This window comes from Burkholderia pyrrocinia, assembly GCF_022809715.1.
Classification (GTDB): Bacteria; Pseudomonadota; Gammaproteobacteria; order Burkholderiales; family Burkholderiaceae; genus Burkholderia; species Burkholderia pyrrocinia_C.
Genome location: NZ_CP094461.1, coordinates 1 through 115,343, shown reverse-complemented (window position 1 = coordinate 115,343; position 115,343 = coordinate 1). Strand labels below are relative to the sequence as shown.

At 65.3% G+C, this 115,343-nt stretch carries 97 protein-coding genes, 2 tRNA genes, 3 rRNA genes and 4 pseudogenes (1 of these 106 running past the window's edge); 58 read left to right on the top strand and 48 right to left on the bottom strand.

Annotation, left to right across the window (positions count from 1 at the left end; all coding sequences use genetic code 11):
• The 8 genes from mmsB to MRS60_RS30885 form a co-directional block, all read right to left on the bottom strand.
• Positions 1-216, bottom strand: the start of a protein-coding gene (gene mmsB, locus MRS60_RS30920; protein WP_243567208.1) for a multiple monosaccharide ABC transporter permease. It extends 933 nt beyond the left edge of the window; 216 of the gene's 1,149 nt are visible here — the first part of the coding sequence; its start codon is at positions 214-216; its stop codon lies beyond the left edge, outside the window.
• Positions 217-277: 61 nt separating this feature from the next.
• Complete coding sequence (mmsA, locus tag MRS60_RS30915) at positions 278-1,807, bottom strand: multiple monosaccharide ABC transporter ATP-binding protein (protein ID WP_243567207.1); 1,530 nt, start codon at positions 1,805-1,807, stop codon at positions 278-280.
• A gap of 56 nt (positions 1,808-1,863) precedes the next feature.
• Positions 1,864-2,934, bottom strand: coding sequence for a multiple monosaccharide ABC transporter substrate-binding protein (gene chvE, locus MRS60_RS30910; protein ID WP_243567206.1), 1,071 nt, complete (start codon positions 2,932-2,934; stop codon positions 1,864-1,866).
• 82 nt (positions 2,935-3,016) lie between these two features.
• Positions 3,017-4,105 (bottom strand): Gfo/Idh/MocA family protein, encoded by a 1,089-nt coding sequence (locus tag MRS60_RS30905; protein ID WP_243567205.1) that lies wholly within the window; start codon positions 4,103-4,105, stop codon positions 3,017-3,019.
• 24 nt (positions 4,106-4,129) lie between these two features.
• Positions 4,130-5,122, bottom strand: coding sequence for an inositol 2-dehydrogenase (gene iolG, locus MRS60_RS30900; RefSeq protein ID WP_243567204.1), 993 nt, complete (start codon positions 5,120-5,122; stop codon positions 4,130-4,132).
• A gap of 65 nt (positions 5,123-5,187) precedes the next feature.
• Complete coding sequence (locus tag MRS60_RS30895) at positions 5,188-6,069, bottom strand: sugar phosphate isomerase/epimerase family protein (RefSeq protein ID WP_243567202.1); 882 nt, start codon at positions 6,067-6,069, stop codon at positions 5,188-5,190.
• Positions 6,070-6,136: 67 nt separating this feature from the next.
• Positions 6,137-7,060 (bottom strand): intradiol ring-cleavage dioxygenase, encoded by a 924-nt coding sequence (locus MRS60_RS30890; protein WP_432207864.1) that lies wholly within the window; start codon positions 7,058-7,060, stop codon positions 6,137-6,139.
• Between the two features lie 144 nt (positions 7,061-7,204).
• Entirely contained in the window at positions 7,205-8,119 is a 915-nt protein-coding gene (locus MRS60_RS30885; RefSeq protein WP_243567201.1) for a LysR family transcriptional regulator, read from the bottom strand.
• 359 nt (positions 8,120-8,478) lie between these two features.
• Here MRS60_RS30885 and MRS60_RS30880 point away from each other — a divergent pair, with 359 nt between their 5' ends.
• Positions 8,479-9,522 (top strand): LacI family DNA-binding transcriptional regulator, encoded by a 1,044-nt coding sequence (locus MRS60_RS30880; protein ID WP_243567199.1) that lies wholly within the window; start codon positions 8,479-8,481, stop codon positions 9,520-9,522.
• A gap of 59 nt (positions 9,523-9,581) precedes the next feature.
• On the opposite strand, the gene MRS60_RS30875 is transcribed toward MRS60_RS30880, so the two are convergent.
• The 3 genes from MRS60_RS30875 to MRS60_RS30865 form a co-directional block, all read right to left on the bottom strand.
• A complete protein-coding gene (locus tag MRS60_RS30875; RefSeq protein WP_347814856.1) occupies positions 9,582-10,769 on the bottom strand; it encodes a porin in 1,188 nt (395 codons plus the stop codon).
• A gap of 594 nt (positions 10,770-11,363) precedes the next feature.
• Positions 11,364-12,485, bottom strand: a complete 1,122-nt coding sequence (locus MRS60_RS30870; RefSeq protein ID WP_243567198.1) for a Fic family protein — start codon at positions 12,483-12,485, stop codon at positions 11,364-11,366.
• Positions 12,486-12,578: 93 nt separating this feature from the next.
• Positions 12,579-13,496: a LysR family transcriptional regulator gene (locus tag MRS60_RS30865; RefSeq protein WP_034182517.1), complete on the bottom strand. Its 918-nt coding sequence runs from the start codon at positions 13,494-13,496 to the stop codon at positions 12,579-12,581.
• 128 nt (positions 13,497-13,624) lie between these two features.
• On the opposite strand from MRS60_RS30865, the gene MRS60_RS30860 reads away from it, so the two are divergent.
• Positions 13,625-14,350: a pirin family protein gene (locus MRS60_RS30860; RefSeq protein ID WP_034182518.1), complete on the top strand. Its 726-nt coding sequence runs from the start codon at positions 13,625-13,627 to the stop codon at positions 14,348-14,350.
• Between the two features lie 61 nt (positions 14,351-14,411).
• On the top strand, positions 14,412-15,014 hold the full coding sequence (wrbA, locus tag MRS60_RS30855) for an NAD(P)H:quinone oxidoreductase (protein ID WP_034182519.1): 603 nt from the start codon (positions 14,412-14,414) through the stop codon (positions 15,012-15,014).
• A gap of 120 nt (positions 15,015-15,134) precedes the next feature.
• Here wrbA and MRS60_RS30850 read toward each other — a convergent pair whose 3' ends face one another.
• The 6 genes from MRS60_RS30850 to MRS60_RS30825 all read right to left on the bottom strand — a co-directional run bounded on the left by MRS60_RS30850 (position 15,135) and on the right by MRS60_RS30825 (position 19,424).
• Positions 15,135-15,440, bottom strand: coding sequence for a hypothetical protein (locus MRS60_RS30850; protein WP_072440397.1), 306 nt, complete (start codon positions 15,438-15,440; stop codon positions 15,135-15,137).
• A gap of 227 nt (positions 15,441-15,667) precedes the next feature.
• On the bottom strand, positions 15,668-16,402 hold the full coding sequence (locus MRS60_RS30845) for an LrgB family protein (protein WP_105391978.1): 735 nt from the start codon (positions 16,400-16,402) through the stop codon (positions 15,668-15,670).
• The gene (locus MRS60_RS30840; RefSeq protein WP_034182620.1) at positions 16,399-16,770 is read right to left on the bottom strand and encodes a CidA/LrgA family protein; all 372 of its coding nucleotides are present in this window, start codon (positions 16,768-16,770) and stop codon (positions 16,399-16,401) included. The genes MRS60_RS30845 and MRS60_RS30840 overlap by 4 nt, the downstream gene beginning before the upstream one ends.
• A 346-nt stretch (positions 16,771-17,116) precedes the next feature.
• On the bottom strand, positions 17,117-18,151 hold the full coding sequence (locus MRS60_RS30835; protein WP_243567197.1) for an alpha/beta hydrolase: 1,035 nt from the start codon (positions 18,149-18,151) through the stop codon (positions 17,117-17,119).
• A gap of 57 nt (positions 18,152-18,208) precedes the next feature.
• On the bottom strand, positions 18,209-18,634 hold the full coding sequence (locus MRS60_RS30830; RefSeq protein WP_105391976.1) for an organic hydroperoxide resistance protein: 426 nt from the start codon (positions 18,632-18,634) through the stop codon (positions 18,209-18,211).
• Between the two features lie 223 nt (positions 18,635-18,857).
• Positions 18,858-19,424 carry a TetR/AcrR family transcriptional regulator gene (locus MRS60_RS30825; protein WP_152856017.1) on the bottom strand — a complete coding sequence of 189 codons (567 nt, stop codon included), beginning with the start codon at positions 19,422-19,424 and terminating at the stop codon, positions 18,858-18,860.
• Between the two features lie 288 nt (positions 19,425-19,712).
• Here MRS60_RS30825 and MRS60_RS30820 point away from each other — a divergent pair, with 288 nt between their 5' ends.
• Positions 19,713-21,569 (top strand): ABC transporter ATP-binding protein, encoded by a 1,857-nt coding sequence (locus MRS60_RS30820; protein WP_243567195.1) that lies wholly within the window; start codon positions 19,713-19,715, stop codon positions 21,567-21,569.
• A 238-nt stretch (positions 21,570-21,807) separates the two neighbouring features.
• Entirely contained in the window at positions 21,808-22,980 is a 1,173-nt protein-coding gene (locus MRS60_RS30815; RefSeq protein WP_105391974.1) for a porin, read from the top strand.
• Between the two features lie 146 nt (positions 22,981-23,126).
• Here the strand turns inward: MRS60_RS30815 and MRS60_RS30810 are convergent, their stop codons facing one another.
• From MRS60_RS30810 to MRS60_RS30795, 4 genes are all read right to left on the bottom strand, one after another.
• Positions 23,127-23,609, bottom strand: coding sequence for a hypothetical protein (locus MRS60_RS30810; RefSeq protein WP_374955238.1), 483 nt, complete (start codon positions 23,607-23,609; stop codon positions 23,127-23,129).
• A 232-nt stretch (positions 23,610-23,841) separates the two neighbouring features.
• Positions 23,842-24,303 (bottom strand): sodium:proline symporter, encoded by a 462-nt coding sequence (locus MRS60_RS30805; RefSeq protein WP_217590483.1) that lies wholly within the window; start codon positions 24,301-24,303, stop codon positions 23,842-23,844.
• A gap of 113 nt (positions 24,304-24,416) precedes the next feature.
• On the bottom strand, positions 24,417-25,079 hold the full coding sequence (locus MRS60_RS30800; protein WP_034182528.1) for a hypothetical protein: 663 nt from the start codon (positions 25,077-25,079) through the stop codon (positions 24,417-24,419).
• Between the two features lie 169 nt (positions 25,080-25,248).
• Complete coding sequence (locus MRS60_RS30795) at positions 25,249-26,235, bottom strand: LysR substrate-binding domain-containing protein (RefSeq protein WP_243567194.1); 987 nt, start codon at positions 26,233-26,235, stop codon at positions 25,249-25,251.
• A gap of 57 nt (positions 26,236-26,292) precedes the next feature.
• Between MRS60_RS30795 and MRS60_RS30790 the strand changes: the two genes are divergently transcribed.
• The 3 genes from MRS60_RS30790 (at position 26,293) to MRS60_RS30780 (ending at position 29,369) form a co-directional block, all read left to right on the top strand.
• Positions 26,293-27,192: a DMT family transporter gene (locus MRS60_RS30790; protein WP_243567192.1), complete on the top strand. Its 900-nt coding sequence runs from the start codon at positions 26,293-26,295 to the stop codon at positions 27,190-27,192.
• 632 nt (positions 27,193-27,824) lie between these two features.
• A complete protein-coding gene (locus tag MRS60_RS30785) occupies positions 27,825-28,979 on the top strand; it encodes a branched-chain amino acid ABC transporter substrate-binding protein (protein ID WP_243567190.1) in 1,155 nt (384 codons plus the stop codon).
• Between the two features lie 87 nt (positions 28,980-29,066).
• On the top strand, positions 29,067-29,369 hold the full coding sequence (locus tag MRS60_RS30780) for a hypothetical protein (RefSeq protein WP_034182532.1): 303 nt from the start codon (positions 29,067-29,069) through the stop codon (positions 29,367-29,369).
• 93 nt (positions 29,370-29,462) lie between these two features.
• Here the strand turns inward: MRS60_RS30780 and ydiJ are convergent.
• Positions 29,463-32,508 (bottom strand): annotated as a pseudogene (gene ydiJ / locus MRS60_RS30775) (D-2-hydroxyglutarate dehydrogenase YdiJ).
• A gap of 152 nt (positions 32,509-32,660) precedes the next feature.
• Here ydiJ and MRS60_RS30770 point away from each other — a divergent pair.
• Positions 32,661-33,548, top strand: coding sequence for a LysR substrate-binding domain-containing protein (locus MRS60_RS30770; RefSeq protein ID WP_243567189.1), 888 nt, complete (start codon positions 32,661-32,663; stop codon positions 33,546-33,548).
• A gap of 28 nt (positions 33,549-33,576) precedes the next feature.
• Here MRS60_RS30770 and MRS60_RS30765 read toward each other — a convergent pair whose 3' ends face one another.
• On the bottom strand, positions 33,577-34,428 hold the full coding sequence (locus MRS60_RS30765; protein WP_034182535.1) for a LysR substrate-binding domain-containing protein: 852 nt from the start codon (positions 34,426-34,428) through the stop codon (positions 33,577-33,579).
• Between the two features lie 106 nt (positions 34,429-34,534).
• Here MRS60_RS30765 and MRS60_RS30760 point away from each other — a divergent pair, with 106 nt between their 5' ends.
• The gene (locus MRS60_RS30760; protein ID WP_105392027.1) at positions 34,535-35,182 is read left to right on the top strand and encodes a LysE family translocator; all 648 of its coding nucleotides are present in this window, start codon (positions 34,535-34,537) and stop codon (positions 35,180-35,182) included.
• A 60-nt stretch (positions 35,183-35,242) separates the two neighbouring features.
• Here MRS60_RS30760 and sfnG read toward each other — a convergent pair whose 3' ends face one another.
• On the bottom strand, positions 35,243-36,346 hold the full coding sequence (gene sfnG, locus MRS60_RS30755) for a dimethylsulfone monooxygenase SfnG (protein ID WP_034182536.1): 1,104 nt from the start codon (positions 36,344-36,346) through the stop codon (positions 35,243-35,245).
• A gap of 35 nt (positions 36,347-36,381) precedes the next feature.
• Complete coding sequence (gene msuE, locus MRS60_RS30750) at positions 36,382-36,942, bottom strand: FMN reductase (RefSeq protein WP_034182537.1); 561 nt, start codon at positions 36,940-36,942, stop codon at positions 36,382-36,384.
• 595 nt (positions 36,943-37,537) lie between these two features.
• Between msuE and MRS60_RS30745 the strand changes: the two genes are divergently transcribed.
• The 10 genes from MRS60_RS30745 (at position 37,538) to MRS60_RS30700 (ending at position 47,905) form a co-directional block, all read left to right on the top strand.
• Positions 37,538-38,695 carry a sigma-54 interaction domain-containing protein gene (locus tag MRS60_RS30745; RefSeq protein ID WP_175749273.1) on the top strand — a complete coding sequence of 386 codons (1,158 nt, stop codon included), beginning with the start codon at positions 37,538-37,540 and terminating at the stop codon, positions 38,693-38,695.
• Between the two features lie 238 nt (positions 38,696-38,933).
• Complete coding sequence (locus MRS60_RS30740) at positions 38,934-40,634, top strand: dihydroxyacetone kinase family protein (RefSeq protein ID WP_243567187.1); 1,701 nt, start codon at positions 38,934-38,936, stop codon at positions 40,632-40,634.
• Between the two features lie 205 nt (positions 40,635-40,839).
• Positions 40,840-41,319 carry a MarR family winged helix-turn-helix transcriptional regulator gene (locus MRS60_RS30735; protein ID WP_175749275.1) on the top strand — a complete coding sequence of 160 codons (480 nt, stop codon included), beginning with the start codon at positions 40,840-40,842 and terminating at the stop codon, positions 41,317-41,319.
• Positions 41,316-43,448 carry an FUSC family protein gene (locus tag MRS60_RS30730; RefSeq protein ID WP_243567186.1) on the top strand — a complete coding sequence of 711 codons (2,133 nt, stop codon included), beginning with the start codon at positions 41,316-41,318 and terminating at the stop codon, positions 43,446-43,448. The genes MRS60_RS30735 and MRS60_RS30730 overlap by 4 nt, the downstream gene beginning before the upstream one ends.
• A 34-nt stretch (positions 43,449-43,482) precedes the next feature.
• The gene (locus MRS60_RS30725) at positions 43,483-43,695 is read left to right on the top strand and encodes a DUF1656 domain-containing protein (protein WP_034182541.1); all 213 of its coding nucleotides are present in this window, start codon (positions 43,483-43,485) and stop codon (positions 43,693-43,695) included.
• Position 43,696: 1 nt separating this feature from the next.
• Positions 43,697-44,674: an efflux RND transporter periplasmic adaptor subunit gene (locus tag MRS60_RS30720; RefSeq protein ID WP_243567184.1), complete on the top strand. Its 978-nt coding sequence runs from the start codon at positions 43,697-43,699 to the stop codon at positions 44,672-44,674.
• The gene (locus MRS60_RS30715) at positions 44,671-46,179 is read left to right on the top strand and encodes an efflux transporter outer membrane subunit (protein ID WP_243567183.1); all 1,509 of its coding nucleotides are present in this window, start codon (positions 44,671-44,673) and stop codon (positions 46,177-46,179) included. Before MRS60_RS30720 ends, MRS60_RS30715 begins: the two co-directional genes overlap by 4 nt.
• Positions 46,180-46,368: 189 nt before the next feature.
• Positions 46,369-46,794 carry a TOBE domain-containing protein gene (locus MRS60_RS30710; protein WP_034182544.1) on the top strand — a complete coding sequence of 142 codons (426 nt, stop codon included), beginning with the start codon at positions 46,369-46,371 and terminating at the stop codon, positions 46,792-46,794.
• Between the two features lie 86 nt (positions 46,795-46,880).
• Entirely contained in the window at positions 46,881-47,483 is a 603-nt protein-coding gene (locus tag MRS60_RS30705) for a nitrogen fixation protein NifQ (protein ID WP_243567182.1), read from the top strand.
• Positions 47,484-47,539: 56 nt separating this feature from the next.
• On the top strand, positions 47,540-47,905 hold the full coding sequence (locus tag MRS60_RS30700; protein WP_243567180.1) for a bleomycin resistance protein: 366 nt from the start codon (positions 47,540-47,542) through the stop codon (positions 47,903-47,905).
• A 135-nt stretch (positions 47,906-48,040) separates the two neighbouring features.
• Here the strand turns inward: MRS60_RS30700 and MRS60_RS30695 are convergent, their stop codons facing one another.
• Complete coding sequence (locus MRS60_RS30695) at positions 48,041-49,102, bottom strand: DMT family transporter (RefSeq protein ID WP_034182546.1); 1,062 nt, start codon at positions 49,100-49,102, stop codon at positions 48,041-48,043.
• On the opposite strand from MRS60_RS30695, the gene MRS60_RS30690 reads away from it, so the two are divergent.
• A complete protein-coding gene (locus tag MRS60_RS30690; RefSeq protein WP_146120898.1) occupies positions 49,088-49,336 on the top strand; it encodes a hypothetical protein in 249 nt (82 codons plus the stop codon). The two genes, MRS60_RS30695 and MRS60_RS30690, sit on opposite strands and share 15 nt — an antisense overlap.
• A gap of 263 nt (positions 49,337-49,599) precedes the next feature.
• Here MRS60_RS30690 and MRS60_RS30685 read toward each other — a convergent pair whose 3' ends face one another.
• Positions 49,600-50,274, bottom strand: coding sequence for a ProQ/FinO family protein (locus tag MRS60_RS30685; RefSeq protein WP_243567418.1), 675 nt, complete (start codon positions 50,272-50,274; stop codon positions 49,600-49,602).
• A 754-nt stretch (positions 50,275-51,028) separates the two neighbouring features.
• Here MRS60_RS30685 and MRS60_RS30680 point away from each other — a divergent pair.
• Positions 51,029-51,610, top strand: a complete 582-nt coding sequence (locus tag MRS60_RS30680; RefSeq protein WP_105393178.1) for a DUF2889 domain-containing protein — start codon at positions 51,029-51,031, stop codon at positions 51,608-51,610.
• Between the two features lie 99 nt (positions 51,611-51,709).
• Here the strand turns inward: MRS60_RS30680 and MRS60_RS30675 are convergent, their stop codons facing one another.
• Both MRS60_RS30675 and MRS60_RS30670 read right to left on the bottom strand, forming a co-directional pair.
• Positions 51,710-52,201: a flavodoxin family protein gene (locus MRS60_RS30675; RefSeq protein WP_175945059.1), complete on the bottom strand. Its 492-nt coding sequence runs from the start codon at positions 52,199-52,201 to the stop codon at positions 51,710-51,712.
• Between the two features lie 198 nt (positions 52,202-52,399).
• Positions 52,400-53,053: a TetR/AcrR family transcriptional regulator gene (locus MRS60_RS30670; RefSeq protein WP_243567179.1), complete on the bottom strand. Its 654-nt coding sequence runs from the start codon at positions 53,051-53,053 to the stop codon at positions 52,400-52,402.
• Between the two features lie 83 nt (positions 53,054-53,136).
• Here MRS60_RS30670 and MRS60_RS30665 point away from each other — a divergent pair, with 83 nt between their 5' ends.
• Entirely contained in the window at positions 53,137-54,264 is a 1,128-nt protein-coding gene (locus tag MRS60_RS30665; protein WP_034182552.1) for an MBL fold metallo-hydrolase, read from the top strand.
• A gap of 454 nt (positions 54,265-54,718) precedes the next feature.
• Here MRS60_RS30665 and MRS60_RS30660 read toward each other — a convergent pair whose 3' ends face one another.
• A complete protein-coding gene (locus tag MRS60_RS30660; protein WP_161785068.1) occupies positions 54,719-54,883 on the bottom strand; it encodes a hypothetical protein in 165 nt (54 codons plus the stop codon).
• A gap of 1,441 nt (positions 54,884-56,324) precedes the next feature.
• Here MRS60_RS30660 and MRS60_RS30655 point away from each other — a divergent pair.
• Complete coding sequence (locus MRS60_RS30655; protein WP_006759638.1) at positions 56,325-57,020, top strand: ParA family protein; 696 nt, start codon at positions 56,325-56,327, stop codon at positions 57,018-57,020.
• On the top strand, positions 57,013-58,044 hold the full coding sequence (locus MRS60_RS30650; RefSeq protein ID WP_243567178.1) for a ParB/RepB/Spo0J family partition protein: 1,032 nt from the start codon (positions 57,013-57,015) through the stop codon (positions 58,042-58,044). Before MRS60_RS30655 ends, MRS60_RS30650 begins: the two co-directional genes overlap by 8 nt.
• A gap of 93 nt (positions 58,045-58,137) precedes the next feature.
• Here MRS60_RS30650 and MRS60_RS30645 read toward each other — a convergent pair whose 3' ends face one another.
• A complete protein-coding gene (locus MRS60_RS30645) occupies positions 58,138-59,454 on the bottom strand; it encodes a replication initiation protein (protein ID WP_072440344.1) in 1,317 nt (438 codons plus the stop codon).
• A gap of 1,583 nt (positions 59,455-61,037) precedes the next feature.
• On the opposite strand from MRS60_RS30645, the gene MRS60_RS30640 reads away from it, so the two are divergent.
• Positions 61,038-61,262: a hypothetical protein gene (locus tag MRS60_RS30640; RefSeq protein ID WP_243567176.1), complete on the top strand. Its 225-nt coding sequence runs from the start codon at positions 61,038-61,040 to the stop codon at positions 61,260-61,262.
• A 790-nt stretch (positions 61,263-62,052) separates the two neighbouring features.
• Positions 62,053-62,364: a hypothetical protein gene (locus MRS60_RS30635; RefSeq protein WP_034182556.1), complete on the top strand. Its 312-nt coding sequence runs from the start codon at positions 62,053-62,055 to the stop codon at positions 62,362-62,364.
• A gap of 180 nt (positions 62,365-62,544) precedes the next feature.
• On the opposite strand, the gene gcvA is transcribed toward MRS60_RS30635, so the two are convergent.
• On the bottom strand, positions 62,545-63,450 hold the full coding sequence (gcvA, locus tag MRS60_RS30630) for a transcriptional regulator GcvA (RefSeq protein ID WP_105393175.1): 906 nt from the start codon (positions 63,448-63,450) through the stop codon (positions 62,545-62,547).
• A 140-nt stretch (positions 63,451-63,590) separates the two neighbouring features.
• On the opposite strand from gcvA, the gene MRS60_RS30625 reads away from it, so the two are divergent.
• Positions 63,591-64,889: an adenylosuccinate synthase gene (locus MRS60_RS30625; RefSeq protein ID WP_175749291.1), complete on the top strand. Its 1,299-nt coding sequence runs from the start codon at positions 63,591-63,593 to the stop codon at positions 64,887-64,889.
• A 299-nt stretch (positions 64,890-65,188) separates the two neighbouring features.
• On the top strand, positions 65,189-66,130 hold the full coding sequence (locus MRS60_RS30620) for a LysR family transcriptional regulator (RefSeq protein WP_034182559.1): 942 nt from the start codon (positions 65,189-65,191) through the stop codon (positions 66,128-66,130).
• Between the two features lies 1 nt (position 66,131).
• On the opposite strand, the gene MRS60_RS30615 is transcribed toward MRS60_RS30620, so the two are convergent.
• From MRS60_RS30615 to MRS60_RS30600, 4 genes and pseudogenes are all read right to left on the bottom strand, one after another.
• Positions 66,132-66,296, bottom strand: a complete 165-nt coding sequence (locus MRS60_RS30615; RefSeq protein ID WP_165948169.1) for a hypothetical protein — start codon at positions 66,294-66,296, stop codon at positions 66,132-66,134.
• Between the two features lie 302 nt (positions 66,297-66,598).
• Positions 66,599-67,312: a dienelactone hydrolase family protein gene (locus MRS60_RS30610; protein WP_217590468.1), complete on the bottom strand. Its 714-nt coding sequence runs from the start codon at positions 67,310-67,312 to the stop codon at positions 66,599-66,601.
• A gap of 344 nt (positions 67,313-67,656) precedes the next feature.
• Positions 67,657-67,968: a DUF4148 domain-containing protein gene (locus tag MRS60_RS30605; protein ID WP_175749322.1), complete on the bottom strand. Its 312-nt coding sequence runs from the start codon at positions 67,966-67,968 to the stop codon at positions 67,657-67,659.
• Between the two features lie 390 nt (positions 67,969-68,358).
• A pseudogene (locus MRS60_RS30600) lies at positions 68,359-68,424 on the bottom strand (hypothetical protein); the annotation flags it as partial.
• A 13-nt stretch (positions 68,425-68,437) separates the two neighbouring features.
• On the opposite strand from MRS60_RS30600, the pseudogene MRS60_RS30595 reads away from it, so the two are divergent.
• The 3 genes and pseudogenes from MRS60_RS30595 to MRS60_RS30585 all read left to right on the top strand — a co-directional run.
• Positions 68,438-68,530 (top strand): annotated as a pseudogene (locus tag MRS60_RS30595) (catalase); the annotation flags it as partial.
• Positions 68,531-68,856: 326 nt separating this feature from the next.
• Positions 68,857-69,312: a type II RES/Xre toxin-antitoxin system antitoxin gene (gene parS / locus MRS60_RS30590; RefSeq protein WP_034182562.1), complete on the top strand. Its 456-nt coding sequence runs from the start codon at positions 68,857-68,859 to the stop codon at positions 69,310-69,312.
• Positions 69,309-69,788: an RES family NAD+ phosphorylase gene (locus MRS60_RS30585; protein WP_034182563.1), complete on the top strand. Its 480-nt coding sequence runs from the start codon at positions 69,309-69,311 to the stop codon at positions 69,786-69,788. The genes parS and MRS60_RS30585 overlap by 4 nt, the downstream gene beginning before the upstream one ends.
• 33 nt (positions 69,789-69,821) lie before the next feature.
• Here the strand turns inward: MRS60_RS30585 and MRS60_RS30580 are convergent, their stop codons facing one another.
• Both MRS60_RS30580 and MRS60_RS30575 read right to left on the bottom strand, forming a co-directional pair.
• On the bottom strand, positions 69,822-70,760 hold the full coding sequence (locus MRS60_RS30580) for a hypothetical protein (protein ID WP_034182625.1): 939 nt from the start codon (positions 70,758-70,760) through the stop codon (positions 69,822-69,824).
• A 90-nt stretch (positions 70,761-70,850) separates the two neighbouring features.
• Positions 70,851-70,996: pseudogene (locus MRS60_RS30575) on the bottom strand (DUF2165 family protein); the annotation flags it as partial.
• Positions 70,997-71,280: 284 nt separating this feature from the next.
• Here MRS60_RS30575 and MRS60_RS30570 point away from each other — a divergent pair.
• The 8 genes from MRS60_RS30570 to MRS60_RS30535 all read left to right on the top strand — a co-directional run bounded on the left by MRS60_RS30570 (position 71,281) and on the right by MRS60_RS30535 (position 82,298).
• On the top strand, positions 71,281-73,266 hold the full coding sequence (locus tag MRS60_RS30570; protein ID WP_243567175.1) for a gamma-glutamyltransferase family protein: 1,986 nt from the start codon (positions 71,281-71,283) through the stop codon (positions 73,264-73,266).
• Between the two features lie 734 nt (positions 73,267-74,000).
• Entirely contained in the window at positions 74,001-74,543 is a 543-nt protein-coding gene (locus MRS60_RS30565; protein WP_034182565.1) for a hypothetical protein, read from the top strand.
• A 376-nt stretch (positions 74,544-74,919) separates the two neighbouring features.
• Positions 74,920-75,699: a hypothetical protein gene (locus MRS60_RS30560; RefSeq protein WP_034182566.1), complete on the top strand. Its 780-nt coding sequence runs from the start codon at positions 74,920-74,922 to the stop codon at positions 75,697-75,699.
• 385 nt (positions 75,700-76,084) lie between these two features.
• The gene (locus MRS60_RS30555) at positions 76,085-76,177 is read left to right on the top strand and encodes a CbrC family protein (RefSeq protein ID WP_219845567.1); all 93 of its coding nucleotides are present in this window, start codon (positions 76,085-76,087) and stop codon (positions 76,175-76,177) included.
• Between the two features lie 54 nt (positions 76,178-76,231).
• On the top strand, positions 76,232-77,482 hold the full coding sequence (locus tag MRS60_RS30550; RefSeq protein WP_243567173.1) for a metallophosphoesterase family protein: 1,251 nt from the start codon (positions 76,232-76,234) through the stop codon (positions 77,480-77,482).
• 3 nt (positions 77,483-77,485) lie between these two features.
• Complete coding sequence (locus tag MRS60_RS30545; RefSeq protein ID WP_243567172.1) at positions 77,486-80,956, top strand: ATP-binding protein; 3,471 nt, start codon at positions 77,486-77,488, stop codon at positions 80,954-80,956.
• 121 nt (positions 80,957-81,077) lie between these two features.
• Positions 81,078-81,602, top strand: a complete 525-nt coding sequence (locus tag MRS60_RS30540) for an HD domain-containing protein (protein ID WP_034182569.1) — start codon at positions 81,078-81,080, stop codon at positions 81,600-81,602.
• A 9-nt stretch (positions 81,603-81,611) separates the two neighbouring features.
• Positions 81,612-82,298 (top strand): DUF429 domain-containing protein, encoded by a 687-nt coding sequence (locus MRS60_RS30535; RefSeq protein WP_243567170.1) that lies wholly within the window; start codon positions 81,612-81,614, stop codon positions 82,296-82,298.
• 188 nt (positions 82,299-82,486) lie between these two features.
• Here MRS60_RS30535 and MRS60_RS30530 read toward each other — a convergent pair whose 3' ends face one another.
• On the bottom strand, positions 82,487-82,957 hold the full coding sequence (locus tag MRS60_RS30530) for a hypothetical protein (protein ID WP_034182571.1): 471 nt from the start codon (positions 82,955-82,957) through the stop codon (positions 82,487-82,489).
• A 744-nt stretch (positions 82,958-83,701) separates the two neighbouring features.
• On the opposite strand from MRS60_RS30530, the gene MRS60_RS30525 reads away from it, so the two are divergent.
• The 5 genes from MRS60_RS30525 to rrf all read left to right on the top strand — a co-directional run bounded on the left by MRS60_RS30525 (position 83,702) and on the right by rrf (position 88,927).
• A 16S ribosomal RNA gene (locus MRS60_RS30525) occupies positions 83,702-85,233 on the top strand.
• Positions 85,234-85,294: 61 nt separating this feature from the next.
• Positions 85,295-85,370 (top strand) — tRNA-Ile (locus MRS60_RS30520).
• A gap of 88 nt (positions 85,371-85,458) precedes the next feature.
• Positions 85,459-85,534 (top strand) — tRNA-Ala (locus tag MRS60_RS30515).
• Positions 85,535-85,815: 281 nt separating this feature from the next.
• Positions 85,816-88,694: ribosomal RNA gene (locus MRS60_RS30510) — 23S ribosomal RNA — on the top strand.
• 120 nt (positions 88,695-88,814) lie between these two features.
• Positions 88,815-88,927, top strand: a 5S ribosomal RNA gene (gene rrf, locus MRS60_RS30505).
• Together the 16S, 23S and 5S rRNA genes with 2 tRNA genes alongside form the textbook arrangement of a ribosomal RNA operon.
• Positions 88,928-89,130: 203 nt before the next feature.
• Here rrf and MRS60_RS30500 read toward each other — a convergent pair.
• The 3 genes from MRS60_RS30500 to MRS60_RS30490 form a co-directional block, all read right to left on the bottom strand.
• Entirely contained in the window at positions 89,131-89,502 is a 372-nt protein-coding gene (locus tag MRS60_RS30500; protein WP_034184963.1) for a nuclear transport factor 2 family protein, read from the bottom strand.
• Between the two features lie 104 nt (positions 89,503-89,606).
• On the bottom strand, positions 89,607-90,206 hold the full coding sequence (locus MRS60_RS30495; RefSeq protein ID WP_243567169.1) for a hypothetical protein: 600 nt from the start codon (positions 90,204-90,206) through the stop codon (positions 89,607-89,609).
• Positions 90,207-90,596: 390 nt separating this feature from the next.
• Complete coding sequence (locus MRS60_RS30490) at positions 90,597-91,601, bottom strand: AraC family transcriptional regulator (protein WP_105393456.1); 1,005 nt, start codon at positions 91,599-91,601, stop codon at positions 90,597-90,599.
• Positions 91,602-91,745: 144 nt separating this feature from the next.
• On the opposite strand from MRS60_RS30490, the gene MRS60_RS30485 reads away from it, so the two are divergent.
• From MRS60_RS30485 to MRS60_RS30475, 3 genes are read left to right on the top strand one after another with little or no spacing between them, the layout of a single operon-like run.
• Positions 91,746-93,413: an acyl-CoA synthetase gene (locus tag MRS60_RS30485; RefSeq protein ID WP_175748168.1), complete on the top strand. Its 1,668-nt coding sequence runs from the start codon at positions 91,746-91,748 to the stop codon at positions 93,411-93,413.
• Between the two features lie 13 nt (positions 93,414-93,426).
• Positions 93,427-94,194: a 3-hydroxyacyl-CoA dehydrogenase gene (locus MRS60_RS30480; RefSeq protein ID WP_243567167.1), complete on the top strand. Its 768-nt coding sequence runs from the start codon at positions 93,427-93,429 to the stop codon at positions 94,192-94,194.
• Positions 94,195-94,212: 18 nt separating this feature from the next.
• Positions 94,213-95,403, top strand: a complete 1,191-nt coding sequence (locus MRS60_RS30475) for an acetyl-CoA C-acetyltransferase (protein WP_243567165.1) — start codon at positions 94,213-94,215, stop codon at positions 95,401-95,403.
• Positions 95,404-95,512: 109 nt separating this feature from the next.
• Here the strand turns inward: MRS60_RS30475 and MRS60_RS30470 are convergent, their stop codons facing one another.
• Positions 95,513-96,205, bottom strand: coding sequence for a TetR/AcrR family transcriptional regulator (locus tag MRS60_RS30470; protein WP_243567164.1), 693 nt, complete (start codon positions 96,203-96,205; stop codon positions 95,513-95,515).
• Between the two features lie 356 nt (positions 96,206-96,561).
• Here MRS60_RS30470 and MRS60_RS30465 point away from each other — a divergent pair, with 356 nt between their 5' ends.
• The 8 genes from MRS60_RS30465 to MRS60_RS30430 all read left to right on the top strand — a co-directional run bounded on the left by MRS60_RS30465 (position 96,562) and on the right by MRS60_RS30430 (position 107,107).
• Positions 96,562-97,842, top strand: a complete 1,281-nt coding sequence (locus MRS60_RS30465) for a Zn-dependent hydrolase (protein ID WP_243567162.1) — start codon at positions 96,562-96,564, stop codon at positions 97,840-97,842.
• A 127-nt stretch (positions 97,843-97,969) separates the two neighbouring features.
• Entirely contained in the window at positions 97,970-99,307 is a 1,338-nt protein-coding gene (locus tag MRS60_RS30460; RefSeq protein WP_175748165.1) for an NAD(P)-dependent oxidoreductase, read from the top strand.
• 70 nt (positions 99,308-99,377) lie between these two features.
• Positions 99,378-100,685, top strand: a complete 1,308-nt coding sequence (gene preA / locus MRS60_RS30455) for an NAD-dependent dihydropyrimidine dehydrogenase subunit PreA (protein ID WP_243567161.1) — start codon at positions 99,378-99,380, stop codon at positions 100,683-100,685.
• A 101-nt stretch (positions 100,686-100,786) separates the two neighbouring features.
• Positions 100,787-102,295 carry an NCS1 family nucleobase:cation symporter-1 gene (locus MRS60_RS30450; RefSeq protein WP_034184953.1) on the top strand — a complete coding sequence of 503 codons (1,509 nt, stop codon included), beginning with the start codon at positions 100,787-100,789 and terminating at the stop codon, positions 102,293-102,295.
• 52 nt (positions 102,296-102,347) lie between these two features.
• The gene (gene hydA / locus MRS60_RS30445; RefSeq protein ID WP_243567159.1) at positions 102,348-103,805 is read left to right on the top strand and encodes a dihydropyrimidinase; all 1,458 of its coding nucleotides are present in this window, start codon (positions 102,348-102,350) and stop codon (positions 103,803-103,805) included.
• A 152-nt stretch (positions 103,806-103,957) separates the two neighbouring features.
• Complete coding sequence (locus tag MRS60_RS30440; protein ID WP_105393465.1) at positions 103,958-105,232, top strand: NupC/NupG family nucleoside CNT transporter; 1,275 nt, start codon at positions 103,958-103,960, stop codon at positions 105,230-105,232.
• Positions 105,233-105,270: 38 nt separating this feature from the next.
• Positions 105,271-106,587, top strand: coding sequence for a thymidine phosphorylase (gene deoA / locus MRS60_RS30435; RefSeq protein WP_243567158.1), 1,317 nt, complete (start codon positions 105,271-105,273; stop codon positions 106,585-106,587).
• Positions 106,588-106,717: 130 nt separating this feature from the next.
• Positions 106,718-107,107, top strand: a complete 390-nt coding sequence (locus MRS60_RS30430; RefSeq protein ID WP_105393467.1) for a cytidine deaminase — start codon at positions 106,718-106,720, stop codon at positions 107,105-107,107.
• Between the two features lie 49 nt (positions 107,108-107,156).
• Here the strand turns inward: MRS60_RS30430 and MRS60_RS30425 are convergent, their stop codons facing one another.
• The 4 genes from MRS60_RS30425 to msrB form a co-directional block, all read right to left on the bottom strand.
• Positions 107,157-108,269 carry an aromatic ring-hydroxylating oxygenase subunit alpha gene (locus MRS60_RS30425; RefSeq protein WP_105393468.1) on the bottom strand — a complete coding sequence of 371 codons (1,113 nt, stop codon included), beginning with the start codon at positions 108,267-108,269 and terminating at the stop codon, positions 107,157-107,159.
• A gap of 221 nt (positions 108,270-108,490) precedes the next feature.
• Complete coding sequence (gene msrA / locus MRS60_RS30420; RefSeq protein ID WP_034184947.1) at positions 108,491-109,234, bottom strand: peptide-methionine (S)-S-oxide reductase MsrA; 744 nt, start codon at positions 109,232-109,234, stop codon at positions 108,491-108,493.
• Between the two features lie 86 nt (positions 109,235-109,320).
• Entirely contained in the window at positions 109,321-111,195 is a 1,875-nt protein-coding gene (locus MRS60_RS30415; protein WP_243567156.1) for a cytochrome c biogenesis protein DipZ, read from the bottom strand.
• Positions 111,196-111,230: 35 nt separating this feature from the next.
• Entirely contained in the window at positions 111,231-111,779 is a 549-nt protein-coding gene (msrB, locus tag MRS60_RS30410) for a peptide-methionine (R)-S-oxide reductase MsrB (protein ID WP_243567154.1), read from the bottom strand.
• Between the two features lie 292 nt (positions 111,780-112,071).
• On the opposite strand from msrB, the gene MRS60_RS30405 reads away from it, so the two are divergent.
• Together MRS60_RS30405 and vapC are read left to right on the top strand one after the other, a co-directional pair.
• Entirely contained in the window at positions 112,072-112,266 is a 195-nt protein-coding gene (locus MRS60_RS30405; RefSeq protein ID WP_095400851.1) for a type II toxin-antitoxin system VapB family antitoxin, read from the top strand.
• Positions 112,263-112,667, top strand: a complete 405-nt coding sequence (vapC, locus tag MRS60_RS30400) for a type II toxin-antitoxin system VapC family toxin (protein WP_131947613.1) — start codon at positions 112,263-112,265, stop codon at positions 112,665-112,667. Before MRS60_RS30405 ends, vapC begins: the two co-directional genes overlap by 4 nt.
• A gap of 231 nt (positions 112,668-112,898) precedes the next feature.
• On the opposite strand, the gene MRS60_RS30395 is transcribed toward vapC, so the two are convergent.
• Positions 112,899-115,343 carry an AsmA family protein gene (locus tag MRS60_RS30395; RefSeq protein ID WP_243567153.1) on the bottom strand — a complete coding sequence of 815 codons (2,445 nt, stop codon included), beginning with the start codon at positions 115,341-115,343 and terminating at the stop codon, positions 112,899-112,901.

Below are 115,343 nucleotides of genomic sequence, written 5' to 3'. Positions count from 1 at the left end.
TGCCGTCGAGCCGACCGACAGGTCGATGTGACCGGCAACGATCACCATCAGCATCCCGAGCGCCATGATGACGATGTAGCTGTTCTGCAGCACGAGATTCGTCAGGTTCAGCGGCTGCATGAGCACGCCGCCGGTCGCGACCTGGAAGAAGACCATGATCACGATGAGCGAGAACAGCAAACCGTATTCGCTCAAACCACGCTTGATCGCGCTCATGATGTCGCTGTTCCTGACTTCGCCTTCTTGCGGAGCCGTTGGCGAGAGAGCCTTGCGCATTTCAGATGCCTCCATTTCGCATGATTGCCCGCATGATCTTCTCCTGCGAGACTTCTTCCGATGTGAACTCGCCGACGAACCGGCCTTCGTTCATCACATAGACGCGGTCGCACATGCCAAGAAGCTCCGGCATCTCCGAGGAAATCATCACGACGCACTTGCCCGCCGCAACCGCTTGATTGATGATGCTGTAGATCTCGTACTTCGCACCCACGTCGATGCCACGGGTCGGCTCGTCGAGAATGAGCACGTCCGGCCCGGAGAACAGCCACTTGCTCAACACGACCTTCTGCTGATTGCCACCCGACAGGTTGCCGACGACGTGCGATACACCCTGCGCCCGGATGCGCAGCTTTGCCAGAAAGTCCGACGCAACGCTGGCTTCCTCGTGTTCATTCACGATGCCGTATTTCGACACGCCCGCGAGATTGGCCAGCGAGATGTTCGTCCGGATATCGTCGTCCAGAAGCAGGCCGTTGCCCTTTCTATCCTCGGTGACATAAGCAAGCCCGGCATCGATGGCTTTACGCACGGACGACACATCGACCGGCTTTCCATGGATCAGCACCGAGCCGCTGATGTCCTGGCCGTACGCGCCGCCGAATATGCTCATCGCCAGCTCGGTGCGCCCCGATCCCATCAGGCCGGCGATGCCGACGATTTCTCCGGCACGTGCCACCAGGTCGACACCCTTGATGACCGCACGATCCCGCTGCGTGGGATGCCGGACACGCCAGTCCTTGACCTCGAAGATGACGTCGCCGATGTTCGGAACCCGCTTCGGATACCGATCGGACATTTCGCGGCCGACCATCGCCTTGATGATGCGATCCTCGCTCACGCTTTCCGCGCGGCAATCCAGTTCGTCGACGGTCGAACCGTCGCGGATCACCGTAATGCTGTCGGCGACACGCGAGATTTCGTTGAGCTTGTGCGAGATGATGATGGACGTCACCCCGCGCCGCTTCAGGTCCAGCAGCAAATCGAGCAACGTTTCGCTATCCTTTTCGTTCAGGCTGGCCGTGGGCTCGTCCAGAATCAGTAACCGCACTTCCTTCGACAACGCCTTCGCAATTTCCACCAGCTGCTGCTTGCCGATGCCCAGCGTGCCGACGGGCGTATCCGGCGAATCGCCGAGACCGACCTTCTGAAGCAACGCCTTCGCGCGCGCACGCGAGCCGTGCCAGTCGATGACGCCTCTGCGCGACTGCTCGTTGCCCAGGAAAATGTTCTCGGTGATCGACAGCATGGGCACCAGAGCGAGCTCCTGATGGATGATGATGATGCCCACCGCCTCGCTGTCGGTGATATCCGAGAACCTGCGCTCCTCGCCGTCGTACACGACCGTGCCGGCGTAGGACCCGTATGCATAAACGCCGCTCAGGATCTTCATCAGCGTCGATTTTCCGGCACCGTTCTCGCCGCAGATGGCATGAATCTCGCCCCTTCCGACTCGCAGGTCGACGTTGTTCAGGGCCTTGACCTGGCCGAATGCCTTCTGGATGCCGTTCATCTCCAGAATGGTGTCCATCTTCATCCTCCTCGTTTCTCGCACGCCGGGTTGCGTCCCGCGCGGCTGCGCCGCGGTTACTTGAGTTGCGCCTGCGTGTAATAGCCGCTGTTGACGAGCGTCGCCTGAACGTTGTCCTTGTCCACGAGAACGGGTTTCACCAGGTACGTCGGCACGATCTTCGCGCCGTTGCCGTAGCTCTTCGTGTCGTTCACCGCGACCGTCTTGCCGGCGAGCGCGTCGTCGACCATCGCGGCCGTGACGCTCGCGAGCTTGCGCGTATCCTTGAACACCGTCGTCGCCTGATCGCCGCGGATGATCGCCTTGATGTTCTGGATATCGGCGTCCTGCCCCGTCACCACCGGCATAGGCGCTTGTGCGGAGCCGTAGCCCACGCCCTTGAGCGACGAAATCACGCCGATGGCGATTGCGTCGTTCGGCGTCCAGACCGCATCGAGACGGTCCTTGCCGTAGAACGCGCTCAGCAGGTTGTCCATGCGCGACTGGGCCGTCGCGCCATCCCAGTTGCGGGTCGCGATCTTCTCGAATGCGGCCTGCTTGCTGCGAATCACGAACTTGCCGCTGTCGATGTAGGGCTTGAGCACCGACATGCCGCCCGCGTAGACCATGTGCGCGTTGTTGTCGTCCGAGGAGCCGCCGAAGACCTCGATGTTGAACGGTGTCTTGCCGCCCTTCTTCTGCCATGCGGCGACGATGCTCTGCGCCTGCAGCACGCCCACGCCATAGTTGTCGAACGTGGCGTAGTAGTCGACGTCCTTCGTCTGGCTGATCAGGCGGTCGTATGAAATGACCTTGATGTGTTTTTTCTGCGCGTACGCGAGCGCATCGGAAAAAGTCTTGCCGTCGATCGGTGCGATGATCAGCGCCTTCACGCCCTTGGCGAGCATGTTCTCGACCTGGTTCACCTGCGTCGGGACATCGTAGTTTGCATACTGCAGATCGGCCGCATAGCCCTTCGCCTTCAGCGCATCGACCATGCTCTTGCCGTCGGTGAGCCACCGCGACTCGGTCTTGTCCGGCAACGAGATGCCGATGACACCCTTGTCCTGTGAGAACGACGAAGCCGACACGGCGGCCAGTCCGATGCTGATGCCCGCTGCAATCGCGAGGCGCTTGACGATTTTCATTTCTGTCTCCTGATATGGACTGCTATTTATTTGAAGATCGGGTGATCCGATGATCCGGCCTCGGTGCGAGGCCGGTTCCCGCCTACTCGATGAAGACCTCGGCGCCCGCTTTTTTCGACGACGCGAACATGGCCTCGATCACGCGGCTGATGTTGTATGCCTGGGTAGCCGGCACGACCGACGGCGTGCGGTTGCGCAGCGCGTCGAAGAACGCGTTCGATTCGCGGTCGAAGTAGACCGGGTTGCCGATTTCAGCGATGTCCGGGGAGTACTCGGTCTTCTTCGTTGCCCAGATTTCGGGGAAGCTCGTTTCCTGCCACTCGGTCCAGCCCTCCGGATAATCGCCCTTGCCGGCGTCGTAGATCTTGTAGCTCGCCGGCAGCGATCGCGACGACATGATGCCTTCCGTCCCGTAGGCCGTGATGTCCCAGCTCTCCGTCCACGGCAGCACGTCCCACGACATGAAATCGATGGTCACGATCTTGTCTTCGTAATTGAGAACCGCGCCCGCCGCGTCTTCGCGCGACTCGTCGCCGTGAAAACCGGGAAACTTCGTGATGCGCGCATTGACCGACCGAGGCGTGCCGAAGTGAAGGAGAATGCGATCGACCAGATGGCATCCGATCACGAACACCGCGCCGCCGATATCGCCGGGCTGGGTCATGTGTGCCGTCCCGGCTTCGTCGTGCGAGCAGCCGCCGTGCGCGCGCACCTGAACGACCTTGCCAAGACGCCCGCTCTTCAGTGCTGCCTGCATCGCGTCCACCGACGGCGCGAAACGCCAGCAGTAACCGACCTGAACGAGGCCTCCCGTGCGCTCGACGGCCTGCATGATCCGCTTCGCATCCTCGGAGCTGCGGCCCGCCGGCTTTTCGCACAGCACGGCCTTGCCGGCTTCGAGCGCCTCGATCGTCAGATCCGCCATCCTGTCGCTTTTCGAGTGCACAAGGACCACGTGCACGTTCTCGTCGGCGAGGATGTCCTCTTTCGAGCGGGCTTCCAGCCCCAGTGCATCGACGAACGGCGTGAGCAGCGGGCTGGTGTCCCACGCGCCGAGCATCCTTGCGTCGGTTCGGCGCCGGATCGCCTTGACCCGCCCCGACGTGTGCGGGTGCGTGATGCCGAGGCATGCAACGCCAACCGTTTCTCCAGGACCCATCTTTCGCACCATGACGTGTTTCCTCCCGATCAATGGTTAGACCGTGACGGCCTTGCCGGACGTCGCGGACTCGAGCGCGCACTCCGCGAGGCGCAGCGCCTTGAGGCCGTCGTCGACCGAAGTCGGCAGCGGCGTGTCGTTGTGCAAGGCGTCGACGAAAGCCTGCAGTTCGCCCTTGTAGGCGTCGACATACCGCTCCAGGAAGAAGTTGAGCAGCGGCTCGCGCACGTCGGTCGCTTCCTTGCTCCATCGACGGATGGTCGACGGGCGCAGGTTTTCCTGCAGCAGCATGCCCTTGGAACCCGATACTTCCATGCGCTGGTCGTAGCCGTAGACGGCTTCACGGCAGCAGTTGATGTGGCATTGCTTGCCGGACGCCGTGCGCAACTGCACCATGACCGTGTCGAAGTCGCCCAGTTCCGACAGCGAGGAATCCACAAGACGGCTCGCCATCGCCATCACCTCGACCGGCTCCTCGCCGAGCAGCCAGCGGGCCATGTCGAGATCGTGGATCACCATGTCGCGGAAAATGCCGCCCGAATGCTCCACGTAGTCGCGCGGCGGCATGCCCGGATCGCGGCTCGAGATGATGACCTGCCGAACCTCGCCGACATCGCCCGCGTCGATCGCCGCACGGAACGCCTGGGAGGTCGGATCGAAGCGGCGGTTGAACGCGAGCATCACGCGCCCGTTCAGACGTTCGACTTCGCGCGCCGCGGCGAGCGATTTCTCCATGTCGAGATCGATGGGCTTTTCGCAGAGCACGGCCTTGCCGCGCGCCACGGCTTCCAGCATGAACGAGATGTGGGTATCCGTTGGCGTGCCGATGACCACCGCGTCGATATCGTCGCGCCGGAGCACGGCCATGCAGTCGGTCGACGCCTCGCAACCCAGGCGTTCGGCGAGCGATTCGGCCGCGGCTGCCACCGGGTCTGCGACCACGACGAGCTTCGCGTTCGGGATGGAGGCTGCATTGCCGGCATGGATGCGACCGATGCGGCCGGCGCCGAGTACGGCGATTCGAATCATTTCTGTCTCCGGAGAAAATCAGGTTCAAGTGTTGGACACGAGGCTTGCCACGCGTGCGTGGGACGTCAGGCCGCGGCGTCGGCCGGCGTGGAAAACTGCGCGATGGTCGTTTCGTACGCGCGTTGGGCCATCTGCTCGAGCGGCAGCTTGCGGAACGGCTCCGAGATCAGTTCGACCCCGTAATACGGCAAGTCGCAGCCCGCCTGTTCGAGTGCGTTGACGAACGCACGGCAATCGGCGGCCCCTTCGCCGCACAGCTGGCGGTTGAACGTCGAATCGTCCAGCAGCGTGCCCCGGATTTGCGCGCCGACATCATCCAGTTCCACGCCCTTGATGAAGCGCGCCGGAATGCCGGCGACTTCGCTGTAGGGGCTGCCAAAACGGGCAACGTGCCAGTGATCGACCATCAGCCCGCCATTGGGCTGGTTGGCGTCTTGCGCAATCCTCAGCGCGTCGCCGATGTTCCGGATCACGGAAAACGGCATGAACTCGATCGCGACCGTTGCGCCGACCTCAGCCACGTCCTCGCAGAGCTTCGCGAACGCATCGGTCATGCGCGGGAAGTCGGCCGGACTTTCATCGAACGGGCTCGCGCCGATCTTCAGGTTACGCATGCCCAGTTCTGCGCCCAGTTCGATTGCACGATGGCGGAAGCGGTCCGATCTCGCACGCGGCTCTCCATCGAGATACCAGTCCATCAGGATTTCAAGTTCGAAGTACTTCATCCCCGTATCCTCGAGAATCCTCTTCACGCCCGAAATCCCGTACTGCCCGACGCTGTGCTCCAGATCGTCGAGGATGAGGCCCACGCCGCACCAGCCGGCGCGCGACGCCGCCTCCGCGCGATCGCGCAACGAATACGGACTGATTTCGGTCGCGGCGCCGGGGTAGACATCGCCGGCAAGCGTCCAGTAGGCGGCCAGAAGTTCTTTGCGTTTCGTGCTCATGCTCAGGAGTCCAATGGATCGGATGATTGCGTGTTTTCAGCGGCGCGCTTCCGTGCGCGCCGTGCGATTACGGGTGGCGTGGCTGACGCTCGCCGGCGGGCGCCAGCGTGAAATCCCACGTCACCGACCAGAACGGCGCGTCGAGGCCGGCCTTTTGCGCGGCGTCACGGTCGTCGATCTTCCGAAAGTCGGCGATCAGTTCGCGCTTGACGCCGAATACGGCGTCTTCCGGCAGATACGGGCAATCGGGCGTGAAGATGTGCGTGATCACCGGCTCGTAGCCGGGCGCGGTCACGATGAAGTGCAAATGCGCGGCGCGATTCGGATGCCGCCCCATCGCGCCGAGCAGCTTGCCCACGGGGCCGTCGGACGGAATCGGATAGTGGCGTGGCTTGACCGACCTGAACGCATAAGCGCCGTCGCGATCCGACGTGAAGACGCCGCGCAGGTTCGAATCGGGCTGGATGCCTTTCTGCTGCACATCGTAGAAGCCGTCGTCGTTCGTCTGCCAGACTTCGAGCTTCGCGCCCGGAACCGGCTCGCCCGCGATGTTCGTCACGCGTCCGGACACGACGAGCGGTTCGCCCTTGCCGTCGAGGCAGATGTTCGCGCCGTTCTCGTACGCCGGCGCATTCGCGACATAGAACGGGCCGAGAATGGTATTCGGCGTCGCGCCATTCGGGCGGCGATGATTGATCGCGTCGACCAGCATCGAGACACCGAGAATGTCCGACAGCAGGATGGTCTCCTGTCGCCATTTGTTGCACATCTGGCCGGTCTCGGTCAGAAAGCGAATGGCTGCAAACCACTCTTCGTGCGTGGGCTCGATTTCCTTCACGGCCGCGTGAAGATGCCTGACCAGCACCGACATCACGTGCTTGAGGCGCGGATCGGCCGGTTCGCCCATGCGGGCGTTCACCACGTCGGCGGAATGTTCCTCGTCGAAATACGGCGAACGGGATGGCGAATCAGAGGATGCAACCTGTTGCATGAAGCGTCTCCTTCAATGTCTTGTACAGCTTTGAAGGCAGTCTATATTTGCTCCTGCCGGCAAAACAGAGCCAAAAAGGGAATCTATTTCCCTGACCGCGGGAAAGTTGCGCGCGGCTCGGGACCTGCACGATGGCATGCGCCATCACTCGGTCCAGAGCCGCTCGAAATCGTTCCTGCGAAATCGTTCGACGAGCGCGTCGATGAACAGACGAACCTTCACGGGCATGTGCGAGCGCGTCTGGAACGCGACATTCATCGTGAGCCGCGGCAAGTCCCACTCGTCCAGCACGGGGATGAGCCGCCCGGCCTTGATGTCGTCGTAGACGATGTACTTGGGCTGAACCAGGATGCCCATGCCGTCGAGCGCGGCGACTCTCAAGATCTGACCGTCGTTCGATTCGAGCAACGGCTTGACCTTGACGAGAACGCATTCGCCGTCGCGCTGGAACGCGAGGTCGCGCGGGTTGTCCGCGAGCCCGTAGTTGAGCAGCTTGTGCTTGCCGAGCTCAGCGGGAAATCCCGGCGTGCCATGCGCCGCCAGGTAGCCCGGCGCGGCGGCAAGCACGCGCCGTGTCGACGCGAGCCGGCGCACGGTGATGTTGCTGTCGGCCTCCAGCACCTTCGTCCGGACAGCGACATCGATGCCGTTTTCGATGATGTCGTAATAGCGATTGGCTGCCACGACATCAACGGTGATATCCGGATAGCGCGCGGTAAATTCCGGCAGCATGGGCGCGATGTGCAACATGCAGAACGACAGCGAGGCCGTCACCTTGAGCACCCCGCTCGGGCGCGCCGTTGCATCCTTGACGACCAGCTCGGCCTCTCCGAGGTCGGCAAGGATCGATTTGCAGCGCCGATGGAACTCCGCGCCCGCCTCGGTCAGAAAGAGATTTCGGGTAGTCCGGCGCACGAGTTGCACGCCAAGACGGCTCTCCAGCGAAATCAGGTAGCGACTCGCCGCGGAGATGGACAGGTCGACCGCCTCGGCGGCCCGGCTGATGCTTCCGGTCTCCGCCACTTCCACGAACAGCTGTACTTCCTTGAACTGATCCATCGCCCTGTTTCATCCCGGTGATTCGCATGTCTCGGACGGTGCCGCGTGCCACATGCAACCGCCGGACGAACGCCACTACCCTTCATGCGTGGAAAGAATACGACAGCTCACGCATCAACATCACTTCATAAATCCATCAAAAATACATCAGACGTGGGGATTTCCCGACACTGGCTGTGCCGTCGTCATGGCTAGCTTGCGTGAGGTTACTGGCCCCCCGTTTTTCGACGGAATGAATAGAAGCGAAGCCGCACACGCACCGGAATACTCGGGGAGCACGGCATCGTGACCACGGTGGTCTGCGCCGGATTGAGCTATCATCGTCCCATCAAAAAAACATCATTCGGGAGACGCACGCCGTGGCCCACCGTTTTCTGATCAAGGAGATCGCCCTTCAGGCGGGCGTTGGCGTCGCGACGGTCGATCGCGTAGTCAACAACCGCGGCAACGTGCGCGAGCACACGCGAAAACGTGTGGAGCAAGCGATCAAGGAGCTGGAAAAACAGGCGCTCTATTCGGTCGCGGCCGGAAGAAAGCTCAGCGTCGACGTGGTCGTTGAGGCACCGAACCGATTCGCGGCCGAAATCAAGGACGCGCTGGAAGCGGAACTGCCCACTCTGCAACCCGCGATATTCCGCCCGCGGTATTTCATGCAGGAGACGATGCAGACGCGGGAGGTCGTCGATGCGCTTCGTTCGATTGCCCACCACGGCAGCCACGGGGTTTTCCTGAAAGCGCGCGACGTGCCCGAGATCGCAAACGCCATCGGCGAACTCAAACGCGCCGGCATTCCCGTCGTCACGACATTCACCGACATCCCGCTCTCCGATCGAATCGCTTATACAGGCCTCGACAATCGGGTCGCGGGAGCGACCGCCGCCTACCTGCTCACGCAATGGCTGCCCGAGCGGCCCGCCAACGTGCTCATCACCATGAGCGACGAACGCTTCAGGGGCGAAGAGGAGCGCGAAATCAGCTTCCGACGCGCATTGCGCACCCGGCACCCGCACGTTTCGCTCATTGATGCGAGCGGAGGGCATGGGCTCGACGGCCCGACTGAAAAGCTGGTCAGTCAGGCACTCGGCCGCGAGGACAACATCGCCGCCGTCTATTCGATGGGCGGCGGCAATCGCGCCATCCTGCGAGCCCTGGATGCACTGGGAAAAACACCGAAGTGCTTCATCGGCCACGACCTCGACTGCGACAACATCGAACTGCTGCGAGAAGGCAGGATTCACGCAATCCTTTACCACGACCTTCGACAGGACATGCGCGCGGCGTGTCAGCACGTGATGAGTTTTCACAAGATGCTGCCCGCATCGGCGATTTCGCATACGTCATCGGTCGTCGTCATCACACCGGAGAACGTGCCCGAACACGTCGCCGCTCGCTTTCGCGGTTAGCCGCACGAATGCCCCTCGAGTAATCAGGCATTCGAGCGGCCGGGTCGCCGCTCGTCGCGTTAAAACCGCGTAGCGATGCCCGCAATCACGCCAAACTGGCTTTTTCCGTAATCCGGATTCGTCGCGGAAGCGCTGGCGCTGGCCGGATCGAAATTGGAATTGGCGCCATACAGCCCGCTATCGAGACCGAGGTTCGACGTCGAACTGTTGCGAACGTAGCCCAGCTCCGTGTAAAGGAGTGTACGTTTGGACAACGAATAGTTCGCGCCCAGCGTAAACAGCGTCGCATTGCCATTACCCCGATTCGCGTTGGCGTGATAGACCGCCCCGGTAATAGCCAGCGCCGGCGTGCTCTGCCAGATCGCGCCGATCCATTCATGGTTGACTGCGGTGGGCAGCGACGTGCCGGCCGGCAGCGCGGTCGGTGCGGCGCCGCCGAAATACCCTGCGTTCGACGCATCGGGTGCGCTCAGGTGCTGATATCCGACATACGCGACGACCGGCCCGAACGCATACGTTGCGCCCGTGAGTATCGAGCGCGACGCGAGATACACGTTACTGAACTTTCCATTCTGGTCGCGGACTTCGTCATACGTCGCCTGCCAGAAAAGCCCACCGTTCTGGTACGACAGCTTGATGCCATCGGTGCGCCCCTGCGCGCTGCCGAGGCCCGTCGAAGTGCCGAGCTGCCCGGGCGCGCTGCCGGGATTGCCGGCATTCCATTTCGGTGAATTCGTCAGATCGTATTGCGCCTGGAGGACGAAGCCGGCGATCTTCGGCGACAGATATTCGATGCCGTTGCCCGCCTGCGAAAAGATCCGGCCGCGTACCAGGGTCCCGATCGCGTACTTCTTCGTCTGCTGCGGATCGACGTCACCGGAATACTGGCTGATCTCCGCCGAGCCCATGTTGCCCAGCTTCAGCTGCCCCCAGGTATTGCTTTTCAGGCCGACCGTTGCCTGCCCTTCGAAGAAACTACCGTTTGCCAGGCTGCCGTTTTGCGTATTCAGACGCGACTCCAGCTGGAAGATGGCCTGGGTGCCGCCGCCGAGATCCTCCGCGCCCGTGAGACCGAATCGCGATTGCGCCCACCCGCCGCTTTGCGCTCCGAAGACATGCCCCTTCGGCTGCCCGGTCTCGTATTGAAGCCCATTGTCTACAATGCCATAGAGCGTCACGCTGCTCTGCGCGCTGGCTGAAACCGCCGCCGTCACCGCCGTTATCCCGAACAACACCTTTTTCATCATGTCTCCGCTCCTGTATATGGACTTCTCTTTTTATCTGGCGAGCAATTGGTTTCCATTGCTCGTCGGCAAATCACTTTCGTCTACTTCCGTCAAGCAAGTCGCTCCCTCGACCCGGAATACGTCGAAGAATTTCATTCCGCCAATCAAATAACGTAGTAATCCGAATTACATCGGATATGAATTTAATCTGCCAGATACGGTAGTCGGATCGTACGTTCCAGCGACGCTTTCCGGAAAATGCTTGAGAAAGCTGGAGAGGCAACGTCACCCCGAATGGGTGACGTCTGCGCGTCTCCACGTCGCCATGCTGCCGTCGTCGCTGATATCCATATCCCGCTTTCGGGCGAGTGTATATTCGCTGCTCGCGGTTACACAGAGCGGAAAAAGGAATCTATTTCCCACCTGCCGGGAAAGCGGATGCCGGGTATCCGGCATTGCTTGGGAGTGCTATTCTCCATCGCGATCACGGTCGATGTGATTTTTGTAGGTGTGACCGCAGCGGCCTGATCCGGACTGACCGACGCGTGCATCGTGACCATCTCGCTCCGCTCGCCTTAAGCGATCAACGGCAGTTACCGCGCCGACGCCGCCACGCTAGGCATCGAACGGCACAACCTCGTAACTCGTGCTCCGCCCGCCGGACGACGAGCGACGCAGCACACCGTGCTCGACGAGTTCCGTGATGTCGCGCAGCGCCGTATCTTGCGAACACTTTGCGAGAGCCGCCCACTTGGTGGTCGTCAACTTCCCTTCGAAGCCGTCGAGCAGGCGATTCATGACCTTGACCTGACGCTCGTTCATCGCGAAGCCCGCACATCGCTGCCAGAAGCGCGCCTTGACCAGGACCGCGTCGAGCGTCGTGTGCGCGTGATCGATGGCCCTGCCGAGTGCATTCAAGAACCACGCGAGCCATTCCGTGACATCGAGCGAACCGCGCTGCGTCCGCTCCAGCACGTCGTAATACGCGTTACGCTCACGCTGGATTTGCGCCGACAGGCTATAGAAGCGCTGCGGACTCCGATCGGCGCGCGCGAGGACGAGATCCCCGAGCGCTCGCGCGATACGGCCGTTGCCGTCGTCGAACGGATGGAGCGTGACGAACCACAGATGGGCCAGGCCGGCCCGGATCAGCAAGGGCTCGACCGGCGCGGCATTGAACCAGGCGAGAAAGCGCGCGACCTCGCTGGTCAGGCGCGTGGCCGGCGGTGCTTCGAAATGCACGCGTTGCCGGCCGATCGGCCCGGACACCACCTGCATCGGGCCGCTTGCATCCGTACGCCATGCGCCGACCGTGATCCGCGACATCCCCGAATAGCCGGTCGGGAAAAGGGCTGCATGCCATCCGAACAAACGGCTTTCGGTGACCGGTGCCGCCGAATGGGTCGTCGCGTCCAGCACCATGTCGACCACGCCCTCGACGTGGCGATCGACCGGCGCAAGCGCACCGATATCGACCCCGAGCCGGCGCGCAATCGACGACCGGACCGATGCGACGTTCAGGTTTTCTCCCTCGATGGCGCTGGTCTTGACGACGTCCTCCGTCAGCGCGACCAGGCTGGCCTCATCGCGCAGCGCCAGGCCGATATCCGCCAGCCGCCCGGCCAGCATGCCTTGCGCACGGCTGACGTCGGCGAGTGACGTGGCGAGTGCCGGGAGGTCGAAGCGCCACGCGGGCCAGTCGGCCGCCTCCCAGATGAAGGTGTAATCTCCGCTCATGATGCGGAGATTATCCCACCGATTCACCGCACGGCCTAATATTCTCCGCAATTTCTGCGGAGAATAACGCCCCCATTCACCGCACGCTGCCCGCTACCGCCGCCTGCCCGCCCCGCCCTTCGCGGCCGGCGCAGCCTCGCCAAGCCGTTCCGCGAGAAACCCGATGAACGTGCGCAGCGTGACGAATCCTTCGCGGTGCTGCGGAAACACCGCATTGAGCGTGATCGGCGACGGCGCATACGCATCGAGCACCGGCACGAGCGCGCCGCTGTCGAGCGCCGCGCCGACGATGAAGTGCGGCAGCAGCACGATGCCGAGCCCCGCGATCGCCGCGTCGCGCACCACTTCGCCGTTGTTCGCGACGAGCGGCCCCTGCACATCGAACGTGCGCGCCGCGCCGTCGACGCGGAATTCCCAGCCGACGCGCCGCTCGCGCCCGTACAGCAGGCACGTATGGCCGGCGAGATCGGCTGGTGTTTCGGGCGTGCCCTGCCGCTTCAGATAGGCAGGGCTCGCGCACGCGATCATCCGCCACGCGCCGAGCGGGCGCGCGATCAACGTCGAATCCTCGAGCGAGCCGATCCGCAGCACGAGATCGAAGCCCTCGCCGATCAGGTCGACGCGCCGGTCGGTCAGGTCGAGATTCAACCGCACGGCCGGGTGCGCGGACAGGAATTCGGCGATCAGCGGCGACACATGCGTGATCCCGAACGACAGCGGCGCGCTGATCTTCAGCGAACCGTGCAGCTCGGTGCTGCGCACCAACATTGCCTGCTCGGCGTCGGCGATCTCGGCAAGGATCCGCTGCGCCCGTACATAAAACTCCTGCCCCGATTCGGTCACCGCGAGATTGCGCGTGTTGCGGTGCAGAAGCCGCACGCCGAGCGACGCCTCCAGCGCCATCGTGCGCCGGCTGACGAACTGCTTGGACAGCATCAGCTGGTCGGCCGCCGCCGTGAAGCTGCCCGCGTCGACCGTCGCAACGAAGATCCGCAAGTCGTTGAGTTCCATATTGTCCACTCCATAGCGACAGTCATTATCTCTTCAGCCATTTATTTGTCAAATCGATTGACCTAAGATTCATCTCAACGAACGGCCGGACCCACTTCCGAGGCCCGGCGACTTCAAGGACAGAAATCATGATCGAAATCCGTGCAGCAAACCAACGTGGCCGTGCGGAGCATGGCTGGCTCAGCTCCCGTCATACGTTTTCGTTCGCGAATTACTACGATCCGAAGCAAGTCGGCTTCTCCGACCTGCTCGTGATCAACGACGACCGCGTCGCCCCGGGCCGCGGCTTCGGCACGCACCCGCACCGCGACATGGAGATCCTGTCGTACGTGCTCGACGGCGCGCTGGAACACAAGGACTCGATGGGCACCGGGTCGGTGATCGTGCCGGGCGACGTGCAACTGATGAGCGCGGGCACGGGCGTACGCCACAGCGAGTTCAACCACTCGCCGGACACCGGGGTCCACTTCCTGCAGATCTGGGTCGGGCCGGCCGAAAAGGGTGCCGAGCCGCGTTATCAGCAGACGAACGTCGCGGCCGACGACAAGCGCGGCAAGCTCACGCTGGTCGTGTCGCCGAACGGCGACGCCGGTTCGCTGAAGATCCGGCAGGACACGCGGATCTACGCGGGCCTGTTCGACGGCGATGAGCGCGCGACGCTGGAACTGGCACCGGACCGCTTTGCTTACGTGCACGTTGCACGCGGCAGCGTGACGGTCAACGGCGTGACGCTCGGCGAAGGCGACGGCGCACGCATCCGCGGCGAACAGGCGCTGACGCTCGCCGACGGCAACGATGCCGAAGTGCTGGTGTTCGACCTGCGCCCGGTCGAAGTGACGGCCGAGTGGGCATAACGCCCGTTCGGGAAACCGGGCCCCGCCGAACGCGGGGCCCTTTTAATCGGAGATTCGCATCATGGCCAAGGTACTCGTTCTTTACTACTCGTCCTACGGGCACGTCGAAACGATGGCGCAACACGTCGCGGAAGGCGCGAAATCGGTGCCCGGCGTCGAAGTCGCACTCAAGCGCGTGCCGGAAACGATCCCCGTGGACCAGGCCAGGGCGATCGGCGTGAAGGTCGACCAGGCCGCACCGGTCGCCACGGTGGACGAACTCGCCGATTACGACGCGATCATCTTCGGCACGCCGACCCGCTTCGGCAACATGGCCGGCCAGATGCGCACGTTCCTCGACCAGACCGGCGGCCTGTGGATGAAGGGCGCGCTCGTCGGCAAGATCGGCAGCGTGTTCGCGTCGACCGGCACGCAGCACGGCGGCCAGGAAACGACGATCACGTCGTTCCACACGACGCTGCTGCACCAGGGGATGGTGATCGTAGGCGTGCCGTATGCGTGCAGCGGGCTCGTCAACATGAACGAAATCACCGGCGGCACGCCGTACGGCGCGACGACGCTCGCAGGTGCGGACGGCAGCCGCCAGCCGAGCGCGAACGAACTCGAAATCGCGCGCTACCAGGGCAAGCACGTCGCGGAACTCGCGAGCAAGCTCGCGTCGTAACGCGTCGCGCCATCCGGGAATCCGCCGGCCGCACACGGTCCGACAATCCCGGAAAACCGCACACGAACGGACGGCGCCGGGGCAACCCGGCGCCGTCCGTTCGTGCGTGTTTGCCGGCCGTTACTGCCCAGAAGCCGGCGCGGCGGGCGCCGCCTTCGTCGCGGGCGCCTTCTGCACGGCGTTCTGCGGATAATTGCTCTGGTCGTTGGTCAGCCGGTAGCCGCTGCCGGTGCCGATCGCCTTCAGGTCCGACGCGTGGCGTGCCCGTGCCGCCTTGCGCGCCGCCTTCTTCTGCGCCTTGTCGAGCTGCTTCTGCGTCGGCGCGGACGCCGGATCCTGCGCGTATGCCGCCGGCGCGGCGGTCAACAGCAGACCGAACGACGCCGTTACTGCTGCTGCCACTGAAACCACGCGAGACTTCTTCATGACCGGATCTCCTTGTCGATTGTTGGGTGTGGGTCGAATATCAGCGCGCACGCGACGGCTTGCGACAACGGCGCCGATGCAACGTTAGCCGATCGCTGCGCAAATGTCCGCGTGCGTTCCTGAATTCTCCTGATAACGACAGCGATACATGGGCGCCGGGCACGCCGTCGGGACGGCATGCCGTCCGCGCCCGTCAGGGAAACCGATAACCCCGCAGCAGCCCGCGCTCAGACCCAGCGCGACAGCACCGGCAGCAGGATCGGCACGACGAAGGCAGTCAGCACACCGTTCAGCCCCATCCCGAGCCCGGCGAACGCGCCGGCCTCCTCGCTGACCTGGAACGCGCGCGCGGTGCCGATCCCGTGCGACGCGACGCCGAGCGCGAAGCCGCGCACGGCCGGCTCGTCGATCCGCAGCGCGTTGAGGATTCCGCGTGCGCACACGGCACCGAAGATCCCGGTCGAGATCACGAGCACGGCGGTCAGCGACGGAATGCCGCCGATCTCCGCGGCGACGGCCATCGCGATCGGCGTCGTCGCCGATTTCGGCGCGAGCGACGCGATCGTCTGGTGCGATGCGCCGAACAGCGCGGCGATGCCGACCGCCGACACGATCGCGGTCAGCGAGCCCGCGAGCAGGCCGGCGAGCAGCGGCAGCGCGCTGCGCCGCAGCTTGGACCACTGCCGGTACAGCGGCAGCGCGAGCGCGACGGTCGCGGGGCCGAGCAGGAAATGGACGAACTGCGCGCCTTCGAAATAGGTCGGATACGGCGTATGCGTGATCGTCAGCAGCACGACGATCAGCGCGACCGCGATCAGCACGGGGTTCGCGAGCGGGTTGAAGCGCGCCCGTGCATAAACGGCCTGCGCGAACAGATAGGCGATCAACGTGATGGTCAGGCCCAGCAGCGGGGTCGCGGCGAGATAGACCCAGATCGCGCCGAGTTTCGGGAACGCCGTCATTGCGTGCGCTCCGCGGTGCCGTCCGCGCGGCGCTGGCGCCGCAGCAGCGCTCGCGTGACGAGCGCCGTCACGGCGATCGCGAGCGTGGTGCTCACCGCCAGCGCGACGACGACCGCCACCGCATCGCCGCGCACGCGGTCGGCCGACACCATGATGCCGACGCCGGCCGGCACGAACAGCAGCGACAGATGGCGCAGCAGCTCGAGCGCGGTCGGCTCGATCGCGTCGGCCACCTGCGGACGCAGCATCACGAAGCCGAACAGCAGCAGCATGCCGATCACCGGGCCCGGCACCGGCAGGGCGAACAGATAGGACACGCCTTCCCCTAGACACTGGAAGACCAGCAAGACCGCGAACGCCTGCAGCATGAACCGCTTCTCCAGAAGGTGGCCGCGAGTCCGCGCGGCCGCCGGGCCGGCGGCTTGCGGCGCCGGCGTGAACGATATGCGCGATCGTACCAACAATGCCTGCGAGCGGTCGCGACGGCGCAATCGCACGATCGCGCGATCCCGATTCGGCCGTTTCAATCCGGTCGGATCAAGAGATCAGGCGGAACCGGGCGAGACGAAGGAGCGATAGCGCGACGGTCCGGACGCGAGTGGTGTCGTCCTTCACCGCGCCTGTCGTCCGTATGCAAAAACGGCGGGCATGAGCCCGCCGCTTCGTCGTTCGCATTCGAATGCATTCTTTCGAATTCGAATGCCACCCGCCGCGTTACTTCAGCCGCGTCGCGATTTCATTCGCCAGCGCCTTCGTCGCGGCCTTCGTCGGTGCATCCGCAGCCAGCGCGTTCAGCAGACCGAAATCATGGATCGTGCCGTCGTAGCGCGTGGTCGTCGCGTCGACACCGGCCGCGTCGAGCTTGCGGCCGTACGCTTCGCCTTCGTCGCGCAGCACGTCGAACTGCGCGACCTGGATCAGCGCGGGCGGCAGGCCCTTCAACTGCGCGGTGCTCGCGCGCAGCGGCGACGCGTAGATCTCGTTGCGTTGCGCTTCGTTCTTCGTATAGGCATCCCAGAACCACTTCATCATCGGCCGCGTCAGGAAGTGGCCCTGCTGATACGCGTCGTACGAGCCCGTGTTGAAGTTGTGGTCCGTGACGGGCCACATCAGGCCCTGGAAGCGGATCGCGGGGCCGCCCTTGTCCTTCGCCATCAGCGACACCACGGCCGCCATGTTCCCGCCGACGCTGTTGCCGACCACCGCGAGGCGGCTGCCGTCGACGCCGATCTCCGCACCATGCGCGGCTACCCACTTCGTCGCCGCATACGCCTGGTTGATCGCGACCGGGTAACGCGCTTCCGGCGACGGCGTGTAATTCACGAACACCGCGACCGCCCCCGACTGCACGACGAGATCGCGCACGAGGCGTTCATGCGTCGGGAAGTCGCCGAGAATCCAGCCGCCGCCGTGGAAGAACATGAACACCGGCAGCGTGCCCGTCGCGCCTTGCGGGCGAACGATCGTGATCGGCACCGACAAGCCATCCTGCTCGATCGTGCGGTTCGACACGTCGATGCCCGACAGGTCGACCTTCGCGCCGTTCTGCGCATCGGCCAGCACCTGGCGCGCCTTCGCGGGGCTCAACGTTTCGAGGCCGGGGCCCTTCTGGCCGTTCAGCGCGGCGAGGAACCCGCTCGTCGCCGCATCGGGCCGGACGGCTTCGGCGCCGGCGGCGAATGCGGTGGACGCGGTGGACAACGCGGCTGCAACGGCGGCGGCGATCAGCAGCGGCTTGACGATCTTCATGACGAAACTCCTTGGCTTAACCGGTGAATGGCGATCAATGGTTCGTAGTACGTGCGATCAGACGAGCGTCAACGTGACGTCGATGTTGCCGCGCGTCGCGTTCGAGTACGGGCAGACGATGTGTGCACGGTCGATCAATGTTTGCGCGGTGTCGCGATCGAGGCCGGGCAGCGAGATCTTCAGTTCGACTTCGATGCCGAAGCCGTTCGGGATCGCGCCGATGCCGACGCTGCCTTCGATGGCGGCATCCGCGGGAATCGCGATCTTGTCGCGGGCCGCGACGAACTTCATCGCGCCGATGAAGCACGCGCTATAGCCGGCCGCGAACAGTTGCTCGGGGTTCGCGCCTGCGCCGCCCGCGCCGCCGAGTTCGCGCGGCGTGGTCAGCTTCAGGTCCAGGCCGCTTTCGGGCACCGTGGCACGGCCGTCGCGGCCGCCGGTGGCTTTTGCATGGGCGCGGTACAGCACTTTTTCGATCGACATGACAGACTCCTTTTCAATCAGTGAGTGAAACAGCCTTCCAACCCGGGACCGCACGCCGAAAGCCTTGCCGCCGACGTTACGTTTATTTATCTACTCATAGATAGATAAACATCCCTAAAAAATGCAGGCGGTCGATCCACCTGCTCCGATCATCTATCTACCAACAGATAGACAACAAACCCCAACAAAAGGCGGCGAACCGCCTGACCGCTTGCCCCGTCCGTCAGGACCGGGTTTTCCAGACGGCCTCGACATCCTCGAGACGCGCCCGCGTGTGAAACAGCCGGCTGGCCAGCACGCTGCCCTGGAACGCCGCGTACAACGTGCGCGCCGCCGTTTCGGGCTTGCCGCTGAACTGCAGCGTGCGTTCCTTCGCGCCCTGCGCCAGCAATTCCGCAAGCCAGCTCTCGTTGGCCTTGAAGAACGCCTGCACGGCCTGCCGCACGTTCTCCGGCAACGATTCGATGTCGGCCGCGAGCATCCCGCACAGGCAGATCTGGTTGCCGTCGCCGAGCGTCCGGCCGAACAGCTTCGTATACAGGCTCAGCTTCACGTCGGCCGGCAACGCCGGATCGATCGCCCGCATAGCCGCGAGGACTTCGTCGCTATACGCCGCTACCGCTTCCAGCACGAGATCGTCCTTCGACGGGAAGTAGTAGTGGATGCTCGACGTCTTCACGCCCACCAGGTCGGACAGGTCTCGATAGCTGAAGCCGTTGTAACCGCGCAGCATCATCAGCGTGATCGCGTGGTCGAGAATCTGTTCGCGGACGGTCGGTTTCGTTTCCATGGATCGAACTTTATCTACTCATAGATAGACAGTCAAGGGATTTTTTTTGGGGGCGGCATGAAAAGCCTCGAAAAACCGGAAGCACGGGCACACGCCGCCCCGCACGGCCGCGGCTGCTTACAACCGGCCTGCAGCCCGATCGAATCGATGCGACACTCGCAGCCAGGCGAAGCGACCACGACGCAATCGTCGGTCGGATGTGCGCGCCAGCGCCCCGACATCGCGTCGCGCCCGGCACCTGCATCACCGGCCCGCCCGCTTCGTCGGACCGTATAAGGAGAACAGTCGATGTACTCGTGGTTTGAACGGCGCCTGCCGACTTTCCCGCTCGAAGATCCCGTCACGCCGCCGAAGGGATTCTTCTCGTTCGTCTGGGCGTGCACGAAAGGCGCACGCAGCTGGATTTTGCTGATCGCGCTGACGTCGGCCGCGCTGGCCGCGTACGAAGCCGCGCTGTTCGCGATGATGGGGCGCGTGGTCGACTGGCTGTCGTCGGCGGCGACGCCGGCGGAATTCGGCGGCCGTCACTTCGGCACGCTTGCCGGTTTCGCGGCGATCCTCGTCGGCAGCGCGCTGCTGATCGCGCTGCATACGATGGTCAAGCACCAGGTGCTCGCGATCAACTTCCCGATGCGGCTGCGCTGGCTGTTCCACCGGCTGATGCTCGACCAGAGCCTGTCGTTCTATGCGAACGAATTCGCCGGCCGCGTGACGACCAAGATCATGCAGACTGCGCTCGCCGTGCGCGATGCGCTGTTCATGTCGGTCGACGTCGTGATCGGCGTCGCCGCGTACCTGATCGGCATCCTCGCGCTCGCGGCGAGCTTCGACTGGCGGCTGATGATTCCGCTCGCACTGTGGGCGCTCGGCTACGGCTTGGCGTGCGCGTTTTTCGTGCCGCGCCTCGGCGCCGTCGGCAGCCGGCAGGCCGACGCGCGCGCGCTGATGACGGGCCGCATCACCGACGCGTATTCGAACATCACGACCGTGAAGCTGTTCTCGCATACGCGGCGCGAAGCCGACCACGCACGCCGTGCGATGGAGGCGTTCAAGGCGACCGGCGACGCGCAGATGCGGCTCGTCAGCGCGTTCGAGATCGTCAATCATCTGCTGTCGACGCTGCTGCTGGTCGGCTCGACCGGCCTCGCGTTGTATCTGTGGATGCATGGCGAAGCGAGCGCAGGCGTCGTCGCGGCCGTGATCGCGATGGCGCTCCGCCTGTCGAGCTATTCGCACTGGATCATGTGGGAGATGACCGAACTGTTCGAGAACGTCGGCACGATCCAGGACGGCATCAATACGCTGACGAAGGTGCGCAGCGTGGTCGACGCGCCCGATGCGAAACCGCTCGCGGTGCAGCGCGGCGCGATCGTGTTCGACAACGTGCAGTTCGCGCACGAGGACAACGACCGCGCGGTGTTCGACGGGCTGAACCTGACGATCCGGCCGGGCGAGCGGATCGGCCTGATCGGCCGCTCGGGTGCCGGCAAGTCGACGCTCGTGAACCTGCTGCTGCGTTTCTACGACGTGGGCGGCGGCACGATCCGGATCGACGGGCAGGACATCGCGCACGTGACGCAAGACAGCCTGCGCAGCGCGATCGGGATGGTCACGCAGGATACGTCGCTGCTGCACCGGACGATGCGCGAGAACCTGCTGTACGGTCGCCCCGATGCAACCGAGCGCGAAATGCAGGACGCGGCCGTGCGCGCGGAGGCGTCCGAGTTCATCGACCGGCTGCGCGACCGCCACGGGCGCAGCGGCTACGACGTCGAGGTCGGCGAGCGCGGCGTGAAGCTGTCGGGCGGCCAGCGGCAGCGCGTCGCGATCGCGCGCGTGATGCTCAAGGACGCACCGATCCTGGTGCTCGACGAAGCGACCAGCGCGCTCGATTCCGAAGTCGAAGTCGCGATCCAGCGCAGCCTCGATACCCTGATGAGCGGCAAGACGGTGATCGCGATCGCGCACCGGCTGTCGACGATCGCGGCGATGGACCGGCTGATCGTGCTCGACGAAGGGCGCATCGTCGAGGAAGGCACGCACCAGCAACTGCTGCAGGCGGGCGGCATCTATGCGGCGCTGTGGGCGCACCAGAGCGGCGGGTTCCTCGGGGAGACGGCGGAGGCGGAGGGCGCGGAGCAGTAGGCGCCGTGTCGAAACTTCAGGCGTCGTGCCCAACAGCGCGGACACCTGAAACGGCGTGTCCCTGCCGAATCGGTTGCCAACACAACGATACGACGATACACCGAGCGACGCGCCGACCGATCGCGACGCCGTCGCGCCGCCTCATAACGATTCGAAAATTTGTTGGTTCCCTTGACGATGCGCTGTCCGTATCGTTCACCGACTCGTCAGACACATCGACCAACGGGGGAATCCAACCATGAAACGAATCCGCTCATTCGCACTGCTCGCGCTGCCGGCCGCGCTCTGCGCCGCCGGCGCGCATGCGCAAAGCAGCGTCACGCTGTACGGCATCGCCGACGCGGGCATCGCCTACGTGCACAACGCGCAGAACGCGAGCGGCGGCAACGCGTCGAGCCTCGTCAAGTTCAGCAGCGGCAACCTGTCGGGCAGCCGCTGGGGGCTGCGCGGCATCGAGGATCTCGGCAGCGGGCTGTCCGCGCTGTTCCAGCTCGAGAACGGCTTCAACATCGGCACCGGCGCGCTCGGCCAGGGCCAGCGCGAATTCGGCCGCAAGGCCGTCGTCGGCCTCGCGAGCAGCACATACGGCACCGTGACGCTCGGCCGCCAGTACGATCCGGTCGTCGATCTCGTGCAGGGCCTCACGCAGGACAACTACTTCGGCGGCGTATTCTCGACGCCGGGCGACCTCGACAACTACGACAACAGCCTGCGCGTCAGCAACTCGGTGAAATACACGAGCCCGCTGATCTCGGGCTTCCAGTTCGCGGCGCTGTACGGCTTCGGCGGCGTTGCGGGCGCCACCGGTAACGGCCGCACGTACAGCTTCGGCGCGAGCTATGCGAACGGCCCGCTGTCGCTCGGCGCAGGCTATTTCTATGCGAACGGCGGCTCGACGGTCGCCAATGGCGTGCGCACGTGGTCGAGCAGCTCGGACACGCTGTTCAATACCGTGATCAACCAAGGCTTCTCGAGCGCGAAGTCGATCCAGATCGTGCGCGTGGCCGGCCAGTACGTGGCCGGGCCGGCGACCTTCGGCCTCGCGTATTCGAACACGCAGTACGGCGCGGACACGCTGTCGGCGTTCAGCCAGAACGCGAAGTTCAACAACGGCTCGGCGTTCTTCAACTGGCAGTTCTCGCCGGCGCTGCGCGCGGGCGTCGGCTACAACTACACGTCGCTGACGGGCCCGGCTTCCGCGCACTACAACCAGGTGAACCTCGGCGCGGATTACGCGCTGTCGAAACGCACCGACCTGTACGCGCTGTTCGGCTATCAGAAGGCAAGCGGCAACACGCTCAACGCGAGCGGCGCGACCGTGAAGGCCGCCGCGTCGGTCGGCTCGTACGGCGTGAACTCCGGCACCGATACGCAGGAACTCGCAATCGTCGGGATTCGCCACAAGTTCTGATCGCGACGTCGCATCGCGACAGGCAGGCGCGCACGCATGGTGCGCGCCTGCGCCGTTTTTTACACTGTCCGCGTTCCCGTAAAAACGTTCAGCTTAACTTATCGTCAGAACCGGGCAACGCGGTTGCCTTGCGTCGAAATGCTGGCCTAATGGCGTCGCATTCCGCCAGCCCCGCTCATACCGCCGAACCGATGCATGCCGCCGAACCCATGCCCGCCGCCACCGAGGAACGGGCCGCGGTGAAAGCCTGCACCCATCGGCACGCCGAAGCGGCGATGATCCATCCGATTGAAATGATCGAAGTGGTGGAAATGGTGGAAACGATCGACGAAGACAAAGCTCACGCCCGCGCCGATGAAAAGCGGCGGCCCCCAATACCACGGGTCGGCATACGGATAGGCCGCCGCCGGGTACCACAGCACGCTGCCGTCTGCACTTTGCACGATCTGCCATGTGCCATCGCTTTGCAGACACGCACGCCCCACGATTTGCTGCTCCGTACCGTCGATGTCCGCTTGCGCGACGACCGCGCGGCAGTTTGTGCCGTAGTCCGGTAATTCGTCATCCATTTGCGCAAGGACGGGCGCGGAAAGGCCAAGACAGACGATGCCTATCCCGAATCGAAACATGTTGCCCACGATCGGCTCCTGCATTGTTGCCCCCGACCATTTGACCGCCGGCGTCACGGGCGGCGCCCGGCACGCTGGATTGCTTGCGCAAGATTCATCGCGCGGCGGTAACGGGCCACCGCTTCTATCGGGTCTCCTGACGGCTAAACGAAGCAGCACGCCCGGTTATTCCAGGGGTCGGGATGCGAATGACGGAAGCGGGCGCCGTCGGCAATCGTTGCCGCGGCCAGCGTCAAACCGGGCGTTTGACGACGTGATAGGTGGCCGCTGCCGTGACCCCGAATACCAGATGGGCCACCAGCGTGATCGCGCCGCGAACCGGGATGAACCACGGGAAGATCGCCGTGAAGGCGTGCAGGTTGACGCCATACAGGATGAGCCCGAACGCGCCGCCTGCGAGAAGCGCGGACCCGAGCGACATGTTCCGGACCACCTTCGCCAGCACGGCCGCATAGGCAAGCGACAGAGCGGCGTGCACGAGTGTCGCGACACCCATGACCATCGGATCGAAGCCGGCGGACGTGTCGAGCACGCCGCGCCCCATCACGATGGCTGCCGTCAGGCGCGCGTCGCGAAACAGGTTCCGCATGGCGTCATCGCCGGCGATCGACCAGAGCAGCAGCTCGATGACGGTCGACCCGACAGCCGCGCCAAACGCTGCGCAGAGAATCGGCACTGGACTGGTTTGTTTCAATTGGCGTCCCCATCGCGACCGGCCGATGCATCGAAGCGGCGTGCGCCCCGTCCGCTCCGATTCCGGTCGGGCAGCGTGTGCCCGCGATACCGAACCGGGCGGCCACGCAAAAATCAGGATGCCCCTTCGCAGTCCGTCCAGTACGCAAACGGATCGCGATGTTTGGGATAGTGTTCGTCAAGCCATTTCAGCAATGTCGCACGGGCATTGTCCATGTCGGCTTTCAACGACGAGGTCGTCAATTCGTGCACTTCGATGGACTTTTCCCGATCGATCACGAAGCAGTTCCAGTCGGGGCCGTCGAGATCCGGATCGTCGGACGCCTTCGACGACTTTCCCCAGCCGAACCCCTTGCGTGCGTCGATGTAGTACCGCGGGTTCACTTTCAGATACGACATCTCGCCGCCCTGCAGGCTGCTCTCCGCGCGCAGCACATCGTGTCCGTCGACGATCTGCGTGACTTCCGGAAGCCGGCGCGATCGCCATCCGGCAGGCAGCTTCGCGATGGCCTGAACGCTGTCGTACGTTCCCCACTCGAGGCCCCACGCTTCGGCCATGCGCTTCATGAACGCGTCCGCACCCGGATAGCCGCGCAACTGGATTCTGGTCGATAGCGTCACTTCAACGCGGCCGTCGGCGTCGACGGACACATCGTCTCCCGCCGCCTCGAACGGATTGCCCGGGCGTGACGCACTCTTCGCGTCCGCGGGCGCAATGCCCGAGAACAACTGATCGAGCGCCGCACGCGCTTTCGACGACTTGTCTGGTCTGTTCATCGTGTACCTCCCGTGCATCCGAACGGCTGCAAAATTTCTCGATTTGCGTTCATCTCTCCGACCTCTTCGTTTTCCGCGGTCGCATGTCGACGATCCCGCGGCCCATCTTCATGTATACAGGCACAGGCCCCGAGCGCGCCGCCAAAGCAGGCCCCCACGCCTCCACCACCTAACCCTGCTGCGTCAACGCCGCCCGCATCCGCTCCATCAACGCGAGCACCTCCGGCCGATTCTCTCCCTTCGCATGCACGAAGTGGTACGTGAGCAGCGAATCGACCTCGTGGCGGCTCACCCGGACGAGCTCGCTGCGCTTCAGAAACGCGTCCGCGAGCGGCGTCCGCGCCAGCGCCACGCCGAGCCCGGCTTCGGCTGCCGCCAGCACCAGGTTGTAATCCTCGAAGCGGCGATCCTGCGCACGCGGCTTGAACGGAATGCCCAGCGCGTCGAACCACGTGCGCCATCCGGTCACGTCGGAATCGTGCAGCAGCGGCATCTCGAGCAGCGCGGCGTCGCCGTGCCGGCGGCGCGCCTTCGCCAGTTGCGCGGCGAGCCGCGGATGCGCGACCGGATAAAGCCGCTCCGGCATGAACGCGCGGGTTTCGAGCTGACGCCAGTTGCCGCGCCCATACCGGATCGACAGATCCGCTTCGCCGCCGGCGATATCCACGTTGCGAAGCTCGATGCCGAGTTCGATGCGCAGCGCGGGAGCCTCGCTCTCGAGCGCATGCTGCCGCTCGAACAGCCAGAGCTGCGCAAATGCCGGCACCACGCTCATCCGGACCAGTCGCGGCGTACGCGGCGAGCGCCACTGGTCGGCCGCGCTGTCGATGATCGCGAACGCCTGTTCGATCCGGCCGACGAAGCGCTGCCCGTCCGGCGTCAGGCGCACACCGCGTGCATGACGTTCGAACAGCGCCATGCCCAGCCAGTTTTCCACGGCGGCCACCCGCCGGCTGATCGCGCCGTGCGTCACGCCGGAAACGTCGGCGGCCGCCAGGAACGAACCCTGACGCGCCACCGTGCACACGGTCTCCAGGCTGGCAAGCGGCGGCCGCGGGCCAGGCGCCGGCGCTGCAACCGGCAGCGCATCCGCAACCTGACGCGCACGCGCCGGACTGTCGGCTCGCCGCCGCACCGAGCTGTGAGCCATGGTCATATCCGGATGTTGATCTGTGCGCTAGCTTAACATCTCGCAACATCGCACCATTGCCGCATGAATACCCTTTCCTCACCGTCGTCGCGCGGCGCGCGACAACCGCTGGTCGCGGCAGGCGCGGTCGCTTTCACGATCGTGTCGTGGGCCTCCGCATTCCCGTTCATCCGGATCGGCCTGCACGGCCTGGCGCCACTGCAACTCGCGGCGGCGCGCTTTGCCACCGCCGCGTTGCTCGTGATCGCGTGGCTTGCGTGGCGGCGGCCTCCGAGGCCCGCGAAACGCGACGCGTTGCGCTTCCTGGCCTGCGGTTTCCTCGGCATCGCACTCTATAACGCACTGCTCAATACCGGCGAGCAAACCGTGTCGGCCGGCGCGGCGAGTTTCATCGTGAACACGCTGCCGATCTTCACGGCGCTGCTTGCCGCCGTGTTTCTCGGCGAACGATTCAATCTCCGGGGGTGGCTCGGTTCGCTGGTCAGTCTTGCCGGTATTGGCGTGATTGCGCATGGTCAACCGGGCGGGCTTGTCCTCGGCTCGGGGAGCACGCTGATTCTCGGCGCAGCGCTGTGTTCGGCCAGCTACTTCGTGTTGCAACGGCGGCTGATTCCCGTGTACGGCGCGCTGCCCTGTGCCGCGTACACGCTGCTGGCCGGTGCGCTGCTGCTCACGCCCTGGTTGCCCGGCGCGCTCGCCTCGCTCGGCGGTGCGTCGCACGACACGACGCTGGCGGTATTGATCCTCGGCGTATTTCCCGCGGCACTCGGTTACGCGACCTGGACCTTCGCACTCGGTTACTTCGGTGCGGCGCGCGCCGCCAACTTTCTCTATCTTACGCCAGCGGTGGCGACAGCCCTGTCGATGATGCTGACGGGCGAGCGGCCGGACATCGAAACGCTATGCGGCGGCCTGCTGGCGATTGCAGGCGTGGTCTTCGTCGCATTGCGCGGACGTTCGTAGGATCGCGGTTGCATCGGATGGCATTACCTGCCCGACAGTCTGGAAGCGGCCGGTCCAGGCAAGCCCCGGCATGTGCAAAGCCGATTGCATTGTACGGGCTGTCGACTTGCGCCAATTCGTCGATGCTGCCGGACTTGACCGTTAGTTGCATGTGAGAGATATCGCGCTCGATGAAGTATTCCAAGAACCCGGCTGCGCGCTCGCGAGTGGCCAAACTGTGCAGACAAATCGACCGAACAGTTCCCGACTGACCGCCCATCAGTGTCCATGGCTTCGCCCCTGCAACCGGCCGAATAATGGATGCGGCCGTAAGGCCATCGACAGCGAATCGCGGCCTGGCCCGCCACGGCGCACGATTTCCGGCCTCCGGAATCCGCGAAATCCGGGCGCCGAACCGTACCGTGCCCGCCCCGTCATGGGATTCGCTGCAGCGCGCAAAATCGGCTTCGGATATATTCATACGAATTGCATCGCGCCGGCCGATAGTCCGCCCGCTCGCCCGGGCGGCCCGTCACACGGCCGGGCGCGATGCAACTGAAGCCCATGATGGGTATGGAGACTCGTCCGATCGCCCCGGCCCGCAGCCGGCCGGTCGAGACGTCCAAGAAAGACATTCAATTCGGAGATGGCAGATGGAACGAAGCATTGTCGGCATGCGCTGCAAACCCCTGATCACCGTTGCACTGGCCGCCGCTGCGTTCGCGGCAGCGTCGACCGCGATGGCCGACCAGGTCGTGAAGATCGGCAGCGTCGAACCGACGACGGGCGGCATTTCGCACCTCGGCAAGGACAACGAGAACGGCGCGCGCCTCGCGGTCGAGGAAATCAATGCGAAGGGGCTGACGATCGGCGGCAAGAAGATCACGCTGCAGCTCGACGCACAGGATGACGCGGCCGACCCGCGGCAGGCGACGCAGGTCGCGCAGAAGCTCGTCGACGACAAGGTCGTCGCCGTCATCGGCCACCTGAACTCGGGCACGTCGATCCCGGCGTCGAAGATCTACAGCGATGCGGGCATCGTGCAGATCTCGCCGTCGGCCACCAACCCGACCTACACGCAGCAAGGCTTCAAGACGACCTACCGCGTCGTCGCGACCGACGCGCAGCAGGGCCCGGCGCTCGCAAGCTACGCGCAGTCGAAGGGCGTGAAGAGCGTGGCGGTGATCGACGATTCGACCGCTTACGGCCAGGGCCTCGCGAACGAGTTCGAGAAGAAGGCGAAGGCGCTTGGCCTGAAGGTGCTGTCGCACGATGCGACCAACGACAAGGCGGTCGACTTCCGCGCGATTCTCACGAAGATCAAGGGCGAGAACCCCGACGCGATCATGTACGGCGGCATGGACGCCACCGGCGGCCCGCTCGCGAAGCAGGCGAAGCAGCTCGGCCTGCGCGCGAAGATCCTGTCCGGCGACGGCGTGTGCACCGACTCGCTGGCCGAGCTGGCCGGCCCGGCAGCCGACAACGTGCTGTGCTCGCAAGCCGGCGCGGCGCTCGAGAAGATGCCGGGCGGTGCTGCGTTCGTCGCCAAGTACGAGAAGCGCTTCAACCAGGGCATCAAGTTCGATGCGCCGTTCGCGTACGACGCGGTCTACATCGCCGTCGACGCGATGAAGCGCGCGAACTCGACGGACCCGGCGAAGATCCTCACGGCGATGCCGGCGACGAAATACGACGGCGTGATCGGCACGACGACGTTCGACGCGAAGGGCGACCTGACGCACGGGATCATCTCGATCTACGGCTACAAGACCGGCAAGAAGACCTTCCTCGACCAGGTCAAGATGTAACCCGCGTTGGCGCCGGCACGACGGGAACGCCACCCGTCGGCGCCGGCGCCGTGCGGGCCGATTTCTGAATCACGGAGACGAAGCAACATGTGTGCAATGGCGTATACCGAATTTCAGCAGGAGTTGAGAAAAGCGCAGCTGACGTCGCGCGAGTTCGCGCGTCTGATCCGGATGAACGAAAGCTCGATCACGAACTATTCGAGCAAGGGCACGGTGCCCTCCCACCTCGCGGTCATCGCGAAGCTGATCGGCGCGCTGGCCGCGCACGAGATCGACTTCCGGCGCGTGATCCGGCAAATGCGGATCGAACCGAAACGGCCGCGCGGCGTCGGCGCGTTTCCCGCGGCCGACAAGCCGCGTGCGCGGAAAACCGCGAAAGCCGATTCCTGACTGACCCTTTCGCATGCGTCGATGGCGGCACTGAGATTGCCGCGCGACGCGCGATGCCGTCACACAGGCAGCGCAGCGCGCGCCGCCCGATCGTCACCCCGACGCACGAACGTGATCGAGCAGCGCCTGCAACGGATGACGCAACCGCGTCGACGACATGCGTTTCACCTGGCTGCGGCACGAATACCCGGTCGCCAGCGCCTCGCCTTGGTCCTCCGGCGCATCGACGTGCGCGGCCCACGACTGCGAATAGATCGTCTTCGACGTCTGCAGGTTGCGCGCCTCGTGCCCATACGTGCCGGACATCCCGCAGCACCCGGTCGCCTGAACCTGCAAACGCAGCCCGCGCCGCGCGAATACCTGCGCCCATTGCTTGCCGCTGTCGGGCGCATTGGTCTTCTCGGTACAGTGCGGCAGCAGCCGGTATGCACCGGACACGCCGCCCGCGCCGGCTTCCGGCAGCGCCTGCAGCAGCCATTCCTGCGGCAGCGCGACCTTCGGCACATCGGTGAGCCCCGTCACCTTCAGGTATTCCTGCCGATACGTGAGCGTCATCGCCGGATCGAGGCCGACCAGCGCGACGCCCGACTGCGCGAGCGCCGCAAGCTGCGCGGCATTACGGATCGCCGCCTTCTCGAACGCCCGCAGAAAGCCCTGCACATGCAGCGCCTTGCCGTTCGGCGCGAGCGGCGCGAGCCACACCTGAAAACCCACGCGCGCCGCCAGCTCGATCAGCGTCGCCAGTTGCTCGGTATCGAAATAACGCGTGAACGTGTCCTGCACGATGACGACGCTGCGCGCGCGCTGCGCGTCGCTCAGCGCCGCGAGCGCGTGCGGGTCGGCCGGCTTCACGCGCCATTGCCGAATCACGGCCGCGAGATCGAAGCGGCTCAGCAGCGGGCTGTCGACCATGCCGACCTGCCGCTCCAGCAGCGTGCGCACCCACCCCGCACGCATCAGCCCGTTGTACAGCGCGGGCACCCGCGCCATCCACGGCATCGTGAATTCGAGCGAGCCGATCAGGTAGTCGCGCAGCGGCCGCTGATAACGACGGTGATACAGCTCGAGAAAGCGCGAACGGAATTCGGGCACGTTGACCTTGACCGGGCACTGTCCCGCACACGACTTGCAGGCGAGGCACCCGGCCATCGCGTCGTACACCTCGTGCGAGAAGTCGGCCGCGCCGCTGCGCGCGGCGCGGCTGTTGCGCCAGCGGGCGGCAACGCCGCTCAGGAACGGCTGCCGCGCGCGCCGCCGCGACGACGTCGACACCGGCCTGCCCTTGCAGGCGCAACCATTCGCGCATCAGCGACGCGCGCCCCTTCGGCGAATGCACGCGTTCGCGCGTCGCCTTCCACGACGGGCACATCGCATCGTCCGGATCGAAGTTGTAGCACGCGCCGTTGCCGTTGCAGTGCATCGCGGTGCCATAGCTCTGCCACACGCTCTCGTCGATCTGCCGGTCGTGGTCGCCGCGCGTCGGCACTTCGTCGATCTTCAGCAGCCGCATCGTGTTCTCCGGCGGCGTCGCGATCTTGCCCGGGTTGAACTGGTTGTGCGGATCGAACGCGGCCTTCAGTTGCTGCAGCGACGGATACAGCTCGCCGAAAAACGCCGGCGCATATTCGGAGCGCACGCCCTTGCCGTGCTCGCCCCACAGCAGGCCGCCGTGACGCTGCGTGAGCTCGGCCACCGCATCCGACACGGGCCGCACCAGCGCGGCCTGCCGCGGATCCTTCATGTCGAGCGCCGGACGCACGTGCAGCACGCCCGCGTCGACATGGCCGAACATTCCGTACTGCAACCCGTGGCCGTCGAGCAGCGCGCGGAATTCGGCGATATACGCAGCGAGGTTTTCGGGCGGCACCGCGGTGTCCTCGACGAACGGCTGCGGACGCGCCTCGCCCTGCACGTTGCCGAGCAGGCCGACCGCGCGCTTGCGCATCGCATATACGCGCTTAACCGCATCGTCGCCTGCCGCGAGCGTATGGCCGAGGCGCTCCACGCTCGTATCGGTGCGCAGGTGGTCGACGAACGCGCGCACGCGCGCATCGACGTCGTCCGCGTCGTCGCCGCTGAATTCGATCAGGTTGATGCCGAGCGTCGGCCGCTGGTCGTCCTGAGGAAAATATTCGGCCACGCTGCTCCACACGAAGTCCTTCATCGCGAGCATCAGCACCTTCGAGTCGACCGTCTCGATCGACAGCGGCTGGTGCTCGATCAGCGCGCGCGCATCGCGCAACGCGTCCATGAAACCCGCGTAGCGCACGTTGACCAGCACTGCATACTTCGGGATCGGCAACACGTTGAGCTTCGCCTCGACGACGAAGCCGAGCGAGCCCTCTGCGCCGCACAGCACGCTGTTCAGGTTGAAGCGGCCATCGGGTTCGCGCAGGTGCGCGAGGTCATAGCCGGTCAGGCAGCGATTGAGCTTCGGAAACTTCGCTTCGATCAGCGCCGCCTTGTCGTCGCTGATGCGCCGCGCGGTGCGGTAGACCTTGCCGACGCGGTCCTGCCGCGCACAGCGGCGCTCCAGCTCGTCGTCAGCGAGTGCGGCGCTGTGCAATTGCTCGCCGCCCATCAGCACGAAGTCCAGCTCGAGCACGTGGTCGCGCGTCTTGCCGTACGTGCAGCTGCCCTGCCCGCTCGCGTCGGTGTTGATCATCCCGCCGACGGTCGCGCGGTTCGACGTCGACAGCTCCGGCGCGAAAAACAGCCCGTGCGACTTCAGCGCCGCATTGAGCTGATCCTTGACGACGCCCGCCTGCACGCGCACCCAGCGCTGCTCGACGTCGATTTCGAGGATCCGGTTCATGTTGCGCGACAGGTCGACGACCACGCCGTCGGTCAGCGACTGCCCGTTGGTGCCCGTGCCGCCGCCGCGCGCGGCCACCGCGACGTCGCGGTGCGCGGGTTCCGCGAGCAGCCGGGCCACCAGCCGGACGTCGTCCGCATGCGCGGGGCAGATCACCGCTTGCGGCAGGCGCTGGTAGATCGAGTTGTCGGTGGCCTGGACCGTCCGGTTCGCATGGTCCGCGCGGATTTCCCCGGCGAACCCGGCGGCCTGCAGCGCGGCGAGAAAGTCACGGTACGCGTTCGCGGGCGGGCTGGCGGGACGGGGCAACGGGGCGATCGACATGGGGTAAAGGCGCAAGGTGGGTGAACCGGTGTGCTCGCGTGCTTCGAAACATGAGTTTTGAGCAAGTTTCCATGCAACCGGGAATTCCAGTATCTTGGTAAATTCCGCGAGAAACAAACGAATTCTCGCCCGGCGAATATTGCATAAAACTCATGAATTACCGTCGCCTCACCCCGTCGATGTCGCTGCTGCTCGTGTTCGAGGCAGCCGCGCGGCACGAAAGCTACACGCGCGCAGCCGAGGAACTGTCGCTGAGCCAGAGCGCGATCAGCCGGCAGGTCCAGACGCTCGAGGATCAGCTCGGCGTGCCGCTGTTCCGGCGCGAGGGCCGCTCCGTGAAGCTGACCGAAGTCGGGCGCCGCTACTTCGTCGAGCTGAGCGGCGCACTGGGGCGCATCCGCGGCGCGACGCTGCAGGCCATGTCCCACCAGGCAGGCGCCGGCACGCTGCGGCTCGCGACCTTGCCGACGTTCGGCTCGAAATGGCTGCTGCCGCACCTGCACGACTTCTACGCCGCGCATCCGGGCGTGACCGTGCATCTTCATTCGCGGATCGGCGCGATCGATTTCCTCAACGACGACCTCGACGCGGCCATCACCGTCGGCGCGGACGACTGGCCCGGCCTGCACGCGCATCGGCTGTACAACGAGTTCCTGATCGCGATCGCGAGCCCCGATGCGGGCAGCCGCAAGGCCGGCGCGCGCTCGCCGGCCTGGGCCGCGAAGCAGACGCTGCTGGGCGTGACGAGCAACCAGCAGGCGTGGGCGGAATGGTTCACGCACTATCGGCTCGATCATCGCCAGATGCGCATCGGCCCGAGCTTCGAACTGACGTCGCACCTGATCCAGGCCGTGCGGGCCGGGATGGGGATCGGGCTGGTGCCGAAGGTGCTGGTGGAAGACGAACTGAGCCGCAACGAACTCGTGTCGATCGGCGACGCGATCACCAGCCAGCGCAGCTACTACCTCGTCTATCCGCCGGGGACCGAGACGCTGCCTTCGCTCGTCGCGTTCCGCGAATGGCTGCTGGCGTCGTGCTGAAACACGGCCGCCGGCGGGCCGCCCGGGCTCAGGTACGCCATTCGCCGAGAATCTGCTCGGCCAGGTAGTCGCACGGCGGGCGCGCGGACTGCGCGCTGCGCGCGAGCACGACCTCGAGTTCGCCCAGCGGCGGCAGCCCGTGGCTTTCCGACAGCTGCACGAGATGATCGGGAATGCAGCAGCGCGCCAGCGGCGCGACCGCGAGCCCGGCCTCCACCATGCTGAGAAGGCCCAGGTGGCTCGGGCTTTCGTACGACATCCGGTACGGGATCTTCCGCCGGTTCAGCGCCTTGACCGCGTGATCGCGCGCCATGCTGCCGCCGTGCGTGAAGAAGGCCACCGGCAGCGGCCGCTCCTCCCATACGTTGCGTTTCGGCGACCCGACCCACACGAGCGGCTCGAGCCGGATCAGCTCGCCGGTCACGCCCTTGATCCGCGTGAGGCAAGCGAGGTCCACCGTGTTGTCCTTCAGCATCGGCACGAGCGCGCTGCTCGGCTGGCCGATCACGCGCACTTCCACGCGCGGGTGCATCGCCGCGAATTTGCCGAGCACCTGCGGCAGCAGCGACGAAATGTAGTCGTCGGGCACGCCGATCGTCACGCGGCCGCGGATCTCCGGGCGCACGACAGATGCCCACGCCTCGTCGCGCATCGCCAGCATCCGGCGGCCGTATTCGGCGAGCGTCCTGCCGTCGTCGGTAGCCGTCACGTTGCGCGTGTCGCGGATGAAAAGCGGCTTGCCGAGCGCGTCTTCCAGCGCCTTGATCTGCATGCTCACCGCCGACGGCGAACGATGCACGGCCTGCGCGCCGTGCGCGAACGATCCGGATTCCGCGACAGCCACCACCATCGCCAGCACATCGAGGTCGAGCTTTTTCATTTTATTCAGAGAATCTGATCAATCGATTCAGTTTATCCCGTTTTACTGTTCGCCTCCACGGTCGGACAATGAATCCCGTCAGCACTCGTTGCAGGAAGCGGAAAACATGCATACGTCCGGATCGCTTTACGGATTTCTCGTCATCGGCGGCATGCTCGCGGTCACGCCGGGGCCGAACATGGTCTACGTGATGTCGCGCTCGATCGCGCAAGGGCGCGCGGCCGGGCTCATTTCGCTGGCCGGCGTGATGATCGGCTACCTGTTCTACATGTTCGGCGCGGCGTTCGGCATCACGACGCTGTTCATGAGCGTGCCTTATGCGGGCAGCGTGCTGGGTGCGGTCGGTGCGGCCTACCTGCTGTACCTCGCATGGCAGGCGGTCAGGCCCGGCGGGCGTTCGCCGTTCGAGGTGCGGGCGCTGCCGAACGAGCAGCCGCTGCGGCTGCTGGCGATGGGCGCGACGACCAGCGTGCTGAATCCGAAGCTCGCGATGCTGTTCGTGTCGCTGCTGCCGCAGTTCATCGACTACCGGCAAGGCAGCGTGTTCGGCCAGTCGCTGTTTCTCGGTTCACTGCTGATCGCCGCGTTCGCGTCGGCAAACGGGCTGGTGGCGATCTGTTCGAGCAGCATCGCGAAATTCCTGCACGGGCGCCCGACGCTGCTGCTCGCGCAGCGCTGGGCAATGGGCCTCATCCTCGGCAGCCTCGGCGTGCAGATGGTTGTCGATGCATCGAAGATGGCGGGCGTGGCGTGAGTGCCGCGCCGGCGCGGCGCGGACTCCCGCAATCGCGAGCCGCGCGCCGGCCGGCATCCGTCACGCGGCGACTGCCTGCCGCTGCGCCTCGAGTTCGCGCACGAGCGGCAGCACGCGCTGGCCGAAGTACTCGACTTCCTCGATGAAATGCAGGAATCCGGCCAGCACGAGATCGACGCCGATCGCCTTCAGCGCGACGATCCGTTCGGCAATCTGCTGCGGCGTGCCGATCAGGTTCGTGCGGAAGCCGTCGTTGTACTGCACGAGATCCTCGAACGTGGATTTCGCCCAGTTGCCTTCGCCTTCCGGCGACGCCTTGCCGGCCTCTTTCACCGCATCGCCGAACGCATGCACGGCCTCGACGTGCGCGTGCCGGACGATGTCGTCGAGCACGGCCCGCGCCTCTTCCTCGGTATCGCGCGCGATCACGAACGCGTTGACGCCGATGCGAACGCGATGGTTGTTCGCGGCTGCCTTCGCGCGGATGTCGTCGATCTGCGCCTTCAGGTTCTCCGGCGTATTGCCGTTCGTGAAATACCAGTCGGACACGCTCGCCGCGTTGTCGCGCGCCGCGCGCGAGCTGCCGCCCTGGAAGATCTCCGGATGCGGTTTCTGCACGGGTTTCGGGCTCAGCGTGTAGTCGTTGAAGCGGTAGAAATCGCCCTTGAACGTGAAGTTGTCCTGCGTCCAGATGCCCTTCAGCGCCTGGATGAATTCCTTCGAGCGCCGATAGCGTTCGTCGTGCTCGAGCCACGGTTCGCCGATCGCGGTGAATTCGCCCTTGAACCAGCCGCTCACGACGTTGATCGCGATGCGTCCGTTCGAGATGTGATCGATCGTCGCGAGCTGCTTCGCAACCACCGCCGGATGCCACGGCCCCGGCAGGATCGCGGCGAGCACCTTGAGCTTCGTCGTCGCATGCAGCAGCGCCTGGCTGAACGACACCGACTCGTGCTGGTATTCGGCGCCGTAGCCGGCCGTGAAGCGGATCTGGCTCAGCGCGTAGTCGAAGCCGGCCGCTTCGGCCGTGCGCGCGAGCTGCTGGTTGTATTCGAGGCTCCAGTCGGTGCGCTGCTCGATCGTGCTGACGACGAGGCCGCCGCTGACGTTCGGCACCCAGTACGCGAATTTGACGCCGTCGGCGGAAGGGTCGGTAAGGCTCATGAAGGTGTCCTGGTCGAAGGGAAAACGGAAGCGGCTTACGCGGCCGCGGCGGAAAGCGCATGCGGGCGCAGTTGCGGCACCGCGCGATCGACGGCGAGCGCGATGCGCGCGCGCAGCGCCGGGTTCGCGATTTCGTATCGGTCGAAATCGCTTTCGGATGCGTACACGCCGATCGGCAGCGTGCGCGCCTGGAAGAAACTGAACAGCGGCCGCAATTGATGATCGATCACGAGCGCATGGCGCTCGCTGCCGCCGGTGGCGGCGAGCAGCACGGGCACATCGACGAGCGCGTCGTGACGCACGAGGTCGAACAGGTGCTTGAAGAGGCCCGTGTATGACGCGCGATACACGGGGCTCGCGACGACGAGCGCGTCGGCCGTCTCGATCGCGCGGATCAGCGCTTCGAGGTCGGCCGGCACCTGCGCGCGCGTCAGTGCACCGGCCAGCCGGCCGCCGATCTCGCCGAGTTCGATCAGCCGCGTATCGATCGGCAGCGCGGCGCCGAGCGCCGCGACGATCGCGTCGGTCAGCGCCAGCGTGCGCGACGGCCGTTGCAGGCCGCCCGATATCGCGACCACATTGATCGCATTGCTCATTGGTTGCATTCCCATTGTCGAGTCGGGCGCCAACGCACCCGTCACGTCATGGTTCCGCAAGGAGCGTGCCAATGCTGCGATCGCCATGAAAAACGATCGTATGCATGACGAAATGCGTCGCAATCGACAGCCTGTCGCGGCGTATTCGCCGATCACCGCATGTCGATAAGCGTGCCAGCCGGCGCATCACAACCATATTCCGCAGCGAGATGAATCACGGGAAACAGCTGTGCTGATTCGCTGCTTCCTGATCAGCAGCACGATGTATGTCTTGGGCATCTTTCCGTTTCCGCTTGGAATCCGGAACGCACGCGGCACCCGTTCGCAGCGATCGCGTGTCGCCGCAACGCGGCACATCGCTGCGGCAGTGTCGAAACCGATGCTTTATCAACGTCCGCACGCCGCATTTCGCTTAACCGGGCGACATCGCGTTACGCAACTGCGTCCAGCGCAGCAATCCGGCATTGGTTATCAGAAATCGATGTTTCCCGCGTTGCGCAAAACGTTGAACACTCTGCTGATCACGCAGCACCCGGTCAGCAACGTTCATCGCGAACCTGACCGATCCGCGCAGCGACCCGATGCCTACACAGCCATGACATCCCATTCCGTATCGCCTCGCGCAGCCGACCTGCGCGTCGTCACGCCGTCCCGCGACGAGCCGGGCCCGTCCGACGCCAGGCAAACAGCCGAACGCCTCGCGCCCGTCCTCACGCTGCCCGACCGGCCTGCGCTCGCGACGTCGATCCGCGCCCGCGCGCAGGTGTTCGTCGATCCGCGTTCGGTCGCGCTGCTCGAGCGGATTCGCCTCGTCGCACCGAGCGACGCGAACGTGCTGATCGTCGGCGAGACGGGCACCGGCAAGGAACTGATCGCGCGCCACGTGCACAGCCTCAGCCGCCGCAACAACGGGCCGTTCGTCGCCGTGAACTGCGGCGCGTTCTCCGAAACGCTGGTCGAGAGCGAACTGTTCGGCCACGAGAAAGGGGCGTTTACGGGCGCGTTCAGCGCGAAACCGGGCTGGTTCGAAGCCGCGAACGGCGGCACGCTGTTTCTCGACGAGATCGGCGACCTGCCGCTGTCGATGCAGGTCAAGCTGCTGCGCGTGCTGCAGGAGCGCGAGGTCGTGCGGCTCGGTTCGCGCACGAGCATGCCGATCGACGTGCGCGTGGTCGCCGCGACCAACGTCGACCTGCAGCAGGCGGTCGCGACCGGGCATTTTCGCGGCGACCTGTTCTACCGGCTCAACGTCGTGCAGCTCGCGGTGCCGACGCTGCGCGAGCGACCGGGCGACATCCTGCCGCTCGCGCGCCACTTCTTCGACGACTACCGCAGCCGCCTCGGCTACGGGCCGCGCAGCATCGATCCGCGCGCCGAGCGCAGGCTCGAGGCGCACGGCTGGCCCGGCAATATCCGCGAACTGGAGAACGTGATCCATCATGCGCTGCTCGTAAGCCGTCACGATTCGCTGCAGGACACCGACCTGCACATTGCATCGCCGTGCATGCCGGCGGCCGCCGCGCGCGCGCCGGATGCGTCCGCCGCCGCGCAGGACGCGCTCGAACGCGCGCTGCGCGACCTGTTCGACGACGGGCACGGCAACCTGTTCGAACGCATCGAGGACACCGTGATGCGCGTCGCGTTCGAGTTCAGCCACCGCAACCAGATCCAGGCGGCGCGGCTGCTCGGCATCAGCCGCAACGTGCTGCGCGCGCGGCTGATTCGCGCGAAGGAGATCGCGGCGGCGAAGTAGCAGCATCCCCCGGGCGGACCATCGCTCGCCCCGGCACGGCACGATCGCGCCCGCGATCCGTGCAGCGACGTCCCGACCTGATGTATCGTGGCGCGAAGCGCGCGCCCGTCGCCGCATCCGGTCGGCGATGCCGACCCTGCCTGCGACAGGGCACCCGCACGATCATCCGCTGCACGAAAGCCGTCCGGCGCCCGCGCGTGCCCGACCGAGCCCCGTTCACCCGTCAGGAACCGTCGCCATGAAGAAGCTTGTGAACCGCCCGTCCGATGTCGTGCGAGAAATGCTGGAAGGCATCGCGCGGCAGTCGCCGCATCTCGCGATCCTCGGCGACGAGCTCGTGCTCGTCCGCCAGCCGCTGCCCGAGCCGGCGCAACGGCCCGTCGCGATCCTCTCCGGCGGCGGCAGCGGCCACGAGCCCGCGCATGGCGGCTACGTCGGCGAAGGGATGCTGAGCGCGGCCGTGTGCGGCGAAGTGTTCACGTCGCCGTCCACCGACGCCGTGCTTGCCGCGATCCGCGCGAGCGCCGGCCCGAACGGCGCGCTGCTGATCGTGAAGAACTACACGGGCGACCGGCTCAATTTCGGGCTCGCCGCCGAGCTCGCGCGGGCGGAAGGCATTCCGGTCGAGATCGTCATCGTCGCCGACGACGTATCGCTGCGCAGCCGTGTCGAGCGCGGCCAGCGGCGCGGGATCGCCGGCACCGTGCTGATCCACAAGCTCGCCGGCGCGGCCGCCGCGCGCGGGCTGCCGCTCGCCCGCGTCGCGGGAATCGCGCGCGAAGCGGCGGCCGAGCTCGGCACGATGGGCGTCGCGCTCGACGGCTGCACGATCCCGGGCGCCGACAAATCGGGCTTCAGCCTCGCCGATCACGAGATCGAGCTCGGCCTCGGCATCCACGGCGAGAAAGGCGTCGAACGCCGCACGCCAATGCCGGCCGACGCGCTGGTCGACACGCTGCTGTCGAGCATCGTCGCCGATCTCGTGCTCGACGGCGGCGAGCGCGTCGCGCTGTTCGTCAACGGTCTCGGCGCGACGCCGGACATGGAACTCGCGATCGTGCTGCGCGCCGCATACGACAACCTGAGCCGGCGCGGCATCGTCGTCGCGCGCGCGTGGGCCGGCACGTTCCTGTCGGCGCTGAACATGCCCGGCTGCTCGATCTCGGTGCTGCGGCTGAACGAAGAACGCGCGGCGCTGCTCGACGCGCCGACGCAGGCGCGTGCATGGCCGGGCGGCGGTGCCGTGAATGCGCACATCCGCGTGGCCGCGGCCGACTCGCACGACGCGCCGCTGCCGCCGCTCGATGCGGCCGGCCGCGCGTGGGCCGCGCGCCTGCAGCCGGCGCTGCACGCGGTCGCGCAGACGCTGATCGATCACGAGCAGACGCTGACCGACCTCGATGCGGCGGCCGGCGACGGCGATCTCGGCGCGAGCATGCTGCGTGCCGCACAGGCGATTCTCGAATTGCCCGAAGCCGTGTACGGCACGCCGGCCGGTGCGCTCGCGGCGCTCGGCGCCGCGTTGCGCCGTGCCATTGCCGGCAGTTCGGGACCGTTCTATGCGACCGCGCTGCTGCGCGCGTCGCGCCGGCTGGCCGATATCGCGGAGCCGTCGGCGCGCGACTGGGCCGCGGCGTTCCGCGGTGCGGTGGATTCGATCAGCGAACTCGGCGGCGCGCACGCCGGCGACCGGACGATGCTCGATGCGCTGGTGCCGGCCGCCGATGCATTCGACCACGCGCTCGACGGCGATCGCGATCCCGCGAGCGCCTGGACGGCGGCCGTCGAGGCCGCCGAACACGGTGCGCAGCAAACGGCGCGCATGACGCCGCGCGCGGGGCGTGCGAGCTATCTCGGCGAGCGCGCGATCGGCACGCCGGATGGCGGCGCGGTTGCAGTGTCGTATTGGTTGCGCGCGTTGCAGCCGCACGTGCGGTAAGCGCAAACGCGCCCGGGCTCACCGTGCGCTATCTCGTCCGCCCGGGCAACAGCGTCGCCGATGAATGGAGGGAACGCAGAGCGTGCGCTATGCAACGGTCGCAGTAGCCTGCATCGTCAGCCAGCCATCCTGATGCGACATGACACGCGGGTGACAACAAACCGATAGTTTGCTATCGAATGTTTTTGCCCCTATCATCTCGCCCATGACCAATCTGCACGACCTCCGCCTCGCCGTCAGCAGCCTGCTCGTGCTGTCCGCGCGCAAGTGGCGCCGTACCAGCGACGGCGTGCTGAACGCGTACAACGTGTCCGAAGCCTGCGCGACGCCGCTGTTGATCGCCGGCCGCCTCGGCGAAGGCGTACGGCAGGGCACGCTCGCCGAACACGTCGGCATCGAAGGGCCGTCGCTCGTGCGCCTGCTCGACCAGCTGTGCGCGGCCGGCCTCGCGCGCCGTGACGAGGATCCGCACGACCGCCGCGCGAAAACGATCTCGCTGACGGCCGCCGGCCGCGCGGTCACCGCGAAGATGGAGGAAGACCTGCGCGTGCTACGCGCACAGGTGCTCAAGGGCGTCACGCGCGCCGATCTCGAAACGACGCTGCGCGTGCTGAACGCCTTCAACGCGTCCGACGCGGCGCAGCCCGCGCCGCACCCGCCCCACGCCGCCGATTCCGCGTCATGACCTATCCGAGCCTTCGCGACTGGCTGTTCTCGGGCAAGACGTTCGCCGCGTCGATGCTGGCGCTGTACCTTGGCCTGTATTTCCAGTTGCCGCGCCCGTACTGGGCGATGGCGAGCGTCTACATCGTGTCGAACCCGTTCGTCGGCGCGACGCGCTCGAAGGCGCTGTATCGCGCGCTCGGCACCGCGCTCGGCGCGGCCGCCGCGATCTTCTTCGTGCCGCCGTTCGTCGAAACGCCGATCCTGTTCAGCATCATCGTCGCGACGTGGTGCGGCACGCTGCTCTACCTCGCGATCTCCGACCGCACCGCACGCAGCTACGTGTTCATGCTCGCCGGTTATACGATGCCGTTGATCGCGCTGCCGACCGTGACCGATCCGTCCACGGTATTCGACGTCGCGATCGCGCGCACCGAGGAAATCGTGCTCGGCATCGTGTGCGCGAGCGTGGTCGGCAGCGCCGTGTTTCCGAACCGGCTCGCGCCGACGCTGATCGAGCGCACCGACGCATGGTTCAAGGACGCCGCGTTCTACGGTCGCGAGACGCTGTCCGGGCATATCGCCGGCAAGGCGCTGTCCGCGTGCCGGCAGCGCCTCGCGACGACGATCACCGGCCTCGAATTCCTGCTGAGCCAGTTGGGTTACGACCATGCGCATCCGAGCATCCTCGCGCGGGCGCAGGCGCTCGCGGGCCGGATGCAGTTGTTCTTGCCGCTGATGTCGTCGCTCGCCGATCCGCTGATCGCGCTGATGCGCGACCTGCACGTGCGCCCACCCGCGCTCGATGCGCTGCTGGCCGACGCCGCGAAGTGGTTCGACGCACCGCTGCCGGCCGTGAAATCCGGCACCGACGGCGACATGGCCCACGATCCGGTCGCGGATGATCTGCGCGAGCGCATCGCCGCGCTGCAGCCCGCCGACAGCGCGCTGACGAGCTGGGACGGCGCGCTGCTGTCGAATGCGCTGTGGCGGCTGCGCCAGGTCATCGACATCTGGCAGGACTGCCGCTCGCTGCGCGCGCTGATCGCGAACGAGTCGGGCATCTGGCAGCCGCGCTACCGGCACTGGCGGCTCGGCGGCACCGAGCGCTTCTTCGATCGCGGGATGATGCTGTTCTCCACGCTGACCGTCGTGCTCGCGATCGTGTTCGCATGCTGGCTGTGGATCTCGTCCGGCTGGCACGACGGCGCGGCCGCCGTCACGCTCGTGGCCGTGTCGTGCAGCTTCTTCGCCGCGCTCGACGAACCCGCGCCGCTGGTGTTCAAGTTTTTCCTGTCGACGGCCGCGAGCGTCGTGTTCGCGGGCCTCTACCTGTTCGTCGTGCTGCCGCACGTGCACGACTTCGCGATGCTCGTGCTGATGTTCGCGGGCCCGTTCATCCTGATCGGCACGCTGCTGCCGCGCCCGCAGTTCAATATGGTGACGATGCTCGTCGCGGTGAATACGGCCACCTTCATCAGCATCCAGAGCGCCTACGAAGCCGACTTCTTCGTGTTCCTGAACAGCAATCTCGCCGGCGTTGCCGGGCTGTTGTTTGCGTATCTTTGGACACGCGCGACGCGGCCGTTCGGCGCGGAACTCGCGGTGCGGCGCCTGCTGCGCTCGGGCTGGGAGGACGTCGTGCGCTCCGCATCGACACAGCCGCTCGACGACCAGCGCAACCACGCATCGCGGATGCTCGATCGCGTCACGCAACTGCTGCCGCGTCTCGGCGCATCCGACGACCACCGCCACCCGTCGATCGAAAGCTTCCGCGACCTGCGCATCGCGCTGAACGCGCTCGACCTGCGCCGCTCGCGCCGCCGGCTGTCGGGCGACGTGCCCGACGCGATCGATCGCGTGCTGGCCGGCGTCACCGACCACTACGCGCGCTGCGCGGCCGCGAACGCGCGCCAGCCCGCGCCGCCGGCGCTGCTCGCGTCGATCGACGATGCGCTGCACCGCGTGGCCGGCCGCAACCTGCCGGGCAACGCACCGGCCGACGGCGGTACAGCGCCCGCAGTGCCGGCCACGCCTGCCACGCACCGCCGGCTGCGCGACACGCTGCACGCGCTCGTCGGCCTGCGCCTGTCGCTGTATCCGGCCGCGGCCGCACAAGCGCCGCAGGCACCGGGCGGAGCACGCGCATGATCCGGCTTTCCAACCTGTCTTTCCGAGCGCGACCATGATCGGCGAAATCGACATCTTCGGCGTATTCGTGCCGGCTCCGCTCGTGCTGATGCTGATCGCCTACCTGATCAACATCGTCGTGCGCGCGGTGCTCGAGCGCGTCGGCTTCTACCGCCTCGTCTGGCACCGTTCGATCTTCGACCTCGGCATCTACGTGTTCGTGTTTGCCGCCGTCGTGATCGTTTCCCACCATCTCGCGGCTACCTAACGTGAAAAAATCCTGGCTCTCGGCAGGGCAAATCCTGCTCACCCTGATCGTCGTCGTCGTGGCCGGCCTCGTGCTGTGGCGGATCATCAACTACTACATGTTCTCGCCGTGGACGCGCGACGGGCACGTGCGCGCCGACGTGATCCAGGTCGCGCCGGACGTGTCGGGCCTCATCACGTCGGTACAGGTCGCCGACAACCAGGAGGTCAAACGCGGCCAGGTGCTGTTCGTGATCGACCAGGCCCGCTACACGCTCGCGGAGCGGCTCGCCGAAGCGACGCTCGCGCAGCGCCGCGCGACGCTCGCACAGGCAAAGCGCGAATACGCGCGCAACCTGCAGCTCGGCAACCTCGTCGCGAGCGAGCAGGTCGAGGAAAGCCGCACGCGCGTCGAACAGGGCGAGGCCGCCGTCGCCGATGCGCAGGTGTCGCTCGACACCGCGAAACTGAACCTGCAGCGCACGACGATCGTGAGCCCGGTCGACGGCTACCTGAACGACCGCGCGCCGCGCGTCGGCGAATACGTGCCGGCCGGCCGCGCGGTGCTGTCGGTCGTCGACCGCAATTCGTTCCGCGTCGACGGCTACTTCGAGGAAACCAAGCTGCGCGGCATTCATATCGGCCAGCCGGTCGACATCGTCGTGATGGGCGAGCCGCATGCGCTGCGCGGCCACGTGCAGAGCATCGTCGCCGCGATCGAGGACCGCGACCGCACGCAGGGTGCGAACCTGCTGCCGAACGTGAACCCGGCATTCAGCTGGGTGCGGCTGGCGCAGCGCGTGCCGGTGCGCGTCGTGCTCGACGAGGTGCCCGACGACTTCCGGATGATCGCGGGCCGCACCGCGACGGTTTCGATGCGCGAAGCCGACACGCGCCGCAGCGACAACGCGAAGCCGGCAGCCGCCAGCGCGACGTCGGCAGTCGCGCCGGTATCGGCGGCTTCCGGTGCGGCCGCGAGCACGGCGGGAGCATCGCGATGAAACGGCACGGTCTGCGCCTCGCGGCGGCACTCGCGCCGCTCGCGCTCGCACTCGGCGCGTGCAAGTCCGTCGGCCCCGATTACAAGCTGCCGCAGCAGGCGTACGTGAATGCGCCGCTGGCGAACCATGCGCTCGACGACGCGAACGGCATGCTCGTATCGCGTGATGCGGTGCCCGGTAACTGGTGGCAGCTATACGACGATCCCGTGCTCGACGAGCTCGTGCGCAGCGCGCTGAAGTCGAACACCGACCTGCGCGTCGCCGCTGCCAACCTCGCGCGCTCGCGCGCGGCGCTGGCAGTCGCGAACGAACAGGGCGGATTCTCGGGCGGCGCGGAGGCGGCCGTGCAACGCGCACAGGAATCGGCTGAACAGTACCTGCTCGAAAACAAGCTGCCGATCGTCAACGAAGGCGCGGTCGGTTTCAACGTGTCGTACGAGATCGACCTGTTCGGCAAGCTGCGGCGCGGCGTCGAAGCCGCGCGCGCGGACAGCGAAGCCGTCAGGGCGGCCGGCGACCTGGCGCGCATCACGGTCGTCGCCGACGTCGTGCGGGCGTACGTCGAATCGTGCTCGGCCGGCGACGAGCTGGCGATCGCGAAGCAGTCGCTCGCGCTGCAGAAGCAGCGCGTCGCGCTGTCGCAGCGGTTGCGCGATGCCGGACGCGGCAACCAGACCGACGTGACGCGCGGCGTGACGCAGGTGCGCACGCTCGCCGCCGATATCCCGCGCTTCGAAGGCCGCCGCAAGGTCGCGCAATACCAGCTCGCCGCGCTGCTCGCGCGCTCGCCGGCCGACCTGCCGAAGGCCGTCGCCGAATGCGAACGCCTGCCCAAGCTGCGCCAGCCGATTCCGATCGGCGACGGCGCCGCGCTGCTGCGCCGCCGCCCCGACGTTCGCGAAGCCGAGCGGCAGCTTGCCGCTGCAACCGCGCGAATCGGCGTGGCAACCGCCGCGCTGTACCCGTCGGTCAGCATCGGCGCGTCGGCCGGCTCGGTCGGCCTCGCCGCCGACCTGTTTTCGTCCACGACCAATCGCTGGTCGTTCGGACCACTGATCAGCTGGTCATTTCCCGTCAACGGCCAGCGTGCGCGTGTACGCGAAGCCGAGGCTGCGACGGGCGGCGCGCTCGCGCACTTCGACGGTGTCGTGCTGAACGCGCTGCGCGAAACGCAGTCGAGCCTCGCGACCTATGCCGCCGACGTGCAGCGCACCGATGCACTGCGCACGGCCTACGAATCGGCGCGCAATTCCGCCGACGAAACCCATCGTCTCTACGCGGCCGGCCGCGAGTCGTTCCTCTCCGACCTCGACGCGACGCGCACGCTGACGAGCGTGCAGGCGCAGGTCGCGGCGGCCGAAGGGCAGGTCGCCGCCGATCAGGTGAAGCTGTTCCTCGCGCTTGGCGGCGGATGGGACAGCGACAACGCGGCGACCGCACGGGATGCCCGGCCCGCCACCGCGCGTGCCGCCCCTGCCGCGTCGCCCCCCGCGGCGAACGAGTAATGGCCCAAGCGTCATAGGCCTCGGTATATGGCGTCGGCTTCGTGAAACGCCTTGCGCAAAGGGGTTTCCTGATTCGCGCCATAGCATCCGGAGAACGACGGGACGCCCGCGTTGACGGTAAACTGCCCGATTCACTTCCATTCATCTTCCGCTGCCGCTCCGGCAGCGGCATCCCCTCGGAGAGTCATCATGCGAACCAGCGCCCGCAACCATTTCGCCGGCCGGATCAGCGCCGTCAAGCCCGGTGCCGTCAACGACGAAATCACGCTCCGCACGCAGGACGGCCTCGACATCGTCGCCGTGATCACTCACGGCAGCGCGGCTTCGCTGGGCCTCGCGGCCGGCACGCAGGCGTTCGCGCTCGTCAAGGCATCGTCGGTCATCGTGATGGTCGACGTCGACAGCAGCAAGGTGTCGGCCCGCAACTGCGTCGCGGGCACCGTATCGTCGGTCGCGAAGGGCGCGGTCAATTCGGAAGTCGTGATCCAGGCCGCGGGCGGCGCCGAAATCGTCGCGATCGTGACCAACGACAGCGTCGATCGTCTCGGCCTCGCGAGCGGCACGGTCGCGGCTGCGATCTTCAAGGCATCGAGCGTGATCGTCGGCGTCGAGTGACGCGTGACGAGCGCCGCGATCGTGATCCGGTTTGCGCCGCGCATTCGCGCGGGTCGTGTCGCCCGGCCGTCACGCGGGTGCGCACGATGACCGCCGCACTCGATCGCACCGAACCGCCCTCGCATGAACGGGCGTTGCAGGCGCTGCTGCTCGCGGCGGCCAACGCCGACACGCCCGACACACGCCTGTTCGGCGCCCTCGTTGCGGCACGCGCACGGCGCAACGAACTCGCGCTGCTTGGCCTGTCGCATGCGCAGTGGGTCGGCCTGCTTGCCCGCCGGTTTCCGCGCCTGCCTTCCGCCGATGCCGCCGCACTCGTGTCGATGGTTGCGATGGCGCTGCTGCCATTCGCCCACGCGGCATTCGTCACAACGCTGCACGCGCGGCTGATGGACGACGCGAATCCCGCCGCGACCCGCGACGACGCCGACTGCCTCGCGTCGATCATCGCGCATGCGTGCCTGCGCCCCGACCATCTGTGGCGCGACCTCGGGCTCGACGGACGCGATGCGGTATCGGCGATGCTCGATCGCTATTTCCCCGCGCTCGCCGCGCGCAACGTCACTCACCTGCGCTGGAAAAAATTCCTCGCGCAGGAAGTGGCGACATCGCTCGGCATACCATCGGGGCCCGCCCCCGGATGCCCGGGCTGCGAAGATTTCGGCTTCTGCTTTCCTCACGCGCGATAGCCGCGGCGGCTGCGCTGCCCGCGCGTTTCGTCGCATCGCCAACCGGAGAAACCGCCTTGACCGACATTGCGAGCCCCAACCTGCCGTCGCGCGATTTCGAAACCACGTCCCGCTTCTACGAAAAACTGGGGTTCGTCGAAACGTGGCGCGACGACGGCTGGATGATCCTCAAACGCGGCGACCTGTTGCTGGAATTCTTTCCGCACCCCGAACTCGATCCGGCCGCGAGCTGGTTCAGTTGCTGTTTCCGGCTCGCGGATGTCGGCGCCTTCTTCGACGACATGCTCGCAGCCGGCATTCCGGAGCAAGCAGCCGGCTGGCCGCGTGCGCACCGGCCGGCACGCGAAGCGTGGGGCGGCACGGTCGGCGCACTGATCGATCCGGACGGTTCGCTGATCCGGTTGATCCAGACGGAAGACTAGGCTCGCACCCACTGTCGCTGCCGCGATCGAGCGGCGATGGAAATGCACGGGCGCACGATTCGACGCACGCCCCATAAACGGTCACCTTGCGATGCGCATCGCATGCGTCGTGGCCGTTCACCGCTTACGACGCAGTCAATGCCGATGCCGGTGATGAATGTCCGGGAAATGCGCGTGACTATGCGTGATCGGCAGATGCACATGCGGATGCGTGTGCGGTTCGTTGCCATCGTACGGAAAGTCGTGCGTGTGCTGGTGATGTTCGTCGTGCCGATGCCGGTGCGTATGCTCGAGCCGCTCGTGCGCATGCGTGTGTTCGTGCCGTTCGCGCACATGCAGCCAGATGCCGAGCGCCATCAGCGCGGCGGCGATCCAGAACGTCGCGGGCGGCAGCGCGGGCCAGATCAGCAGCGACAGCACCACGCCGAACAGCGGCGCGATTGAAAAATACGCGCCGGTACGCGCGCTGCCGAGATGACGCAGCGCGACGACGAACAGCACGAGGCTGATCCCGTAGCCGCCGAGCCCCGTCAGCATCGCGGCGGCCGTGACCGGCACGGCGGGCAGCGTTGCACCGGTCGCCAGCGCGATGCCGATGTTCACGGGCCCGGCGATCAGCCCTTTCACGCACGCGATGACCATCGCGTCGTTCGCGGCGACCTTGCGGGTCAGGTTGTTGTCGATCGCCCAGCACAGGCATGCGCCGACGATCAGCAGCGCGCCGACCGGCACGCCGGCACGGCCCGGTATCCACGACAGCAGCGCGCCGCCCGCGACGATCGCGACCATTCCGAGGAACACCTGCACATCCACGTTCTCGCGAAACACGACCCACGCGATGACGGCCGTCAGCACGCCTTCGAGATTGAGCAGCAGCGCGCTCGTCGCAGCCGGCGTGCTCGACAGCCCGAGCATCAGCAACGCCGGGCCGGCCACGCCGCCCGCCGCGATCGCGCCGGCCAGCCACGGCAGGTCGGCGCGCTGCAGCGGCGCGGCATCCGCGGCCGGTGCGCGGCGGTTACGCAACCCGCGCAGCAGGATCCCGATGCCGAGCCCGACGCCGCTGCCGAGATAGAACAGGCCGGCGACCATGAACGGCGACATTGCGCCGATCAGCGCCTTGGCGAGTGGTGTCGCGGCGCCGAACAGCGCGGCCGCGGCGAGCGCGACGAGAATCGCGGAATGTCTCGGGTTCATGATCCGGTTGAATTGACGTTAAAAAACGGTGGCCGTGGCTTCGGGTCGGTTCGTGTCGGTGCAAGCCTCCCGCACCTTTCGAAATGCAAGCCGCATCGCGCCGAACAACCTGCGCGTGGCATCACGATCCAGCCGGGATTATCGCTCGTCATCATGTCACGATGGCCGGGCGGGGTCGTTCACATGCCGATCGACGATCCCGATATCACTATTTTAGGAAACCGAATTATGTGATCGAAGTGCCATCGCAATCAGGCATGCGTACTATCCATGCGCAAACTTCAAAGTCGAAGCATCGCAGATGCAGCGCCGATTGACGGAATCCGTTCGTCCGGTTGCGTTGCCGGTCTGATGTCGCAGGGAGAGTGCCGGCGGGTCAACCGCCGGTGGAGGCAGTCCTGACCTGCCTCTTTCGAGGCAGGTCAGTCTGTCGTGTGATTCGCCGCATGCGGAGAGCATGCGGGTGCGCCGTGCAGTCGACGGCGGCGCAGTGCGCGTTACTCGTTTCCGGCCGTTTGCTGCTCGATCTGCTGCTCGGCTTGCGGCGCGGCGTCGATCTGCGCTTCCGCGTTCGCCGGTTCCGGCGCTGGTGCTGCGGCCTCGGCCTGCTGCTCGGCCTTCGGCTGCTGCTGCGCGCCCTTGGACGATTGCGCCGCACCCTTGCCGGGACGGCGTGCCTTCAGCCGACGCGCCCGCGCGGCGTCGTCATGCGTCACGCGCCCTGCTTCGGTGCCCTGCAGATCGACCCGCACCGCGTCTTCGACAAGGCACGACCAGTAGCGGTTGCCGCGGCACCACGTCGACATCGCTTCACGCAGTTCGGCTTCGTTGAGGCCCACGGCCTGGGCCTCGCGTGCGAGGTCGTCCCAGATGCCGACCTTGAGCGGTACTTTGGGGGCCGGATTCTTCGGGAACGCGCGCGGAAACTTCCGCTGCAGTTTGCCGATCGCGACGATGACCGGATCGACCGGCGCCGACGGCTTCGCCGAAGCGGGCTTCGCGCGGTGCTGCGCTTTGGCGCCAGCACCCGGTTTGGCCCCGCGGGCCGGCTGGTCGCCGGACTTCGGCTTCGCGCCGGCGTCCGTCGGCGCTGCAGGTCGCTTCGCGTTGCGCTCCTGCTTGGCCTTCGCTGCGAGCTGCGCCCGCAATTCGGCAAGTTGTTCAAAACCCATAAATTCAATCCACCAGGAATATAAGGTGTGGTTCGTGCGGCCATTCCGCGCGGCGCAAAAAAGCTTCGCCGCCACGCGTGCGACCCGTCTGCCGCCGATGCGGAACACTACGGGGCCGCATCGCGCACGCCACTCTGTTTTCAGGCACCCGGCCACGATGCCGGACAAGGCAGGAGGGAAGTATACCGGTACGCGCGACGGCTGGCTGACTCGCCGGTCTGCATTTGCCCGATCCGGGGGGCGGAAAATGCGTCCGTGCGGCCGTGTTGCGCATTATATGGATACGTTTCCGGAAGTCACGTCGTTCACGGCCCCCATCGGAAATCGGGCCAGTCTCGTGTGGCACGGTCGGCCCGGCGGCGGCTGATCGACGCCCGACGCGTGGTGTTGCGCATTGCGGAGCCGAAAACGATCGTGCCGCGCGAGCGCATCGCCGGCCACGGAGACGATTGCGGATCGCGGACGGTGCCGACGGCTGCATCCGAATCGGCGATCGCGGCAACGGGACGTACTTGGCGATTGATCGACACAGCCTGTCGTGACATCCCGATATGCCCATCGATTGCACCGGACCCATGCACGACTCGTTGCGTCCGCATCGATCGCGTGGCGTACGAAGATGCCGGAAAATGCGTAGTATGGCCTGATCAACGTCGTCGGCAGCGTACCTCGGCCCGTCTCGCGGCGCCCCCGGTCGGCCGGCGGCATCCCTCTTGCCTGCTAAAGAACCGGTTGTACGAAGCGGAGCGGATACATGGTTCTCCCACACGACATCCCGCACGACGGCATCACGCGCGAGGAGATTCACCATCGGCAGATCGACATGCGCGGCTATCGGCGCAGCGACGGCCTGTTCGAAGTGACGGCCTGCCTCGCGGACCGCAAGACCCGCGATTTCACGCCACCGGGCGGCACGCGGACGGTCGCTGCGCTGTCGCCGATCCACGACCTCGGCGTGACGCTGGTCTTCGACGCCGACATGGTCGTCCGCGCCGTATCCACGTTCATCCGGTCGCATCCGTATGCACAGTGCCCGGGCGGCGGCGACTCGCTGCAGGCGCTCGTCGGACTGAGCATCGGTGCCGGCTGGAACAGCGAGATTCGCAAGCGTCTGCCGTCCTGCGATACGTGCACGCATCTGAAGGAATTGCTCGGCCCGATCGCAACCACGGCCTATCAAACGATGGTCGGTGTGCGGCGGTCGTCGCTCGACGCCCGCGACCGCGAAGGCAAGCCGCTCAAGATCGACAGTTGCCATGCGTATGGCGCGTCGCGCGATCTCGTGAAACGTCTTTGGCCCGAATACCACCGGCCGGTGACGGCAAAAGGAAGCTAAGGTCCCGGCATTCGGCCGGTTCGGCGTCTGCAGGATCGGTGACGCACATGGATGCGTGCGTTGTCTGCGCGGACCAGCGCCAATGCTGCCGGTCCGAAATCAGAAGACGCCCAGCGCGAGCCCCGCGGCAAGACCCGCGCCGAGTTCGGCGCAGCGCGCACGGTCATCGGCGTCGATCGTCTTCGGCGCGAGGATGCGCTCAGGCGTCTGCGCGTGAGTACAGACGATCAGGCCGGGCGCCACGTTCTTCAATCGCCATCCGGTCGCGATCCGGTCGATCTGGCGCAGCGCGTTCTGTCCGTCGCTTCCCGCGCAAATCATTGCCGCGTATGGACGGCCGTTCACGCGATCGAGCGCCGCGTAGTAGCAGCGATCGAAAAAGTCCTTCATCAGCCCGGACATCGACGCAAGATTCTCGGGCGTCGCAAACAGGTATGCGTCGGCGGCCAGCACGTCGTCTGCGCTCGTCGCGTCCGCGCGCTGCAGCCTGACGTCGACACCGGGTTGCTCCCGCGCCGCGTCGGCCGCCGCTTCGGCCATCTGTTGCGTGCCTCCGGTCATCGTGTGATAGACGATCAACAGCGTCTTCATTCGTAGTCGCTCGCGTCAGGCTTCAGGTGGGTCGGGGTATCGCCGGTTTCCGCTGGATGGACAGTCATCACGTTTGAGGAAGCGGTTCTGCGTTCGCTTTTGCGGATCGGTCGGTTCGTCGGTTCGTCGACGCTGTGCGCGCATCGACCATGCTCGTGGCATCGAATTCGATTCGCACACGATCTTCCTGATATGCGGTCAACCCGGCGCGACGCGTAATGCGTCGCCGTCGTCCGGACGCGCGTAGTACGCGAGAAACATGTCGGCGGCCGATTCCGCGACTTTCTGTTGCTCCGGCGCCGTGAGCGGCGGCTGGCCCATCGTCACCTGCGGCCAGAATGCAAATGCCTTCACGACACCATGCAACTGATGCGCGGCAAACACCGGATCGGTGACCGACAGGCGGCCGGCCGCCGCTGCTGCACGCACCCAGACCGTCAGGTCTTCCTCGCGCTCGCCGAGGCGTTCGACCATGTCGCGCGCACGCTCCGGCGAATGGATGGCCGCGCCGATCGCGACGCGTGCAAGTGCGAGAAACGCATCGTCGTTCAGCAGGCGCAATTTGCGGTCCAGCAACGCGAGCAGTTGCTCGCGCAGCGGCACGTCGGTGCGATAAGTCGGTGAGCTGCCGGTTTGGGTCGCATCCCACAGCTTGTGCAGGATCGCGGCGAACAACGTTTCCTTGCCGGGAAAGTGGTTGTAGACCGTACGCTTCGACACGTCCGCGCGCGCAGCGATGCGATCCATGCTGGTTGCATCGTAGCCTGCAGCGAGAAATTCCTCGATCGCCGCGTCGATAATGGCCGCACGCTTTCGATCGGTCAGGCGTTGAGGGAGAGTGCTGGTATCCATACGGAAATTTTACACCGGGCAGTTTACTTACCCCGAAAATAAACTACACTGCTCAGTGTACTTTTATCTTCGGACCAACCGACATGGCATCGCCTCTTGTTTTGATTCACCGCATTCTGGGTTTTGCAGCCGCCAGGCGCGGCCGTGCGCTGTCCGGCGGTTCGCCGCAGCACAATGGCGAGCGCTTCAGCAATGTCGCGCCGCGTCCTGCTGAAGGTATCGGCAAGACGCTCGGGATCGCATGGAACATGCTGGTCAACAAGCCGCGCAATACCGTGCCGGCTGGCGCGCTGCCAGTCGATTTGCTGACCCGTGCACAGCTCGACGCGGCACCGGATCGCAGCCTGTACCGGCTTGGCCATTCGACGCTGCTGCTCAAGTTGCGTGGCGAATTCTGGCTGACCGATCCCGTGTTTGCCGAGCGTGCATCGCCGTTTCGGAGTGTTGGCCCCAAGCGCTTCCATGCGCCGCCGATAGCGCTCGAAGATCTTCCGCCGCTGCGCGGCGTGATCCTGTCGCACGATCACTACGATCACCTCGACCGCGACACGGTGCTCGCACTCGCTGCCACCACCGGCGTGTTCGTGACAACGCTGGGCGTCGGCGACCGCCTGATCGAATGGGGCATCGACGCGAAGAAGGTCCGTCAGCTCGACTGGTGGCAGAGCGTCGACGTGGCCGGCCTGACGCTGACCGCAACACCCGCGCAGCACTTCTCGGGGCGCAGTCTGTTCGACGGCAACAGCACGCTATGGGCGTCGTGGGTCATCGTCGACGACAACCTGCGCATGTTTTTCAGCGGCGACACGGGCTACTTCGACGGTTTCCGTACGATCGGCGAGCGCCTCGGGCCGTTCGACGTGACGCTGATCGAAACAGGCGCATACGATGCGCAATGGCCGTATGTGCACATGCAGCCGGAAGAAACCGTTCAGGCGCATATCGATTTGCGCGGACGCTGTCTGATCCCGATCCACAACGGTACGTTCGATCTCGCGATGCATCGCTGGCACGAGCCGTTCGAGCGAGTAACGGCGTTGTCGATCGTGCGTGGCATCGAGTTGTCCACGCCCAGGATGGGTGAGCGCCTCGATCTCGACGAGCCGCATCGCGGCGAGCGGTGGTGGCGCACGGTAGACGAGCACGCGAACGCGCCGGCGGCAACGAAATCGCGCAGGTGGCAATTTTGCGCGTCGCAAGCGACGAAATAGGTTCTCCTGTCGTTGCGTCTTCGTGCGGAAGCGCGGCGGTGCCGCGTTTCCTGCCATGGCGTTTTCGGGGCAGCTGTCCGTTGGCGGCTTGTCTTCCAGTCCGATCATCTGATTCGGGAATGATGCACCCGGCGCCGGCCGGTAGCTTCACTCAACAATACGGGGCACCGGTTGACCAACCAGAGGGCTTTGGCAAACGCCGGCAGATCTCATCTGCAAATTCAGCTGAAACCGTTGAGTGCCTAGCTACTGCCTTTTCGAATCTACGTTTCCATCGAAGGAAAGCGCCTACACACCCGATAGGCTGCATGATTGCCCACGGCCTCGGCCGCGTCGTTCTGGGCAAGAATCGGGGAGTTCGAGTGCGCTGACCTTATATCGACCAGTTCAACCGCCTTCTGCTCGACAGGTCGTTACGAGTCGATGGGTTCGCACGCAAGTTTAGATAGGCGGCTCAATCTTCCATCATTACTTCCACCAGCTCACCGATATGAGCCCGCAGAAGAATAGATGCGACCTGGCTGTTCAACCGATTTGCAAAGGCCGATGAGCCGTTGGTCGGCTCCAAGAATTCCACAATCCTTTGTAGCACCGCGCGATCGGTGAAAAGCGTTGTCACGTGACAACTCGCGTTGAATGTTAGCGCGCGGGACATCAGATCAATGACTCGACGAGCGATCGCCACACACCGGATCAACACCCACTGGACGTCGTCTACGATAGCGCTCGGTGCGAAATGTATTAACAACCACCAATTACGTATCAATCACAACATAATTCACTACCCAACTCCTGGACGACGTCAGTTGCGCATGAAAAATTCATGCGCCCCCAATTCCAAGGCGGATCGCGCGTATTTTGCGTGAAACAACATGAAGAATATGGCGCAAGCCATTGCTGGATAAGGATTTCCGGCAACGCCCCATTTTTTGAGAATGTTTCACGATTCGACTTGGTTGTACCGGCAGGCGGCCTTTGGCATGGGGATTTGCCTTCATTCCTGTGCCATCCGTTATCACGGCTGCTAATAGATATGGAATGCGGGATAAGGCATTGCGCCGGTTGTGGAGCTAGAAGATACAGCGAAACCCCGCCCCTCCCCTGCCGGACCATGCACGTACCACGTAGGCGATGGTCATGCTATTAAATAGGGTCGCATCATGACGCACTAGTAATCACCTGCCCTTGAGGGCGACTCACCAAGCGATCAGGCATTCAGCCACCACGAGAATGTCGGGCATCGCCGCCGTCGGTCCTGACGGTCGGGACAAATGCCGCCTCAATCATCGGCGAAGACACTTGCCTCCGACGACTGCGACGACCGTCCTGCCGTCCTGCCGTCCTGCCGTCCTGCCGTCCTGCCGTCCTGCCGTTTTCTATGATGCCCGGGCTGCCTTTGTTGTCACGTGACAACTTCTCGGACAGAACATATACCAACTGAACGCAGCGACAGAAACTACCTAAAAATTCGATCCGCTTTGATCCGCTTAACGCATCTAAATTTGACCGATCGTAACCGCCATCGAGAAATTAGCAACGCCGCAGCGTTACAGCCTAGTTGCTTGTCACGTGACAACTCCCCCAGGCAAGCAATCGAGCCAACCATCGGCTTACGCTTACTATCGAGCGTTGATTGACATAACCGAACTCCACATCCCGATCGAATCAAGCTCTTCTGTCGACACGCGACATCGACCAATTCCTGGCGACTTGTCACGTGACAACTACGCCCCTCGACGACATCCGTGAACCGGCCGATCAAATTCACGAGGGATTCTGTTAGCACCGAAGGCATTGCCATCCCACAAGTCTCTGCGGTCGAGCTTCATCGCCGACGCCAATGACAGTCGAATTTTCTTCAACCCTTTGTGCATTCTTCGTGACCGTAATCGACAATTTTATTTTTACTTGATCACCATTCACGATTGGTTCGTTAACCGTTTGACCTACTTGTCACGTGACAACAACAACGATCTCCAAGACATGCATCAAGCCGAACACTTTTCTGGACATTTCGATAACAACTGAATATATTACGCAAAACTCCTTGGAGGAATTTAATGGCTTTCAAGATCGCCGTCAGTAATCAAAAAGGTGGTACTGGAAAGACAACCATCTCCGTCAACATCGCGGCTGCGTTCGAGGCCGGTGGCAACAAGGTCGCGTTGATCGATGCCGACCCTCAAGGCACTTCCGTTCGGTGGGTGACGAGCGGTGAGAACACCTTGCCGATGACGGTCCTTTCGCTGGCCCCCGCTGGTCGCGGCATCGGCGGCGAGATCAAGAAGCAGGACGCAAACTTCGACGTGATCGTCGTCGACTGTCCGGGCAACCTCGAAGATCCGCGTATCGCGTCCGTGCTCGAAGTCGCCGACTTCTGCCTCGTGCCGCTGTCACCATCGCCGGCGGACCTGTACAGCACCGTCGCGATGATTCGCATGATCGAGTCGATGCGAGCCGTTCGCAACCCGAATCTTTCTTCCGCATTAATGCTGAATAGTGTTAATGGAAAAACTAAAATGCGTGAAGAAATTTTAAAAATTCTAAGGGCTGAAGAAATAGGGGAGCATTTGCTCGACAGCCAGATCGCGCAACGCGAGGTCTATCGTCAGACGTTCGCACTCGGCACCACGATCCATCATCACAATCGGTACCTGAAGGGGCTGAAGGAAGCCCGCGCGGAAATCGAAAGGCTGGTCACGGAAATGGCCCAATACATCGCGTCGACGCGCGCTACCGGAGCCGCCCATGGCTAAGGACACATCGAAAGACAAGAAGCCGACCGGCAACCTGCATCTTGCGGCCGGCCTGTTGCGCGGGCTCGCGCAGGAAAACGCTGCACTGGAAACCCGCTTGCCCGAGCCGCCGGCTGCACCGAACGTCGTCGACGCGACGCCCGCCGCCGTGACCCCGGCCGCGGCCGCACCCACCGGCACACCGGATCTTGGCGCGCCGCAGAAGGTGCTGGTCAAGGACTGCATCCCGAACCCGTTCAACCCGCGCGTGTTCTATTCGGAGTCGAGCCTGCACGAGCTCGCACTGACGTTGAAACGGGAAGGGCAGATCGAGCCGATCAAGGTCACGCGGCTCCCGGAGTTTCCCGGCAAGCTCGTCGTGATCGACGGGCAACGCCGGCTGCGCGCGACGAGCATCAACGGCGATGAAACCATCAACGCCACGTTCCGCACGGACCACACGCCCGAGCAGCTCTATACGATCGCGTATCGGGCGAACCACGATCACGAACGCCAGACGATCTTCGACGATGCGGTCGCATGGAAGCGTCTCCTCGACGAGAAGGTCTTTCAGGACCAGAACACGCTCGCGGAGAAGATCGGCAAGGACAAGGCATCGATCAGCAAGACGCTGTCGCTCAACGCACTGCCCAACACGCTGCTGGAGCGGATGGCCAGCGCGAACGACGTGGTCGGCCTGCAGGCAGCGTACTTCCTGAAGCTGATCTTCGAGCGCCTGGGCGAACCGACGGCCGACCGGCTGCTCACGGCCGTGATCGACCGGAAGAAATCGGTCCGCGATCTCGAGAATTTCCTGCGTGCGCAGAGTGACGACAACAAGAAAGCGGGACGCACGCGCTACAGCGTTCGTCACGACTTCGCGCTCGAATCGCAAGCAATCGGCCAGTTGAAGACCTACCCGGACGGGCGTCTGGACCTGCAGCTCAAGGGCGTCGACACGTCCCACCAGGAAGCGCTCGCCGACAGGCTCAAGACCGTCATCGACGCCTACGTCGCCGAGCTGGCTGCGGCCACGCAAAAGTAACGCGCCCAAGCAAAAGGCCTCGCATCCGCGTTGCGCCGCGAAACCGGACGATGAAGTCCGGCGCACGACGCCCACCCGGTTGCGAGGCCTTGTTCAGTTGCTTGCGAGACTGCTTTTGAGCAGGAATTCCAGCAGGTCGTCCGAGGTCGGTTCGCCCCAGGTATCCAGCGCCAGCCATCGGAAAAAGCTGGTCTGCGCGAGCTTGCTCGCCTTCTTCTTCGGCGACAGCGTGAGATCCTTCGAGCCCGCCACCGTCTCGTTGTAGCGATCGATCAGCTTGGTCTGGTCGTCGATCTCCAGCTCGCGGAAATACGCGCCGGCTTCCTCGACCTTCGCCGCCAGATATTTGTCGCGAATCTGCTCCTGCTTGCTCTGCGCGGATTCCTTCGCCGGTGCGGCCGCTTCGGTTCCCTGCCCGTCGGCCAGCGTGTAGCCGTGCGTCAGCGCCTTGCGGAAATACGCGGCCACGTTGTCGACCGGCGCCGCGTTCTTCTTCGTAGTCCGATTGAGCGTATAGGCAATCGCCGCCTTGATGCGCTGCACGCCATATTGCGTGATCAGCCGGCGGGCTTCCGAACGCGGAATGCCGAACTTCGCGACCTCCTCGACCAGCGCTTCGTTCTTGACGTCGCCGTCTTCGACCGTATCGGCACTCTGCTTGCGCGTCACCTTGAACTGAACGGCCTCCACGCTGCGGCCGGACTTGTGTTCGATCAGCTCGAGCGTGTGATCCGATACTTCGTTCACCTCCTGAATGCACGGCACCAGGACCTTGCTCTTGAACAGCTTGTATTCCTTGTACGACTGCGACGCCTTGTCCTGGCCGAGAATGAGGTCGCGGAATTTCGGCAGCGGAATCTTCGCGGTGATGCCGATCCCTTCGTAGCGCACCGTGTTTTCCCACAGCGCGAGCGAGTGCGAGCGCCGGAATTCGCGGGCGATCCGCATATCGATCAGCGCGTAGATTTCCGGATTGAGCAGCTCGCTGCGAATCTGGTCGGAGAAGCTGTACTTCAGCACCGATTGCTCGAGCTCCGCGCCCGCGAGCAGGCCCGACGCTTTCCAGACCGTCGAACGGTCCGCGGCCAGGTAGTCCCAGTTGACGACGGTACTGATCAGCGAGTTGACCGTGTCCTTCACGTACTTCGTGTTGTTGCTGTTCAACCCGCTCTCGTGCGAAAGCGAGGCGATCGAGATCGAGAAGCTCGTCCGGCCCGGCTCGAACGCCTCCTGCCGAAGCGCGTTCTTGATCAGCGAACTGAACATCTTGCGCTGCTGCAGACCGATCTTTCCCGACTTGGGCGCGATATGAATCGCCTGGACCGCCTTGCGCAGCAAGTCGGGAGGCTCGGGTGTCTGAAACAGTGAAACCTGTTTGTCTGAGCCTTTGCTTGCGGGCTTGCGCGGCATCGTGATGTCCGGATAAGGTGACCTTGTTGAGAGCGGACTTTATACCTTCTCACGCCGCAGAGCAACGCCCTCGCTCCAGCATCACTTGCAGTATCACGGCTAACCTTCAGATGCAAAAGGGAAATTCGTGATGAAGCGATCTGCGCGGGGCCCCATATCCATCTACCTTTGGGCCAAAAAACCTCCCAAAAGAAGCTACCTTTTGGGTCCGGCTACAGAAACCCGGCACGAGATTTGCCCCAGGGAAGGTACCCATCCATGGGGGCAAACGAGCGGAATCGCGATCGACGACCGGATTCGTGGTGCCTTGCAACACGCGGCCGTTTTTCTCCCATAACTTGCTACCTTCATCGTCTCCCATGAAAGGCTACCTGTCGGCAGCCTTCGACATGGACGATGCCATTACTTTCAACCTCGAAGGAAGAAATAGCACCCATAAACGGCAACCATTTGGTTATCCCATAAAAGGTTACCTGTCCGCGACATCGATCCTGTCTATGGGAGCAGCCAGCAGAGGGGTCTCGGTGAAACACGCTCGACCGGCCCGATTGACCACCCATAAACGGTTACCATCGAGAGGTACCATAAACGGCTACCCGAAAAAAATCGCTGTGCGAGCAAGCACTTACGGATCAAAAAAAGGACCCCATAAAAGGCTACCTGCCAGTGTTCCCATAGACGACTACCCAACTCGATTTCAGGCTGATTTCCCATAACCGGGTACGCTTGCCCCATATCCACAGCCCCGATTCCCCACAACGCGGTACCCAAAACCCCAAATCCACAGACCTGAAACCCCAGACCCTTCCACCTGTCCTCCCATAAATGGGTACCGAACACCGGTCAAACCCTTGTGGAATAAGGCTGTGAGCCGTCTAAAAGTAGTTAAAGAAGTAAACGTGGTTTACCAAAGATGTAAACACACGTGTGCTGCCACAGAAAGACAAGCCCCATAAACCGCTACCCATGGGATCCGTCTGTGGTCCGTTAAGCATCCCGCTGCTTCGATTCGGGCCTGCTGGACAGAGCCTGAGGCCTTGATGCAGCAAGGCCTCAAGCCCAACAAGGCTTCCCGGAGAGGTGAGTGCCCACTCACAACACCTAAAAGTAGAAACCTATGGGAGGAAATCGGGTAGAAATCATCGGTTTCCGCATTCAGGTTCCCATCTATGGGACCGAAAAAGCCAGAGCCGCGACGACCCGCACTCCTGTGATCGACGGGCAAATCGGATCAGCGACCGAACGCACGGGCATCGTCAGTTTCACCCACAGCAGTTCGAAATCATCCTGGACGGCACGCGAATGGTTTTTTGTACTCATGCGTCCCGGTCTGTGGACAAGTTTTTTGCCGGTCGTCTATCGACGCTTCTCGTCACATTTAGCCTGTGGACCGTGCACGGAGGAAATAGACGCGGTTTGCTTCCCCGCCCCGAGGTCCCGCAACTTTCTACCTTTGGATCGACCGAAGAGTAACGCTGTGCCCTAGGATGGCAACGAGAGGCCAACACAGCCTCCCGGAAGCAAGAGTCACCTCCCGCCCCCAAGCCGCACAGGCCGCCGGCTCCTGGGCCGATCTCGTGAGAGTGACGAGCCAACGTGAAGATGCGCCCGCTGAAGAAGCTCACCGCAATCGAATTCGGACGACGATCCCGAAGATTCTCACCGTCAGAAACTTCCTGATCCCGGAAAAGCTCACCGGCGACGCGTCCCACAGGTATATGCAAGCTGTGCAGCCGCGGCATCCGCACGGGATACTCGACGGCCAAAATCGTCGAATGAAAAATCTGTGGCCCGCGCGCGTTTCCTGAAGTGTTCATGAGCAGAATCGGGCCGACTGACCAGTGTTGTCGCCGCTCAACACGACGCGCAACGTGTGCCGGACGGAGTATCGCAATGCTTGTGCGGCTCACCCTCGCGCATTCGTGAGGGCGAGCTGGTCAACGTCTTCACCCTACGCCGAGCGTCTACCCATTTCGCTATACACACCAGACGACGATGAGTTTCACCGGCCAAGGTAGCCATGCACATCGCCTTCCGGTGCGGTAACACGAGACGATCGCATCGATCACCGGACGAACCGAATCGTGGTCGTTTATGGGAGAACCCGTCGCTGGAGCCGCGTCGAGCGGCAACATTGCACACAGATCGACAACTATTGCGGTGATTGCGCTTCGTGTGATGCAGATCACGGCAAGCATGAGCGTGCTGCCAACACCACCTATGAAACAGCAATCGGCATGCGAGCTAGACACGACGATACGAATGTCATCGGAATCGCAGCCTCGCATCACGTCATGTGATCGATCTTCATCACCGAAGCGTGCTGTACGTCCGACGTTTCCGCTGCCTCGACCGCGCGATCTTCACGCGCGCCGAAACGCAATGTACCGTCCCTGCCTCTTCCGCGCGACCGTAGAGCAACGTCCACGTGTTCCCCCATACGTGTATCCCCAACTCCGTTTGCACGTTGGCGCCACATTTTTCACGACGCGGTTATGATGCACAGGTCCCGATCGCGACATGACGACCGATCAGGACAGGGGCGGTATCTCGATGGTCTTTCCAACCGTGATAATCATCAGAAAAGAGAGTTCAGCGATGCGAATCCAGATCAGAAAACTCACGCTGGCTGCTACCGCAGCCGCGTTCCTGTTCGGCTCGGCAGTTCCTGCATTTGCCCAGACCGATCCCGCCAGCGCGCCTGCTGCACAGGACGCCAAGGCGGCGAAGAGCCAGGCACGCAAGGCGGCCAGGGCTCAACGCAAAGCGGAGCGCAAGGCTGCGCGCGCGAAAAACAACGCCGAGCTGAAGAAACTCGAAGACGCCGGTTACAAGCCGGCGGCAAACGACCCGAACTATCCGCAGAACCTGCAGAACGCGGAGAAGAAGGCCGCCGGCGCAAGCCAGTAAGCGCCGTTCGGTAGCAAGCCAAGGTACGATCCGCGGCTTGCCGCGAGCATCGCGGTCACGCGATGCTCGTCAAAAGCAGGATGCCCGTCATGAACGACGGCAAACCCGATCTGCACGTTCGCACTATTTGATTCGGAATCCTGCATTGAATGGCGGGCAAGACCGGTATGGTCGATACGGTCAGTGCTCCGCGTCCGATGCGGCTGCGTTCCCCGTCACCTTCAGCCAGTCCTTGAATGCACGCACCGCATCGTCGTCCGCGCGCGCGGATGCCACGTATGTGAAGTAGCGCCACGGCGGCAGCGCCGGTTCGCTGAACGGCTGCACGAGCCGGCCTTCGGCGATGTCGTCCGCGACGAGCGCGATCGGCCCCATCGCGACGCCGAGTCCGTCGAGTGCGCCTTGCAGCGTCAGGTAGAAATGCTCGAGCGTGAGCGAATGTCGCGGCACGAGATTCGGATGTCCGGCCGCCGCGAGCCATTCGGGCCACATGCCGGGATAGGTCGCCGCGTGCAGCAGCGTGAAGCCGGCGAGATCGGCGGGCGTAAGCAACGGCCGGCCTTCCAGCAGCTTCGGCGCACACACTGGCAGCCGGACTTCGGACAGGAATTCCTCCGCGACGTAACCGTCGATGGCCTGCGGGCCGCCTCGAACGATCAGGTCGACCTTGTCGCGCAGTTTCTCGATCGGCTCGTTCGACGTCGACAGCCGTACCTCGATCGTCGGATGGGCGACCTGGAACGACGACAGCTTCGGCACGAGCCAGCGTAACGAAAACGTCGCGGGCGCGCTGACGCGCAGCACGCGCTGTTGCGCGTGGCCGAAGTGCTGCGCGGTGGCGAGCGCGATCCGGTCGAACGACGCACCGACCTCGGCGAGATACGCGCGGCCGGCATCGGTCAGTTCGACCCGCCGGTTGTGGCGTTCGAATAGCGGTCGTCCGAGCCACGCCTCCAGTTGCTGCACGTGCCGGCTGATCGCGCCGTGCGTCACGCACAGCTCGTCGGCGGCAAGCGTGAAGCTGCCGAGTCGGGCGGCCGCTTCGAACGCGCGTAGCGAATTCAACGGAGGAAGACGTCGGGCCATTGCATCGTTTCGCGTGAAATTTACTCACGCGATAGTTCAGGTTTAATCGTTTGATCGGGCGATCCAGCTCCGCCAATATGGCACACAAACGGCCGGCTCGGCCGAACGAGTGTCTGAATTTCTCACATGGAGTACGGAGCATGCCGAACGTGGTGGTCGTGGGTGCCCAATGGGGCGACGAGGGCAAGGGGCGCGTCGTGGACTGGCTGGCGGCTCAGGCCGACCTCGTCGCACGCTACAACGGCGGCCACAACGCGGGCCATACGCTGGTCGTCGGCGGCAAGACGTACAAGCTTGCGCTGCTGCCGAGCGGCATCGTGCGCGGCAAGCGCGGCGTGATCGGCAACGGCGTGGCGCTCGATCCGGAAGCGCTGCTCGCCGAGATCGCGCGGATGGCCGAGCTCGGGCTGTCGGTGACGCCGGACAACCTGTCGATCGCCGAGAACGCGGCGCTGGTGCTGCCGATTCATCGCGCGATCGACCAGGCACAGGAGCGCCTGCGCCGCGAACCGATCGGTACCACGCTGCGCGGGATCGGGCCGGCTTACGAGGACAAGGTCGGGCGTCGCGGGCTGCGCGTCGGCGATCTCGCGGAACCCGGCCGGCTCGCCGACAAGCTCGACGTGCTCGTCGACCATCACAACGCGTGGTTCCGTGGCCTGGGGCTCGACGAGTGTTCGCGCGACGCGATGCTGGCGACGCTCGTCGATCTCGCGCCGAAGATCCTGCCGTTCGTGCGTCCCGTCTGGGCCGACCTCAACGACGCGACCGATCGCGGCAAACGCATCCTGTTCGAGGGTTCGCAGGCCGTGATGCTGGACATCGACTGGGGCACGTATCCGTTCGTGACGTCGTCGGGCACCGTCGCATCGGCGGCAGCGGCCGGCACGGGCCTCGGCGCGTCGAAGCTCGGCCACGTGCTGGGCGTGACCAAGGCGTATGCGACGCGTGTCGGCGGCGGCCCGTTCCTCACCGAGCTGATCGACGCAACGGGAGAAGCGCTGCGCGCACGCGGGCAGGAATTCGGCGTCAACACCGGCCGGCCGCGGCGCTGCGGATGGCTCGATGCCGCGCAGTTGCGCCAGGCGGTCAGGATCTCGGGCATCGATTCGCTGGCGCTCACCAAGCTCGACGTGCTCGACGGCTTCGAGTCGATCGAGCTGTGCGTCGGCTACGAACTCGACGGCGCGCGGGTCGACCATCTGCCTGCGAGCCTCGATGCGCAGTCGCGCGCGAAGCCGGTCTACGAACGATTCGACGGCTGGCATGGCACCGTGAAGGGCGTGCGCGAGCGTACGGCGCTGCCGCGCGCAGCGCAGGATTTCATCGCGCGCATCGAAGCGGTCGCGGGCGCGACGGTATCGATGATCACGACCGGTGCGGAGCGCGACGACACGATCGTGTTGCGTAATCCGTTCGATGCGGCGGCCGCCGCGTAACGTGCCGTCGATGGCGTAAATCGCGGATCGGCATCGTGGTTGCCGGGTAGTTTTTGCCGACCCGATGTAGTTTGCGTGCCGGCGTGTTCGATCGCGTACACGCCCGGCCCGGACGCGGCGCGAAGGGCGACTCCGCGATACGGTTCGGCGTCCGGATCACGCCGCATACGGCGAACTGGACACGCCTGCAGCGCTGCTGTACTGTTCCGCACACTTCGCGCCAGACCGGCCCGCGCCGGAGCCGCCGGCATCACGGCCGCGCGGCGGCGCGCCGTGATCTCAATCCCGGGGACAGGCCGATGGACACGTTACAGATGATGCGCATTTTCGTCCGGGTCGCGGAGGAGGGCAGCTTCACGAGCGCGGCCCAGCGCCTGGACATCACGACGGCATACGCATCGCGTTCGGTCGCGCAGCTCGAAACGCATCTGCGCACGCGTCTGCTCAACCGCAGCACGCGCCGCATCGCGCTGACCGACGCCGGGCAGCGCTATCTCGATCGTTGCCAGCGCATCCTCGGTTATATCGACGAAGCGGAAGCCGAGGCGGCAGACGCACAGGCGAAGCCGTCCGGACGGCTGCATGTTCACGCGACGACGAGTTTCGGCCAGGCGTATGTGGTGCCCGCGGTCGTGCGCTACCGGCAGCGCTATCCGTCGGTCGCGGTCGAGCTGACGCTGTCGCAGCACGTGCCCGACATCATCGACGAAGGCTACGACGTGTCGCTGCAGTTGAGCACGACGGAGCTGCCCGATTCGGGGCTCGTGTCGCAGCGGCTCGGCGACGTACACAGCGTGCTGTGCGCGTCGCCCGCGTATCTGAAGGAGCGCGGCACGCCGCGCACGGTGCGCGAGCTCGAAGGGCATGCGTGCCTGCAGATGGTCACTTCGGTGTTCCCGCGCGATCGCTGGCATCTCGACGGCCCGGACGGTCACGAGACGTTCGACTTGCCGTTGCCCGATTTCCAGGTAAACATCGCCGATGCGCTGGGTGCCGCACTGCGCGCCGGCCTCGGGATCGGCTCGTTGCCGATGTCGTCCGCACTGCCCGCGCTCGCGAGCGGTGCGCTGGTGCGCGTGCTGCCCGAATACCGGTTGCAGAAGCTGACGGTCTACACGCTGTACGCGTCGCGTCAGTATCTCGACGCGAAGATTCGCACGTTCGTCGATTTCCTGCGCGAATGCGTGCCCGAAATGCTGTCCGCCGACGAGGCCGCGCTGAACGCGTCCTGCAAATCCTGAGTCAGCACTGCCGCTGTTCGTATGCGCGTTTTCTCCGGAAAATAAAATAATCGGTAATCCTGCATTTAAGACAGACGTCGACGATGCGATCGCGATCGACCCGGGAAACGACGCCCACGGCAACGAGCACGTCCTTATGAAATCGCTTGCTTTCGATATCGAACATCGTTGGTTCGATGCGCGGTGCCAACTTCCCGGAATCGGTTCGACCTGCTTCATCGCGTTCGCGCGGCGGTGTGCGGCTTCGCGCACCTGAAGCCCACGTGCGTGAAGCCGCACCCTCTCCAGCAAACCTGAAACGATATGGCAGATCGATAATTCACAACCCGCTGCGGGCTCCTTCACGCCGGCCTGGCGATCGCGGCGGGCGCCGTCGCGCAGACGGTACCCGGCAAACAAAAACGCCACGGATGAAAGTCCGTGGCGTTTCTCTTTGCGCCGGCTTATCGCGAGCGCGTCGATCGCGTATTACTGCGGCTTCGCCCAGAGCGTGCGGCCGAAGAACGTAAGCGTGCGATCCCACGCGACTTGCGACCACGCCGGATCGAACTGCGTGCCGGAGATGCGGCCGGGGCCGACGGCCGTTTCGTTCGCGAATCCGTGATGCGCGAGATAACGATGGAATTCGACACCGACCTTCGCATCGGTCAGCTTCTTTTCCAGCGCGTCGACCTGGTCGATCGCGAAGAATGCATCCTGTGTGGCCCAGTGGCCCATCAGCGGCACCTTAAGCTTCGCCGGATCGAGATAGTCGAGCGGCGGGAAGCCGTACCACGTGACGCCCGCGTCCGCGTCGGCGAACTGCAGCGACAACAGCGTCAGCGCACCGCCCATGCAGAAGCCCGTCACCGCGACGCGCGGAGCCAACGTCTTCAGATATGTGACGGCGCCGGGAATGTCCTGCGATGCGGCGTCGCCGAAATCGAGGCCGGTCATCAGGTGGTGTGCCTCTTCTTCCTCGACCGTCGACTTGCCGCGATACAGGTCGGGCACGAGCGCGAAGTAGCCGCAGCGCGCGAGGCGATCCGCGACGCCGCGGATCTGGTCGTTCAGCCCCCACCATTCCTGGATGACGACGACCGCGGGCGCGCCTTCGGTCTTTTCCGGCCTGGCGAGATAACCCTGCAGCTCCTGGCCGTCCGGGCGGCGAAACGTGATCATGGAACCGGATGCTTGAGACATGAAACCGCTCCTTTTCGAAAAATGCGATGAGTACGGCAGCGGGCCGGCCAGCGGGCGTGGTGACGATCGGGCATGCAGGGCGTCGTGGTTTCGCTCGCGTTCATTTCGGCCGACACCGACCACGCGGCCATTCTATGCGCAAACGCCGGCTGCCTGCGTGAACGGCGCCGCGCGGCGCGCGATCGGCGGGGGCGTGTCGATCGACGGTCGCGATTCGGTCACGGAGCGGATCACCGAAAAGCGAACACCCCAAAGGTCGGATCAAATTCCAACTTTTGGGGTGCAGTTCAGAGCAGGGTGTTTCGTTTGCCGCGCGCGGATCGGAACGCGCGTGTGCGTCGGGCTTACTGGCCGAAATACACGGAGTCGCGGCCGTCCTGCTTGACCGCGATTGTGCGGCCGGCACGCACGTCGGCGGCGGCTTGTGCGCCGTAACCGGTTTCATCGGCGTTCGTTACGCGGGCCTGTGCCGTCTGCAGCGCGCGGGGGTAGTACGGATCGGAGACTTCGGGCTTGTAGCCGGCCTGTTCGAGCTGGACGAGTTCCGCGCGCACCTGGGCACGCGTCAACTGGCCCGACGGGTTCGATTGTGCGAATGCGCCATACGAGGCGGACAGGGCGGTTGCGGCGACGACAGCGTAGATGAACGACTTCATGATGACCTCCGGTTTCGTTGATTTCGCGCTTCGCTTGTTGCGTTCAGCGGTTGATTTGCATCGTAGCGATCGCGTTACCGGTCGGAAATACGCGTTCCAGCGAATAATTATTGCAACTGGGTAAACGATCCGTGGGGATTGGTGGTTTAGTCTGATGATTGCGGGCTGTCGGCTCGCGCTGCATGGGCCCGGCACACAGCCATTCGGGGCCTGAAGTGATCGATCGACCGGCGGCCACGTGACGATCAATTGAATCGCATTCCGAAGTATTTGGGCGAGATGGTCGGCATAACTCATGCACTTCCGTGTCACTTGGTCGAGGGCCGCCTGACGCTTCCGATATTCGGCGGGTGTGATCCCGACGTGCCGGGTGAACGACCGCCTGAGCGTATCGACATTCGCGAAGACGCATTTCGCGGCGACCTGTTTCTGCGTGTCATGCGCGTTCTCGAGCAAATGACGAGCCGCCGTGTTGCAGGCGCGCCTGTTTTTCGCCGGCGATGCGCAGCGTTTCCGTCTCGGCGTCAATTTCAATCAGATTCCGGTGAACGCGCCGAAGTGTCTCTTGGTGGCCACGCTCCGTCGCAGCGTGCTCGAGAACGCTTCACGAGCACCGCCGCGGGCGGAGTCACCTTAAGTCAGTAAAAAAGTTGTTACGTAACAATCACCAGATGTTTCTCTAACTTTATATACTGAATAACTGCATCACCTCACCCAGGCGAATCTTCGATTCGCAACCGCCGGATTCTGCTGCCCAGACAGCCGGCCACATCCGCTGGCTCCTTCGCCGACGCTTGACGGACAGGCCACAACGGCTCTCCCAACCCCGCTCCCACAAGTCCTCGGCAAAACGCCTATAATGATTGGGCAAATTGCCGGAGAGAGGTCATGAGCACCATCGCTTTTCATCCTTCGGGTATCGCGCATCCGCGTCAGGCCGAATTCACGATTCTCGAGCAGCTGCTGGCGATCCGCGTCCGATCGGGTGCGGATCTTGCCGAGCTGGCGAGCGCACGCATCGACGTCTCGGTAATCGACCGGCTGTCGGAGCGCGGGCTGAAATCGGACGAGCTGGCCTTCATCATCCCGCGCCGCACGCTGAGCCACCGTCGCCAGGCGCACGAACGCCTGTCGCCGGAGGAATCCGACAAGGCGATTCGCCTCGCGCGCATCGTCGCGCAGGCGACGGCCACGTTCGGCGACCAGGACAAGGCGATGGCGTGGCTGCGCAACGGGCTTCAGCGCTTCGGCGGCCGCACGTCGCTCGACATGGCGAGCACCGAGCATGGCGCGCGGCTCGTCGAAGAGGTGCTCACGCAGATCGACGAGGGGTACTTCGCTTGACGACGCTGTGGCGGATCAGCAATTACGCCGACCTGAAAGGCATCGGCGGGTTGCGCGCCGGCGGGCGCTGGCATTTTGCCGGACAGCCCGTCGTGTATCTCGCCGAGCATCCGGCGCTCGCGCTGCTCGAGACGCTCGTGCATTTCGAAATCGCCACCGTCGCGCAATTGCCGAGCGGATACCAGTTGCTTCGTATCGAGGTGCCGGAATCGGTGGACGTCGCCGAGATCGCGGAAGGCGACGCGCCGGACGACTGGCAAACGAACGTCGACTGGACCCGCAGCGCCGGCACCGAGTGGCTGCACACGCAGCCGAGCGCGCTGCTGCGCGTCCCGAGCGTCGTCGTGCCGCACGCGCACAACTTCCTGCTGAATCCGCTGCATCCGGCCGCGCCCGAGATCCGCGTCGCGGAAGTCATGCAATCGCCGTACGACACCCGGATTCTGCGGCTGATCGAGTCGAAGCCGGGCGAATAGGAAAAAGGAACAGGGCTCGTGCCGTGAGCTGCTTCAACGCTCGTGCGCGGCGCGATCCGCGGCCGCGTCGGGCGGCAGCGTCTGCCGGATGCGCGTGACCGTTCGCGTACTGACGAGACCGAGCATGGCGCTGACATCGGCGTGCGCGTGGCCGGCGAGCAACTGGCGGCGCGCATACGTGTTGCGCAGCACGCGCGGGCTCATGTCCGCTGCGTGGAAGCCGATCGAGGTCAGCGCGTCGCGCACCACGAGCAGCAGAAACATGTCGTTCATCGCGCCACCGCCGCGCGGCGCGGGAAACAGCAGTACCGATGCCGGTGCGTCTGTCGAACGCGCACGCCATGCGGCGAGCGGTGCCAGCGCGAACGCGGCGAGTTCGATCCGGCGCGCCGGCCGCGCGCGATCGCGCGGCACGGACAGCGCCGGCGGCAGCGCGTCGAGATCGGGCGCGTCATGCGTCGTCGAGCGAATCTCGGCGGACGTGATGCCGCTCGCGAGCAGCAGCGCGACGATCGCGCGATTCCGGCAGTCGGCCGGCGTGTCGTCCGATCGCGGCTGCACATGGCGCTGCAGCGCTGCGTCGGCGTCGGGCGGCAGGTAGCACGGCTCGGGTTCGCCGTCCGGCCACGCGAGATGGCGCGTCGTCCGGCCGGCCGGATGGATCGTCCGCACGCCGGTGTCGACCAGATGCCGGCCCAGCCGGTCGATCAGCTTCGCGTAACGCACGCGGGTCGAGGTGCCGGGCGCGCACGTGCGTTCGAGCTCCGTCAGGAAGGCTGCGACGTGGTCGGGCCCGAACGTGGCCAGCGACACGCGGTGCGCGATAAGATGGCGCAGGAACCGTTCGAACATCGCGACGTGCTGCACGACCGAGCGCGGCGCGAACGGCCGGCGGCCGGCGCCGGTCGCGGTGGTTTCCTGCCATGCGCGAAAGGCGCCGACGGGATCGTGAATCCAGCGATTCGTATCCATCCACGATTTATAGCCGGACGCGGTGACGCCGGCAATCGTCCCGATGTCCATTCCAATCCGGCCGGTTCGTGCAATGCAACCGGCGCATCGGTGCGCGGCACGCGTCTCGTCGATACCGTCGTCGTGCATCGTCAGGTCAACAAGCAAACAAGCACGAGCAGTAGCGTGATGAAGAACCGGAACGCGTCCGGTACGCCGTTCCATTGCTTCGACATCCACATCCCGAACCATTCGCCACTGGCCACGGCCGCAGGAATTGCCCGCGCGAGCGGCGTGTCCAACGCGATTTCGACAACGCGCTGACGCGGGGCTAGGGCCTGCGCGCGCCGATGCAGTGCAGCAAGCGAACCCTCATGCCGGTGCGGTGGCGCTGCACATACAACGGCCGGTCGCGTCGCGTCATTTCCTTGTTGCGGAAAAAAATTTGTTCGTGGGACTATCGAACGCGTTGCCTGTGCACCGAGGGGGTTGCAGGCAGCGCGATGTCCATCGCAACGACCTAAAAGAACATCGACAGACAATGAACAGAACAGCGATTTTCCCGTATGCGTCCGCGTTGCTCGCGGCTGCCCTGCTGACCGCATGCGGCGGCGACGTCGAGAACGAAGCGGGGCGCACGCCGGCACCTTCGACCGATACGAGCTGCCTCGCGATCGACAACAGCGGCGCGACGGTCGTGGTGGGCTCGAACCAGCCGGGTGATCCGTCGCTGCCGGAAGCGTCGTCGGGTTATCGCACCGGGATGAAGCCCGTCTATGCGAAGACCTACCTGGTGGCGACGTCGAACGCTTACGCGAGCGCGGCCGGCTGCGCGGTGCTGAAGAAAGGCGGCACGGCCGCCGACGCGGCGGTCGCCGTGCAGGCCGTGCTCGGCCTGACGGTGCCCGAGGCGACGGGCCTCGGGTCGGGCGGCGTGCTGCTCTACTACGATGCGCGCGGCAAGACGCTGCAGGCATACGACGGCCGCGAAACCGCGCCGGCCGCCGCGACGGAGAACTACCTGCGCTACGTCGACGACACGACCGACCATTCGGCGCCGCTGCCGAACGCGCGCGCCAGCGGCCGCTCGATCGGCACGATCGGCGTGCCGCGGCTCATCGAGACACTGCAGCAGGATCACGGCCGGTTGCCGTGGCAGAACCTGTTCGGCGATGCGATCACGCTCGCGACCAACGGCTTCCCGATCGGCGGCCGGCTCGCCGACGCGATCGCGGCAAACGCCGCGAACCTGAAGCGCGACCCCGAGGCCGCCGCGTATTTCCTGAATGCCGATGGCTCGCCGAAGACGCTCGGCACCGTACTGAAGAACCCCGCGTACGCGCACACGCTGACGCTGATGGCGCAGTCGGGTGCGAATGCGCTGTACACCGGGCAGATCGCGCAGGACATCGTCGCGAAGATCGCCACGACGAAGGGCGCGGACGGCTCGACGCTCACACCGGGCAAGACGACCGTCGCGGATCTGGCCGCGTATCAGGCGAAGCGCCGCGAACCCGTATGCACGACTTATCGCAGCTACTGGGTGTGCGGGATGCCGCCGCCGTCGTCAGGCGGCATCGCGGTCGCAGCGGCGCTCGGCATTCTCGAGAACTTCGACCTGAAGTCGCTGAAGCCGACGGCGATCGATCTCGAGGGCGGCAAGCCGACCGTCGCGGGCGTGCACCTCGTCACCGAGGCCGAACGGCTCGCGTATGCCGACCGCGACAAGTACGTGGCCGATACGGATTTCGTACCGCTGCCGGGCGGCACGTGGGACACGCTGCTGAACAAGCCGTACCTGAAATCGCGCGCGGCGCTGATCGACACGACCAAGAGCATGGGCACAGCACAGCCCGGCAATTTCGGCGCGGTGCCGCTCGGTGTCGACACGACGCTGATCGAGCACGGCACAAACCAGTTCACGATCGTCGACGGCGACGGCAACGTGCTGAGCGCGACGACGACGGTCGAGTCGAGCATGGGCTCGTTCCACATGACCAACGGCTTCCTGCTGAACAACCAGTTGACCGACTTTTCCGCGAACCCGCTCGACGCATCCGGCAATCCGGTGGCGAACCGCCTGCAGCCGGGCAAGCGGCCGCGCAGCTCGATGGCGCCGACGATCGTGTTCGGGCGGGCCGCCGACGGCTCGCGCGGCGACTTCGTGATGGCGACCGGTTCGCCGGGCGGCGGCACGATTCCGCAATACGTGGTCAAGACGCTGGTCGGCGCGCTCGACTGGGGGCTCGACGCGCAGCAGTCGGCGGGGCTCGTCGACTTCGGCGCGAGCAACAGCCCGACGACCACGATCGGCGGCGAGCATCCGAACGTCAACGCGGCGAACAACGGTGCGAACGATCCGCTGATCACGGGGCTGCTCGCGCTCGGGCACAAGGTGTCGACGTCCGCGCAGGCGAGCGGCGTCAACACGGTGATGCGCGTGACGGTCGGCCAGTCGCCGGCGTTGCAGGGCGGCACCGATCCGCGTCGCGAAGGCGTGGTGCTCGGCGATACGTTCCGGCCGTAACCGGGCGGAACGCGCACGGCCCCGATCTGCCTGTATCTGCCAACAGGCGATCGGGGCCGTGTTTCTTTAAGGGGCTGCAATGACGCACGCACGTCTGCTTGAAATGGACGCAGTCCTGTCGGCGCCAGGTTTTTCGATTTCCTCGGCGAGGTCGATTGCGACAGCGCGCTGGCCAGTCGCGATGCCGAGCCGTCCGATGCAATCGACGGCGATCCGGGTACGGCGATCGACAGGCAGGCAGTAGACGCATTGCGGGAAAAGGCATTCAAGCTCGCCTTCGGCGCGTCGGACAACGCCGGAGCGGCGGCGTGCGTGTTCGACGATATCGAATCGATCGCGAGGCGCCGGTTGTCGTAACGCACCGAGGTCCGGTCGACACACATACTTTGGAATGCTGATAAAAGAGGCTGGTTCCCCTGCTAGCCGTTTCACTTTCGTGGTTTCCCGATGCGTGACGATCGGGTGAAGCGTGATCGCGGGGCGACCCGTGCCGCATGCCGTCGGGTTCGCACCTGCTCGCCGGCAAGTACGCCGTCTTCCCATCTCAAGCCCCCGATTGTCAAACAGTGTGAGTCAATCGTCAGCATTTGCAACTGAAGTAACAGTCCCTGCAAATCAATCGTTTTGCGCGTCGGCGCCGCTACATTAGCTCCACCTGCCGCACGTCGCGGCGAGGCATGCGACAAGCCGCACGAACGCGGCTCGCAGCAACAACGTCTTTGGGGAGAATGACCATGAACAAGATTCGTACGATTCTGCTGGGTGCCGCTCTGACGGCGATGGCGACGTCGGCTGCTTTCGCACAGACGGCCCAGACCGGCGCAGAGGGTTCCGCAGGCGTCGGCGCACAGGTCCAGACGCCGCTGCTCGGCGGCGGCGTGGGCGTGCAGGCTGGCGCCGGCGCGAATGCGGCAGGCTCGGGTTCGGGCGCAGGCAACCTCGTCGGCGGCGCGCTGAACGGCGTCGGCAAGACGGTCGGTGGCGTCGGCGCGGCAGCCGGCAATGCGGTGGGCGGCGCGACCCAGGCGGTGGGTTCGGCAGCGGGCACGGCGAAGGATGCCGCGGCCTCGGCCGTACACTCGACGAAGTCGCACGTGAAGCACGTCGCAGGTACCGCAAAGAGCCACGCGCAAGGCGCGGTGTCGACGGCAGGCGACGTTGCGGGCGGCGCGAAGGCGAAGGCCGGCGAAGCGCTCGAAGGCGCGACGAACTCGGTGCAGGGCGGCGCATCGGTCGGCGTGAAGGGTTCGGCTTCGGCACAAGGCGGCGCGCTGTAAGCAGCACGCATCCAATCACGGCCCGGCCCGCTTCGAAGCGGGCCGGGCCGTTTTTTTATCGGCGCACACAGCGCGCCGTTCGATGTTCGTCGCAATACAGTGATGCATCGGCGTTCGCCGCGAATCCGGCGGCGCGATGGGCACGTGCGCTACCGGATGCCCCGGGCACGAGCCCGCGACAGGCGACGCGCGCGGCCCCTGCCCATTGCCCGGCTGCCATGCTTAAATAGCGGGGCTCCCGGTTGCCGGGCTGCCGCGATGGCAGCGCCGACCGACGCGGGCAAGCATGTCCGATCGACATCGTGACGACAGACGACACCAAAACGCCGTTCCGGCCCGCCCGGCGCGGCCCGATAACATTCCGAGGCATCACGTCATGACCATCCTGTTCCGTCTTCTCGCGCTCGCCTGCGCGCTCTGGCTGGCCGCCTGCGCAGCGCCGCCCCCGCCGTCAGGCAGTATCGGCGCGTCTGCGGCTTCACCGCTGGTTCCGGACGCCAGCGAACGTCGCGGGCTCGGCACCGCGTGGGGCGAGTCGGTGCGATCCGAAACCCGCAATGTCGAATTCGAACGCGCGGATCCGGCGAAGCCGACGGATCTCGCGTCGGTCTACTACAACGACGCGCTGCCCGGACATCTGCCCGCATCCCAGGTGCGCCGGCTGCCGACCCGCGTCGCGCTCGCGAACGGCGACATCGCGCTGTCGTTTACGGACGAGAAGGGCGCGCCGCTGCGCCTCGCGCGCAACAACGGCCGCTGGCACATGGCGGGTGTCGAGGGTTCGCGCTACATGATCGTGCTGCGCAACCAGGGGCGCCGCACGTTCGAAGTCGTGTCGACGGTCGACGGGCTCGACGTGCTGTCAGGGCGGCCGGGCAGCTATACGAACGGCGGTTACGTGCTGTATCCGGGCCGCACGCTGACGATCGAGGGCTTCCGCAAGAGCCGCGACGAAGTCGCCGCGTTCCGCTTCGCGGCGGTACCTGACAGCTATGTCGCGAACTCGAAGTACGGCGATGCCGCGAACGTCGGCGTGATCGGCGTCGCGCTGTTCGCGCAGAAGGAGAACGACGAGGAAGCGCTGCGCCGCAACGCGAATCCGTTCCCTGGCAACGACAATGGCTTTGCGCCGCCGCCCGTGCCGCGCGGCGAGTGACGGCATGCAGCGGATCGCGCCGCGTTCGTCTCGACGAACGACGCACGCGGCGCGATCCGGAAACGGTATTACCCGGGTGGCACGCCTGCGCATACGACGAACTCCACGGCGTCACGCGCGATCCATGCGAATACGAAACCGCTGGACGATATCGGTTGCGTTGAAGACAGCGGTGCTGGCGCTGTCGGTTTCCAAACGCCGACGCCCGAATCGGTGCGTCCCGCCAGCGGCCATGCGATCGAATGGCCACGACGCACCGGCCGGCAACGACGTCCGGTGGAAATATCTCGCGCACGACGGCGGTAAGACAGTCGCGCCACGGCACAATGGCCGTTCGAATTGGCATCGCGTGCTTTCTCCACCATCCGGACCGACGGAGAACCCCATGTCGTTACCCGCTTTCAGGTACCATCCCGACCCGCTGGCAACCGGCAGCATGATCCGGTCGGATGCGCGCGGCTACCAGGATTGCGATTGACGGCCGGGCCTGCGCGAGCGGCGCCGCCCTTCGTCATGAAACAGAGGAATCTTCGTGAAGTTCATCCACGCGGCAGACATTCACCTTGACAGCCCGTTGCACGGCCTGAGCGCGTATCCCGACGCGCCGGCCGCGCAGTTGCGCAACGCGTCGCGCGAGGCGCTGCGGCAGCTCGTGGATCGTGCGATCGAAGAGGAAGTCGCGTTCCTCGTGATCGCAGGCGACCTGTACGACGGCGACTGGAAGGATCACAACACCGGCATCTTCTTCGGCCAGCAGATGGGGCGCCTGCGCAAGGCCGGCATCCGCGCGTTCGTCCTCGGCGGCAACCACGATGCCGAAAGCGAGATGACGAAGAAGCTGACGCTGCCCGACAACGTCACCGTGTTCGGCCACCGCAAGCCGGAAACCTTCCGGCTGCCGGAATTCGACGTCGCGCTGCACGGGCAGAGCTTCAAGGACAAGGCCGTCGTCGACAATCTCGCGATCGGCTATCCGGACCCGGTGCCCGGGCACTACAACATCGGCGTGCTGCACACAGCGCTCGAAGGTTATGCGGCGCACGCGAACTATGCGCCGTGCACGCTGGCCGAACTGCACGCGAAAGGCTACGACTACTGGGCGCTCGGCCACGTGCACGAATTCCAGCAATGGACGGGCCCGTCCACCGTCGTGTTTCCCGGCAACCTGCAGGGGCGCCACATCCGCGAGACGGGCCGGCGCGGCGCGGTGCTCGTGACGGTCGAGCAAGGCAAAACGCAGGTCGAGCGCCTGTATCTCGACGTGCTGCGCTGGGAAGCCGTGTCGGTCGATGCGTCCGATTGCCTGTCGGTTGCCGACCTGTCGAGAAAGATCGGCCAGTCGCTGGAGGCGCTGCTGACCGTCGACGGCCACGTGCCGCGCGCGGTGCGCGTGACGGTCACCGGGCGCACGCCCGCGCACGGGCTCTTTTTCGGCCGCGCGCCGCAGCTGCGTGCGGAGGTGCTGAACCAGATCGGCATCATCGGCAACGAGCGGCTGTGGCTGGAGAAGGTCCGGCTCGCGACGTCTGCCGCCGATCATCAGCAGGGTGAGAGCGAGCAGCTTGAAGCGCTGGAGGATTTGAAGCAGATCCTGGCCGAAGCCGCGCACGATCCGGATTTCCTCGCGCTGCTCGAACGCGACCTGAAGCCGTTCGTCGGCAAGGTCCGCAGCGACGTGAAGGAAGAAGTGCCGTTGTTGACGATGGCGCGCGCGGGCGAGCTCACGGCGCTGGTCGAGCAGGTCGGTCCCGCGCTGCTCGCGCGGCTGGCAAGGGGGGAGTAAGCGATGCGCATCAGCCAGCTCGATCTGATCAAGTACGGCAAGTTCACCGACGAAACACTGCGGTTCCCGTCGGCCGGCGAGGATTTTCATGTGATCGTGGGGCCGAACGAGGCCGGCAAGTCGACGATCCGCACGGCCGTGTCCGAGCTGTTGTTCGGGATGAAGCTGCAGACGCCGCTCGATTTCCTGCACAGCACGCCTGAACTGCGGATCGGCGGCGTGCTCGAGAACGGCACGGGCGAGTTCGCGTTTCATCGTGCGCGCGGACGCAGTCCGTTGCGCACGCCTGCCGACGACAAACTTCCCGACGACTATCTGGCCGCCATCCTCGACGGCGCGACGCGCGAATTCTTCGAGCAGATGTTCGGGCTCGATCACGGGCGGCTGGTCGACGGCGGCCGCAGCATTCTCGATGCATCCGACAAGCTCGGCCAGGTGCTGTTCGAATCGGCTGCCGGTGTCGGCAGTCTCGGGCCGGTGCGCGAGGAACTCGACGCGCGTTCGGTCGAACTTTGGGCGCCGCGCCGCAGCGGCAGCGCGTTTGCGCTGGCAGAAACATCGTTCAACGAAGCCGTGACCGAACTGAAGACGGTCCAGGTGCGCACGCGCGACTGGGTCGATCGCAAGGACGCGCGCGAAGCGGTCGAACAGCAGATCGAGCACGCGCGCACGGAGCAGCGCCGGCTCGAATCGCTGCGCTCGAAGCTCGAGCGCGTGCGGCGGCTGGCGCCGTACCTGAAGGAGTTGACGGTCAAGGATGCGGCGCTGGCAGAACTGGGCGCGGTCGTCGAGTTGCCGCCGACCGCGTATGCGGACCTGCTGAAGGCGCAGGGCGATCTCGCGGCCGAACAGAAGGTGCTCGAAGAACGGCGTGCCGACCTGCTTGCGAAACGGCAGGCGCGCGATGCGATCGATGCCGACGCCGATACGCTGGCGCTCGAAGCCGACATCGAAGCGCTCGATCGGCTGCGCGGCGCGTGCATGAATCACGCGCAGGATCTGTTGCTGCTCGGCGCCGACGTCGAGCGGCACCTGTCCGCCGCGTTTTCGGCCGCCGCGCAGCTCGACTGGCCGACGGACGAAGCGACGCTGCGCGCGTCGCTGCCGACGGCGCTGTCGCTGAAGACCGTCGCGAACCTGCTGCGCGACCACGGCGCGCTGCACCAGGCGCTGGCCGGCGCGCGCGAATCGCTCGACGAACGCACGCGCGAGCTCGAGCAGGTGCAGGAGCAACGGGCGCGCCTGTCGACCGCCGACGTGCCAGAGGCGCTGCGCGCGGCGCTCGCCGATGCGCAAGGCTTTCGCAACAGCGGCCAACGCGAACAGGCGCTCGAACATGAAATCGCTGCCGCCGAACGCACGCTGTCCGACGCGCTCGATGCGCTCGGCCGGTGGCGCATGCCGGTCGACACGCTGCGCGCGCTCGACGTGCCGTCGGCGGCACGGCTCGGCGCGCTGCTCAAGGAGGACAGCGAACGCGCCAGCGCGGCCGCTGCCGCGCGCGACGCGCGGGACGGTGCGCTCGAAGAGCTCGAGCGGCTCGAATTGCAGGAGAAGCATTTCGCGGAGAACCACAAGGTCGTCACGACCGCCGACGTGCTGGCGGCGCGCGCACGACGCGACGGCGCATGGGGCGACATCCGCAGCGGCGCCGTCGATCTGGCAACGGGCGCACCGGCGGTCGACGACGCGATTCGCCTCGCCGACGAACTCGTCGATGCACAGCTCGGCGCCACGCAGGCGGCGGCGACGCTGCAGTCGCTGCGTCAGCAGGTCGAATCCGCGCGTGCCGGTGTCGCGCGCAGGCAGGCTGTGTCGGACGAACGCGAGCGCGAGCTGGCCGCGCATCGCGACGCATGGGCCGAACTCGCGACGACGGCCGCGGTGCCGGGCATGCCGCTGGCGGCGATGGGCGACTGGCTCGCGAAGCGCGATTCGGTGTTCGCTGCGCAGGCCGATCTCGACCGTCAGCGCCGCGAATTCGACACGATTCGCGCGGCGCGCGCCGGTGCCGAAGCCGCGTTGCGTTCGGCGCTGCATACGGTGTCGCGAGGCAGCGAGACGGACGGACTGGCGGCACTCGTCGCCATCGCCGAGACGTTCGTGCAGTCGGCCGAGAAAGCGATCGCGCAGAAGGAAAGCCTCGACGACCGCGCGCGGGAAGCCGAACGCGGATGCGCAACGGCGCAGTCGCGAGTCGGCCATGCGCAAGCAGCCTACGATGCGTGGCACGCGCAATGGCGCGACGCGCTGGCCGACGCGAAACTTTCCGCGAGCGCGGTGACGCTGGCAGCGGCAGAAGGCGCGCTCGGGCTCGCGAATGCGGTGACGGCCGAACTGGCCGATGCGGATGCGCCGCGCAACCGCATCGCCGCGATCCGCGCCGAGCTGGCCGCGCTCGAGGCCGGCGCGCGGCGGCTTGCCGAAGCACTCGCGCCGGAATGGTTGGCGAGCGGCGACTGGCTGGACGTGGCACGCAGGCTGGCGATGCGTCTCGCGGCCGCGAAGGAAATCGCGCGCGCGATCGAGCGTGCCGACGAAGCCGTGCGGCAGGCCGACGGCAAGGTCACGGATGCGGCCGCGGCGGTGGCGGGCGCCGATGCGCGTATCCAGCCGCTGCTTCAATTGGCCGGCGTGGCGTCGATCGACGCGGCGCTGCCGCTGGCCGAACGCTCGGATCGACAGCGCCAGCTTCGGCAGGCGGTCGATGCCGCGCACGAGGCGCTGGTGCGCGACGGCGACGGGCTGTCCCGTTCGGCCGTCGAGGCGGAGGTCGCGGAACAGGACATCGCCGACGTGCCGGCGCGTCTGGAGGCGGTGAAGCAGTCGCTGAGCGATGTCGGCAAGCGGTTGAACGAGCTCGCGCAGCAGCAGGTCGTGGCCGACCAGGCGTTCGGCGCGATCGACGGTCAGGCGAACGCGGCCGTCGCCGAATCGAAGCGGCAGGAAGCGCTCGCGGCGATGGGCGACGCGGCCGAACAGTATCTGGAGGCGGCCACCGCAAGCCGCTTGCTGAAGTGGGCGACGGATCGCTATCGCGACCAGAAGCAGGGGCCGATGCTCAGGCGGGCGGGCGAGATCTTCGCCGGGCTCACGCTGGGCGAGTTCGCGAAGCTCACCGTCGATACCGAACGGACGCCGCCGGCGCTGTATGCACGGCGGATAAAGGGGGCGTCGGTCGAGGTCGCAGGGTTGAGCGAAGGAACGCGCGACCAGTTGTTCCTTGCGCTGCGAATCGCGGCGCTGGAGCTGCAGCTCGGCAGCAGGACCGCGCTGCCGTTCGTTGCCGACGACCTGTTCATCAACTTCGACGACGCGCGCGCGAAGGCCGGGCTCGACGCGCTGCGCGATCTGTCGACGCGAACCCAGGTGCTGTTCCTGACGCACCACGACCACCTGCTGCCGCTCGTGAAGGACGTGTTCGGCGCGCGGGTCAACGTGGTCGAGCTGCAGCGCGCGCCGGCCGGCGCGTGACGCGGGGCGCGCAGGGATGCCGGCACACGGGAAGGGTCATCGCGAGCAGGTAGTATGTGCGGTTCCGAAATGCACGCGGCCGGTTCTGCCGGTCGCGGGACTGGCCACACGAGGGGGGAACATGAAAAAGCTGGTAGCCGCGATCGCGTTCGCGGCGGACAAGCATCGCAATCAGCGGCGCAAGGACGAAGAAGCGTCGCCGTACATCAATCATCCGATCGCGCTTGCCGACGTGCTGGCCAACGAAGCCGGCGTCGAGGACGAACGCGTGATCGTCGCGGCCGTGCTGCACGACACGGTCGAGGATACGGAGACGACCGAGCAGGAGCTGCTGCGGCTGTTCGGCAAGGACGTGGCGGACATCGTAATGGAAGTCACGGACGACAAGTCGCTGCCGAAGGACGAGCGCAAGCGCCTGCAGGTCGAGCATGCGGCTACCATCAGCCGGCGCGCCAAGCTCGTGAAGCTGGCCGACAAGATCTGCAACCTGCGCGACATCGCGCGGCATCCGCCCGCGGACTGGCCGCTCGAGCGCAAGCAGGCGTACTTCGACTGGGCGAAGTCGGTCGTCGATCCGATGCGCGGCGTGCATCCCGGTCTCGAGGCCATTTTCGACGCCGCGTACGGCGCACGGCCCGCGGACTGAGGCGTCCGCATGCGATCGGCCCGATCCGTCGGATCCGCCGCACGGCAACCGGCTGCCGTGGCGGGTGTCGACGTCGGGGGCGACAGGAAGCTATGCGATCTCGTGATCCTGCGCGGGTCGACGGTCGTTTGCCGCGAACGGCGGATCGCGCCCGAGGCGTTGCCTGCGCTGTGCCTCGCCCATGACGTCATGGTCGTTGGCGTCGACGCGCCGAGCCTGTGGTGGGCGGGAAGCGGGCGCCGGGCGGCCGAGCAGGCGCTCGCGCGCGAACGGATCTCGTGCTTTCCGACGCCGTCGCGGGAGCAGGCGGTCGCGAGCACGTCTGGCTTCTTCGACTGGATGTTCATCGGAGAGCGTGTCTACCGCTCGCTCGCGGATGCCTATCCGTTGCTGACCGGCGCGCACTATGCGGGCGGGCGCGCGAGCTTCGAAACCTATCCGTACGCGATTACCTGCGCGCTGCTGGGCAAGGCGGTTGCATCGGCAAAGCAGAAGCGCAACCAGCGCCGGCAATTGCTGGAGCGACTGGGAATCGATGTGTCGACGCTGCTATCCGTCGATGCGCGAGACGCGACCCTGTGTGCGCTGACGGCGCAATACGTCATCGATGGAAGCGCGCATGCGTATGGCGATGCAGAGGGTGGATATATCCGTGTGCCGATCGTGAGCGAGACGATCGTGCTCGACTCGTTGTAGTTGCGACGCGCGCCCCCGGGCGGGCGCAGATCGCAGGATTGTCGTTGCGACAAGGTGAGCTTTTGCGGGAGGTGTGCGGCAGGCCTGACGACGAAGGTGTCAGGCAGCGATTGTCTGTCGGCACGCATCGGGATCGTGGGCACACACGACATGACGCCGGTGCGCCGCGCGGTCCCGAGCGGTACTGCTCAATCCTCGAGGATGGATTTCGGCACGCTGGACAGATCGCAGGCTTGCGCCTGTTCGAAGTAGCCTTCCGCATCGTCGATCATCACGACCGCGACGTCGATCAGTTCGTCGAGCCGCTGCAGCAGCGATTCACGCCACTCGATGTCTTCGTCGCGCTCGGGCGTCTTGTCCATCTGCTCGATGATCGAGTCGGCCGTCTGCAGGAAAGGAATCGCCTGCTGATAGTTTTCGATCGAAACCAGCGCCGCATTGCGTGCGCCGATGAGCCGTTCGCGATGCTCGTCCGCGAGTTCGGATTCGCCGCTGATCCGCGGCAATACATCCGAGATGCGTTGCAGAAGCGGCGGGGCCTGTTCTTCGAGCAGGATGGCGCGCTCGCGCAGCGCTGCATATTCGTCGCGAAGATCGGCGTCGCCGGGTTGAGTGGTGCTGTCCATCGTCGATGTGAGTGCGTGGTTCGGTCGCGGCATGATACTCGACTGCGTAAGGTCTCCTTGTCCGTTCCGCAGGAGGGTTGCGCAACCGATGAAGGCGCGAACGCGCGATATTGCAGCCGGTCGGTGCGACATCGTGTTCGGCGGCCCGGTGATTGGTGGGGATGTGAACCCGGAGCGCGCTTGGGAGCGTCATGCCGCTCGTCTCCTATTTATAGGAAGAAAGAGTGGCTTGTCCCGCATCTATAGCGGGCGGCTCGCGCTGTGATGCCCGGCCCGTCGAGCCCCAAGTCACCGTGCGCGATAGCGCACGGTGGCTTTTTCAAAATAATTTCACAAAGGGGCTTGCGCGAAGGGTGCGGGGTGCATAGAATCACGCCTCTTTCGCGCTAACGGAAACGCGGCGCGGGAGAGGGAAGCAATGCTGTTGTGGGGTTGGTGGTAGCGAGCCCGAGCAGCACACGAAGATGAACCCCGCAGTCGCAACGAAGCAGTTAAAAAGTTGTTGACGAGCTGCGAAACACGGTTCATAATTTCGCTTCTCTGCTGCTGAAAACGCAGCGCTGCTGAGAAACGCGAAGTTCCTCGCAGAAACGCTCTTTAAAAATTAACAGCCGATAAGTGTGGGCGCTTGATGGCAGCGAGCTGATCCTCGGATCAGAAAGCGAAAGTATCAAGAGTCTCACACTAAAGTAAGTCAGGTTTATGAAGCAATTCATATACCTGTCAGCTTTGAGTGAGCGACCGGTTCTTAACCGAACCGAAAACAGTAACAGGTTTAAACTGAAGAGTTTGATCCTGGCTCAGATTGAACGCTGGCGGCATGCCTTACACATGCAAGTCGAACGGCAGCACGGGTGCTTGCACCTGGTGGCGAGTGGCGAACGGGTGAGTAATACATCGGAACATGTCCTGTAGTGGGGGATAGCCCGGCGAAAGCCGGATTAATACCGCATACGATCTACGGATGAAAGCGGGGGACCTTCGGGCCTCGCGCTATAGGGTTGGCCGATGGCTGATTAGCTAGTTGGTGGGGTAAAGGCCTACCAAGGCGACGATCAGTAGCTGGTCTGAGAGGACGACCAGCCACACTGGGACTGAGACACGGCCCAGACTCCTACGGAGGCAGCAGTGGGGAATTTTGGACAATGGGCGAAAGCCTGATCCAGCAATGCCGCGTGTGTGAAGAAGGCCTTCGGGTTGTAAAGCACTTTTGTCCGGAAAGAAATCCTTGGTTCTAATATAGCCGGGGGATGACGGTACCGGAAGAATAAGCACCGGCTAACTACGTGCCAGCAGCCGCGGTAATACGTAGGGTGCGAGCGTTAATCGGAATTACTGGGCGTAAAGCGTGCGCAGGCGGTTTGCTAAGACCGATGTGAAATCCCCGGGCTCAACCTGGGAACTGCATTGGTGACTGGCAGGCTAGAGTATGGCAGAGGGGGGTAGAATTCCACGTGTAGCAGTGAAATGCGTAGAGATGTGGAGGAATACCGATGGCGAAGGCAGCCCCCTGGGCCAATACTGACGCTCATGCACGAAAGCGTGGGGAGCAAACAGGATTAGATACCCTGGTAGTCCACGCCCTAAACGATGTCAACTAGTTGTTGGGGATTCATTTCCTTAGTAACGTAGCTAACGCGTGAAGTTGACCGCCTGGGGAGTACGGTCGCAAGATTAAAACTCAAAGGAATTGACGGGGACCCGCACAAGCGGTGGATGATGTGGATTAATTCGATGCAACGCGAAAAACCTTACCTACCCTTGACATGGTCGGAATCCTGCTGAGAGGTGGGAGTGCTCGAAAGAGAACCGGCGCACAGGTGCTGCATGGCTGTCGTCAGCTCGTGTCGTGAGATGTTGGGTTAAGTCCCGCAACGAGCGCAACCCTTGTCCTTAGTTGCTACGCAAGAGCACTCTAAGGAGACTGCCGGTGACAAACCGGAGGAAGGTGGGGATGACGTCAAGTCCTCATGGCCCTTATGGGTAGGGCTTCACACGTCATACAATGGTCGGAACAGAGGGTTGCCAACCCGCGAGGGGGAGCTAATCCCAGAAAACCGATCGTAGTCCGGATTGCACTCTGCAACTCGAGTGCATGAAGCTGGAATCGCTAGTAATCGCGGATCAGCATGCCGCGGTGAATACGTTCCCGGGTCTTGTACACACCGCCCGTCACACCATGGGAGTGGGTTTTACCAGAAGTGGCTAGTCTAACCGCAAGGAGGACGGTCACCACGGTAGGATTCATGACTGGGGTGAAGTCGTAACAAGGTAGCCGTATCGGAAGGTGCGGCTGGATCACCTCCTTTCCAGAGCTTCTCGCAAAGTTGAGCGCTCACGCTTATCGGCTGTAAATTAAAGACAGACTCAGGGTCTGTAGCTCAGTCGGTTAGAGCACCGTCTTGATAAGGCGGGGTCGTTGGTTCGAATCCAACCAGACCCACCATTGTCTGACGTGTCGGTGATCGTTAGCGCTTTGGCGCTTACGAGTACCCCAAGCCGACCGGCTCACACCTGAGGTTCTCTGTACATATGGGGGCATAGCTCAGCTGGGAGAGCACCTGCTTTGCAAGCAGGGGGTCGTCGGTTCGATCCCGTCTGCCTCCACCAATCTTCAATGACAAGCGTTCGACGTAGTCGAACTTTGTCATTGGCGATTGAGCCAGTCAGAGTGATATGTAGTAGGTATCGGCTGTCGTTCTTTAACAATCTGGAAGAAGTAAGTAATTTGGATAGCGGAAGCGTCTTGAGATGGACGTGAAAGTTATCCGGGTTGTGATTGTATCGATGTATCTCAAGATGATTCGAACTCTATGTTTGACTCAATTGGAATACGGCACAACGCGAGAACTCAACCTGTAACGACTGTCGACGAGACAGACTCGTTATAGGGTCAAGCGAACAAGTGCATGTGGTGGATGCCTTGGCGATCACAGGCGATGAAGGACGCGGTAGCCTGCGAAAAGCCCCGGGGAGCTGGCAAACAAGCTTTGATCCGGGGATGTCCGAATGGGGAAACCCACTCCTTTTGGAGTATCCATGGCTGAATACATAGGCCATGAGAAGCGAACGCGGTGAACTGAAACATCTAAGTAACCGCAGGAAAAGAAATCAACCGAGATTCCCAAAGTAGTGGCGAGCGAAATGGGATGAGCCTTGCACTCTTTATTTGTATTGTTAGCCGAACGCTCTGGAAAGTGCGGCCATAGCAGGTGATAGCCCTGTAGGCGAAAACAGTATGAAAGAACTAGGTGTGCGACAAGTAGGGCGGGACACGTGAAATCCTGTCTGAAGATGGGGGGACCATCCTCCAAGGCTAAATACTCGTGATCGACCGATAGTGAACCAGTACCGTGAGGGAAAGGCGAAAAGAACCCCGGGAGGGGAGTGAAATAGATCCTGAAACCGCATGCATACAAACAGTCGGAGCCTCGTAAGGGGTGACGGCGTACCTTTTGTATAATGGGTCAGCGACTTACGTTCAGTAGCAAGCTTAACCGTATAGGGCAGGCGTAGCGAAAGCGAGTCCGAATAGGGCGTTCAGTTGCTGGGCGTAGACCCGAAACCAAGTGATCTATCCATGGCCAGGATGAAGGTGCGGTAACACGTACTGGAGGTCCGAACCCACTAACGTTGAAAAGTTAGGGGATGAGCTGTGGATAGGGGTGAAAGGCTAAACAAACTTGGAAATAGCTGGTTCTCTCCGAAAACTATTTAGGTAGTGCCTCGTGTCTCACCTTCGGGGTAGAGCACTGTCATGGTTGGGGGGTCTATTGCAGATTACCCCGCCATAGCAAACTCCGAATACCGAAGAGTGCAATCACGGGAGACAGACATCGGGTGCTAACGTCCGGTGTCAAGAGGGAAACAACCCAGACCGCCAGCTAAGGTCCCCAAATATAGCTAAGTGGGAAACGAAGTGGGAAGGCTAAAACAGTCAGGAGGTTGGCTTAGAAGCAGCCACCCTTTAAAGAAAGCGTAATAGCTCACTGATCGAGTCGTCCTGCGCGGAAGATGTAACGGGGCTAAGCTATATACCGAAGCTGCGGATGCGTGCTTTGCACGCATGGTAGGAGAGCGTTCCGTAAGCCTGCGAAGGTGCGTTGAAAAGCGTGCTGGAGGTATCGGAAGTGCGAATGCTGACATGAGTAGCGATAAAGGGGGTGAAAGGCCCCCTCGCCGTAAGCCCAAGGTTTCCTACGCAACGTTCATCGGCGTAGGGTGAGTCGGCCCCTAAGGCGAGGCAGAAATGCGTAGCTGATGGGAAGCAGGTCAATATTCCTGCACCATTGTTAGATGCGATGGGGGGACGGATCGCGGAAGGTTGTCCGGGTGTTGGAAGTCCCGGTCGCTGCATTGGAGAAGGCGCTTAGGCAAATCCGGGCGCGCAATTCAAGGGTGTGGCGCGAGCTCCTTAGGGAGCGAAGCAATTGGAAGTGGTTCCAAGAAAAGCCTCTAAGCTTCAGTCTAACGATGACCGTACCGCAAACCGACACAGGTGGGCGAGATGAGTATTCTAAGGCGCTTGAGAGAACTCGGGAGAAGGAACTCGGCAAATTGGTACCGTAACTTCGGGATAAGGTACGCCCTTGTAGCTTGACTGGCCTGCGCCAGGAGGGTGAAGGGGTTGCAATAAACTGGTGGCTGCGACTGTTTAATAAAAACACAGCACTCTGCAAACACGAAAGTGGACGTATAGGGTGTGACGCCTGCCCGGTGCCGGAAGATTAAATGATGGGGTGCAAGCTCTTGATTGAAGTCCCGGTAAACGGCGGCCGTAACTATAACGGTCCTAAGGTAGCGAAATTCCTTGTCGGGTAAGTTCCGACCTGCACGAATGGCGTAACGATGGCCACACTGTCTCCTCCCGAGACTCAGCGAAGTTGAAGTGTTTGTGATGATGCAATCTACCCGCGGCTAGACGGAAAGACCCCATGAACCTTTACTGTAGCTTTGCATTGGACTTTGAACCGATCTGTGTAGGATAGGTGGGAGGCTATGAAACCGGAACGCTAGTTTCGGTGGAGCCGTCCTTGAAATACCACCGGTTTGTTTGAGGTTCTAACCTTGGCCCGTGATCCGGGTCGGGGACAGTGCATGGTAGGCAGTTTGACTGGGGCGGTCTCCTCCCAAAGCGTAACGGAGGAGTACGAAGGTACGCTAGGTACGGTCGGAAATCGTGCTGATAGTGCAATGGCATAAGCGTGCTTAACTGCGAGACCGACAAGTCGAGCAGGTGCGAAAGCAGGTCATAGTGATCCGGTGGTTCTGTATGGAAGGGCCATCGCTCAACGGATAAAAGGTACTCTGGGGATAACAGGCTGATACCGCCCAAGAGTTCATATCGACGGCGGTGTTTGGCACCTCGATGTCGGCTCATCTCATCCTGGGGCTGTAGCCGGTCCCAAGGGTATGGCTGTTCGCCATTTAAAGAGGTACGTGAGCTGGGTTTAAAACGTCGTGAGACAGTTTGGTCCCTATCTGCCGTGGGCGTTGGATATTTGAAGGGGGCTGCTCCTAGTACGAGAGGACCGGAGTGGACGAACCTCTGGTGTACCGGTTGTCACGCCAGTGGCATCGCCGGGTAGCTATGTTCGGAAGAGATAACCGCTGAAAGCATCTAAGCGGGAAACTCGCCTTAAGATGAGATATCCCTGGGGACTAGATCCCCTTGAAGGGTCGTTCGAGACCAGGACGTTGATAGGTCAGGTGTGTAAGCGCAGTAATGCGTTCAGCTAACTGATACTAATTGCCCGTAAGGCTTGATCCTATAACAAGTCTGTTTTACAGACAGCGGTTGAATGACCGCGATGTGCTGATACGCACAACCCCAAAATTACTGCTTCTTCCCGATTGGTCGCGTTGCGAAGCAGCGCGACAACCCTCTTTGCCTGATGACCATAGCGAGTCGGTCCCACCCCTTCCCATCCCGAACAGGACCGTGAAACGACTCTACGCCGATGATAGTGCGGATTCCCGTGTGAAAGTAGGTAATCGTCAGGCTCCCTAAGCCAAGAACCCCCGCCCGTAAAGGCGGGGGTTTTTGCATTTCAGCGGCGGAAATGCGGGGGCGGTCGGGCAATGGATTGCATGCTCCGTCATCGCATCAACGGCAATCCTGCTCACGACCGTCGGTCTCGGTCACTTCGGTTCTCTCGAGCGCGATACGGTGAGCTATTTCGCCTCCCTCTCCCATCTGGCGATGGTTACATGATTTGCGACGCATGCCCGGCGACGACGCGCCAGCCGGCGCCCGATCGACGCCACAGGCGCGTATAGGCAAATGTGCCGTCGAACGCAGCGCCGTCAAAACGGCCGGCAAGTGTCGCCTTCGTCGTGGTCAGGATCATCTCGCCGATCTCGCATGCCCGCGTTTCGAGGAAATCGAGTCTGTCGAGACGTAGCAGCTTCGCGCGATGCGTGGACAGATCGTCCTCCTTCGAGATGACCTGGCCGGTCGGAACGGTGAACACCAGATCGTCGTCCAGCAACGCATCGAGCGCGTCGACATCGTTGGCCAGCATCGCAGCCCGAAGCGCGGCTTCGTAGGGTTCGACGATTGTACGGATTGCATCCATATCGGGACTTCTCACCATTTCTGAAGGTGTTTGTGGTTCCGCTCATCGGCGGTGACCTGTTGCAGCACGCAACGCGTTCCAAACACTGCGGCGACGGCAAGAGCCTACCGCGCGTTCGACAGCGATTGACGTCGAACCAGCATGATCAGGCAGATGCCGATCGACGCGATGATGTTGACGGCCGGATAGAACGCGACCGCAATACTCCACGTGCTCAGTGCCAGCAACGCCAGCGCGTACTTGAGCACGCACAGCGCGAAATACGCGAGGCTCTCGCTCCACGGATCGCGGATCGTCTTGCGGACGGTCGGGCCGAGACCGGCAAGCTCGATCAGCGTGACCAGGCAGATCGAGACCGTCGGATCGTCGGTTAGCATCCAGAGCGGAATGGCCGAAAGGGCTGCGCACAGGAAAAACCAGTCGATGCCGGTCCAGCCGCGTTCGCCGCGAAAAATGCTGGCGACCAACGTCAGGAAGCACGTGACGGCAATCGCCGCCGTGCACCACGCGGAGGGCCCCGCACCCGCGACGAACTGGCCGGCGGCCGCGATCGCCGTGACGACCGACCACACGAGCCACGTGAACAGATGCGGACGAACGGTGCGCCGGTAGATCGCGAGCGCGTACGGAATCGCTGCCAGCAAAGACACGGCAGTTCCGATAACGCCAAAGAACGATGCGGCACCCTGATCGACACTCACCATCGACGCAATCTTGTTCGCGCGGGCTGACCAGTATGTGGCCGGAAGGACCGGGGCGCAATGTCGCGCCGGGCAGCGCCGCGGGCAGTTGCGCGGTGCATCGCACCGGAATGCCGATGCCGGCGACCGATGCGGTCAAACGCAAACGAACCCAAACAAACCCAAACAAACCCAAACAAACGGCACAGGGATCGTGAAGCAGCTGGAGCACCCACTGCATGACGGCCGAATGAATAGAAATAACCTAGCATCGGCACGGGGGCGGTGGTGGTTTGTCGGTCGTTTGCCGTCGCGTATCGGTCGCGGATGGCAGCAAGAGGTTCGCATCGTATCAGCGTGGTGTGGCGGGATATCCGTATCCGCTACGTACGACCCGCCTCCTCGGCGTGCGATTCAAGGTTCCGGATTCGCCGCATGCACGTCGCGCCGGAACGCGCCGGGGCTCGTGCCCGTCCATTTGCGGAATGCGCGATGAAATGCGCTCGGCTCGGTGAAGCCGAGCTCGGCCGCGATCTCCGCGACGCTGAGCGCGTGCCCGCGCAGCAGCGACTGGGCCAGCGCGCCGCGCAACTCGTCCTTGATCGCAGCGAAGCTTTGCCCTTCGCTGCGCAAACGCCGCCGCAGCGTCGCGGGCGTCGTGCCGAGGCGCACAGCCAGCGAATCGAAGTCGGGCCACTCGGCGGCGGGCAGCGCCTTCAGGTGCGCGCGCGTCTTCGCAACCCAGCCCGTGTCGTGCCGGTAGCGGACCAGCAGGTTGCCGGGCGCTCCGCGCAGGAAAGTCTTCAGCGCCTGCGCGGAGCGGATCGTCGGCAGTGCGAGATAGGCGGCGTTGAACGCGAGCCGGCTGTCGGGGCGGTCGAAATGCACGGGCACGCCGAAGAACTGCTGATAGTCGCTGCGCTGGTCGGGGCTCGGGCACGCGAAATCGATGCGCTGCAGCGGGATGCGCCGGCCGGTCAGCCAGCACGCGACGCCGAGCAGGATCAGCCAGAACGTCCGGTACGCGAATGCCGGATACGGCGCGCCCGATTGCGTCAGCACGATCTGCGCCTGCCCGTCGGCCACGACGAGCTCGCCGTGCGGCTCGTCGAGCACCACGCGCAGGAACTGCAGCGCCCGCCGCAGCGCCTTGTCGAGCGTGCCGGCGTGCAGCACCGCGTGGCACAGCAGCTTGAAGCTGCCTTGCCGCATCGGGCGCGCGGCGAGCCCGAAGAATTCGTCGTCGATCGTGCCGGCGATCGCGAGCCACAGGCGGCCGTATTGTTGCGGCGTGACGGGCTCGCACACGATGGCCGGCAGGCCCGCGGCGCGCAGCACGGGCGCCGTCGCGATGCGTTGCCGGCGCAGGCACGCGAGCGCGTCGTCGACGAAATCCGGCGAAATCATCTGCGGCCCCATTTTCCTGTGTCCTCCCGACATGGCAAAAGCGATCACGATTCTAGATTCTGTTTGTCATTGATTGCAATGTGACGGCTGTCTACTATCGATGTATCCCCGTCGCGCCGCTGGCTCGACGGCGGTCATAACGCACAGGAGACACGCATGCCTGATGGAGCAACCGCCCGGGCGGTGCCGGCCTACGCCGACGCCGTGGCCCGGTTCAGTATCGAGACCGCCGCCGCGCATCTGCACGGCGACCTGGAGCGCGGCCTGAACGCATGTGTCGAATGCTGCGACCGGCACGCATCGGCGGACGCGATCGCGCTCGACTGGATCGATGCGGGCGGGCAGCACCGCCGCTTCACGTTCGCGCAGATGCGGGCGCTGTCGGCACGCGTGGCGAACCTGCTGGTCGCGCAAGGCGTGAAGCCGGGCGACGTGGTGGCCGGCCTGTTGCCGCGCACGCCCGAGCTCGTCGCGACGATCCTCGGCACGTGGCGCGCGGGCGCCGTCTATCAGCCGCTGTTCACCGCGTTCGGCCCGAAGGCGATCGAGCACCGCCTGCGGATGAGCGACGCGCGCCTGGTCGTGACCAACGTCGCGAATCGCGCCAAGCTCGACGAGATCGCCGATTGCCCGCCGGTTGCGACGGTACGCGTGCCGGGCGAGTCGCTGCCTGAACGCGACATCGATTTCCGCGCGGCGCTCGACGCGCAGCCCGACACGTTCGAGCCGGTGCTGCGCAAGGGCACGGACCTGTTCATGATGATGTCGACGTCGGGCACGACGGGTTTGCCGAAGGGCGTGCCGGTGCCGCTGCGCGCGCTGCTCGCGTTCGGCGCGTACATGCGCGACGCGGTCGACCTGCGCGAAGGCGACCGGTTCTGGAACATCGCCGATCCGGGCTGGGCGTACGGCCTCTATTACGCAATCACGGGCCCGCTGTTGCTGGGCCACGCGACGACGCTCTACGAGGGCGGCTTCACGGTCGACAGCACGTACGACGTGATCGAACGGCTAGGCATCACGAGCCTCGCCGGCTCGCCGACCGCGTACCGGATGCTGATGGCAGCCGGTACGGAAGCAGCGGCGCGCGTGAAGGGCAAGCTGCGCGTGGTCAGCAGCGCGGGCGAGCCGCTGAATCCGGAAGTCGTGCGCTGGTTCGACGCGGCGCTCGGCGCGCCGATCTACGATCATTACGGCCAGACCGAACTCGGGATGGTCGTGAACAATCATCACGGCCTCGCGCACGTCGTGCATGCCGGCTCGGCCGGCCTGGCGATGCCCGGCTATCGCGTCGCGGTACTCGACGAAGCGAGCCGCGAGCTCGGCCCCGGCGAGCCGGGCAACCTTGCGATCGACATCGCGCGCTCGCCGCTGCTGTGGTTCCACGGCTACTGGCAGCAGGACACGCCGGCGATCGCGGACGGCTACTACCGGACCGGCGACAACGTCGAGCTGGAGCCGGACGGCACCGTGAGCTTCATCGGTCGCGCGGACGACGTGATCACGTCGTCCGGCTACCGGATCGGCCCGTTCGACGTGGAAAGCGCGCTGATCGAGCATCCTGCCGTCAGCGAAGCCGCCGTGATCGGCGTGCCGGATCCGGAGCGCACGGAGATCGTCAAGGCGTTCGTCGTGCTGTCGAAGGGCTTCGACGGCACGTCGGCGCTGGCCGAGGAACTGAGCCAGCACGTGAAGCGGCGGCTGTCCGCCCACGCCTATCCTCGCGCGATCGACTTCGTCGACGCGCTGCCGAAAACCCCGAGCGGCAAGATCCAGCGCTTCGTGTTGCGCAAGATGGAAGCCGAGAAGGCCGCTCAACCCTGAATACGGACTGCTGATGAATATCAAGGATCGCGTTTTTCTGATTACGGGCGCCGGTTCGGGCCTCGGCGCCGCGGTGGCGCGCATGGTCGTCGCGCAAGACGGCAAGGCCGTGCTGCTGGATGTCAATGACGAAGCCGGCGCGAGCCTCGCGCACGAACTCGGTGCGGCCGCGCGCTTCGTGAAGACCGACGTGACGAGCGAGGCCGATGGGCAGGCGGCCGTGGCCGCCGCGCGCGACGTGTTCGGCCGCATCGACGCGCTCGTCAACTGCGCGGGCGTCGCACCGGGCGAGAAGGTCGTCGGCCGCGACGGTCCGCACTCGCTCGACCGTTTCGCGCGCGCAGTGTCGATCAATCTCGTCGGCACGTTCAACATGATCCGGCTGGCCGCCGAAGCGATGTCGAAGCAGGATGCCGACGCGGAAGGCGAGCGCGGCGTGATCGTCAACACCGCGTCGGTCGCGGCGTTCGACGGGCAGATCGGGCAGGCCGCGTATGCGGCGTCGAAGAGCGGCGTGGTGGGCATGACGCTGCCGATCGCGCGCGAACTCGCGCGGTTCGGCATTCGTGTCGTGACGATCGCGCCCGGCATCTTCGCGACGCCGATGATGGCCGGCATGCCGCAGGACGTGCAGGACGCGCTCGGCAAGAGCGTGCCGTTCCCGCCGCGGCTCGGCCGCCCGGAAGAATTTGCGGCGCTGGTGCGCCACATCGCCGAGAACACGATGCTGAACGGCGAAGTCATCCGTCTCGATGGCGCGTTGCGCATGGCACCGCGCTGACACTGGAGGAAACGAATCATGGCGAATCAGGATCCGATCGTAATCGTTGGTATGGCGCGTACGCCGATGGGTGGTTTTCAGGGCGACCTGGCTGCGGCTAGCGCGAGCGAGCTCGGTGCGGTAGCGATTCGCGCGGCGCTCGAGCGCGCGAACGTGCCGGCCGAGCGTATCGATGAAATCGTGTTCGGCTGCGTGCTGCCGGCCGGGCAGGGCCAGGCGCCGGCGCGGCAGGCCGCGCTGAAGGCCGGGCTGCCGCTCGCGGCGGGCGCGACCACGGTCAACAAGATGTGCGGCTCCGGGATGAAGGCCGCGATGTTCGTGCACGACCTGCTGCTGGCAGGCTCGGCGGGCGTGGCCGTTGCGGGCGGGATGGAAAGCATGACGAATGCGCCGTACCTGCTGCCGAAAGCGCGCGCGGGGATGCGGATGGGCCACGGCCAGGTGCTCGACCACATGTTCCTCGACGGGCTCGAGGACGCGTATGACAAAGGCCGCTTGATGGGCACGTTCGCCGAGGATTGCGCGCAGGCGTACCAGTTCACGCGCGAAGCGCAGGATGCGTTTGCGATCGCGTCGCTGACGCGCGCGCAACGCGCGATCGCCGAAGGGCATTTCGTGTCGGAGATCGCGCCGGTGACCGTGAAGGCCGGCAAGACCGAAGCACTCGTGTCGATCGACGAGCAGCCGGGCAAGGCGAAGCTCGACAAGATCCCGACGCTGAAACCGGCGTTCCGAGAAGGCGGCACGGTGACGGCAGCGAACGCGTCGTCGATCTCGGACGGTGCGGCGGCGCTGGTGATGATGCGCCGCTCGGAAGCGGAGCGCCTGGGCCTCACGCCGAAGGCCGTGATTGTCGGGCATTCGACTTACGCAGACAAGCCGGGCCTGTTCGCGACCGCGCCGGTCGGCGCGCTGCGCAAGCTGTCGGAGAAAACCGGCTGGAACCTGCGCGACGTCGATCTGTTCGAGATCAACGAAGCGTTCGCGGTGGTGCCGATGGCCGCGATGCGCGATCTCGACCTGCCGCACGAGAAGGTCAACGTGCACGGCGGCGCGTGCGCGCTCGGACATCCGATCGGCGCATCGGGCGCGCGCGTGATGGTGACGCTGCTGGCCGCGCTCGAAACGTATGGCCTGAAACGCGGCGTCGCGTCGCTGTGCATCGGCGGCGGCGAGGCGACGGCCATCGCGATCGAGCGCATCGCGTAACGTGTAGCGCATAACACGCACGCTGCGACGCGGGCGACGGGTATCGCGCAGGAAACGCCTGCGTGGTGCTCGTCGCCCGTTTTTTATTCGGCGGCTCGCCGCGGTTGCGCTATGGCTGCGCGTTCGGCGACACCGCGCCGCACGCGCGTATCACGAGCTGCACGACCTGCTCGGTCTTCTCGTCGAACGCCTTCCGCGTGAACGCGCGCTTGCCGCTCAGCGCGCGGATCTGCGCATCGAAATCCGCATAGTGCTGCGTGGTCGCCCAGATCAGGTACATCAGGGCATGCGCGTCGATCGGCGCGAGCAGCCCGCGCGCGATCCAGTCGTCGATCACCTTCACGCGCGTGTCGAACCACGGCTTCACGCGTTGCGACAGGATGTCATGCATGTGCTCCGCGCCATGGATGATCTCGTTGGCCCAGACCTTCGAGCCGAGCGGGCGCCGCCGCGACAGATCCATCTTCGCGCGCACGTAGCCGCCGATCGCTTCCACCGGATCGTCGCTTGCCTCGAACGAGCCGGCCGCGCGATGCCAGTCCTCGAACAGGTCGTCGAGCACGCGGCGGTACAGCGCGAGCTTCGTCGGGAAGTAGTAGTGCACGTTTGCCTTCGGCAGGCCGGCGCGTTCCGCGATCATCGCGGTGCTCGCGCCGTCGAGCCCGCGCTCCGCGAACACGGCTTCCGCACAGGCGAGCAGATGCGCTTCGTTGGACTCGCGGATGTGCGCCTTGCGTCGCCGCAAAGGCGCGGACGTTTCTTCGCTGTCGGTCGCTTCGGCTGCCGCCTCGTCATGTCTCATCGTTACCCTCGCGCGGCGGGCATGCCGCGTTGGGCTTCATTCTAGCCGCTGATTCGTGTCGGACGCACGCGTGCGGACACTGCGCATCCGCAGGGATGCTGCGTTGCGATGGCACGTTTCTCGCTCTATCGAACCACGAAAGAAAGACATTGCCTTGGTCATTTTGATCGTCTAAAACCTGTCCAATCGGACAGGATTCGATGAGCGGCGCAACGCGGTTCCGACGATTCGTCGGACGAACTTCGCGCACGACCGGGACATGCACCGCGCACGGGCGGGTATGCCCCGAAACAGGTATTGCACGCACCGGCGCAGACCGGTCCGACGACATCACCTACCCCACAGGAGCGATGCGAATGAACGCGGTATCGGAAACAGTGAAGCGGCCGGTCTTCGACCAGTCGATCAAGGTCGACGGCAAGCGGTTGTGGGACAGCCTGATGGAAGTCGCGAAGATCGGCGCGACGCCGAAAGGCGGCGTGTGCCGCCTCGCGCTGACCGATCTCGACAAGGCCGGCCGCGACCTGATCGTCGGCTGGGCGAAGGCCGCCGGCTGCACGGTGACGGTCGATACGATGGGCAACGTGTTCATGCGCCGCGCGGGCCGCGTGGCGGACGCGGCGCCGGTCGTCACGGGCTCGCACGCGGATTCGCAGCCGACGGGCGGCCGCTTCGACGGCATCTACGGCGTGCTCGGCGGCCTCGAGGTGATTCGCAGTCTCAACGATCACGGGATCGAGACCGAGCATCCGGTCGAGGTCGTGATCTGGACCAACGAGGAGGGCTCGCGCTTCGCGCCCGCGATGGTCGCGTCCGGTGTGTTCGCGGGCGTGTTCTCGCTCGAATACGGGCTGTCGCGCAAGGACGTCGACGGCAAGACGATCGGCGAGGAGCTGGCGCGCATCGGCTACGCGGGCGACGTGCCGTGCGGCGGACGCAAGCTGCACGCGGCGTTCGAACTGCATATCGAGCAGGGGCCGATTCTCGAAGCGGAGTGCAAGACGATCGGCGTCGTGACCGATGCGCAGGGGCAGCGCTGGTACGAGATCACGTTCACCGGCCAGGAGGCGCATGCGGGGCCGACGCCGATGCCGCGCCGCCGCGACGCGCTGCTCGGCGCGTCGCGCGTGGTCGATCTCGTCAACCGGATCGGCCTCGATCATGCGCCGTTCGGCTGCGCGACGGTCGGCATGATGCAGGTCCACCCGAACTCGCGCAACGTGATTCCCGGCCGCGTGTTCTTCACCGTCGATTTCCGTCATCCGGACGACGCCGTGCTCGCGAAGATGGACGCCGCGCTGCGCGACGGCGTCGCGCGCATTGCGGCCGGCATCGGGCTCGAAACGGAACTCGAGCAGATTTTCTACTACAAGCCCGTCGCATTCGATGCGGCGTGCGTGGCGGCCGTGCGTGACGCGGCCGATCGCTTCGGCTACTCGCACCGCGACATCGTGTCGGGTGCAGGGCATGACGCATGTTATCTGGCGCAGGTCGCGCCGACGTCGATGGTGTTCGTGCCGTGTGTCGACGGCATCAGCCACAACGAGATCGAGGACGCGACGCCCGCGTGGATCGAGGCCGGCGCGAATGTGCTGCTGCACGCGATGCTGTCGCGCGCATGCGAGCCGGCTTCATGACGAATCGACCGTAGCAGCCGGCAGGCCGCGCATCGCCTGACCGCAGGATTCCTCAGCATGACCGCCCCGACTGTGCATCCGCAGCCGGCGGGGACGGCTTTGTCTCCACCCAGTCGAAGGAACGCGTATGACCACCAAGCCAACCGGCGATATCGCCGCGCATCGCCTGTCGTCCACGCAACTCTCGTGCGAATTCGCCGATATCGCGCCGCTGCTCGATCCGACCGCGGCGGCGGCCGCTGCCAGCCGCTGCCACTACTGCTACGACGCGCCGTGCGTACAGGCGTGCCCGACGCAGATCGACATCCCGAGCTTCATCCGCAAGATCGGCAACGGCAACCTGAAAGGCGCCGCGACCGACATCCTGTCCGCGAATCCGCTCGGCGGCATGTGCGCACGCGTGTGCCCGACCGAGATCCTGTGCGAAGGCGCATGCGTGCGCAACCATCAGGATGCGCAGCCGGTCGCGATCGGCGCGCTGCAGCGGCACGCGACCGACTGGGCGATGGCAACCGGGGCGGTACGTTTTACGCGTGCGCCCGATACGGGCCGCCATGTCGCGGTGGTCGGCGCGGGGCCGGCCGGGCTCGCGTGCGCGCACCGGCTCGCGCTCGCCGGGCACCGCGTGACGCTGTTCGACGCGCGCCCGAAGGCCGGCGGTCTCAACGAATATGGGATCGCCGCGTACAAGACGGTCGACGATTTCGCGCAGCGTGAAGTCGAATGGCTGCTGTCGGTCGGCGGCATCACGCTGAAAACGGGTGTTGCGCTCGGACGCGACATGACGCTCGACACGCTGCGCGAGCAGCACGACGCAGTGTTTCTCGCGATGGGCCTCGGCGGCGTGCGCGCGCTCGCGATCGACGGCGAGCAACTGGCCGGTGTGATGAACGCGGTCGACTTCATCGAGCAGGTGCGGCAGGCCGACGGGCTGGAGAACGTGCCGGTCGGGCGGCGCGTGGTCGTGATCGGCGGCGGCAATACGGCCATCGATGCGGCCGTGCAGAGCCGCAAGCTCGGCGCCGAGCGCGTGACGATGGTTTACCGGCGCGGCGTGGATGCGATGAGCGCGACGTGGGCCGAGCGCGAGTTCGCGCAGAAGAGCGGCGTCACGCTCGTCACGCACGCGAAGCCGGTGCGCATCGCGGGCGCGAACGGGCAGGTGACGGGCGTCGAGTTTGAAGCGGCATCGGGCGAGCGCTTCGCCGTCGACGCGGACATGGTGCTGAAGGCGATCGGCCAGACGCTGGTGCCCGACGATATCGCGGCCGCGTTGCTGACGGCGGACGGCGCGCGCATCGCGGTGGATGCGAACGGGCGCACGGCACTGCCCGACGTATGGGCCGGCGGCGATTGCGCGGCGACGGACGGCGTCGACCTCACGGTGCAGGCCGTGCAGGACGGCAAGCGCGCGGCCGCGTCGATCGACGCGGCGCTCGCGCTGCGCGACGCGAAGGCCGCATAAGCGCCCGCGCACGCATCCATCGCGCACGCATCCACTCCACGACAACGACCCCACTCTCACGGAGCCGAACATGGCCGACCTTCGCTGCACCATCGCGGGCATCACTTCGCCGAATCCCTTCTGGCTCGCGTCCGCGCCGCCGACCGACAAGGCCTACAACGTCAACCGCGCATTCGAGGCGGGCTGGGGCGGCGTCGTGTGGAAGACGCTCGGGCTCGATCCGCACGTCGTCAACGTCAGTTCGCGCTACGGCGCCGTGCAGTGGAACGGCCAGCGCATCGCGGGGCTGAACAACATCGAGCTGATCACCGACCGTCCGCTCGACGTGAACCTGAGAGAGATCGCGCAGGTCAAGCGCGACTGGCCGGACCGCGCGCTGATCGTATCGCTGATGGTGCCGTGCAACGAGCGCGACTGGAAATGGATCCTGCCGCTCGTCGAGGATACGGGCGCCGACGCGGTCGAACTGAACTTCGGCTGCCCGCACGGGATGAGCGAGCGCGGGATGGGCGCGGCCGTCGGGCAGGTGCCCGAATATGTCGAGATGGTCACGCGCTGGGTCAAGGAAGGCACGAAGCTGCCGTGCCTCGTGAAGCTCACGCCGAACATCAGCGACATCCGGATGGGGTCGCGCGCCGCGTACAAGGGCGGTGCAGACGGCGTGTCGTTGATCAACACGATCAACTCGATCGTCGCGGTCGATCTCGACCACATGGCGCCGATGCCGACCGTCGACGGCAAGGGCACGCACGGCGGCTATTGCGGTCCGGCGGTCAAGCCGATCGCGCTGAACATGGTCGCGGAAATCGCACGCGATCCGGAAACGCCGCACCTGCCGATCTCGGGCATCGGCGGCATCTCGACGTGGCGCGACGCGGCCGAATTCATCGTGCTCGGCGCCGGCAGCGTGCAGGTGTGCACCGCGGCGATGCATTACGGCTTCCGGATCGTGTCGGATCTCGCCGACGGCCTGTCGAACTGGATGGACGAGAAGGGCTACGCGACGCTCGACGACGTGCGCGGTCGCGCGGTGCCGAACGTGACCGACTGGAAATACCTGAACCTGAAGTACGACATCAAGGCGCGCATCGACCAGGACCGCTGCATCCAGTGCGGGCTGTGCCATATCGCGTGCGAGGACACGTCGCACCAGGCGATCACGCGCGAGAAGGACGGCGTGCGGCACTTCGAAGTGATCGATTCGGCGTGCGTCGGGTGCAATCTTTGCATGCATGTGTGTCCGGTCGAGCAATGCATCACGATGGAGCGCGTCGACTCGGGCGAGTACGCGAACTGGACCACGCATTCGAACAATCCGGCGCGCACGGATGCGGGGGCGAGCCCGGCGGCGCCCGAGAAGCACGCGAAGGCGGCTTGACCTGCGTCCGGCGGTGCGCGAGATCCGGCGCCGCCGTTTTTCGTTTCCGTGAGCCGGCATCGCGCGATGCCGGCGCTGACGTTTTACGTGGAGTGCCTCCGATGAAGCCAGCAGCGACCCCCGCCGAACCCGACAGCGCCGCGGCGCCGGGCGGCAGCCTGTACAACGACGACCTCGCGCCGACGACGCCGGCGCAGCGCACGTGGAAGTGGTATCACTTCGCGGCGCTGTGGGTCGGGATGGTGATGAACATCGCGTCGTACATGCTCGCGGCCGGGCTGATCCAGGAAGGCATGTCGCCGTGGCAGGCGGTGATGACCGTGCTGCTCGGCAACCTGATCGTGCTCGTGCCGATGCTGCTGATCGGCCATGCGGGCGCGAAGCACGGGATTCCGTACGCGGTGCTCGTGCGCGCGTCGTTCGGCACGCAGGGTGCGAAGCTGCCGGCGCTCTTGCGCGCGATCGTCGCGTGCGGCTGGTACGGCATCCAGACCTGGCTCGGCGGCAGCGCGATCTACACGCTGCTGAACATCCTGACCGGCAACGCGCTGCACGGCGCGGCGCTGCCGATAGTCGGCATCTCGTTCGGGCAGCTCGCGTGCTTCCTCGTGTTCTGGGCGCTGCAGATCTACTTCATCCTGCACGGCACCGATTCGATCCGCTGGCTCGAGAGCTGGTCCGCGCCGATCAAGGTCGTGATGTGCGTGGCGCTCGTGTGGTGGGCGACGTCGAAGGCGGGCGGCTTCGGCTCGATGCTGTCGGCGCCGTCGCAGTTCGCGGCGGGCGGCAAGAAGGCGGGGCTGTTCTGGGCGACCTTCTGGCCGGGCCTGACCGCGATGGTCGGCTTCTGGGCGACGCTCGCGCTGAACATTCCCGATTTCACGCGCTTCGCGCATTCGCAGCGCGACCAGATGATCGGGCAGTCGATCGGGCTGCCGCTGCCGATGGCGCTGCTGTCGGTGGTGTCGGTCGTCGTGACGTCGGCGACGGTCGTGATCTACGGCAACGCGATCTGGGACCCGATCGACCTGACGAGCCGGATGACGGGCATCGGCGTGGGCATCGCGCTCGTGATCCTCACGCTCGACACGATGTGCTGCAACCTCGCCGCGAATCTCGTCGGCCCCGCGTACGACTTCTCGAGCCTGTGGCCGAAGGCCATCTCGTACCGCACGGGCGGGATGATCACCGCGACGATCGCGATCGTGATGATGCCGTGGAAGATCCTCGCGACGACGGACGGTTATATCTTCACCTGGCTCGTCGGTTATTCGGCGCTGCTCGGGCCCGTCGCGGGCATCATGATGGTCGACTACTTCCTGATTCGCGGCACGCAGCTCGACACGCGCGCGCTGTTCGACGAGCGCGGCGGCTTCAGCTACGCGCGCGGCTGGAACCCGGCCGCGCTGGCCGCGCTCGCGGTCGGCGTGCTGCCGAACCTGCCCGGCTTCCTGCACACGGCATTTCCGGCGTCGTTTCCGAACGTGCCGGCGTTCTTCAACACGCTTTACACGTACGCGTGGTTCGTCGGCCTCGTGCTGGCGTCGGGCGTGTACGGCACCTGGATGAAGTGGCGCGCCGGACAGCGCGCGCAGATCGCGAGCGCATGACGGACGAAATCCGCCGCATGCGGCACCCGACAGTCAACGAGGAGGCAACCAAATGGCAATCCTGATTCGCGGCGGCACCGTGGTCGATGCGGACCGCTCCTATCGCGCGGACGTGCTCTGCGCGGATCCGCAGGATGGCGGCACGATCCTGCAGATCGCCGAGAAGATCGACGTGCCGGCCGGCGCGAGCGTCGTCGACGCGCACGACCAGTACGTGATGCCGGGCGGCATCGATCCGCATACGCACATGGAACTGCCGTTCATGGGCACGACCGCGAGCGACGATTTCTACTCGGGCACGGCCGCCGGGCTGTCGGGCGGCACGACGAGCATCATCGACTTCGTGATCCCGAGCCCGAAGCAGCCGCTGATGGACGCGTTCCGCGAATGGCGCGGCTGGGCCGAGAAGGCAGCGGCCGACTACGGCTTCCACGTGGCGGTGACGTGGTGGGACGAGAGCGTGCATCGCGACATGGGCACGCTCGTGCGCGAGCACGGCGTGTCGAGCTTCAAGCACTTCATGGCGTACAAGAACGCGATCATGGCCGACGACGAGATCCTCGTGAACAGCTTCTCGCGTTCGCTCGAACTCGGCGCGCTGCCGACCGTGCACGCGGAGAACGGCGAGCTCGTGTTCCGGCTGCAGCAGGCGCTGCTCGCGCGCGGCATGACGGGGCCGGAGGCGCATCCGCTGTCGCGGCCGCCGGAAGTCGAAGGCGAGGCCGCGAACCGTGCGATCCGCATCGCGCAGGTGCTCGGCGTGCCCGTGTATATCGTGCACGTATCGTCGAAGGATGCGGTCGACGCGATCACGCGCGCGCGCAGCGAAGGGCTGCGCGTGTTCGGCGAAGTGCTGCCGGGCCATCTGGTGATCGACGAGGCCGTCTATCGCGACCCGGACTGGACGCGGGCGGCCGCGCACGTGATGAGCCCGCCGTTCCGCTCGGCCGAGCATCGCGAGGCGCTGTGGCGCGGGCTGCAGGCGGGGCAGCTGCATACGACGGCGACCGATCACTGCGTGTTCTGCGCGTCGCAGAAGGCGATGGGCCGCGACGATTTCACGAGGATTCCGAACGGCTGCGGCGGCGTCGAGGATCGCATGTCGGTGCTGTGGCATCACGGCGTGAATCACGGCCGCATCACGCCGAACGAGTTCGTGCGGATCACTTCGACGAACGCCGCGCAGATCTTCAACCTGTATCCGCGCAAGGGCGCCGTGCAGGTGGGCGCAGACGCCGACCTCGTCGTGTGGGATCCGGCCGCGACGAAGACGATCTCGGTGAAGACCCACCACCAGCAGGTCGATTTCAACGTGTTCGAGGGGATGACGGTGCAGGGCGTCGCGACGCACACGCTCACGCGCGGCGCGCTCGCGTGGGCCGACGGCGACCTGCGCGCGGTGCGCGGCGCAGGCCGCTATCTGAAACGCCCGCCTGCGGCCGGCTACTACGAGGCCGCGCGCATTGCGAACCGGCTGCGCGAACCGCATCCGGTCGAGCGCGCGGGCTGAGCGACGCGTGTCGCGCGGGGCGTGTCCGTTCGCACGGCACGCCCCGCATGCATTTCAGCGTGCCGACCGGGTAATATCCACCGACAGCGTTGCACGAACGTTCCCGGCGGCGTGCGGGACAGATCAATAACATTGAGAGAAAGGAGCACAAGGTGGATATTCTGCGCAGTCTCCTGGGTATGTTGTTCCTGCTGCTGGTTGCGTATCTGCTGTCGAACAACCGGAGCGCGGTGAGCGGCCGGACCCTGATCGCCGCGCTGCTCACGCAGTTCGCGATCGGTGCGCTGGTGCTGTTCGTGCCGTCCGGCCGCGCGGCGCTGGCAGCGGCCGCGAACGGCGTCAATCGCGTGCTCGACATGGGCAATCACGGCATCGCGTTCGTGTTCGGCGGGCTGGTCGACAGCCGGATGTTCCAGTTGTTCGGCGACGGCGGGTTCGTATTCGGCCTGCGCGTGCTGCCGATGATCATCTTCGTCACCGCGCTGATCGCGGTGCTGTACTACGTCGGCGTGATGAAGTGGATTGTCGCGATCCTCGGCGCCGGGCTGGCGAAAGTGCTCGGCGTGAGCCGTATCGAGGCGTGCTCGGCCGTCGCGACGATCTTTCTCGGGCAAAGCGAGATGCCCGCGCTCGTGAAGCCGTTCGTGCGGAACATGACGAGCGCCGAGATCTTCACGGTGATGGCGAGCGGCATGGCGTCGGTCGCGGGCTCGGTGCTGGTCGGCTATGCCGGCCTCGGCGTGAAGATGGAGTATCTGCTCGCCGCGTCGTTCATGGCGGTGCCGGGCGGGCTGCTGTTCGGCAAGCTGCTGTTTCCGACCGTCGAGCCGAGCCGTGTCGTGGTCGACGGTCTCGATTTCGACGACAAGCGGGCCGCCAACGTGATCGAGGCGGCGGCGTCCGGCGCGTCGGTCGGACTGCGAATCGCGATCAACGTCGGCGCGATGCTGATCGCGTTCGTGGGGCTCATCGCGCTGATGAACCTCATCGTCGGCGGCGTGGCCGCGTTCGCGGGCTTTCCGCAGGTCACGCTGCTGGGCATCCTCGGCCACCTGTTCGCGCCGCTTGCGTGGATCATCGGCGTGCCGTGGCACGACGCGGCGCTGGCCGGCAACTTCATCGGCGAGAAACTGATCTTCAACGAGTTCGTCGCGTACGGCGACCTGTCGCCATACCTGAAGGGCAGCGAGCACGTCGCGGCGGCCGGCCTGCAAGTGCTTGACCCGAAGACGCTCGCGATCGTGTCGTTCGCGCTGTGCGGCTTCGCGAACTTCTCGTCGATCGCCATTCTCGCGGGCGGCTTCAGCGCGGTCGCGCCGGAGCGTCGGTCGGAAGTCGCCCGGCACGGCTTGCGTGCGCTGACGGCCGCGACACTGTCGAACCTGATGAGCGCCGCGATTGCCGGCCTGTTCTTCTCCCTGCATTGACCGTGCAGCGGCCACTGACCGAACGAGGAGATGCAACGATGTTTCTACCGCAGGAATTCATCCGCAAGAAGCGCGACCGGCAGCCGCTCGATCGCGACGAGATTGCCGCGTTCGTGCGTGGCGTGACCGACGGCAGCGTGACCGAGGGCCAGGTGGCGGCATTCGCGATGGCCGTGTATTTCAACGACCTGAGCGTCGACGAACGCGTCGCGCTGACGCTTGCGCAGCGCGACTCGGGCGACGTGCTCGACTGGCGCGCGCTCGATCTCGGCGGACCCGTGATCGACAAGCATTCGACCGGCGGCGTCGGCGACGTCGTGTCGCTGATGCTCGGGCCGATGGTGGCCGCGTGCGGCGGCTACGTGCCGATGATCTCGGGGCGCGGGCTCGGCCACACCGGCGGAACGCTCGACAAGCTCAGCGCGATCCCCGGCTATGACGTGACGCCCGATACGGATGCGTTTCGCCGCACGGTGCGCGACGTCGGCGTCGCGATCATCGGGCAGACCGCGCGGCTGGCGCCGGCCGACAAGCGCATCTATGCGATTCGCGACGTGACGGCGACCGTCGAGTCGGTCGCGATGATCACCGCGTCGATCCTGTCGAAGAAGCTCGCGGCAGGACTCGACGGGCTCGTGATGGACGTCAAAGTCGGCTCCGGTGCATTCATGCCGACCGTCGAGCAATCGGCGGAACTGGCCCGCAGCATCGTCGACGTCGGCAACGGCGCCGGCATGAAGACGACCGCGATCCTCACCGACATGAACCAGTCGCTCGCACCGTGCGCGGGCAATGCGCTCGAAGTGGCGTGCGCGATCGACTACCTGACCGGCAAGTCGCGTCCGGCCCGGCTGCATGAAGTGACGATGGCGCTCTCGGCACAGTTGCTCGTCACCGGCGGGCTGGCAGGCGATGCCGCATCGGCGCGCACGATGCTGCAACAGGCGCTCGACTCGGGCGCGGCGGCGGAACGCTTCGCGAGAATGGTCGTGGCGCTCGGCGGCCCCGCGGACTTGATCGATGCACCGTGGCGTCATCTCGCGCGGGCGGCGGTCATCGTGCCGGTTCCGGCGCGCGCGAGCGGCGTCGTGCAGCGGGTCGATTGCCGCGCGCTCGGGCTGGCGGTCGTCGCGCTCGGCGGTGGCCGCACGCGCGCGGCGGATGCGATCGACACCCGTGTCGGCCTGTCCGCGCTCGCGGAGATCGGGCAGTGCATCGAGGCCGGCCAACCGCTCGGTTGCGTGCACGCCAGCGACGCCGCCGCGGCGGCGCGCGCGGTGGACGCGGTCCAGCGCAGCTACGTGCTGGGCGAAACGGGCGATGCGCCGCCGACCATTTACCAGCGGATCGGCTGACCGGCCGCCGGTGCCGGCACGGCGGGTGCGTGCGGGCGTCGGCGGCCGCTTCACATCACGGGATGTATCGTGCGCGCCGGGATGCGGCTGCGTCGATGCATCCCGGCACACCACCGGAGGCATCATCGAGATGGAACGAGACGAATTGCTCGAACAGGCAAAGGCGGCGCGCGAACGCGCGTATGCGCCGTATTCGCGCTTCAAGGTCGGCGCGGCGCTGCAGGCGCGCGACGGGACGATCTTTCGCGGCTGCAACGTCGAGAACGCGTCCTACGGACTGTGCAATTGCGCGGAGCGCACGGCGATGTTTTCGGCCATCGCCGCCGGCTATCGTCCGGGGGACTTCGCGCGGCTCGCGGTCGTCGGCGACACGGACGGCCCGATCGCGCCATGCGGCGCGTGCCGTCAGGTGATCATCGAGATCGGCATGCCCGACATCGAAGTGATCCTGGGCAACCTGAAAGGCGATGTCGAGGTCACGACGGCACACGCGTTGCTGCCGGGCGCGTTCCGGTTGTAGCGGAGCGCGCCGCGGCGAGCCTGCGCGGTCGTGCGGCGCGCCGCGCGTATCACGCGCCGTCGCGTGCTTCGCGGATCGGGATCACGGTGCGGCCGCCGCATTGGCGCAGCAGGTCGCGCAGTTCGTTGATGACCGGAAACACCTCGTGGTTCCAGTCGGCGCCCTGGCGATCGTGCGCTTCCTGCTCGCGCTCGACGATCCAGCGATCCTCGCGGAAGATGCGCTCGGTGAACCAGACGAGCAACGGCCACGCGAGATCGAGCGCGAACGGGATGCCGGGCTTGTGGATCGACAGCAGTCCGAACGTGCGGTTGGTGCGTTGCTCGGCGTCGAGCGGCACGTAGACGATCCACAGGTCCATCACGAGCGTGCCTTCGCTCGAACGGATCCGCAGCGTCTGGTACGGGTAGCCGGTGCGCACCGTCATCACGCTCTTGTCGGACTGGTCGGCCGGCTTCTTGCTCGCGCCGAACACGAGCGCCTCGCCGACCGGCTGCTTGCCTTCCATCCGCGCGAACGTGTAGTCGACCTCGACCCAGTCGTCGCCGCGGCGACGGCCCACCGAGCGCGCGCGCATCTGCCCCATCTGCTTGCGATGCAGGAACTGATGGTTCATGTCCATCAGGTTCTCGTGCATGAACGAGTAGTGGCACTTGACCTCGCGACCGAAGCGGCGGGTCTTGTACGCGGGGTTGTCCGCCGATTCGAGCGCGGGGAACGGCCGCGTGTCGGCGAGCGTCGCGTCGCCGGGAAACACGAAGATCAGCCCGTGCGCTTCGCGGCACGGATACGCGCGTACGCCGTTCGGCAAACGCTCGCGGCCGAGGTAGGGCACGTCGACGCAGCGGCCGCTGTCGCACGCGTAGGTCCAGCCGTGATAGCAGCAGCGCAGCGTTTCGCCGCTCACGACGCCCGCATGCAGCGGCACCTGGCGGTGCGCGCAACGATCTTCGAGCGCGTACACGGCGCCCGATTCGGTGCGCACGAGCACGATCGGATCGCCGGCGAAGCGCACGCCGAGCGTCTTGCCGCGCTTGAGCTCGCGCGACCACGCGAGCGGATACCAGTGATCGGGGTGAATGGGCACGCGGCGCAGATCGCGCACGAGCGCGCCGGACGATTCTTCGAGGGTGCTGCTGTCAGGCAAAGGCACTGCGAGCATGCGTGACGTCTCCTGGCTGGGCAGAAAGTCCGGGCGCCGCAAGAAACGGCGGGGATCTTGAGAAGTCTACGCGAAGTTGCCCGATGTGGCGGACACGATGCGGGTTTGCCCCGGCATGACGGCCGGGGTTTCGTTGATGCGGCGCAAACCGGGCCGCAGGCGGTGCGCGCCCGCCCCGGCTGCGCGGCGGGCGGCAACCCTGCCGCGCAGCCGGCTGCCGGTCACGAGCCCGCATCGCGCCACAGCACCGCGTCCGTGCGGTACAGCGCCGGGAAGCGCTGCTTCAGCCCGGCGACCTTTGGCAGGTCGTTGAACGCGATATACGGCGCGTCGGGATGCAGTTCGAGGTAGTTCTGGTGATAGGCCTCGGCCGGATAAAACCCCTTGTATGCCTCGACGCGCGTGACGACGGGCGCCGGAAACACGTGCGCGCTGCCGAGCTGCGCGATATACGCGGTCGCGACCGCGCGTTGCTGCGCGTTGGTCGGGAAGATCGCGGACCGGTACTGCGGCCCTTCGTCGGGGCCCTGCCGGTTGAGTTCGGTCGGGTCGTGCGCGACCGAGAAGAACACCTGCAGCAGCCGGCCGTACGTGATCTGCGTCGGGTCGTAGACGATGCGAACCGATTCCGCGTGCCCGGTCAGCCCCGAGCCGACGAGTGCATAGTGCGCGGTTTCGGATGCACCGCCTGCATAACCCGCCGTGACCTGCTTCACGCCCTTCACGTGCTCGAACACGCCCTGCACGCCCCAGAAGCAGCCGCCGGCGAGCACGGCCGTTTCGTCGTGCGATGCGCCGGGCGTTTCGTCGAGCGTCGGCGCGGGCACGGTGCGCATCGGCTCGGCGGAATTGACGATGCGCTGGAAGCCGAACACGGCGGCGGCCGCGACGGCGATGGCACCGATGCGGCGCAGCATCGTTGCGCGCCGTCGTGGCGCGGAATCGCGGGTGGGTGTCGGGTTCATCGTTTGCTCCTTCGGAATGCGTTGTGGAAGACGGTGCTCGGGTGGCGGCGTTGCCCGCGTGCGGCGCCCGCGTGCGGCGCTCGCGTTCAACCGAATGTGAATGCGTACGCATCGACGCCGGGATCGAGAAATTCGATCGCGAACGTGCGGTCTGCGATCGCGCCGGGCTGCCGGACGAGCTGGTACAGGCGCTGCCCGGTGACGGTGCCGTAGCCCTGCGCGTCGACGTCGGCGCCGTGCGCGGCACCGGGCGCCGCGCCGTCGAGCGTCACGCGAAAGCGCACGGGCTGGCCGTTCGCGCCCGGGCCGAGCACGAGGTGCAGGTCGCGCGCATGGAAGCGGTAGACGATCCGGCCGGACGGCGCGGCGAGCGACGCGCGCTCGGCGCCGACCTGCCAGGTGCCGGCGAGGCCCCAGTCGTTGAGACCGGGGCGCGCCGGCGCGTCGTAGCGATGCGCCGCGTCGCGCACGACGCCGCCCGGCGACGAGAAATCTTCCGCACGCGCATAGCCGACATAGGTTTCGGGCGAGCGGACGTCCGCGGTATCCGCTGCCGCGAGCGCGCCCTTCGCGGGCGCACCGGCCAGCCCGAGCGGCACGTTCAGCGCTTCCGGATGGCCGGCTTCGGCGAGCAGCGACTGGATCGCGCGTTCCGATTGCGCGTATTCGCCTTCGCCGAAGTGGTGATGGCGGATGCGCCCTTGCGCGTCGATGAAGTAGTGCGCGGGCCAGTATTCGTTGCCGAACGCGCGCCAGATCGAATAACCGTTGTCGATCGCGACCGGGTAGTCGATGCCGAGGTCGTGCACGGCTTTCTTCACGTTGCCGATGTCGCGCTCGAACGCGAACTCCGGCGCGTGCACGCCGATCACGACGAGCCCGTACGGCGCGTACTTGCGCGCCCACGCGTTGGTGTACGGCAGCGTGCGCAGGCAGTTGATGCACGAATAGGTCCAGAAATCGACCAGCACGACCTTGCCGCGCAGGCCGGCCGCCGTCAGCGGCGGCGAGTTCAGCCACTGCACGGCGCCGTCGAGCGACGGCAGCGTGCCTTCGACGGGCAGCGCGGATGGCTTCACGTCGGCCGCGCGCATCATCGCGCTGCCGGCCGTCGCACCGCCGCCGGACTGCGCGCCATCGGCAGTCGCGGCCATCATCGCGCCGCCGCTTGCGTTGCCGGACGCGTTGCCTGCCGTATTACCCGTGGCGGCTGTCGTTGCGGGCGCACCGTTCGAGCGCCCGCCGAGCCGGTCGACGAGCTTCGTCTCGAGCCCGCCCGTCGTGACGGTCGACAGTTGCGCGAGCGCACCCGTATCGAGGCCGAGCGCGATCGCGCCGACGCCGGCCAGCAGCGCCGCGCCGATCCCGCGCCGGATCCATTCGCCGGCGCCGAGCGAGCGCTTCATCGCGGCGAACACCTTGCCGCCGATCACGAGCGCGACGGCGAGCGACGTCGCCGCGCCGGCCGCATACGCGACGAGCAGCAGCGTCGTGCCGACGTTCGCGCCGCGCAGCGCGGCGCCGGTCAGCACGAGCCCGAGGATCGGGCCCGCGCACGGCGCCCACAGCAGGCCGGTCGCGACGCCGAGCAGCAGCGACGACGCGGGGCCGGCCGGGCGGCCGTCGCGCTGCGCGAGCCCGGTGAGCCGGTTGCCGGCGGCGACGAGCGGGCGCGTCAGGTGTTCCGCGAAGCGCGGCATCAGCAGCGTCAGGCCGAACACCGCGAGCAGCACGATGGCGATCCAGCGGCCGGCCTGGTTGGCCTGCGCGACCCAGCCGCCGCCGACGGCGGCGAGCGTCGCGACGACGGCGAACGTGAGCGCCATGCCGGCCAGCAGCGGCAGGCCGGTGCGCACGAACGGCTGGTCGGCGCGCGCGAACACGAACGGCAGCACGGGCAGGATGCACGGGCTCAGGATCGTGAGCACGCCGCCGAGATAGGCAAGGACGATGAGCAGCATGGTGCGTTCTCCAGTCGGTCGGGAGCGGGGCCGGATCAGGCGGCGGCCGGGTGGAAGGCGAGTGCGAGCCCGTTCATGCAGTAGCGCAGGCCGGTCGGCGGCGGGCCGTCGTCGAACACGTGGCCGAGATGGCCGCCGCAGCGGCGGCAGTGCACTTCGGTGCGGACCATCCCGAACGACGCGTCGGCGTGGGTCCCGACCGCGTGGTCGAGCGGTTTCCAGAAGCTCGGCCAGCCCGTATGGCTGTCGAACTTGGCGGCCGACGAGAACAGCGCGAGGTCGCAGCCGGCGCATGCGAACGTGCCGGGCCGGTGCTCGTCGTTCAGCGGGCTGCTGTACGGCCGCTCGGTGCCGGCTTCGCGCAGGATCGCGAACTGGGCGGGCGTGAGCCGGCGATGCCATTCGACGTCGCTGAGCGTGATTTCGAAAGGGGCGGCCATCCGTGGGGCTGCCGGCGGCGGGGCGGTCGGCGGCGCGGCGAATGCGCGGCCGACCAGCGCGCGGCGGCCGGTGGACGACAGCGCCGCGAGCGCGGCGAGGCCGGTGGCGCCGGCGAACAGCAGCAGATGTCTGCGGGTGGGCATGATGGGCTCCTGGAAGCAGGTCCTGAAAACATGCGCCTATCGTAGGCAGCGGCCGGTGTCGAAGTCCTCACGGAAAGTTAAATGATTTGTGATGTCTGGGTGTTGTTGCGGGGGACGCCGGAATCCGTTCAAGCGCCGGCAGACAGGGGGCTCTCGGGGGGAGCCGCAGATATTTGCTGAAATCCGTGGGGTTGCTCTGCCTGAGGGGTGGTAGGTTGATTGCGCCCGGGCCGGATGCAGCCATCTGCAATGTGTGTAATCGAATTGATTTATACACATAGCGAGGCATGCCATGCGTACCAACATTGAAATCGACGACAAGCTGATGGCCGAGGCACTTGCCGCAACCGGTGTCAAAACCAAGCGGGAAGCCGTCGAGCTCGGTTTGAAGACGATCATCAGGCTCAAACAGCAAGAGCAGATTCGCCAGTTCCGCGGAAAACTCCACTGGGAAGGCGATCTCGACGCGATGAGGACGGATCGATGACGCTCGTGGATTCGAGCGTCTGGATTGACTATTTTCGTGGCAAGGTTTCGCCGGAAACCGACAAGCTGGACGGTTTGCTCGGCAACGAGGCGCTGTTGTCGGGCGACCTGATCGTGGCAGAGGTGTTGCAAGGTTTCCCGGCTGAATCCGAATTCAATGTGGCCCGCCAGTTGATGACGACGCGCTTGAATGTCGTGTCGCTGGTCGGTACCGATAACGCCGTCCAGGCCGCACGAAATTATCGCGACTTGAGGGCGCGAGGCGTGACGGTCCGCAAGACCATCGACACGCTGATCGCGACTTACTGTATCGAGAACGGCGTTTCGCTGCTGTACAGCGGTCGGGACTTTGATCCATTCGTTCGATATCTGGGTCTTCGATCAGCCCTTTTAGATGATTGAGCAAAGCCAGGCCAGCCTCGCGGGCATGTAAGGATTCGGTAGTGGGCCTGTGCTGAGTGTGCCGTCGCTGGCTAATCAGATCGGCGGCGCGCCGGCAAGCGTTGTGGTGGTGCTCGGCGCTGGAAGCCGACCTGCGCGACGCGTTCGAGTGCGGCCGGCCCTTACGCTCCCGTGCCGCCATTGCTCGACGCAGCAGGTCGACGTCTCCGTCCGAACCCGAATACCGCGGCCTTACCGGCCAGGAGCGGCGGTTCGGCCCGCACGCGTCGCTTGCTCGGGTTCGACAGCCGCCGGCGCGTGAGCCTGTGAAGCCGGCGGCGCCGCATTCATATACGCCGGTGCCGCCTTTTTCTCCTTACGTACTCCCGGTGGCGGCGCGGTCGGGCGCTGCTCCATGTCGGTCAGCATCTGCTTGCACGGCAGCGGCTGATTGCGGCCCGGCTGGAGCAATGCGAGCAAACTCGCGAGCGGATTCAGCAGGCCCAGCGCCACCGCTGCCCCGCCGCGCGCGATGAGCGCGCCCGGCTTCACGCCCACGTGAGGCTGCTTGAAGGTACCGGTGACGTACAGCGGCGAGCGCAGCGATACCACCCGGAACCCCTTGGTATGCGGATGGATCGTCAGGTTCATGGTCTCGTCCCGCAGGTTCACGTTCCCGTTCATGCCGATCACCGCATCTGCGGTGTCGAGCGCGAATACGCGCGAGTCGAGCACGCCATTGGTGACCACGAAATCGGCCACCGCGCAGTTGATCTTCACGTCGCGATCACCGAACAGCTTCTCGTACACCACGTTCGCCACGTTCAACCCGGCCGCTTCCATCAGCAACAGGCTTACGGTGCCGTCCGTGACCAGCGTCTTCACTTCTCCGTTGGACGTGGCGGCGAGCGCCGCCGGCGAGTTGCCGGTGGCCGACAGCGCGGCATCGCCGTTGACTTCGCCGAGCGCCGTCTGCATGACCTCGAACGTCGGGAATAGCCGCTTCAGCTTCAGGTGCCGCGCCTGCAGCGTGAACCGCCCCTTGAGCGGCGTGCCGCTGCCGTCCAGGTGGATGTTCGACGCCAGCGTGCCGCCCGCGACGCCGAAGTTCAGCGGGTTGAGCGTCAGCACGCCGTCCTGCATGACGACGTGGGTCTTCAGATCGGTGATCGGCAAGCTCGGGGACTTGATGATGCGCTGCCCGGTGAACCGGACGTCGGCGTCGATCTTCTTCCAGCGCTCGGTGCGGAACGCCTCGACCGGCAGTGCCTTGTTCGCGGGCTGCGCGACCGCGGCGCCGCGGCGCGCCTTGCTGGCATTCGTGTCGGCGCCGATGAGCGGCGCAAGGTCGGCGAACCGCAGCACCTTCGACACCAGCGTGCCCGACAGGAGCGGCCTCGGTTCGCGCGAAACGTACACCAGCGTGCCGGTGAGATCGCTGCCGCCGACACGCCCCGTGAAGTCCTCGTACTTGAAGACATTGCCGGACGCGCGGAATTGCCCGATCAGCCGTCCGTCGGTCGCATAGGGCGGGGTCTCGGGCAGCGTGATGCCGGTGACGTCGTACAGGTGCGCCATGCTGGTGCCCGCGAGCCACAGTCGCAGGTCGACCGCCGCCAGGTGCGCCGGATCGGTCAGCGTGCCGACCAGCGCCAGCTTCGTATCGCCGAAGCGCAAATTGGCCTGGACCGGAAACGGGCGCTGAACGCTTTGCAGCCCCAGCACGTTTCCGATCTTGCCAGTGCCGGCGACGTGCCCTTTCTTGTAGGTTCCGTCGACGGTCCACCCGATCGTGTAATCGCCCGTGCTTGCGGACGCCGCGGGCGCGGCGCCTGCCGACGCGCCCGACGCCGCCGTCGCGGACGTGCTCGACGCAGCCGATGCCGCCGGGGCGATCGCGGTAGTGGATATCGCGGCCGACGCTTGCGACGCCGCGGCCACCGCTTGCGACGCCGCTGCCGATGCGCGGGATGCCGCTTCGATACCCGACCCGGGCGCCGGGGATCGTGCCGCACCTTGGTGTACCTGTGCCGCGAGTTTCTTTTGGCCCTCCTGGCCGACGGCCTGCGCCGATTCGCTGCGCGCCAGCGCCGCCTGCTGCTTCAACGCATCGCCGAACGCAATCGGCCTGCCGAGCGTGTCGATCACACCGCTCAGGTCGAATTGCTTCTGTTGGTCGTAGTAGCGGAGCTTGCCGGTGGCGAACGCGATATCGTGCAGGTCAAGCGTCCACTTGCCCGGATGATCGGCATTCTTGAGCTGGAACGCCCAGTTGACGCGCCCGTCCGCGAGGCGTTCGAGGTCGACGGACGGATTGACGAGGTCGATGGCCGGAATCACGATGCGGCGCGCGAGCAGCGGCAGCGCCTCGACTTCGAAGCTGATCGCGTCGAGCGTGGCGAAATGCTTCGTGCGCGCCCAGTCCGGGTTGGCGATCGTGACATTGCCGGCGCTGAATCGCGGCCACGGCACCCAGGCGCGCCAGCCGTGCTCGCTCACGGGCCGGTGCCACCCGACACGCAGGTCGCCGTTGATGGCGAACTGCCGTCCGATCGCGTCCGATACCTTGTCGTCGACCCAAGGGCGCGCGCGGTTCCAGTCGAACATCACGATGAAGACGAACAGCGCGGCAATCGTCAGGGCAACGACAACGGCGAGCCACGCAGCCACCTTGCCGACGGTATGGCCGTTGCGCAT

Coding starts and splice junctions, on each gene's coding strand:
- mmsA (WP_243567207.1), bottom strand. CDS start 1,807: ATGGACACCATTCTGGAGATGAACGGCATCCAGAAGGCATTCGGCCAG.
- chvE (WP_243567206.1), bottom strand. CDS start 2,934: ATGAAAATCGTCAAGCGCCTCGCGATTGCAGCGGGCATCAGCATCGGA.
- MRS60_RS30905 (WP_243567205.1), bottom strand. CDS start 4,105: ATGGTGCGAAAGATGGGTCCTGGAGAAACGGTTGGCGTTGCATGCCTC.
- iolG (WP_243567204.1), bottom strand. CDS start 5,122: ATGATTCGAATCGCCGTACTCGGCGCCGGCCGCATCGGTCGCATCCAT.
- MRS60_RS30895 (WP_243567202.1), bottom strand. CDS start 6,069: ATGAGCACGAAACGCAAAGAACTTCTGGCCGCCTACTGGACGCTTGCC.
- MRS60_RS30890 (WP_432207864.1), bottom strand. CDS start 7,060: ATGCAACAGGTTGCATCCTCTGATTCGCCATCCCGTTCGCCGTATTTC.
- MRS60_RS30885 (WP_243567201.1), bottom strand. CDS start 8,119: ATGGATCAGTTCAAGGAAGTACAGCTGTTCGTGGAAGTGGCGGAGACC.
- MRS60_RS30875 (WP_347814856.1), bottom strand. CDS start 10,769: ATGATGAAAAAGGTGTTGTTCGGGATAACGGCGGTGACGGCGGCGGTT.
- MRS60_RS30870 (WP_243567198.1), bottom strand. CDS start 12,485: ATGAGCGGAGATTACACCTTCATCTGGGAGGCGGCCGACTGGCCCGCG.
- MRS60_RS30865 (WP_034182517.1), bottom strand. CDS start 13,496: ATGGAACTCAACGACTTGCGGATCTTCGTTGCGACGGTCGACGCGGGC.
- MRS60_RS30860 (WP_034182518.1), top strand. CDS start 13,625: ATGATCGAAATCCGTGCAGCAAACCAACGTGGCCGTGCGGAGCATGGC.
- wrbA (WP_034182519.1), top strand. CDS start 14,412: ATGGCCAAGGTACTCGTTCTTTACTACTCGTCCTACGGGCACGTCGAA.
- MRS60_RS30850 (WP_072440397.1), bottom strand. CDS start 15,440: ATGAAGAAGTCTCGCGTGGTTTCAGTGGCAGCAGCAGTAACGGCGTCG.
- MRS60_RS30845 (WP_105391978.1), bottom strand. CDS start 16,402: ATGACGGCGTTCCCGAAACTCGGCGCGATCTGGGTCTATCTCGCCGCG.
- MRS60_RS30840 (WP_034182620.1), bottom strand. CDS start 16,770: ATGCTGCAGGCGTTCGCGGTCTTGCTGGTCTTCCAGTGTCTAGGGGAA.
- MRS60_RS30835 (WP_243567197.1), bottom strand. CDS start 18,151: ATGAAGATCGTCAAGCCGCTGCTGATCGCCGCCGCCGTTGCAGCCGCG.
- MRS60_RS30830 (WP_105391976.1), bottom strand. CDS start 18,634: ATGTCGATCGAAAAAGTGCTGTACCGCGCCCATGCAAAAGCCACCGGC.
- MRS60_RS30825 (WP_152856017.1), bottom strand. CDS start 19,424: ATGGAAACGAAACCGACCGTCCGCGAACAGATTCTCGACCACGCGATC.
- MRS60_RS30820 (WP_243567195.1), top strand. CDS start 19,713: ATGTACTCGTGGTTTGAACGGCGCCTGCCGACTTTCCCGCTCGAAGAT.
- MRS60_RS30815 (WP_105391974.1), top strand. CDS start 21,808: ATGAAACGAATCCGCTCATTCGCACTGCTCGCGCTGCCGGCCGCGCTC.
- MRS60_RS30810 (WP_374955238.1), bottom strand. CDS start 23,609: ATGTTTCGATTCGGGATAGGCATCGTCTGTCTTGGCCTTTCCGCGCCC.
- MRS60_RS30800 (WP_034182528.1), bottom strand. CDS start 25,079: ATGAACAGACCAGACAAGTCGTCGAAAGCGCGTGCGGCGCTCGATCAG.
- MRS60_RS30795 (WP_243567194.1), bottom strand. CDS start 26,235: ATGACCATGGCTCACAGCTCGGTGCGGCGGCGAGCCGACAGTCCGGCG.
- MRS60_RS30790 (WP_243567192.1), top strand. CDS start 26,293: ATGAATACCCTTTCCTCACCGTCGTCGCGCGGCGCGCGACAACCGCTG.
- MRS60_RS30785 (WP_243567190.1), top strand. CDS start 27,825: ATGGAACGAAGCATTGTCGGCATGCGCTGCAAACCCCTGATCACCGTT.
- MRS60_RS30780 (WP_034182532.1), top strand. CDS start 29,067: ATGTGTGCAATGGCGTATACCGAATTTCAGCAGGAGTTGAGAAAAGCG.
- MRS60_RS30770 (WP_243567189.1), top strand. CDS start 32,661: ATGAATTACCGTCGCCTCACCCCGTCGATGTCGCTGCTGCTCGTGTTC.
- MRS60_RS30765 (WP_034182535.1), bottom strand. CDS start 34,428: ATGAAAAAGCTCGACCTCGATGTGCTGGCGATGGTGGTGGCTGTCGCG.
- MRS60_RS30760 (WP_105392027.1), top strand. CDS start 34,535: ATGCATACGTCCGGATCGCTTTACGGATTTCTCGTCATCGGCGGCATG.
- sfnG (WP_034182536.1), bottom strand. CDS start 36,346: ATGAGCCTTACCGACCCTTCCGCCGACGGCGTCAAATTCGCGTACTGG.
- msuE (WP_034182537.1), bottom strand. CDS start 36,942: ATGAGCAATGCGATCAATGTGGTCGCGATATCGGGCGGCCTGCAACGG.
- MRS60_RS30745 (WP_175749273.1), top strand. CDS start 37,538: ATGACATCCCATTCCGTATCGCCTCGCGCAGCCGACCTGCGCGTCGTC.
- MRS60_RS30740 (WP_243567187.1), top strand. CDS start 38,934: ATGAAGAAGCTTGTGAACCGCCCGTCCGATGTCGTGCGAGAAATGCTG.
- MRS60_RS30735 (WP_175749275.1), top strand. CDS start 40,840: ATGACCAATCTGCACGACCTCCGCCTCGCCGTCAGCAGCCTGCTCGTG.
- MRS60_RS30730 (WP_243567186.1), top strand. CDS start 41,316: ATGACCTATCCGAGCCTTCGCGACTGGCTGTTCTCGGGCAAGACGTTC.
- MRS60_RS30725 (WP_034182541.1), top strand. CDS start 43,483: ATGATCGGCGAAATCGACATCTTCGGCGTATTCGTGCCGGCTCCGCTC.
- MRS60_RS30715 (WP_243567183.1), top strand. CDS start 44,671: ATGAAACGGCACGGTCTGCGCCTCGCGGCGGCACTCGCGCCGCTCGCG.
- MRS60_RS30710 (WP_034182544.1), top strand. CDS start 46,369: ATGCGAACCAGCGCCCGCAACCATTTCGCCGGCCGGATCAGCGCCGTC.
- MRS60_RS30705 (WP_243567182.1), top strand. CDS start 46,881: ATGACCGCCGCACTCGATCGCACCGAACCGCCCTCGCATGAACGGGCG.
- MRS60_RS30690 (WP_146120898.1), top strand. CDS start 49,088: ATGTCTCGGGTTCATGATCCGGTTGAATTGACGTTAAAAAACGGTGGC.
- MRS60_RS30695 (WP_034182546.1), bottom strand. CDS start 49,102: ATGAACCCGAGACATTCCGCGATTCTCGTCGCGCTCGCCGCGGCCGCG.
- MRS60_RS30685 (WP_243567418.1), bottom strand. CDS start 50,274: ATGGGTTTTGAACAACTTGCCGAATTGCGGGCGCAGCTCGCAGCGAAG.
- MRS60_RS30680 (WP_105393178.1), top strand. CDS start 51,029: ATGGTTCTCCCACACGACATCCCGCACGACGGCATCACGCGCGAGGAG.
- MRS60_RS30675 (WP_175945059.1), bottom strand. CDS start 52,201: ATGAAGACGCTGTTGATCGTCTATCACACGATGACCGGAGGCACGCAA.
- MRS60_RS30670 (WP_243567179.1), bottom strand. CDS start 53,053: ATGGATACCAGCACTCTCCCTCAACGCCTGACCGATCGAAAGCGTGCG.
- MRS60_RS30665 (WP_034182552.1), top strand. CDS start 53,137: ATGGCATCGCCTCTTGTTTTGATTCACCGCATTCTGGGTTTTGCAGCC.
- MRS60_RS30655 (WP_006759638.1), top strand. CDS start 56,325: ATGGCTTTCAAGATCGCCGTCAGTAATCAAAAAGGTGGTACTGGAAAG.
- MRS60_RS30650 (WP_243567178.1), top strand. CDS start 57,013: ATGGCTAAGGACACATCGAAAGACAAGAAGCCGACCGGCAACCTGCAT.
- MRS60_RS30645 (WP_072440344.1), bottom strand. CDS start 59,454: ATGCCGCGCAAGCCCGCAAGCAAAGGCTCAGACAAACAGGTTTCACTG.
- MRS60_RS30635 (WP_034182556.1), top strand. CDS start 62,053: ATGCGAATCCAGATCAGAAAACTCACGCTGGCTGCTACCGCAGCCGCG.
- gcvA (WP_105393175.1), bottom strand. CDS start 63,450: ATGGCCCGACGTCTTCCTCCGTTGAATTCGCTACGCGCGTTCGAAGCG.
- MRS60_RS30625 (WP_175749291.1), top strand. CDS start 63,591: ATGCCGAACGTGGTGGTCGTGGGTGCCCAATGGGGCGACGAGGGCAAG.
- MRS60_RS30620 (WP_034182559.1), top strand. CDS start 65,189: ATGGACACGTTACAGATGATGCGCATTTTCGTCCGGGTCGCGGAGGAG.
- MRS60_RS30615 (WP_165948169.1), bottom strand. CDS start 66,296: ATGTTCGATATCGAAAGCAAGCGATTTCATAAGGACGTGCTCGTTGCC.
- MRS60_RS30610 (WP_217590468.1), bottom strand. CDS start 67,312: ATGTCTCAAGCATCCGGTTCCATGATCACGTTTCGCCGCCCGGACGGC.
- MRS60_RS30605 (WP_175749322.1), bottom strand. CDS start 67,968: ATGAAGTCGTTCATCTACGCTGTCGTCGCCGCAACCGCCCTGTCCGCC.
- parS (WP_034182562.1), top strand. CDS start 68,857: ATGAGCACCATCGCTTTTCATCCTTCGGGTATCGCGCATCCGCGTCAG.
- MRS60_RS30580 (WP_034182625.1), bottom strand. CDS start 70,760: ATGGATACGAATCGCTGGATTCACGATCCCGTCGGCGCCTTTCGCGCA.
- MRS60_RS30570 (WP_243567175.1), top strand. CDS start 71,281: ATGAACAGAACAGCGATTTTCCCGTATGCGTCCGCGTTGCTCGCGGCT.
- MRS60_RS30565 (WP_034182565.1), top strand. CDS start 74,001: ATGAACAAGATTCGTACGATTCTGCTGGGTGCCGCTCTGACGGCGATG.
- MRS60_RS30560 (WP_034182566.1), top strand. CDS start 74,920: ATGACCATCCTGTTCCGTCTTCTCGCGCTCGCCTGCGCGCTCTGGCTG.
- MRS60_RS30555 (WP_219845567.1), top strand. CDS start 76,085: ATGTCGTTACCCGCTTTCAGGTACCATCCCGACCCGCTGGCAACCGGC.
- MRS60_RS30545 (WP_243567172.1), top strand. CDS start 77,486: ATGCGCATCAGCCAGCTCGATCTGATCAAGTACGGCAAGTTCACCGAC.
- MRS60_RS30540 (WP_034182569.1), top strand. CDS start 81,078: ATGAAAAAGCTGGTAGCCGCGATCGCGTTCGCGGCGGACAAGCATCGC.
- MRS60_RS30535 (WP_243567170.1), top strand. CDS start 81,612: ATGCGATCGGCCCGATCCGTCGGATCCGCCGCACGGCAACCGGCTGCC.
- MRS60_RS30530 (WP_034182571.1), bottom strand. CDS start 82,957: ATGCCGCGACCGAACCACGCACTCACATCGACGATGGACAGCACCACT.
- MRS60_RS30500 (WP_034184963.1), bottom strand. CDS start 89,502: ATGGATGCAATCCGTACAATCGTCGAACCCTACGAAGCCGCGCTTCGG.
- MRS60_RS30495 (WP_243567169.1), bottom strand. CDS start 90,206: ATGGTGAGTGTCGATCAGGGTGCCGCATCGTTCTTTGGCGTTATCGGA.
- MRS60_RS30490 (WP_105393456.1), bottom strand. CDS start 91,601: ATGGGGCCGCAGATGATTTCGCCGGATTTCGTCGACGACGCGCTCGCG.
- MRS60_RS30485 (WP_175748168.1), top strand. CDS start 91,746: ATGCCTGATGGAGCAACCGCCCGGGCGGTGCCGGCCTACGCCGACGCC.
- MRS60_RS30480 (WP_243567167.1), top strand. CDS start 93,427: ATGAATATCAAGGATCGCGTTTTTCTGATTACGGGCGCCGGTTCGGGC.
- MRS60_RS30475 (WP_243567165.1), top strand. CDS start 94,213: ATGGCGAATCAGGATCCGATCGTAATCGTTGGTATGGCGCGTACGCCG.
- MRS60_RS30470 (WP_243567164.1), bottom strand. CDS start 96,205: ATGAGACATGACGAGGCGGCAGCCGAAGCGACCGACAGCGAAGAAACG.
- MRS60_RS30465 (WP_243567162.1), top strand. CDS start 96,562: ATGAACGCGGTATCGGAAACAGTGAAGCGGCCGGTCTTCGACCAGTCG.
- MRS60_RS30460 (WP_175748165.1), top strand. CDS start 97,970: ATGACCACCAAGCCAACCGGCGATATCGCCGCGCATCGCCTGTCGTCC.
- preA (WP_243567161.1), top strand. CDS start 99,378: ATGGCCGACCTTCGCTGCACCATCGCGGGCATCACTTCGCCGAATCCC.
- MRS60_RS30450 (WP_034184953.1), top strand. CDS start 100,787: ATGAAGCCAGCAGCGACCCCCGCCGAACCCGACAGCGCCGCGGCGCCG.
- hydA (WP_243567159.1), top strand. CDS start 102,348: ATGGCAATCCTGATTCGCGGCGGCACCGTGGTCGATGCGGACCGCTCC.
- deoA (WP_243567158.1), top strand. CDS start 105,271: ATGTTTCTACCGCAGGAATTCATCCGCAAGAAGCGCGACCGGCAGCCG.
- MRS60_RS30430 (WP_105393467.1), top strand. CDS start 106,718: ATGGAACGAGACGAATTGCTCGAACAGGCAAAGGCGGCGCGCGAACGC.
- MRS60_RS30425 (WP_105393468.1), bottom strand. CDS start 108,269: ATGCTCGCAGTGCCTTTGCCTGACAGCAGCACCCTCGAAGAATCGTCC.
- msrA (WP_034184947.1), bottom strand. CDS start 109,234: ATGAACCCGACACCCACCCGCGATTCCGCGCCACGACGGCGCGCAACG.
- MRS60_RS30415 (WP_243567156.1), bottom strand. CDS start 111,195: ATGCTGCTCATCGTCCTTGCCTATCTCGGCGGCGTGCTCACGATCCTG.
- msrB (WP_243567154.1), bottom strand. CDS start 111,779: ATGCCCACCCGCAGACATCTGCTGCTGTTCGCCGGCGCCACCGGCCTC.
- MRS60_RS30405 (WP_095400851.1), top strand. CDS start 112,072: ATGCGTACCAACATTGAAATCGACGACAAGCTGATGGCCGAGGCACTT.
- vapC (WP_131947613.1), top strand. CDS start 112,263: ATGACGCTCGTGGATTCGAGCGTCTGGATTGACTATTTTCGTGGCAAG.
- MRS60_RS30395 (WP_243567153.1), bottom strand. CDS start 115,343: ATGCGCAACGGCCATACCGTCGGCAAGGTGGCTGCGTGGCTCGCCGTT.